Source organism: Neptunomonas sp. CHC150 (assembly GCF_030397555.1).
GTDB lineage: Bacteria > Pseudomonadota > Gammaproteobacteria > Pseudomonadales > Balneatricaceae > Neptunomonas > Neptunomonas phycophila.
Genome location: NZ_JAPNXU010000006.1, coordinates 287613 through 402955 on the forward strand (window position 1 = coordinate 287613; position 115343 = coordinate 402955).

A 115343-nucleotide genomic window follows, 5' to 3' on the forward strand; every position below is an offset into this window, starting at 1 on the left:
ACGATTATAAGGGGTGTCTGCAGTCGCGTTCTTGTAGTGAGCAAATAGAGACATGACAATGCCAGGTGTACAGAAACCGCATTGAGAACCGTGCTCATCAACCATGGCTTGTTGAACGGGGTGTAATTGCTCGTTATGTTTAAGGTTTTCGACGGTGATAAGCTGCTTACCATCTAATGCGGGTAGTAATGTAAGACAGCTATTGATGGTTGTGTAAATCAGTGGCGGTGTTGACCCATGGTTGTTCGGGTTGAGCTCCGCTAGCACCACTGTACATGCGCCGCAATCGCCAGAAGCGCATCCTTCTTTTGTACCTGTTTTGCCAAGCGTAAGCCGCAAGTAATCGAGTACGGTTGTGTTGGGATCTACATCGTTGAGTGTATGGACTTGCCCATCTAATAAAAACCGTATCACGTTTTCCCCCTGAGAGCGCTGATGGCATCTGGTTTTGTCATGTTAGGATATTAATTTTCTGACTTTTGAGTCAAGTTTTATTCGTCGACATGTCGCTAATCAGTAAATTGAGCAATCAATATGCCAGCTTTGCTTTTTTAATCAGTTATCAGGTTTTCGGGAGCTTACTGGACTGTTTGTTTTTCTTTAATCATGGCTTTGGCCAATAAACCTAGCTGTTCAACGGCTTTGTCGGAGCGTTCGTCACCGCGTTGGGCAAAGTTGAGTCGCATACAGTTCCTGTATTTTCCGCTAGCAGAGAACAGTGTGCCTGGAGCAATGCTGGTGTTAAACAACTCGGCCCGCTTATTCATTTCAACCGTATCGATATTCCCTGGTAGCTCAACCCATAAAACAAAACCGCCGAGTGGGTAACTCATACGCGTGCCGTCAGGGAAGTGCTCTGTAATGAGGCGTATTAAGTAATCACGGTTGTTCTGATACTGCTGGCGCATTTTGCGTATGTGGCGTTCGTAGCCACCTTGTGCAATAAACTCTGCAATGCCTAATTGAGCTTGTGTCGATGTACTTGCCGTGACAACGTACTTCATATGCATTACTTGGTTGAGGTAGCGACCGGGAGCGACCCAGCCAACACGTAAGCCCGGCGCGAGTGTCTTTGAAAAGGATGAGCAGTATAGGACACGACCTTCTTCGTCCATCGATTTAATAGAAGGAGGGCGCGGCGATTGATAGGCAAGGTCGCCATAAATATCATCTTCAATGATCGCTAGATCATAAGGTTTAGTGAGTGCCAACAGCTTTCTCTTGTGCTCGGTTGGCATGGTGTAGCCCAGCGGATTGTTGCAAGTTGGCGTTATTTGTAAGGCTTTGATGGGCCATTGTTCGAGTGCCAGCTCTAAAGCTTCTAGGCTGATGCCTGTCTCAGGATGCGTGGGGATTTCCAGTGCTTTTAAGCCTAGTGCTTTGATGATCTGTAACGACCCATAAAAATTAGGTGAATCCACTGCAATGATATCACCGGGTTTACAAAGCGCGAGCAAGCTTGAGGAAAGCGCTTCTTGGCAGCCGTTAGTGATAACTAGATCGTCGGGATGTAATTGGCAACCAGAATCGACCATTAATCGGGCAATTTGAAGCCGTAGCTTGTCAGAGCCTCGTAGTGTTTCATAAGAGAGTAAATCGCGCGTGGGTAGTTGTCGGTTAATATCGGCGAGTAATTTGGTTAATGGTTTAATAGAGGGGGCATCTAAGTCAGGTATTGCTCGGCTTAATTGGATGCTGTCGGGTTGATAATTTGCGCATAACAGGTTTAAAACCTCCTGCCAGTGAGTAACTTCTAATGGCCGTTGAGAAGGGCGAGTGATATTAGGGAGATTAAGCGGCGTGTTCTGCCTATCCAGCACGTAATAGCCTGATTTTGGGCGTGACTCAGCCCACCCTTGATCTTCAAGTAACCGATAAGCCTCTTGCGCGGTTGAAATGCTGACCGAATGAGATTGGCTAAGCTCTCGTATAGAAGGAAGTTTATCACCTACTAGAAAATAGCCTTTTTCAATACGCTCGCTGATCTGTAGAGCAGTTTGTTCATAGAGTTTCACGTGCAGTTACCTTTTTGCGTCGGTTTTTCATAGTGCAGTGACAGATTCACGTTTTTTTAGCAGTACAGATCAGTTTTTGTTTATCTGTACTGTTTTTAAAAAATTGTATTTGGATCTGTAATGGTTTCAGTTTACTCCGTAATCTATACACATCGCAACGAGAAAACATACGGAGGTTTCTTATGGTTATTATAGGGTTGGTTAAACGTGTAGTAGACGAATGTCTTCGGCTACTCAATCGTCAGAGAACACGTCGACAATTGTTATTACTCGACCAAACATCTTTAAAAGACATAGGGTTGAGTCGAAGTGATGCATTAAAAGAGGGGACTAAACCTATGTGGCGCAGCTAATAAAACGTCAGAATAAAGGTAGACAGGAACCGTTCTTCGAAACACCGGTAGGGAGCAAAAGCATGCAGTCATTAACGTACTACACTTTAGATGTATTCACTCACACTCAATTTGGTGGGAACCCCTTAGCCGTTTTTACTGATGCTGTAAATTTGCCTACTCATGTAATGCAACAAATAGCTAAAGAACTCAATTTGTCAGAAACCGTTTTCTTAGGTGAAAAGTCATCCATTACCAATCGCTGGCCTGTTCGCATCTTTACCCCCGATCGTGAATTGCCGTTTGCCGGTCATCCTACAATAGGGACGGCATGTTTGTTACGTGAATTGAGTTGGTTAGATATGTCGAGCCCGCTCGTGCTAGATGAGGGTGTAGGCCCTGTACCTATAGAGTTTGAGCCTATTGAACATGGCGGCTACATTGCGCGTTTCCAATGCGCCGTTGATCCCATAGTTGAGGCGTCTAAATATGATCTGCATCAGGCTGCAACTTTGTTGTCATTAGATGAACAGACAATTGCAGATCTACCCTATATTGCTGACTGCGGTATCCCTTTTTTAATGATTCCGTTAACGCACTCAAAAGATGTTGAAAATGCTGTTTTTAATTTCAATTTTTGGGCAGATCATCTAAAAGGTAAAAGAGTTGAAGATGTCTGTATCTATGCGGTCTGTAGCGATAAAAATGATGTAAAAATGCGCATGTTTGCACCAGCATCAGGTATTGCAGAAGACCCCGCCACAGGCAGTGCTGCGGCCGCATTATCGGGAGCCTTAGCGCTACGTGAAGAGCAGAAAACTGGGCAAAGAAAAAGCCATAATCGAATGATATATCAAGGGGCGGAAATCGGGCGGCCAAGTTATATCGGAACTTTCGTGAAGCCCCTTGAGTCTAGTGGCTACAGGGTTGAGGTGTTTGGGCAATCACAATTGGTTTCTCAAGGTACTTTTTACTTACAAAGCACAGTCTAATGGCCCATTTAGATTTTAGATTGCGACTGGCAGGTTTTAGGGAGCACGCCTCAATTTTTTTAACTCAGTCCCCTAAGGAGGCCGGCGATGTTAAAAGATTTTCGCCAAGTTCGTTTGCAAGATATCGCTGATGTTTCAGAAGTTGTTACCCCAAAAATTGTCAGTGAACAAATTACATTAGCAAGCCCCGCAGAAAAAGTTATGACCGACTTTAATAGGGTTATGCCAATTACCGCATCAAAAAATATGCAAGTTGATCACGCATTACAGTTGATGAAAACTCAACATGTGCGCTTATTGTTGGCTACTAATGATCAAGGCGAGTTTGTGGGTATTATCACAGCACGTGAGATTTTAGGCCGCAACGTTATGGCTTACATGAAAAGTAATGACATTCCTCGAGAAGATGTTTTGATCAAACACGTGATGATTGCTAAATCCCGCCTAAAGGCTTTAACCATGGAGCAAGCACGACAGGTTAAAATTGGTGATGTAATGGAAACCCTTAAAGGTTCTGGTGAGCAGCATGTATTAGTGGTTGATAATGCCACGAGTACTAAAAAGATCTGCGGTATCGTATCGGCTAGCGATATTTCTCGCCAGCTGAAGGTTGGCTTTGATGTACTTTACGAAGCTAAATCTTTTGCTGATATCGAACAAATTGTGACACACGGTCGAACCATTTAGATAGGAACAGGTCTTTGTGGTCAGGCTGCTTTTGATCTATACTCCGCAGCCAATTGAAAGCTCGTAATGTTACCCATTACGGGCTTTTTTATTAATTGTTTTACTGAAAGATAGATGAGGTTGATTCAATAGTGAATGCTCGTGATCAAATAGCTCCAGCGTTTTGGAAAAGCGTAAAACACTTAGCCGAGACTAAAGAGGCTCCTTTTCTGGTAGTTGATTTACAAACTATCCAGCAAAAATATCTAGAGTTGGTCAAAGGTTTTGATTACGCCAGTATTTACTATGCCGTCAAGGCGAATCCCGCACCAGAAGTGGTAGGGTTGCTAGCAAGCTTAGGGGCTAACTTTGATATTGCGTCAATTTACGAGCTGGATCGAGTGCTTCAATTTGACGTTGAACCCCATCGTATAAGCTACGGAAACACCATTAAAAAACGCAAAGATATAGCCTACTTTTACGAGCGCGGCATACGTCTGTTTGCGACAGATTCTGAAGCCGATTTGCGTAACATTGCTGAGTTTGCTCCGGGATCTCGTGTGTATATACGTATCTTAACGGAAGGTGCTGAGGGGGCTGACTGGCCGTTGTCCCGCAAGTTCGGGTGCAGCCCAGAAATGGCTATTGAATTAGCAGTATTAGCAAGGGATCTGGGCTTACAGCCCTACGGTGTCTCATTCCATGTAGGCTCCCAACAGCGCGAAATAGATACGTGGGATGGGGCAATAGCCAAAGTCAAAGTTGTGTTTGAGCGTTTATTTACTGAGCATGGCATAGCTTTGAAGATGATCAATATGGGAGGCGGATTTCCAGCGCAATATCTCCAAAAGAACAATGATATATCGGTATATTTGGAAGAGATTTCTCGCTTTTTAACCGAAGATTTCCCAGAAGAAGTTCCCGAAGTGATTCTAGAGCCAGGCCGTTCGCTTGTCGGAGACTCAGGTGTAATGGTCTCTGAAGTCGTTCTTATTTCACGAAAATCGTCAACGGCATTAGAGCGTTGGGTTTACACCGACGTGGGTAAGTTTAATGGGTTGATTGAAACCTTAGACGAATCAATAAAGTACCAAGTGCTTACTGATAAAGCAGGTGAGACAGAAGAAGTAGTGATAGCCGGTCCAACATGCGATAGCATGGACATCATGTATGAAAATCACAAGTATGCATTACCCTTGTCACTAGACATCGGTGATAAGCTTTATTGGATGTCTACTGGTGCTTATACAAGCAGTTATTGTGCCGTTGAATTTAACGGCTTCCCGCCGCTACGTACTTACTTTATCTAGTGGTCAGGCCATTGATCAATAAAACATAACCCATGTATGTTTTATTGATCATGGCCAGTAAAAAGTACTATTAATGTGGAAGGATCAGGAAAACTGAGTATTATTTAAAGTACAGATAGGCGGAAATTTAAGATAGGTTTGGAATTTTGAAAAAGTACGCAGGCTATTTTCTAATTTGGGTGGAATGATAGATGAGTACTGTAAAATCGACGTTACCAAGCAAAGATTCAATAGAAATCATTTTCTTTATATCAGGGTATTATCAACCTGAAGCTGGTATTTTTTCTGTCGATGCTGACTCAGACCCATTTTTAGGCTTTATTCCTAATCAGTGGCAGCAACCTCACTTCATTGACAGCTTAATTCATCCTGATGACATGCAAAGCTGGTCTCAACTCACCGCGCAAGGCTCAGAATCTGGCACTAAGGGTTCCCGAGTTCTTCGGATAAAAGATGCCAGTGCTCAATATTGCTTGGTCACTTTGCAGTTGACTTGCGAAGTGCCCTCAAACCCCCGTTTATTATTATCTATCCAGTCTTTTCCTAAAATGGAGCAGGCTATTCGGTACAGTCTCTCTGAAAATTTACCTGTGCTAGTTTCAGAGCAAGCCAATCATTATTTGAATATTGTTGGTGTCATTATTTTTACGCTTGATAAAGCAGGTTGCATCACGTTGTTAAATCGATTTGCCTGTCGTTTGTTGGGGGTAACGCACCAAGAGGCGATCGGCCTAAATTGGTTTGATTGCTTCATTCCGGAGGCCGATAGAGATGCTGCCCGTTTAGCGTTTTCAAATTTAATGAAAGGGGAGCACGCGCCTAATCAAGAGGTTGAGCGCCCTATTGTAAACAGTAGAGGGGAAACCCGCTTGATTCGCTGGTATAACCAAGTGCTCACGACGGCTGAAGGCGATCGGTACGGCATTTTATCATCAGGGACTGACATTACTGAGCAGCGACAATCAGAGCAGGCGCTGGCAAAAGCGGAAGAGCGATCTCGTTTATTACTCGAAAATAGTAAAGAAGGTATTTTTGGGATTGATTTAGATGGGCTTATTACCTTTATCAACCCAGCGGCAATCAATATGCTGGGCTTTTCGTTTGATGAACTCATCCTGCAAGATGGACATGCTCTTTTTCATCACTCAGACCGTTTAGGTCGCAAAATTAGTGCTGATGAGTGCATGATGCTAAGCGCAGCTAGAGATGACCATAGTTATCGCGTGGATTCTGATGTGTTATGGCGCAAGGATGGAAGCTACTTTCCTGTAGAGTACTGGAGCTCTCCGATTAAACAACAGGATAAAGTTATAGGGTCTGTTGTTACTTTTCATGACATTACTCACCGCAAGCAGGCTGAAGAGCAGATTCGCTACTTGGCGTTTCATGATGCCCTGACGGGTCTGCCTAACCGTCGATTATTCCAGGATCGGTTTGAACACGAGTTGTTATTAAATCGCCGTTCTGGCCATATTTGTGCGTTGCACATGATGGACATCGACCACTTTAAAGAGATTAACGATACTCGTGGGCATCCAGTCGGTGATGCGCTTTTAGTGGAAGTTTCCCGCCGAATATCTAAATTGCTGCGTGCCGAAGATACCTTTGCACGTTTGGGAGGTGATGAATTTGCTATTTTGCAAAGTGATGTTCGTGACCCTGTAGATGTTGCGGCAATGGCGGAGAAAATTATTCAGTGTTTCTCAGTTGTCTTTGAGCTCAATAGCCATGTCATTAAAACCTCAATTAGTTCGGGGGTTGTTGTTTGCGATAAAGACTTATCGGTCGATGAGTGGATTTCCAGAGGAGATATCGCACTCTATCGAGCAAAAGAGAACGGTCGCTCGTGTTATGCATTTTATCAAAGCGAAATGACCGATTTGGTAAAGAGGGATGCCGAGCTGGCTCACCTGCTAGGGAGCGCGCAAATCCGTCAGCAGCTTTACGTCGAATATCAGCCACAGTACTCATGCCGGACGCGAGTCTTAGAAGGCGGGGAGGCGCTTTTGCGCTGGCGTCATCCTGAGCAAAAAATAATTAGTCCCCAAGTGTTTATTGCTATCGCAGAAAAGCGTGGAATGATCGATGACATCGGCTTATGGGTGGCGCAGCAAGTGTGCAGTGATGCGTCTCGATGGTTCTCAAACCAACTCGAATTTGGTCGCATATCGTTTAATTTATCGCCTGTCCAGTTGCGCAGCGAAGAGGGCATGAAAGCATTGCTGCAACAAGTTGGCGAGAGCAAGGTGCCGCTGAGCTGTTTTGAAATAGAAATTACTGAATCGGCTTATATGGATGCATCGCCGCAGACATTAGCATTACTTGACTCCTATGTATCTGAAGGGATGGGGCTTGCTATCGATGATTTTGGTACGGGGTATTCTTCTTTGGTGGCTTTGCGTAAATTAAGTGTGAGCCGCTTGAAAATAGACCAAAGCTTTGTGAAAGATATGTTGCTCGATCCCAATGAGGCGCTGATTGTCAGTGCAACGGTATCCTTAGGCCATGCATTGGGCTTGAATGTTGTCGCTGAGGGAGTAGAAGCCGAAGAGCAATTAGAGAAATTATGCTCGCTTGGCTGTGATTCTGCACAAGGTTATTACTTGAATCGCCCTATGTCAGCCGAGTGCTTTGAATCCTTGTTACAACAAAAAAAGCAATAACCCTTGTCATTTGGTAAGCCTTCATCGTTGTTTGAATATCCTTTGTACCATTTCGTTTTACAAAGACGATTTTGTGGGCAATGACTGCGAAAACCACTGAATAAACTCGTCAGGTGGAATAGGTCTGCATATATGAAACCCTTGTGCATGTTCGCAGTTCAACGCTGAAAGCGCTTCAAGCGTGTCTTGGTTCTCCACACCTTCTGCAATTACGGTTAGTCCGAAACTGTGTGCTAAGCCAATGGTAGAGTGGACTATCGCTGCATCTTGCTCATCTTGGAGCATATCGTCTACAAAGCTGCGGTCAATTTTTAAGGTTTGTATGGGCAAACGTTTTAGGTAGCTCAAGGAGGAGTAGCCGGTACCAAAATCATCTATCGCCATCGAAATACCCAATTGATTAATATCATTCACTACTGATTCGGCCCGGCCCGGGTCAGATATAAAAGCGCTTTCGGTGATTTCTATTTCTAGCCACTTACTCTCAACGTTATTTTGCTCGAGTAGCGTTTCAATTGTGTCAGGCAGCGATAAATCTACAAGGTTGCGGGCTGATAAATTAATAGCAACAGGGATGTTTATATTGACGGATTGCCAAATCTTTATTTGTTGTATGGCATGTTCGATTACCCAATGACTTAACGCGTGTATTGTTTCGCTCATCTCCGCTAAATGGATAAACTCATCGGGTGGCACTCGCCCTAATTCGGGATGGTTCCAGCGAATTAGGGCTTCGCATCCAACACATAGCCCCGTTTTTACTTCGATACGGGGTTGGAAAAAAAGTGTTAATTGGTTCGTACGAATTGCATTGCCAAGTTCTGCCATCATTTTGAGGCGGCGAGGGCTGTGCGAGTCAAGAGAGTTGTCGTACATAGTAAAGCTTTGTGATTGTCGTTTCGCGCTGTACATGGCAACATCAGAACAGCGTAATAGCTCGTGAATATTACTCCCATGTGTGGGGTAAATAGCGATGCCGATGCTTCCCGCTAATTCCAGTAAAATACCCTCCGCTTCTATAGGTTGTCGAATGCAGTCGCTGAGCCGTTGTGCAAGACTGTAAGCTTGCTGAAGTGAGTTAAGCGATGAATATAGAATCGCAAACTCGTCGCCGCCAAGACGGTACAAAGTGGCATTGTATTGTTGCAAAACGCCTTGTAGTTGGGTTGCAAGGGCTTTGAGTAATAGGTCACCAGTATGATGTCCTAAGGTGTCGTTGATTTCTTTAAAGCGGTCAAGATCTAGAAGCATTAATGATGTGAGTTGCTGATCTGATTCGCTTGCTTGTATTTGAGTTTTAGCATCTTCATGCAGTTGTGTGCGATTTGGCAGCCCCGTTAACGAGTCATGATTGGCCCGGTGTTCCAGCTCTTTTTGATAAGTAATTAGGTCTCTTTCCGTTTTTTTCCATGCCGTTAAGTCATAGGCAATACCTAAATAGCCCACCACTTTGCGGTCATTGTCTTTGAGCACTGTGATGGAGAGCATAACGGGTATTTCAGTACCGTTCTTATGTAGGTAAGTCCACTCTTGATCGTCAGAGTATTGAGTGAGCGTGACTGGGTCCTGTAGTGAGAATGAGGATAATTTAGCGTTCAGGTTAGGTGCTCTGGTGCTGACTTCTTCTTTTTTGAGTAAGCTTGTTACATGCATGCGGTTGATAACTTCCGTATGCTGATAGCCTAGTAATTGTTCAGCAGCTGGGTTGAATGATTGTATGACGCCATCTGTATCAGTAGAAATGATGGCGTATTTAGCGCCGGCCACAATGGCTTTTTGTAAGGTGTTAAGCTCTATAATGCGTTGTTCTGCGTTATGAAAGGCGTCCACGTCATGTACGGTGCCTATGAGGTGAGCTTGTCCATTTAATTCCACACAAGAGAGTTTTACGCGTGTAAAAAAAGGTGTGCCGTCTAGCCGTGTATGAAGCCAATCATAGATAGGGTGTTTTCCTGATAAGGCCTCGTGTATGTGATGTTGAGCTTTAATAAAAGAGTCGGCGCCATCCGCTTGGTGGGGAGGAGAATAAAAAGCAGGGTGCTTACCTAAAATATCATGCCGTTGGCAACCAAACATTTCTAATGCCGTTTCGTTACAGTCAATCACTGTATTATTACGGGATATAAATACGGCATCTGCACATTGATTAAAAAGTATTTTATAACGCAATTCGTTGTCTTTCATCGCGTAATACATATACAACTGTGCGACTAAATCGGCGGCTGATGCTGCAAAGTTTTTTTCGTCTTCGCTCCAATGGCGTTGAGGGCCAATGTGTTCAAAACATACATCTCCTTCAATGACCCCTTTATTATTAATAGGCGCATCCAAAATAGAAGTGATACCCATGGGTATAAGGTAGTCAGCGGCGAGTTCCTGAGTTCTGGTGTCTCGGTGCGCATCGTGCGCATCCACAACTCGTGAGCTTTTAATAGCATTAAAATAGATAGGGAGGTCGAGGATAGAAAGGGACTTACCAGTTTGGTAGCTTTGTAGTTCTGCGTTGTACATTTGAGCGCAGGAAATTTTATTATGCTCAGTAAATTGCCAAATGCTGCAGCGAGATACTTGCATACAAAGTGCGCAGTGCTTAACAACTGTTTTTAATGCATGGTCGAGCCCGTCAGACCATAAAGAGCGATTTTGAACTAAATCTATGTAGGTCCGCTCTAGCGTCGCAGGGCTGCTAGTTTTAGCGGCGTGTGATTCAAACTCCTTGTCCATAACTAGGTTCACTCTTTTCTTCATTGTACCGAGTTTGAGAACTGATCCTAGTCCTTAGGATGCAGGCGCTTTATTAAAGTATTTCTCTGAGAAGTCCCCTTATAAACATACCTAGCAATTTGTAATAAGGCTAATTTAGGGGTGAAATGTCAGGTAGATTAATTTTGTAGGAAAGGGTGACGATCAAGAATAAGCCTAGCTTATTTTTTGAGTTTTTTAAAATAAGCTAGGCTGTTTGTGGCTAGAAATTATTGAAGATTGCCGTCGGTATCATAAAACATTTGCGTGCTGTATTCGCTACTAGGTAGTTTGCTGATACTGCCTTGCTCTTCGACATAATCAACAAACGATTGAGCGTAGTCTAAGAAGGTATCGACAACGCGTCCTTGTGCGGAAATAACGCCAAATGTATCGTAACCATCACGACCTTGGGCAATATAGTTATTGGTGACAACAGTGTAAGTTTCCGTTTCATCTATAGCCCGCCACACGGTCTCGTCTTTAAGCTTCACTTGCACATTGGTAAAGCGGTTCCCTTTCGTTTGAGAACTATCGACATCCCAACGCAAGCCGGATGCATAAGGGTAGGCACCAGTAGATCCGTCTGGGGACAATGCGTAATCATAAGCATCTTCAAGGACAGCAACGATTTCGGCGCCGGTCATGCTTAGTTCGGACAGTGTATTGGCAAATGGTAATAAAGTGTAAGCATCACCGATGGTAATGTCACCCATGGCGATATCAGTGCGAACACCACCGGCATTCTGGATGGCGATATCAGACGTAATACTCATTGTTTTGAAGGCCAGTGCAACAAGGTTAGAAATATCGCTACCTTGAGACTGCGTTTCGCTAGTGGAACAAAGAGTGCTCTGTCCCTGACCTGGTATGCGTTCTAAACATAGGTCGTCATTCGAACTACCAATCACCGTTGTTTTAAGTACGTCGACTTGCTCAGAATAGCCTTCCAGGATAGTAGCGGATGTCGCGTCTTCTTCAACGATATCGAGTACAGGAGATGCTTCAATACTGGATTCGATAGCAGCAAGCTCGTTGCCAGTTACGCTTACAGAATCACCATTAATGTCGTCGCGCGAAAACTCGTTGCCGAGTAATAAATGCGGCTGCCCAGTACAGGATTCGATATTACCTTCGTTGTTAAATTCAACGTTGAGCTCGCCAACAACATAGGAGTACTGCCATGCTTGAACAACACATACCGGGTTGCCATCTTTGTTGGTAACCTGGGTAGGGTATGGGCCTGCTGGGTTTAAACCAAAGTCTTCAAATTCGTTACCCAGTAAGGTGTGAGAGTCGCCGCCTACAATAACGTCTACGTCTGTAAGGTTAGCCGCTAATGTTAAATCATTTTCGTATTGATAATGAGTTAACAAAATAATCTGATTAATCCCTTGTTCTTTAAGTTCGTCAATGTAGCTCTGAGCGGTAGCGGTTTCGTCTAAAAACTCGGTTGTAGCATCAGGGCTTGATGAATTCTTCGTTTTAGAAGCAATGTCTAACCCGATGATGCCTACTTTTTGATCTCCGTAGCTTTTGATGAGATAAGGCTGAATGTAATCAGTTGAGGTGTTTTGTGCTAAAGGTGAAACACCGACCTCTGGAACTACGTTAGCGCCTAATACAGTGGTATTGCAGTTACCGCTATTTAGGTCGTCAAGAAAAGAGACAAGACCGCTGTCCCCGTCATCAAATTCGTGATTGCCCAGTTCAAAAGCATCGAAACAGACTTGATTCATGAGTGCAGCGTCAGCTTCACCTTTAAATAGGGTGTAATACAAGTCGCCAGTAATTGCGTCGCCAGCATGAAGTTTTAACACAGGATCGCTGCTGTTGCTGAGTTGATTAATCATGCTCACAACACGTGGGAATCCACCAAGTGTTACGTCGGTTTCTACACCGTCGATCGTCAAAGAAGCTGATTCGCTTTGTAGGTGTGAATGGTGATCATTGATATGGACGACTCGCAGTGACAATGTGGATTCATCGTCCTTGCTGTTGTTGCAGCCTGTTAAAGCAGCCATTGTGACAGCAAGTGCTATAGGTGCGAGGCGAGGGTGACGATAAAAGCTCATAAATCTATTCTTCCCTAATGATTTTTTAAAAAGAAAAATAGTAACGAGCTTTTATTACAAGTATTCGAGCTTGATAGCACCTAACGTGCTATCAAGTGTGGTTGGTGCTTATTTGTTTTTGTTAAAACGTTTTTCCCAGAAATCTGCACCTTCAATATCGAGAGATTTAGGGTCGAAGGTGTATTCATCTTTACCTTCTTTACGCTGCTTCTCATAATCAATAAGTGCTTTAAGCGCGGGTTTAGCCATAAAGAAAATAACTAAAATACCAACGATGTTTAGCCAAGCCATCAAACCAACGCCCACGTCACCGAGCCCCCACGCGAGGTTTGCTGTTTTAATTGCGCCGTAAAAAGTTGAGGCAAGTAGAGCTACTTTTAGTAAGAAATCAAACCCGGGTAATTTAAGCGTGCGCTTTAGGTAAGCAAGGTTCGTTTCAGCTATGTAGTAGTACGCTAAAATAGTGGTAAATGAGAAGAAGAACAACGCGAGTGCTACAAATGGCTCGCCGACACCCGGTAGAACGGTCTCAACAGCGGCCTGAGTGAAGGCGGGGCTGTTTGCTGCCAGTGTGGCTGGTAAGTTCTGAATAATGAACGTGTCCCCAATGCCATGTACGTTATAAGCACCCGTGATCAGAATCATGAAGGCCGTTGCTGAGCATACAAATAGAGTATCAATGTAAACAGAAAAGGCTTGAACAAGACCTTGTTGCGCGGGGTGTTGTACTTCGGCAGCGGCTGCTGCGTGAGGACCTGTACCTTGTCCTGCTTCGTTAGAGTATACGCCGCGTTTTACGCCCCAACCAATGGCCGCACCAAATCCAGCTTGTGGAGTAAAAGCATCCGCTAAGATCATACCAATAACGCCCGGTAGCTGATCTATGTTTAACGCCACGACCGAACAAGCGATAACGATATAGGCTAATGCCATAAAAGGTACAACAATTTGAGTAAAGCTGGCGATGCGCTTCACTCCACCAAAAATGATAAACGTGAGAATTAATACAATCGCGACAGCCGTCATGATTTTAGTAACGCTCAGGTCTCCCATCGAGGTGCTTATCGTGCCGCCTGCACCAAAAGCGATCTCGGCAGCATTACCGATACTGTTAGACTGGATACCAGGAAGCAGCAATCCACAGGCGGTAATAGTGGCAATCGCGAAAATCCAAGCAAACCATTTCTGCCCCATCGCTTTCTCGAAGTAAAAAGCTGGACCACCACGGTATTGGCCTTCGTGCTCTTCTTTATAGAGTTGGCCTAATGTTGATTCGATATAAGCGGTAGCGGCGCCCAAAAATGCCACAACCCACATCCAAAAAATAGCACCAGGGCCACCAAAACCAATTGCCGCTGCGACACCGGCAATATTCCCGGTACCAACGCGTCCAGACAATGAAACCGCTAACGCCTGAAATGATGATATACCTTTGGCTGAGCTAGATCCTGAAAATAATAAACGCCACATTTCGCCAAACATACGTACTTGCACAAAGCGTGTAAGTACGGAGTAAAAAAGCCCGGTGCCAAGACACAAATAAATCAGTGCTGGGCTCCAGATGATGCTGTTTAGGCCATCAACTATCGCTTGCATAATATTTCTCCGATCAATTAATAAGTCAGGGAGGCCCCCTGAACATAAAAGAGCAAATTCTATAGAGATTGCGAAAGTGAAATTTACTGTTATGTTTAAAAAAATCGCGATGAAACGCCGGTTTAATAGCTTAAGCAGGAAAAAGTTATGTTTTTGGTGTGTTTTAACGCTATTTAACAATCTTATAGGGTTGAATAAGCGATTATTAACATCATTTTATGTGTAAGCTCCTAATCAATCGCTAGCATTGCATTCTATCGGGTGGGGTGCTTATATCCGCTACTATTTAATTTTGGAAGCTTGCCGCAATTGTTTTGTTTTTTGCCTTGCTCAGCGGCTATTTAAGGAAAATAGATGTATTCATTACTGATTTTTGATTGGGACGGCACAATTATTGATTCAACCGGTCGAATTATTTCTAGCATGCAGTCAGCGGCATTAGAGGTTGGGCTGAATAAACCATCAGAAGATACGGTTCGGGAAATAATTGGCTTGGGTTTACCTGAAGCTTTGCAAGCAATGTTTCCAGCAATTACCCCACGCGAATCAGATTTAATGCGCGAAAGGTATGCTTATCATTATATAGAAGGTGACAGTACACCAACGGCGCTTTTTCCTTATGTCCGGGAAACGCTGGAGAACTTGCGTGCCAAGGGGTATCGGCTTGCGGTGGCTACCGGCAAAAATCGGCGGGGCCTAGACCGTGTGTTGGCCCAAACGGAATTAGGTCATTTATTTGAAATAACGCGCTGTGCTGATGAGACAACCTCTAAACCCGACCCACATATGCTGCACGAGATTTTAGAGCAGACGGGAGTCGCTCCAGAGGCGGCAATCATGGTTGGGGATACCGAGTTCGATATGGATATGGGGCGACGAGCAGGGGTTGGACGAATCGCTGTGAGTTATGGAGCGCATCATATAGATCGTTTATATCAATACGATCCTCTATTATCTATGCACCATTTTAATGAATTAGAACATTGGCTTACTAAAAAAGGAGATCTCGCGTGAGCGAAAGCGACAACCATTGGGGCGAAACACGACCAGAGGCTTTGCAGGCTCAATTAGATAAGGCGTCTGCAAAGAGCGAAGGTAAAGAATGGAAGCTTATAGAGAAGCTACTTAACGGATTATTTGTCGAACAGCGTAGAGCTCGCCGCTGGGGAATCTTTTTTAAAGCATTAACATTCCTCTATTTATTTGGGTTGCTCATTATGTTTTGGATGGGCCCTAGCATTTCATCAGACTTGGCAAAAGAAAGTGAAGAACATACGGCCGTAATCGATATTAACGGCCCAATATCTGCCAGTGAAGAAGCAAATGCCGATAGTATTGCATGGTCTTTGCGTAAGGCGTTTGAAAATGAACACTCAAAAGCCGTTGTTTTACGTATTAATAGCCCTGGTGGTAGTCCAGTACAGTCGGGTTATGTATACGATGAAGTTAAGCGTTTACGTGCGCTACATCCTGAAAAACCGCTTTACGCTGTGATAATGGATATTGGGGCATCAGGAGCCTACTACATAGCGGCCTCCGCTGATGAAATTTATGCCGATAAGGCTAGTTTGGTCGGGTCAATCGGGGTTATTTCTAGCAGCTTTGGTTTTGTTGATTTGATGGATAAAGTAGGCGTTGAGCGTCGAGCGCTCACAGCGGGCAGCAATAAAGGCTTTTTAGATCCATTTAGCCCATTGAAGGAAAGTGACAAAGCGTTTTGGCAAACGGTATTAGACACCACGCATCAGCAGTTTATTGATCAGGTTAAAAAAGGCAGGGGAGATAAACTAGTCAACGACCCGGACTTGTTTTCTGGTTTGGTGTGGACAGGTGAGCAAGCGCTAGAAAAAGGACTGGTTGATGGTCTAGGCAGTACTGGCTATGTCGCGCGTGAAGTGGTGGGAGTCGATAACATCGTTAACTATTCGCCTAGAATGAGCCCGTTAGATGAAGTCATTGATCGTTTTGGTATTTCGTTTGGCGAGACAATTGCTAATTCATTAGGTCTGCGCCAATCCTATCAGTTACATTAAGTGTTAAATCAAAGGTGCGCCTCATAAAGTTGAGTGCGCACCTTTATTGTTAAAAAGCTCTCCCGTGCGCCGCTTTATAATACAGAGAATTGATTTTGTTCTAGAAAGCTAATTAGCTTAATTAGTGGCAAGCCAATAAGCGTATTTGGGTCATCACCTTCCAGTTTTGAAAAAAGTGCGATGCCTAGCCCTTCGCATTTAAAGCTGCCAGCACAGTTTAGAGGCTGCTCCTTTTCGATATAGGCTCTTATTTGCTCATCGGTTAATGTACGAAAATGCACAGTAAACGGAATAGCCTCGCTGAGCATGGTTTGCTGGTCTGCATTAAATACCGCTAAGCCTGTATAAAACGTTATTCGTTGGCCGCTAGAGGCTTTCAGCTGGTCGAAAGCTTTTTCTGAGGTATATGGCTTTCCTAAAATTTGATTGTTTAGGCTGGCGGCTTGATCAGAGCCGATAATTAAGCCATGAGGAAACTGCTCAGCTACGGCAAGTGCTTTTTCTTCGGCCAGTCGTTTTACCAAATCTGGTATAGACTCTCCAGGTTTTGCTGACTCGTCAATATCAGGACTTGAATGGGTGTAATTCAAGCCTAATTTGTCGAGGATTTCACGTCTATAAGGTGAACTAGAGGCTAAAATCAGTGATTGCATGAATCTTTTCCTTAAAGACTTATCTATTGCGTCGTGAAAGCGTAAAATACACTCGATTTTTTTATGAATCTACCTTGATTCCCTTTGACAGGAGGGGCCTTGAGCCCTAGAATTGCGCGCTTATGTCGTACGGTAACTTACCGAAAATAATTGACCCGCGAAAGCTAGCTGAGCGGGGAATACGGTTAACTGGCCAATCCAGTGTTGAGAAGATGCCTAATTTTGCGTCTTCTTTATGCAAACATGATGATCCCATTACTGTGGATCTTCAGTTTGATTTGGATGAGTTAAGGATCCGTACCATCTCAGGCAATGCTTTTGGTAAAGTTCATATGACTTGCCAACGTTGCTTGGAGCCGGTCGAAGTCGATGTCCAGGCAGAGTTTAATCTGGCTATCGCGTTTAATGAGGAGAAGGCAAAGCAACTGCCTCGCTATTACGACTCATTAATCGTTGAGGACGAAGAGATCGAACTGTTGCAAATAGTTGAAGAAGAGCTAATTCTCAGTCTGCCTATTGTTCCATACCATGCAGATTGTAGTGTTCAGACCTCCTTTGGCGACGAGGACATGACTGAAGAATCGGTCATCGAAAAAACGAACCCGTTTAGTGTGCTGGCTCAGTTAAAAGCCGGCAAGAAATGATTTAGGAGTTATCTACCATGGCTGTACAGAAAAACAAAAAGTCACGCTCACGTCGTGACATGCGTCGCTCACACGATGCGTTGACTGGTCCTACTCTGTCTGTAGACGCGACTACTGGTGAAACTCACCGTCGTCACCACGTTACAGCAGATGGCTTTTACCGCGGTCGTCAGGTTGTAAACCAAGACAGCGAATAAGCTTGATCAATCGCGTCATTCTCTCTGTTGATGCGATGGGTGGGGACCACGGTCCCCGCGTTACCCTTCCCGCGTCACTTTCTGCTTTATCCCGTTATCCTGATCTCTCGATCCGCCTTCATGCTGAACTAGATGTATTGCAGCCGATTCTCGATAAGCTTAGCTTGTCAGATGAGTTGTTGTCGCGTCTAGAAATTGTTGCGTCTGGAGCATCGGTGGCTATGGATGAGAAGCCGTCGTCTGCTGTTCGGCATCGCCAAGACTCGTCAATGAGTCAGGCGATTAAGTGCGTAGCGCAGGGGCGAGCACATGCTTGCGTTAGTGCTGGAAATACTGGCGCGCTTATGGCGTTCGGTCGTCAGCAGTTGAAAATGTTACCGGGTATCGATCGTCCCGCTATTATTACGTCAGTGCCAACCTCTGGTGGGCATTGTTATATGCTGGATTTAGGGGCGAATGTTGATTCGAGCGCAGAGCATCTGCTTCAGTTCGCCATTATGGGGTCGGTGCTAGCTGAGGCTGTGGATGATATAAAATCGCCTGCGGTTGCTCTGTTAAATAACGGAGAAGAGGTGATTAAAGGTAATGAGCAGGTGCGCTTAGCGAATGAGCTTATTGCTGCGAACAATTCTATTAACTATATAGGCTACGTCGAAGGAGGCGGGGTATTTAGTGGTCGTGCTGATGTGGTTGTGTGTGACGGTTTTGTTGGAAACGTGGCACTAAAAAGTAATGAAGGCCTTGCCAAGCTCATTGGTCGTAAAGTGCGCCGCAGTTTTATGAAGAATATGTATCGTCGCCTAGTTGCTATGCTGGCTGCACCTATTCTGCGTGAAATTGAAGAAGAAATGGACCCCTCAAGGCGCAATGGTGCTACATTGATTGGCTTGCAGGGTATTGTTCTTAAAAGTCATGGTAGTGCTAATGCTAAGTGTTTTGGCTATGCGCTGGATCAGGCTGTCATAGAAGTTAGAAAAAATGTACCCGAACTTATAGCTGAACGTCTCAAGAGCTATCGTAAGTATTGAGGCGAAGGGAACTGAGCGTTCTAATTCTCGTGCATTCATGTAAAATACACATCCTTTGTTATGGCCGCGTTTATTTGCTGGCTTATCGTATTTAGTTTGAGTCGAGGGCGCTATGTCGCAGTCTTTTGCATTCGTATTTCCAGGTCAGGGATCCCAGCATTTAGGTATGTTAAGTGAGCTGGCGGCTGACAATCCAATCATCCAAGATACCTTTACGGAGGCGTCGGGCGTATTGGGTTATGATCTGTGGGATTTGGTACAAAACGGACCTGAAGAAACGTTAAATCAAACAGATAAAACGCAACCTGCTCTATTAACTGCAGGTGTTGCGTTGTGGCGTCTATGGTTGGAAAAAGGCGGAGCTAAGCCAGATGTTGTTGCTGGGCATAGCTTGGGGGAATACACCGCGCTCGTGTGCGCTGGCGCTATGAGTTTTGTCGATGGCGTTAACTTGGTGCGTTTACGTGGCGAGTATATGCAAGAAGCTGTTCCTGCCGGTGCAGGTGCAATGGCTGCGGTTTTGGGGTTGTCTGATGAGCTAATAGCATCCAGTTGCGATCAGGCAGGCCAGGGGCAGGTTGTTTCTCCTGTTAACTTTAATTGTCCGGGACAAGTAGTTATTGCAGGTGAAAAAACGGCAGTTGAGCGTGCGCAAGTAGCTTGCAAAGAGGCGGGTGCTAAGCGCGTTGTGCCTCTGCCTGTTAGCGTGCCTTCCCACTGTGCATTAATGAAACCTGCTGCTGAAAAGCTTGCTGCAGCATTAGCAAATGTACCTGTGATAATGCCTGAAATACCTGTTATTCAAAACGTATCAGCGGGCGTTGCAAGTGACGTGGATCAATTAAAAACTAATTTGGTTGAGCAGTTGTTTAGCCCTGTTTTATGGACTAATTCAGTCCAGACTATGGTGGAGCAGGGTATAGAGCGGACAGTAGAGTGTGGACCAGGTAAAGTGCTCTCGGGCTTGAATAAAAAAATTCATAAGCCGCTTACGCTTGCTGCGATAAATGATATTGCCGGAATGGAAGGCGCTTTAGCGCAATAATAAAAAGGGTTTGTGTTATGAGTATTGAGGGTAAAGTTGCATTAGTTACGGGTGCAACGCGCGGTATCGGTAAAGCCATTGCGCTGGAGCTGGGTAAGCAAGGGGCAGTGGTTGTTGGTACGGCTACGAGTGATGGTGGTGCAGAATCAATTTCTGCGTATCTGTCTGAAGCGGGTGTCACAGGTAAAGGCGTTAAGCTAAATGTCGCTGATAGTGACTCAATAGAAAGCGTTATCAAAGCCGTTCAAGATGAGTTTGGGGCGATTGTTATTCTAGTGAATAATGCTGGCATTACGCGTGATAATATTATGCTACGCATGAAAGACGATGAGTGGGATGATGTTATAAATACCAACTTATCTTCTGTGTATCGTTTAGTGAAAACTTGCTTGCGCGGTATGACAAAAGCCCGCTGGGGACGTATCATAAGCATTAGTTCAGTTGTTGCATCGATGGGTAACGCAGGTCAAGCTAACTATGCGGCGGCTAAATCGGGTATGGAGGGCTTTACGCGAGCACTGGCCCGTGAAATTGGCTCGCGTAACATTACTGTTAACTGCGTAGCGCCAGGCTTTATTGATACCGATATGACTAGTGGTTTGGCTGAGGAGCATAAAAATGCGCTTCAATCTCAGATTCCTATGAATCGTTTGGGGCGACCTGAAGAGATTGCTGCCGTAGTCGGTTTCTTAGCTAGCGAAGGTGCGGGTTACGTAACAGGTGAAAGTATTCAAGTAAATGGTGGTATGTACATGAACTAAGGCGATTCTTGTCGCTTTAAAGATTGTAATTTACGGCGATTTGTTGATAATTGGCCGTCAGCTAATAATGAATTTAAGCTACCTCCTTGCTAAGACGAGGTTGGTTCTAATAAAATCACGAACTCATGCCTTCGGTGTGAAGGGTTGATAAAAAGATAGGAAGAGTTATGAGCAATATTGAAGAGCGCGTAAAGAAAATCATCGCAGAGCAGCTCGGTGTTAAAGAAGAAGAAGTCACCAATTCAGCATCTTTCGTTGAAGATCTTGGCGCTGATTCTTTAGATACAGTTGAGCTTGTTATGGCGCTGGAAGAAGAGTTTGAAACTGAGATCCCAGACGAAGAAGCTGAAAAGATCACTACCGTTCAGCTGGCAATCGATTACGTTACCGCTCATCAGTAATCGACTCGTCTTCGAGTTATAGTTTGATCGAAAAGCCGCATCTATTTTTTAGACTGCGGCTTTTCTATTTTAGGTTTTAGACGGAGTGGCCTTATGTCTCGCAGAAGAGTGGTAGTTACTGGCCTTGGTATGCTGACACCGGTTGGTAACACTGTAGAGAGCACCTGGGAAGGTATTCTGGCCGGTAAAAGTGGCGCCAGCGCTATAGAGCAATTTGATGCTTCCAAGTTTGCCACGCATTTCTCTGCATCAGTAAAGAACTTTGACGTTTCTGAGTATATGAATCCTAAAGATGCTCGGAAAATGGATTTGTTCATCCAGTATGGTATGGCTGCCGCGCATCAGGCTATTAAAGATGCAGGGCTGGAAACAAGTGATACTGATCCAGAACGTATCGGGTGTGCTGTTGGTTCGGGTATTGGGGGGCTGTCCCTCATTGAGAGTACTTACGCAACCCTAAGAGATAGCGGACCTCGTCGTGTATCTCCATTTTTTGTGCCGGGTAGTATTATTAATATGATTAGCGGTAATGTGGCTATTCGTTATGGCTTTAAAGGCCCGAATATCGCTATTACCACCGCATGTACTACGGGCACACACAATATTGGGTCTGCAATGCGCATGATTCAGTACGGTGATGCTGATGTCATGGTTGCTGGTGGTGCCGAAATGGCAACAACTGAGCTAGGCATCGGTGGTTTTGCTGCTGCAAGAGCGCTCTCAACACGTAATGATGATCCTGCTGCAGCGAGTCGTCCTTGGGACAAAGATCGAGATGGTTTTGTACTAGGTGATGGCGCTGGTATTGTCGTGCTTGAAGAATATGAGCATGCCAAAGCGCGCGGTGCACATATCTATTGTGAAATAGTTGGTTTTGGTATGAGTGACGATGCTCACCATATGACAGCTCCACCTGAGACAGGAGAAGGCGCGGCTCGCTCAATGGCTAATGCTATTAAAGATGCCCGTTTAAATGCTGATCAAGTGCAGTATGTTAATGCGCACGGAACGTCAACGGCAGCTGGAGATTTGGCTGAAACCAATGCGGCCAAAAAGGTGTTTGGTTCGTCGGTTGATAGTTTGCGAATGAGCTCAACAAAATCGATGATAGGTCACCTTTTAGGGGCGGCTGGTGCAGTAGAGGCTATCTTTTCTGTCCTTGCTATTCGGGATCAAGTCGCGCCGCCAACCATTAACTTAGATAACCCTTCTGATGGTTGTGATCTCAATTATGTGGCTCATCAGCCGCAAGAATGTGCGATAGAAGCAGTGGCATCAAATTCCTTTGGTTTTGGTGGAACGAATGGAACACTTGTTTTCCGTAAGCTCTCATAACCAGATAAGGTATTGGATGATCACAGGGGCATAACTCTCTGTTATGCTTCACATCTATGACTAAACTTCCGTTACCCGCCATCCTTATTAATGGGGCCCTCGTAGACCAAATTTCGGTCAATGATCGAGGGCTTCAGTATGGTGATGGTTTATTTGAAACGATCAAAATACGACAGGGGCGACCGTTACTCTGGGATGCGCATTTAGCGCGTCTTTTATTAGGTTGTGAGCGGCTCGGTATTAGGTCGGATGGCTTGTTGAAAAGGATTGAGCAAGACTGTCAGTCTTTTTTCTCGCGGGCTCTTCAAGAAACTTGTATTTTAAAGTTAATTGTAACTCGTGGGGTGGGAGAGCGAGGATATAAACCGAGCAATCACGTAAATCCTACGGTTATTGTATCAATATCACCCTACACACCTAATGTGCCGTGCCAAGAAACAGGGGTTACAGTGCGCATTTGCGATACCGCGTTGGGTATTAACCCTTTGTTAGCTGGTATAAAGCACCTCAATCGTCTCGAACAAGTGTTGGCTAGACAGGAATGGGATGATCCACATGTCTCTGAAGGCCTTATGTTGGACGTCGATGGGAACCTCGTTGAAGGCACAATGAGTAGCCTGTTTTGGGCAAAAGACGGTGTATTGTTTACGCCGTTGTTGGATCGGTGCGGTATTCTTGGCACCGTTCGCCAAAAACTGCTAAGTATTGCAGAACAATTAGATATTACTGTGGTAGAAGGGCGATTTTCACCTGATGTGTTGAATAGCGCAGAAGAAGTGTTTTTGTGCAATTCGGCCATTGATATTTGGCCTGTTGTTAAGCTAGCACACAAAACGTGGTCCATAGGACCTATCACTCGTCAATTTCAGGCTAAATTAGAAGAGGTTTACGCTTGTTAAAGAAGTTGTTTTTATCGTTATTGGTATTGATCTTAATTGGTGCAGGGGTTGCTGCGTTTGCTTGGCAGCAGTTTAATCAATACATGACTTCACCCCTAGCGCTTGAAGAGCCTATTGAGTCTTATATCGTAGAGCGAGGGCGCTCTTTCAACGGGCTATTACAAGATTTGGAGAAACAAGGGGTGATTAGTCAGCCTTTGTTTGTGAAAGTCTATGCGCGCATGAACCAGCTAGGTAACAAAATCAAAGCGGGTGAGTATTATATAGATAAAGACTTAACACCGATTGCTTTGCTGGATAAGTTTGTTGTGGGTGATAGTGTCCAGCATAGCTTTACCATCGTTGAAGGGCATACGTTTAAACAAGTAAAGCAGGCGCTTGCGAATAATGATGTCTTGGAGCAAACCTTGCAGGGTAAGTCAGATGCAGAAATTCTAAAATTGATCGGTGCTAAAGAGAACCACCCGGAGGGTTTATTTTTAGCAGAAACGTATCAGTTGGTGCGTGGCACGAGTGATTTGGACTTATTAAAGCGCAGTTATAAAGCGCTAGAAGCTGAGTTAGAACAGTCTTGGGCTGGTAAAGCTGAAAACCTACCGTATAAGTCGCCGTATGAGGTGCTAATTATGGCCTCTATCGTCGAAAAAGAAACGGCTGTCCCCGCTGAGCGCCCAAAAATAGCGGGCGTCTTTATCAAGCGGATGCAAATTGGTATGCGCTTGCAGACTGATCCAACGGTTATCTATGGTATGGGTGATGATTACAAGGGTAATATCCGTCGTAAAGACTTACGTAAGCCCACCGCTTACAATACCTATACCATTGACGGTTTACCGCCGACGCCTATAGCAATGGTTGGGCGTGATGCTATACAAGCGTCTTTGCATCCAGAGATCGGGCGTGCTCTTTATTTTGTCGCTCGTGGTGATGGTTCTCATTATTTTTCATCATCCCTAAAAGAGCATAACAGGGCCGTAAGAGATTATCAGTTACGACGCAAAGAAGCGTATCGTTCAACACCGGAGAAATAATGCAACCGACAGGTCGTTTTATAACAGTAGAAGGCACAGAAGGTGTGGGTAAAAGCACTAACATCGCCTTCATCAAAGCGTTGCTGGAGTCGTCAGGGGTTGAGGTGGTGCTAACAAGGGAGCCGGGAGGGACGCCCTTGGCAGAAGAGATTCGTGCGTTGCTATTAAGTCCTCGTCAGGAACTTGTGAATGATGATGCTGAAATGCTTCTGGTATTTGCTGCGCGTGCACAACATATTGATCAGGTCATAAAGCCAGCTCTTTCGCGTGGTGCTTGGGTGCTTAGCGACCGCTTTACGGATGCAACGTTTGCCTATCAAGGTGCGGGGCGAGGGATCAGTTGGGAGCGTATTAAGTTGCTCGAGAGCTTTGTGCAAGCAGGTTTGAGCCCGGATCTTACGGTGTGGTTGGATCTCGATGTTGAGGTCGGGATGGAGCGCGCAATGGCGCGTAGTGAGCCTGATCGTTTTGAGCTTGAAAAAAAGACTTTTTTTGAGAAGGTACGCGCTGGCTACCAACGACGTTGTGATGAAGACCCCGATCGTTTCGCGGTCATTGATGCGAGCCATTCATTAGCTGTTGTCCAGCAGGAGATCGCCCGTGCGTTAAAAGAAAGGTTGCATCTGGCATGAGTGAAATGGCTGATCGCTACCATGCATTAAATGCTGAAGTATTTCCTTGGTTTTTACCTCAATGGCAGCGTGTCTTATCGTTATTTGATCAAAATCGGCTGCCTCATGCATTGCTGCTTAATGGTGCCCCCGGTATTGGTAAAGCACGGCTGGCTGAATCAATAGCTGGTTATGTTATGTGTCATCAGCCAGTAGATAGCAAAGCTTGTGGTCATTGCCGTAGTTGTGAGTTGTTGGCAAGTAGTGGGCATCCCGACTTGTATTATTTGCAACCAGATGAGGCCGGGAAGGCAATAAAGGTTGATCAAGTAAGAGAGCTGACAGAGTTTATGCAAAATACCGCGCAGCAGGGCGGTTATCGCGTTGTTGTACTTGAACCAGCAGAAGCAATGAATATTTCGGCGGCCAATGCGCTGTTAAAAACACTTGAGGAGCCGGGCAAAGACACCTTATTGATTTTAATAACGCATCAATTAGGGCAGGTGTTGCCTACAATTAAAAGCCGTTGCCAGCGTTTAGATTGCGCAATCCCGTCCTCTGAGCAGTCTGTTCCATGGCTTATGGCGCAGTTGTCGATAGAAGAGGCAGAAGCGTCTCGTTTATTAAGCGTAGTTCATGGGGCTCCGCTAACCGGTTTGGCTTTTAAATCAAGCGGTCAGCAGGCATTAAGAGCCGATCTTTTATCATCATTACGTGATATGTTACGTGGGCGTAAAACCCCAATCGAAGCCGCGGAACAGTTTGTTAAAACAGATGTCGAAATTGTACTAAGCTTAGTGTTAGGTGTGTTGTCAGATGTTGCTCGCATGAAAGCAACTGACGAGCTTGAATGTATAAGAAATGGCGACATGGAAAAAATGATTAAAGGTGTTGCTAAAAACACGACGCCCGATAAAATCTTTATCTTAATGGACGCAATACAAGAAGAGTTGTTAGGATTGAAGCGTAGGCATAATCCCAATAAACAACTGTTACTTGAACGAATATTTTTAGATTGGCTATCATTAATACAGCCATAGAGACGGAGTTCCATATATCTAATGTCAGTAGTACCGCGTATTAGCCATGGTATTTTGTCACTGAACATAGAGACAAAAGAAGATCTGTACAAAGCGTATATGCCCTTTGTGGAGAATGGTGGCTTGTTCATTCCCACCACGCGGACTTACCAGTTGGGTGAGGAAGTTTTTGTGCTGCTTAATCTAATGGATGAGCCTGATAAAATCCCCGTCACCGGAAAGGTCGTATGGGTAACACCCAAAGCGGCTCAAGGCGGTAAGAAGCCAGGTATTGGTATTCAAATGTCGACAGAGGATACGTCACTGGTTCAAAAAATAGAGACGCATTTAGCCGGCGCGCTTAATTCCGGCCGAAGAACCCATACACTGTAATCTCCGTTTATAAATAATCGCGTCATCGCAAGAGCCCCCGTTATGTTTATCGATTCCCATTGTCATCTTGATAAGATAGATCTTAGTCCTTATTCCGGGCAGTTTTCTGAAGCTGTTTGCGCAGCTCACGCACGCCAAGTTAATGAAATGTTGTGTGTTTCTATTGATAAAGAGCACTTTCCCAGCATGTACCAGCTTATAGCTGATCAGCCAACGATTCATGCTTCGTTTGGGATCCACCCGTGTCATGTTGAAAAAGCCGAAGATGTGCTGTCCGAAGCGGAGTTGACGAAATGGGTAAAAGATCACTCTAAGGTTGTTGCCTTAGGGGAAAGCGGGCTCGACTATTACTACACAAAAGATACCAGCGAACTGCAAAAAGAAAGTTTTACCAATCATTTGCGGGTTGCAGACCAATTGGCATTGCCTGTCATTGTTCACACGCGTGATGCAAGGGAGGATACGTTGGCCCTCATTAAAAAACATGGGGGTGAATCAGGTGGGGTGTTGCATTGCTTTACCGAGTCATTGGCTATGGCACAAGCGGCTATCGAAATGAACTACCTGATTTCTTTTTCAGGTATTGTTACCTTTAAAAATGCTCAAGAGTTAAAAGAGGTCGTTAAAGCGATCCCTCTTGAGAAAATATTGATAGAAACAGACTCTCCTTATTTAGCGCCTATCCCTTATCGTGGCAAAAAGAATGAGCCAAAATATGTTGTAGAGGTAGCGCAGTGCGTGGCAGATTTAAAGGGTGTGAGCATTGAGGAAGTGGCAGAGGTTACCTCAGCTAATTTTCATCGGCTCTTTAGCCAAGCTCGGTCTTCTTAATTTTTGTAGGCTTTACAATACCCATGGTTGTGCAAATAGAGGTAATAACAGGGTCTCAAGGTTTGTTTGAGTGTACATCTCAGGTGCAAGAGCAAGTCTATGTAGCGGGCATTGACTCTGGGGTTTGTAACATCCTCGTTCAGCACACAAGCGCGAGTTTAATTATTCAAGAAAATGCAGACCCGAGTGCTCAAAGAGATCTAGAGCGTTGGTTGAACAGACTTGTCCCTGAGAATGATCCGTTATACACGCATGTGTTTGAAGGGGCGGATGTACGGGTTATATAGACACGGATTATCGTACCGGGTTATGTAGTAGCTATATGGACATCAGGTTTTCCAGTCAGTCAGCTCTCTTACAGGCACATCGTACGTATCTTCATTAAGCCGGTTTTGAAGGCTCTCATCATCCAGATACTTAGCCAGTCTCGTTACGACACTGGCAGGGTAGCGTCTTAGCTCCTCGGCCATTTGCCTGCATGTGCAGGCCAGTTCAATCATGTCGTACAGCACCTCTTCATCATCTTTAGACCAGGTCTTGCCAAAGTTCTCTGGCAAATCAAGTTCCTCAGTTAGATATCGGTGATAGAAATCTGATAGTTCACCCATGAATATTTCTGATACTGTGCCGTTTGATGAGATCTTCTGGTATCGCCCAGACCGAGGCCACAAGTACCATTGACGGCCTTTGTACCGGATTAGATATCTGTATTTGCTTACTTTTCTGAATCTAAGTCCTGGGTGGTTCAGGATTCTTTCCAGTTGATTTTGTTGCTTGTTGCTCCACATACGCTCATCCCATTTTCCATATGATTGGTTAAGCGTACCGCAAAAATCCGAAAAATGAGCGATATATCCCGTGGTGATATATTCACTGCTTGGTGATAGTTCTGTCTTTTGGACAGAACAAATATGAAAGATCCGCGTTTAGTTGCTTTTGGTGAAAGAGTTCGTCAATTAAGAAAAGAGAAGGGGTTGTCGCAGGAAGCCTTGGCTGATCTAGCAGGGATCGACCGGAGTTATATGGGGCATATTGAGCGTGGTGATCAAAATATTACACTGACTAAAATTTTCCAGATTGCTAAAGCATTGGAAATACCAATTTGCCAATTATTTGATGGGGTAGAATAATGACTCTTGAATATAAGTGTTTCTATACTGGGTATATTTTATGTTCTCGCTCATACCAAACCATGTAAAAATGACTGCCACACTGAAATCCCCAAACCCTTTTAGTACCACCTAGTCTAAATCTGTAAGCTGTATCGAATTGTTCCAAGCTTAAATTAGACCATCGCTGTTGAGCTTCGCTAATTATGGAGCTTATTGGTTGCGGGTGGTGGCGTTTTCTTCGTTTTCTTTTTTTACCTTCTCCTGTTTCCATTCTCGCTATTTCAGACCACGTAAGTTTAGTCAGCGGTTCGAGTTCTCTCAGGATTTCACTAGTCCACTCTGATTCAGTCCATTTCCTGGATTCGCCCCATGTCCAGTAATCTTCTATATCAGCAAGACTGTGGCACCAAGTCATTGTCGTGGAATAAATAGCAGGCTTCTCAGTAATTGAAGGAAGCTTTTTGACAGATGCAGCCCTGTCTTGCGGGGTTATTGGAGTTTTAGGGCACTCTCTTTGAGGTGGAGCTTTGATTTCTTTTATTTGGCTTGAAGAAGTAAATTTATCAGCAAGCTTTTGAGCTTTTTCTTGTTTAAGTTTTTTGCGTTCTTCGCGCTTCTCTGCTTTCGAACTTGCCAAAGTTACAGTCCTGAATAGTACTCATGAATCATACCTTTTTCGATAATCGTATTGGAACGATCCAAGGGGGACAGATCTCCTCTTGAGTCTTTCCAAGGCGCTTCTTCATGAGTCAAATTACTTAGCCATTGTGCTGTTTTATCACCGTAGACCTTTAAAACCTGGTCAATAGTGTCGCGTGCTTCAGCATCTATATTAGAAGGGTTGCCACTTGTGAATAGCTCTTTATTTACAAGAAATTTCCCTCTATGGATATCATAGATTGTTGGCAAAACTGGTCCATTAGCCCAAGCTTCAAAGTCTGTCTCAAATAAGGTTTTTTCATCCCAGACCATTGACCAAGCTTGGCAGTAATAAAGTAGCTTTTGCAGTTTCATTGCTGATATTTCACCTTGTTTTTCAAGGATATAACAAGCAATGTCGAACTCGTTTGGTTGACTCATTTCGATTCCTATGTTAATCGGGACGAATGTTAGCACAGCCTTTAAACATAATATATGGCATTTTATGTATCTTGTAGGTTGCTAAGAAACTACATTTGCCATCCCATCCAGCAGTTCTTTCGTCTTTTCCCACTTTGGCATTACCTGGCCCATTAACCGATAGAACCGATCGCTGTGGTTATGTTCGGCGATGTGGCAAAGCTCATGCAGGATCACGTAGTCAATACACTCACGAGGCGCTTTAACCAGGTGAGGGTTCAGGGTGATTCGGCCATTAGGTGAGCAACTGCCCCATTGGGTTTGCATGGTCAGTATGCGCAGCGGTGGCCGTTCTTCTACCCAAAGGGCTTGCTCCAGCATGGCATCGAGGCGCTTGGCGAAGGTTTCTTTGGCTCGTGCTTTGTACCAGTCAGTCAGTAGCTCTTTCACCTTGTTGCTGGACTTCGCTCGTACTGATACTTCCAGTTTGCCACGTAGTAGTTTCACGCCTTGAACCTGCTCAGGCGCTTCAATCACTTTCAGCAGGTACTGCTTCCCTAGGTAGTAATGGCTCTCACCACTGATGTATTGCCGAGGGGTGGTGAATTCAAGCTGTTTACGGAAATCTCTAAGCTGTTCGTATATCCAACGCCCACGCTTTTTAACAGCAGATAATACGGCTTCGCTCTCAGCCCCCTCAGGAGCCGATGCGATTACCCGACAATCGGGATGAACCTTAATTAACACCTTGCCAGTGGCTTGTGGGCGCTTGATTCGCTCAAACGTAATCTTCTCGTCGCCGTAGCGAAAGCTCATGGTCTGACTTTGAGGTTTAATCGGCACATTCATCTGGTTATACCCGTTCAAGCACCGTTCAACCCGACCCGAGTGATCTGAACAATCATCTCAACAATCTTCTTGGCCTGATCCATTCCGCCCCCAATGGCTTTGCACTCCTGGAACATGCGCGGCAGTAGCTTTTTACGAATATCGGCTTCGATGTTCTGCGGGTTGATGGAATTTTCTGCAACGGAGGTTTCTACTGCCTGATTAATTTCAAAGGCAACTTTGACCCATTTGTCCTGGACTTGCTGGTCGAGCACAGCTAAGGCTTCCGGCAATACCTTTTTGAATACACCGAAATAGGCCTGAGCATGGCGATTACCGGCAAATGCATCAGGTATGTCGTTTAAGCGCCTGTCTTGAACTTGCTCTTCGAATTCACGGAACAGCATGTACTGTTTCAGTGGGTGGTCGAATAGCTTTTCGGCCTCTTCAATGGCTTGGCGCAGCAGCTTGGAAAATGCTTCTTGAGCATAAGGGTCATCCCGCAGCTCTTGCTCAATCATGCGGGTTACGCGGGTTTTGATAATGTCAGTTTCGTTGCGGGTTTTATCTTCGCTCCAGTCTTCCGGCTGTTGCTTTTGACCCATCTTGCCCACTTCATACACGCCACCGGGCTCTTTAACCTCGACACCCACCACATGCTTATCCAGAAGCTTTTTCACTTGTTCGGCGTATTCGTCGTAATCAATCCTTTCGCCCGCATCTTGCTGTACCAGTTGACGCAGGCTGGAGAATTGCTTAACCGTTTCTTTGTAGTGGCGACGATCCTGGTCGCTAAAGCTCTTGTCTTCAAAGAAGGTGGCCGATTGCAGCGCTACCTTCAAGCAACTGGCGAAGGCAGTCAGGGCTTCGTAGAAGTCTTCACGTACCTTGAGGTGTACGTCAACCAGCTCACCATCTCTCTCTTCAATCTTTGGTACCAGCACCTGACGCAATTGCTCGATGTCGTTCTTGTTTTTCACGCCATCGAATATTGCCCATAGCTGCTTATAGAGCTGGGGTAGGCGCTTGTATTCGGTACTCATCTGGTTGTAGAGGCCAGCAATATCATTGATGTCGTAACCGCCCTGAGTGCGGGAAGCCAGATCCTGGTATTTCTGAATAGTGGTATCCAGTTCCGCAAGAATGCCGCGATAGTCGATAAGCAAGCCAAATTTTTTCTTTGGGTGCAGACGGTTTACCCGTGCAATGGCCTGGATCAGGTTGTGCTCTTTCAGGGGTTTGTCGATATAGAGCACAGCGTTTTTCGGCTCATCAAAGCCGGTGAGCAGCTTATCAACCACGATGAGTATCTTCAGTGAATCATCTTTGTCGAAGCGTTCGATCAAGTGTTTGGTGTAAGCCTGTTCATCTTGGCTGCCCACATTGTCTTTCCACCACTGCGATACTTCAGGCATACCAGATTCGTCTACCGTGGTATTGCCTTCGCGAGTGTCCGGCGGGCTCATCACCACGGCAGATTCAAACCTATTGCCTTCTGGCCAGAGGGCTTGGGCTTCGTCCAGATACTTTTTGTACTTGATCGCAGAGGCCTTACTGTCGCAGGCTAACTGGCCTTTCAAACCTTCGTCGATGTTCTTTACGAAATGGTTGGCAATATCCAGGGCAATCAAACGAATGCGGTCATCTGCACCGTATACCTGGCCTTTCTTGGCAAACTTGCGCTTTAGGTCGGCCTTTTGCTCATCTGAAAGCCCTTCGGTAATACGCTCAAACCAACTGTCGATGGCGCGTTCATTTACATCTAGGTCGGGAATGCGCTCTTCATACAGCAGCGGCGTTACTGTCTGGTCTTCCACCGCGCGTTGCATGGTGTAAGCATGCACAATGGGGCCAAACTTATTGGTGGTCTTGTCGTCTTTTAATAGTGGTGTGCCGGTGAAGGCGACAAAGGCAGCATTAGGCAGCGCCTGCTTCATACGAATATGGTTTTCACCGCCCTGGCTTCGGTGGCCTTCGTCAATCAGCACAATGATGTCAGAGCTGTTGTTTACACACTCTGGCATTTTGGTAGCGGTATTAAACTTCTGGATCAGTGAGAAGATGATCCGCTCAGTGCCTTTGCCAATCTGTTCAGCCAGGCGTTTACCAGAGGTCGCCATGGCTGCTTCTTTGTCTTTTTTACCGGCCAGTTCACCGCCCGAGGCAAAGGTTTTGCTTAGCTGGGTTTCCAGATCTACCCGGTCAGTCACCACCACAATACGGCATTGCTTCAGGCTCTCGTGCAGGATCAGGGCCTTACTTAAAAACACCATGGTAAATGACTTACCCGATCCCGTGGTGTGCCAAATCACACCGCCTTCACGGCCACCGGTGACGCTGCGGGTATTGATGCGTTCAATCAGTCGCTTGATACCAAATACTTGCTGATAACGGGCGACGATCTTGCCTGCCTTTTTATCGAACAAGGTGAAGTAACGGGTCATCTCCAACAACCGAGTAGGGCTTAACAAGCTAATCAGTAATTGATCTTGCCCAGTCACTGCAAGCTCTCCGGCAGCGGTCAGGCTCTGGTACCAATCCAGGTCTTTTGCCGGGCGGTGGTTGAATAAAGTTGCCAGCTGTTCGTCTTTGAGCCTTTTGTTTTTAATGGCGTACATATCGGCATCGGTGATGTCTTCTTCACGCCAAGCGGCCCAAAACTTAGCGGGTGTGCCACAGGTACCATAGCGACCTTCGTTGCCGTTTATGGATAACAACGTTTGGCTATAGGCGAACAATAACGGGATTTCATCATGGCGCTGATTACGCAGGCTTTGCGAAATGCCTTCGTCAATGGTGGGGCCTTTTTTAGCATTCCCATCAGGACGCTTGGCCTCAATCACAACCAGAGGAATACCGTTCACAAAGCACACAATGTCGGGTCTGCGGCTTTCCACTCCGCCAGAGCGGGTGACGGTAAATTCTTCGGTAAATACAAAGCTGTTATTAGTAGGGTTCTGCCAATCAATCAGTGCAACCGTCGGGCTGGCCTTTTTACCATCCACAAACTCAGTGACAGAAATGCCATACAGCAGGTGGTTATACAGGCGTTCGTTGGCAGTTAACAAGCCTTCGTTAAGTGCAGGGCTACACACCTCAGCAATCAGGTTGTCGATAGCCTTTCCAGATAACGGGTAGCTCTTACCTGCATAGGTGAAGGTGCGCTTCTGGAGTTCACTACGCAGCACCTCGCGTAAAACCACCTCATCGGCCTTGCCATCACGAGCGGCTAACGCGAGTTCAGGAGAGAAGAACGACCACCCAAGGTTGGTCAACAACGTCAGCGCCGGTAACTTGGCACTGTATTCTTCCTGAAATTTGGGTGTGTATTGTGTCATTCGTTATCTCTCTTCAACCCCTGGTACCCGAGGTGCAGTAAGTTCATCGGCTGAGTACCGAGTCGCTGTCATAACCTGGGGGGAGGTGTTTAAAATAATCCTTTGAGCCTGGTTTTGATTTGTATTGAAAATCCCTAAGCCCCTTAATGTCGAGTTTTGTAGTTAGGACACAAGAGTTGTCACCACCTTTAACATAAAGCATCGTCTTACTCTCGGTTTTGGTTGGTCTCAATACGCAAGACCCTCCGTATTGCGAGGTATTTGCTTGAACTGTGTAGCAATGCAGATCCCGGACAGCGGACTCCAGAATATGTTGATAGTAATTTGTGTCTTTATTCCAGACGCATGCAAATAGAAGATCGATCTGCGATTTGAATAAAACTCGGTGTGTGATGTCTGATAGTTCGAAGCAGTTGTATGTCGCAAATGACAAACCACGCCATGATACTTTGTGGTAATAGGCATTTTGCTTGAGTACAAGATTGCCAGGCTTAAGCCTTACTGCTTCTAAAAGCTCTAGTTCGGCAGGGGCATAATGATTTTTTACGCGAGCTGTCATCACACAGGACTTGTACTTGCCAGACACTCTAAATGGCAGCGCTTCTATGATCAAATTGTATGCGACGCCATTCGATACCCAGTGTTCAAGTCCGAAAACAAGACCAATTTGATGTCTACGCGAAAATGACACCATAAACGGAAGCCAACTTACAGGTATGGCAACTTCAGGCATCACCAATAGATCAGCTTTCTCATAAAGAGCCGAATTTAGGATACTATAAAGATCTTCCTGACGTTTAAAGCTAAGGTTCGGCTGTCGATCTCGACGCACAGCACTGCTGATATCCTCTTCGTTTACTCGAAGATTTGCTATTGCTAAGTTAATCTGGTTTTTAGAATCCTTGTCAGAAACCAATAGGCTGGACTTAACAATCCCTTCGGTGCCTGCATCATCAGTTGTAAAATCAACTGGAAATTCGTTCCCGAAGAATCGATTCTTATAGGTCTCTATGGTTTCTGCTAGCCAGTCATTCAAATCGTTCTCGGTGGCGAGATTTTTTCCCAAATGAAAGATCTGCCATTCGTCGAAGTGTATAAATCGTGGAGAAAAAGCAATTTTGGTTTCATCTAACTCGACATCCTCATTGCTTGTGAAATCGCTTTCAAATGTCAGGTCGGCTTCTTCAAGAGAATAATTTGCAAGAGGCCAGGCAACGAGGTGATGACGAATAAGGTTGGAGCACCGAAATTGCCAGGAAAAGGAATGCAAATCAGATGCATAGCTGACTAATTTATTTAGTTCAGATTTTGTACCGTGAAATGCATTCTCATCTTCAATGAAAAGAATGTCGATATGAGAAGAGAAGGCTTTTATATCCAGAAGCCCGATGGTAATTGCCAACGCAATCTGGTTGTATAAATTAAGGTCTTCGTTTAGCTTCTTAGTAAACCGTTCGGAAGGTTTCCTAGAGTTTGGCATAATGCCAATAATCTTGTTTATTTCGGCTTCAACATACTGATAAAAGAAAGAAGCAAATCCGTAATTTCTGGTAATTACCGAGTATTGGTACAGCTTTTCCCATAAGCGGAAAAATTGAAGTGCGTTCTGCCCCTTAAAGAACTGCTTCAATTGTGGAAGAACCACATCTCTATTGTTTAGTTTGCAAAGTCGATGAGCCGTTATATGGCTGGATAGATACTTTGCCAGTTCTGTCTCATTTTCAGCAAGTCCGACAATGCTGCGTAACTTATTGGCAGACCCATCGTAGAGTACATCGTATGCAAATCTGTCGAGTTCTTTATCAATATGATCGCTTGGCAAAAATTTGAATGCGCTGCTTCTTTCATCAAGTTCTTGCTTAAAGACTTCCAGTCCGGCGCGGCTATGCTCCTTATCAAAGAACTGCAAAATGAGCTTATCCTGTTGCATTGGCAACGTATTGTTTGCAACTGATATTACATATTCGGCATTAGCGTCGGTTGCTGTGAGCACAGAGCTTAAATAGTGATTTACAAATGATGGTATTGGGTTTTCCACATCAAACTTAGGACGTTTGAAGACCATTATAATGTCATCGACATAGCGACCATAATAGGCAGGCCTAACATCGTCACCAATAGAAAAATCAAATTCTGAAAGATACCAGTTGGCGATGATGGATGCTGACGCCATACCGATAGGCAAACACTTTTTATCTTTGCAATTAATATGAGTTTGCTTGATTCTAGGTGCGATAACTTTCTGGTAACGAGTGTATATTGCTTCCAATACAAGGTTAAGCTTTAAGGCAAACTCTGTGAGTTGGGTATTGTCTGAATAGTGATTTTCAATTTCGGCTTCTATGTTTTCAAAATCTAAATCCACATGATAGAAGTATGATTTCAAGTCGAGCGATAGAAGTGCCACATCATCGCCATTCTTAGATGCTTGAGTTGCAACCTCTAAGGCCTGATCGCGCCATTGGTTGTATTGGTCGATATACCGCTTGAAGACCTCTTGGCCGGAAAGGTCACTATCTTTTGAAAAGTTAAGAGCCGAGGAGTGCATCCGATTACCATAGCTATCCTTGCTCATACCTTTTTCAAGGGCAGGGCCAACAAACAGACACCACAGCATTTCAATGATATGGATTTCTACTGGAGCATTGATGAAGTAGTTAACCTTAGAAACCTGATATTGATCAGAATCACGGACATTACTGATGAATAACCCAGTATTCTGGCTTGGTTTATCTTCGTTTCGCTCTACAAGCTTCGGCAGTAAATGGTAGTTGATACTTTTAAGCCAATCCTTGAAATACTTGTGGTTACAAGGGATTTCTTGATCAACTACCTCCAGTATGGATTCAAACACCTCGTCCATTTCAGTGTGTTTAGTTTCGAACTCTGCCACACGTTGCTTAAGAAACAGATTAAGGTTCTCATGGTATGCATAGCTCTTAACGAAGAGATACGCTTTCCTAATATGATCAATATTCAAATCCATAAATGACTCTCCTTACACCAAAACTCTTCGCTTACCCGTCAACAACTGCTGCATCAAGGCTTTCTTTTCTTGCTTTAATGCATCGAGTTTTTGTTGCAGGACAGAGACCTCTTGGTCTGCAGTGGACAGCACAGCGGCAATTTTTTGTTGCTCCTCTGGTGAAATAGGATATTCAACCGATAGTGCTTCCAAATCTTTCTTCTGGATATTAGGGAGGCCAGATCCAACCCGAAGTCTCATGATTTTGGATTGATTGAACTTCAAAAGTTGGTATGTGAAGTTCAAATCAATTTTAAGGTTCTTGATGGCGTAGCAATGGCCCCCACACCAAAACCTGGTCGATTGGAGTCCTACAAAACCACAAGAATTTCCACCTTCGCTGATTGTAATTGTGTTAGCTTCAGTATTGTATTCGCTCGTATACCCAGAGGGCTCAATGCCGCCATTTATCACTGCGTATTCCCCAGATTTTGAGAGAGTGTCTTTATTAAGTTGATTCCCTTTTGATATTTGGAAGAGCTTTTTGAGATGATTGCTTTCCCACTCCCCACTAAACCTAACCCCATTGTTATCAAGCAGGCGCTTTTGGCCAGTGAGCAGCTGTTGCATCAGGGCTTTTTTTTGCTGCTGGCTATTGGCCAGCAGTTGTTCGGTGATGGTGATTGCCTTATCCCAGGTGGAGAGAATTTGGGCGATTTTTTGTTGTTCCTGAAGCGGAGGCGTAGGTATTGGAGTCTTCTCTAGAATTCCTTTATTGATTTTTACCATTGTGCTGCTACTACCAGCGGCGCAATTTTTAAAATATGTTCTAACTTTTGAGCTTTTTAATTGTTGCTCAATAAAAGACTTGTTCGCTTTTCTTTGATCTATGCGAAAGCGCATCATCAAGTCTGGGTATGAACAATTTGCGACTTCACCTCTGAAGCGAACAGACCTTCCGACTTTGTCTGGAGTGTTTGATCGACTAACTAAAAAATCGTCTTTTGCTAGGAGATTCTTCAAAACTTTATCTTGTGGTGCGACAGGCTTAATTTCTGAAGCAACAATGCCATCTTCCCCAAGTGCTCCCAATCCCAGTACCCAGTAACCTGTGTCTGAGTCAGCAGAATTAGGCGAGAAGCCGTTTTTAATTGAGCCCTCTATTAAATCTTTTAACTGCGAAACCTCCCAACCATTAGGCACCATAACCCAACTCCTCAAGATACTTGGCCATCTCAGTTTCCAGCTCGGTCAGTTGAGCTTTAAGCTGTTCACGCTCAGCTCGCACGGCAAGCAAGTCAATTTCTTCCTCTTCTTCAAAGGTATCGACATAGCGCGGGATGTTTAGGTTGTAATCGTTCTCTTTGATCTCTTCGAGACTGGCGACGTAGGCGTACTTATCGACATCGTTGCCAGCGTGATAGGTGGCTACAATCTTGGCGATATTATCTTCAGTTAGCAGGTTCTGGTTTTTACCGGCTTTGAAGTCGCGGCTGGCGTCGATAAACATGACGTTATCGTCGCTCTTATTTTTCTTAAAGAGCAGGATTGCCGCTGGAATGCCCGTGCCGTAAAACAGCTTTTCTGGAAGTCCAATCACGGCATCCAGCAAGTTTTCGTCAATCAGTTGCTGGCGAATTTTTCCCTCAGACGAGCCACGGAATAGCACGCCGTGTGGCACCACCACGCCCATTCGTCCTGATTTTGGTTTCAGGGTTTCAATCATGTGCAGGATAAAGGCGTAGTCGCCTTTGGTTTTCGGCGGTACGCCACGGCGGAAGCGGCTGAACTTGTCGTGTTCGGCTTCGTCGTGGCCCCATTTATCTAAGGAAAACGGTGGGTTGGCTGTCACGATATCAAACAGCATCAGATCGCCGTTTTTATCGAGCAGCTTGGGGTTACGAATAGTGTCGCCCCATTCAATTTTGTGGTTGTCTTCGCCATGCAGGAACATGTTCATTTTGGCCAGCGACCAGGTGGAACCAATGGCTTCTTGCCCGTACAGGGCGTAGTTTTTACTGCCGTGGTTTTTGCGAACTTTGCTGCCACACTTCATTAATAATGAGGCTGAACCACAAGCAGGGTCACAGATGCTGTCGCCCGGTTGCGGGTCTAACAACTCGGCGATGAGATCCGAGACTTCTGGCGGTGTATAAAACTCACCGGCTTTCTGGCCACCACTGGCCGCGAAGTTTTTGATCAAATATTCGTAGGCGTTACCGATCACATCCAACGTTCCAACACGGCTGGGTTTGAGGTTCAGCTCGGGTTTGGCAAAGTCTTCCAGCAGGTGACGCAGAATGGTGTTCTTTTGCTTCTCTTCACCCAGTTTGTCGGTGTTAAAGCTGATGTCCTGGAACACACTCTTGCCTGCGTCTTTCAGTTTGGTGCCGTTGGCTTCTTCAATGGCGTGCAGCGCCTGGTCGATGCGTTCGCCGTTGCCGGGTTCATGACGGCGTTCGTACAGGGCGTAGAAGCTGGCCGCTTTGGGCAGTACAAACCGCTCATTTTTCATCATCTCTTCGATGAGTTCCGGCTCATCGCCGTACTCGGCCTTGTAGCCATCGTAGTGATCCTGCCATACATCGGAGATGTATTTGAGGAACAGCATGGTCAGGATGAAGTCTTTATAGGTATCGGCGCTGATGGTGCCACGGAAGGTATCACAGGCATTCCACAGCGCTTTGTTAATGCTGTCTTGGTTAATTTTATCGTTACCGCTCATGGCTGTATCGTTCATCCATTGTTTCCTTTTAGTGGGGCCAATTAGTGGCTGGCCCAGTTCAAGTCTTAAATTTGCTGTGCTGGCTGTTTAGTGGCTATGCGTCTGGTACAAGTCGTTGGCGATTGCGCCCATCATGCGCTCACCGTTGTTTACTAGCCTCTGTATCAGCCTTTGCTCTTCACCCAACGTGTTGGCCATCGCAATGATTGCTCGCTGCTTGGCAAGTGGCGGAACAACTACTGGGGCATCTTCCAGCACACTGCGGCGAATACTTTTTGTTAAGGTGCCTTCAGCATTCTGCTCAAAATATCGCTGAGCCGGTACCTGATTCAGTAGCCAAACCATAAATTCAGGCAGGATTTCTTTCTTCTTCAGGCTGATTACAAAAAAATGTGGTGCGGCAACGGCCTGTTTACCTGTGGTGGCCAATAACTGATCCACCTGTACGGCGTAGTTATGGCTGCCACGTGCGGCCACTAAAATATCACCTGTAGTGAGGTAGTCGGGTTCGCGCTTGCCGGGAAGCGTGGTTTCCAAACAGTCTGACCAGCGAATCCCTTCGGTTAGCGAGACATCCTTCATCTGAACCGCGACCACGGCAGAGCCTGGCACTTCAGGAATTTTGCCCCGAAATGGATAGCCTGCATTGATGGTTGCTATCTGTTTGAGCTTCAAACCTTCACCTATTCATAGTCAATGATGCAGAAATAATCTGTTGATCCTGGTTAAATGTCAAGCTAAAGTTGTTTCATCGCCTTTGATGCAAAGAAAGTTGCTCAAGGGCTTTTTGTTGGGTAGGGTGGTTGCATCATTGTCTATGAAGCCAAATTTCCGTGTCAGAGTCGAAGTGGTTCGCAAGTTGGAATGCTATGAGCCGTCAACGGTAGAACTTGTGGGTAGCCATGTATGCAGTGCTGCCGCCAAAGGTCGTGACTACTATCGGCACCCGCCGCAGGACGTGGCACATGATGTGTTTTATCACTACCCGATGATTGTTGACCCGGATGGTTCGCTCTGGGCAGAGGCTAATCGTTATCTGCTGAGCAGGCTTAACGGATTTGTGCCTGCAAAGCGCAGAACTCTCGAATCTATAGCGGGGGATCTGGCGCATTTCAGGCAGTGGTTGCTGGAAGAGGAGATCGATTTTCTGATCGTATCTGCCCGGCCCAGGGCCAGACCTACATACCGCTATTGCACTTATCTGCATGATGAAATCCGCCAGGGAAAGCTAAAGGCACGCACGGCGAAACGTCGTATGAGTAGTTTGCAGAACTTCTATCGTTGGCTGGAAACTGAAGGTTTCAAATTTGACTATCCATTGTGGCTTGAAGACGAGGCCGCACTGATGTTCAGAGATGCGCGAGGTTTTCAGCGCAGAAAATCAGTAAAAAGCACAGACCTGACTCGATCGTTCAGGATAGTGAAGAGCAATGATGACTACAGCGAGTACATTGATGATGGCGGTAAGCTGAGACCATTACCAAAAGGTGAGCAAGTGGCCTTAATTCAAGCTCTGAAAGCCATTGGTAACACCGAAATGACATTGGCGTTCTTTCTGGCTTTGGCGACTGGCGCACGGTTGCAAACTGTTTTCACGCTTCGTCGGCAGAACTTTTTAGATGAGCCGTATAAAGGCGCGGTATCTCATAGGGTAAAGGTCGGTGCCGGAACACCAGTCAGCACCAAGTATGGCAAGCAGATGGTGTTACTTGTACCGCTATTTCTGTATCGCCGGGTGCAGATCTACATGAATTCTGAGCGCTGTCGTCAACGAATAAAGTTGTCGAAGCACGTATATCCAGAAGATGGTGATCAATATCTGTTCCTGACCCGCGCTGGTCAGCCTTACTACATGGCTGAAAATGACCCTTTCGCGTTCTTGTATCGAAGCCCGCCAAGGGGTAACGCCGTCACTCAATTCATCAGGCAGCAATTAAAGCCAGAGCTTTACCGCCATGGGTACGAATTTGAATTCCGTTTCCATGATCTGCGGGCGACCTTTGGAATGAATCTGTTGGAAAGTTTTGTTAACCAAATGTCGAAGGCCGAACCCCACTTGGTTGTAAAGGCAGATATGACGAAAGCCCTGATGCTGGTTCGCTCCAGGATGGGGCATACCAGTATTCGGACGACAGAAGCCTACTTAAACTACCGCGAAAAATACCGCGTCGCGCTTAATTTGCAATCAGAGTATGAGGCTTACCTCGAATCCATGTTGAATGAGGTAAATACCGATGACATGGAGTAAGCGAAAGACCGTTTCCTATAGCATCGAACAGCTGCCCACCGATGAAACCGGGAAAGTCGTGCTGATAGACCCTTCGGAGGTAAAAATATTCATACCTAGATATCGATACCCTGTTGATGTAGGTAGTTGGTGTTATACGAAAAGGCGACGTATGACGGCAGACACGTCAACCGAGGCTTGTGCGACGAATTTGGTAGACAAAGAAAGTTATCGTTCTGCCAGGAAAGAGTTTGTTTCTTTGTATATCGACTTCTTCCTTCATCAAATGAAAATGAAAAAGTCTGCTCACACGCTTAAAACAAATTTCGGTCAATTTAATAGATTTGTACGGTGGTGTGATTCAAGCTTCATTCAGGGGTTTGACTCTAAGGATGATTTTGTAGCGGCCGTACGGTTGTTTACGGAATACCTGATTCATAACGTTAGATCTAGCGATATGAACGTTAATACAGCGGCATCTTTACAACAGGTAGTATTGGGTGTTGGGCGGTATGTTTATGGTGATCCTTACGGTGATCTATTTCGGAATGTAAGAAAAGTAAGGAGATCTCTACAAGCAGTTAATAAAACGAAGATCCCGGAAGATACAAGTGTCGCTCGTGCACTGACTGTCTATCTTCAAGTATTTAATCAACTCTCGGATTTTGTTGTTGATTTTCAGAAGTTTCCAAAGGAAATAGTTATTGAGAATAATCGATTTTGGTTCTTCCCTGTATCGGTTCCTTTCGCGGGAAAATCGACTGTTAATAAAAAAGCTGCATTGAAATCTCGTTTTTTGGCATACGATTACATAAATGGTCAAATTCGATCTGTAGAGGAAATAAAGAGGATTTCAAAAACTAATCTGATAGCCAGTCACCGAGCATCCCATAATAATGCAATCAGGAATATGGAAGTTGCAAATTATTTTCGATTTCATAATAGGCGCATTGATGCGGCCAGAATGGCATTTCAGGCTTTTGTGATGCTATTTTCTGCGAATACCGGTATGAATCTGGGGCAAATGTTACAGCTCCCATGGTCGGGTGAACATGATACTTTGAGGGACAGAATCGGGTTCAAGGGGATTAAGTATAGAGCGGGAAACAGAGATGTCGTTTTTCACATATCCTCAACCTTTTATCTGACATTCAAGAAGTTCCTGCTGCTTCGACAGTACATACTGGACGCACTGAATATACATTCTTATCCCTTGCTCTTTTTCAAAGTCGCATTTGATCAGCCTGCGCCACTTTCGATGGAAGTCGCGGGTGATCTGCACCGGCGTTTGAATGTATGTTTTGGCTTTGATTTAAAAATAACTACAAGAATGTGGAGGGCGTATAAGGGCGATTGGTTAATAAGGAATACGGATGTCGCAACGACCTCGCTTGTTTTACAGAATAGTCCTGTAACGGTACTAAGACATTATTCGGAAGGCAGCAAGACCCGCAATGATGGCCAAATAGGAAGATTTTTCGATTCTTACAAGGCCATGGTTATAGATATACACACCAAGGCGAAAAGCACGCCCGTTGGGCAGTGTATCGGAAGTAGTCCTGCCACTTTTGGTGATGCACCCATTGAGCCTGATTGCAGGACGTTTGAAGGCTGCTTGTTTTGTAAAAACTACAAAGTTCATTCTGATATTGAAGATGTCCATAAATTGATCAGTTTTAAATACCTGCTTAAGGAGTCTTTAATACTCGCGCATACAGAAAAACACTTTAATGAAAAAGTTATGCCTGTTTTAGATCGTATCGATCAAGTGCTTGATGTTATTAAATCGAATTTCAGTGGTGATATTGGTCAGTTGGATGATATTGAGCGTGATGTTTTTGATAAGGAGACCCTATCTGATTATTGGCAAATGAAACTGGAAACCTTGATTGAAATTGGGGTGTTGTCATGACTGCGAAGATGTTTCGCGCCAACTTCGAATATTTTGTACAGGATGATCAGGCTTCATTTCCTGACGCCTTTGAGATAGATGGTGGAGTTCAAGTACCTTCTGATGAGTTTGTCGTTTCTCGAAATAAGCAAGGAGATCCAATATCCCGATATGGTGATGATGTTTGGGATTTCAGGAACTATCGTTTAGCTGGAGATTCAGGCTCAGCTCGGATCAACTTCGAATTTGCTCATAAGGACTATCGGAATGAGGCTAAATGGCTTACGTTTCTTCTGATTTATTTTGCTGAATCATCAGTAAATTACGGCGTTAGCATAGCCACAATAATGAACTATATGAAATCCGTACGTCGGCTTATTGGTTATGCTTCAAGTAAGTCAAGATCAATCGAAGCTGTATTGTCCGAAAAAAAATACCTTGATGAATTCATCAGAACACTTGAAACGAAAACGCTGCTGACTGGATTTTCTTCTTTGGTTGGTCATCTGGCGCGTATTCCGAGTGATATTTCTGGATACAAAATATCCAGTCTATATTCTAGTTTTTTAGCCAGAGAAAAGTCGAAAGCACTGCCCGAAGATTTGCAGCATCCTGTAATACCTCCGCGGCTATTATCTTTATTAATTTTTGATCTGGAAGTGTTTTTGAATGAAATTCTGGCAAGTATAGATAGCCTTGTATGTTTTACTGAAAAAATAATGCATGACCCTTTATTTGCTCGCTGCGATTCAAAGCAACGTCAGTTAGGTGTTCGTAGGCGAGAGATGGCTCCATTTTTTTATGAGGCTTCTTCTGTGTATGGGCTGGAAGAATTGTTGTTGAAATATGGCGTTTCAAATATACCAGGATTGAGTAAGTTTCTAACCAGAATACAACATGCCTGTCGCATATATATCCATATATATACGGGTATGAGGCATTCTGAATGTCTTAGTCTTAAACACAACGCATTAGTAATCGAAAAGATTATGGATAGGGATGTTTATAAAGTTTTTGGTGATACAAGTAAATTTGTTGGACAAAAGAAAAGAGTCGCTTGGGTGACAAGTAAAGATGCTGTCAAGGCGTTTGAAATTGCACAGAAGATATCTATTTTAATCTGCTCCCAGTGCGACATCTTACAGGATGATGCACCATTATTTATAAGCGCGGTCTACTTGGGTTTTACTGGCGTGAAGATTGACTTGAATGCTCCCTTGGTCACTCAAAAGCATGCAAATAAGGATCAGGAGGTATTTAATTATTTTTCCTCAGATTTATATGTAATAGAGGATTCTGATTTTGATCATTTGGTTGCTATTGATCCGTTTCGCACATGGCAAAAGGAGAAGGCTTTTCAGCTAGGTTCTGTTTGGCGCTTCACTACTCATCAGTTTAGGCGAACGCTGGCGTTTTATGTGTCTCAGTCAGCTAATGTATCCATTCCGGCACTTAAGAGTCAGTTAAAACATATATCCAGAGAGATGACACTCTATTATTGCAATGCCTCTGCTTGTATTTCCGAGTTCGATCATGATGAGCATATATCGCACCTGATGAGGGAAATTAAACCTGAGAGTGACGCTCATGCATACTTGGCAGTTGTAGCAGATCGAACAGAACCTTTGTTTGGTGCTTATGGGCGGTTTGTCGATCGCAACGTTACCGAACGGGAAAGCGAAGGCCTGCTGCTCAATGATCGCAAGGAGTTGGTAAGCCGTTTCAGAAAGGGTGAGCTTGCCTATAAAGAGACACCTCTGGGAGCGTGTATGACAACATCTCAATGTGACAAAAAGCTACTTCGCCTGGTTTCTGCCTGTATTAGCTGTGATAGGGCAATCATCAAGCCAAGTAAGCTGGAACAGGTCATTACGCGTCAAAGAATCTTTGTTGATGAGCTAAAAAGCAAGGATGATTCGAGCATCGCGCTTAGAACCGAGTTGTCAGAACTAGAAGATCTCGAAAGTTACCAGCGTCGGATTGCTCTTTTGAGAAATAAGGGGGGGCTAGCATGCAAGACTACTGGGAAGCACTAGAACGCTTGAAGGCAGGATGCCCAAGCCGAGTTCCGCCAGGCTCTTCGATTAACAAGGACACCGTTGCCTTGGAGGCTGGCAGAAAGCGTGGGTCAATTAAGAAATCCAGGAGCAGCTTCGGGGAATTGATTGCGGCAATTGACACTGCGAACGGAGAGGTTGATGTACCAGCTAACAAACCGAGGGATTTACTTCGAAAAGCCAGAGCAGAGAAGCAAAATTACAAAGAACTCTATCATCAGTCTCTGAATCGAGAGTTGATGTTGCTTGATAGGTTGGCCCGCTTGGAGAAAGAGTTGGCCCGCTTTTCAAATGTGGTGCCTATTAGAGAATAGAATTATGTGGATTCAAAAAGAAGTAAAAATCTCACCCAAGAGACGAGGATTTCATCTGATTACAGATGAAATCGTAAGGCAGGTACCAGAGTTGTCCCAGGTATCTGTTGGGCTTGCTCATATTTTCATCAAGCACACCTCTGCGTCTTTGACGATCAACGAAAACGCAGATCCTACCGTGCGTGAAGACTTTGAAAGCTTCTTTAACCGTGCGGTTCCCGAAAATGAGCCCTATTACAAGCATATTTATGAGGGAAGTGACGACTTGCCCAGCCACATTAAGGCCAGTCTGCTTGGGAGTAATGTTTCTGTTCCTGTGTCCGATGGGAGCTTTAACATGGGAACCTGGCAAGGTATTTATCTATGTGAGCATCGTAATCATGGTGGCTCTCGTTCGCTGGTTGTCACGATTCATGGAGAGGGGTAAGTGAGCAAGAAAGGGAATCCAATAATTTATATCGGTGGGCCGGGATATAGGTATGAAGATTTTGAGCCGCTAATTGGCAGTATTGATAAGCACATAAAAGAGGTGCTATCAGTATTGAAAGCTGAAAACGTTAAGGGTGCAACTTCAAATATTAAAATGGTCGTCGATGTATTTAACCCAGAGAAAGTAGGTGCTTTTGCAAAAACGGTCGATATCTGCAATGGAACATATTACGTTGAAATGACGGCAGGTTTGTCATATCACGTGTGGCTAGCCTCTCGTGTTTTTGAAACGGATTATGACTTTTTACCATGGTTAAAGAGTATCAAAATCAGAGAAAAAAATTTAAAGAAGAGTGGGCGAAAGAAATTAATAGCTGACTTTGCATATTACCTTTGTAGCTATGCAATCATTCTTCATGAGCTATCTCATATTTACCTTGGACATACTGACTTTCTTAAGTCAAAGAGCAATTCAGAGGTCTTGAATGAATTTCCTGATGAGAGTGAAATCGCTAGAAATGATTTGATGGTTAGGTATGCGTTTGAAGCTGAAGCTGATCGTCAATCAATCGAGTTTCTAATGGCGTTTCTAGAAGGTGCTTTGGGAAAAGATGGAATGGGAATCCATATTCGGTTTCCGAGTCGTTTGGCTGTGTATGAGTTTGTGGTTTATGCATTAACTTCACTGACGGCACTTTTGCAACAGATGTCTGTAGGAGCAAAGAACACTGTTCATCCGGATGCCAATGTCAGACAGTACATATTTTACTCGTCAGTAATTGCCTATCTGAAGGAGAGACAACCAGATTTGAGTAATGTCCTCGAAACGAAGATTCCAATATGGGCGATGGAAGCAGGTAAGAAGATGGGAATACTTAAATCTCATGATCCTTTCGATGTTATGCGTACGGCCTTAGATTTAGCTAAGGTTGATGACATTTTGAAAGAGTCAGGGGTCCGGGAGTTCCAACACAAGATGTATACTTCTGAAGGTATGGACAGTTGAGTCCATACAGGCGTTTTAAGATGTGGACAGGTGATATCGGACAATGGCCATGAGCTGTGTGGGGTTAAGGGCGAGGCCATATGGACACATCATCCGTAGTATAGACATGCCAGCCCATATTAAATCTTGTTTAACTGCCACGAGCTTATCGATTCCTATTCTAAATGGGCGGTTGGCATTAGGAACGTGGCAGGGTATTTATGTATGGGAGCACCGCCATAAAAGCCGGTCTCGTCAATTAGTATTGCACATAGGCAAATAACTGGTTTCGTTAATTGCCTATGTATAAACCTCAAAGGATTAGTGAAAATCCTCTTCGTTAATAGGCGTGATGCTAGCCATCATTTTGCTAAGGTCCATTAGGATCGTCAGGCTACCATTGTAGTAAGAGACTCCTTGTACATAGCGGCGGCTCGTTTCATCGCTTGTTACGCTAGGCGCTCGTTCAACTTCGTTTTGCGGGATGTTTATAACTTCATCAACGCTATCGACAACCAGGCCGATCACTTCTTGCTCGTTAAACTCAACCATGATGATGCGGGTGTCGTCATCAAGACCGACGGAAGGCATATTAAAGAAACGGCGTAGATCAATTACCGTTGCTACATTGCCTCGTAGGTTGATAATGCCCATGATGTAATACTCTGAGCCAGGAACCGGCGTAATTGCTGTATAGCGCAGCACCTCTTTTACTTGCATTACATCTATGCCATACAGCTCGTTATTTACTTTAAATGTTGCCCATTGTAGGTAGACAATCTCTTCTTGGTTGGCGCGTTTGGCACGTTCTTTTTTATCTTTGGTAGACTGCTGAATGCTTTCATTCATACTCATACGGTCAGAATCGGCTTGTAAGCTCATGTCGGTGTATCCGCCTTTTTAGTGAAGATGCCATTGTGCTAAATGCGATAGGCCTATCTCAGTTGTTTTTTCTGGGAAGTACTCAAAGCTGACAAACCCCTTGTAGCCCATTTGATCAATAGCGCTAAATACAGTGTCGAAAGGGATCTCTCCCGTGCCCGGTTCATGCCTGCCAGGCACGTCGGCGACTTGTATGTGAGCTATCCATTGCTGGAGCTTTGTAAGGGTGTCTATTGGGTCCTCTCCCATCATCTGCATATGGTAAATATCACTTTGTACGCGAATGCTTGAGTCTGATCCGCATGCTTTAATGATATCGACCGCTTGCTGAGTTGAGTGTAAGAAAAAATCAGGAATATCTATTGTGTTGATTGGCTCAATAACGAGCGTTATTCCATATTCTTTCAAATAAGATTCAGCATAGCGCAGATTTTCTATAAGTGTACTTTCGGCCGTTTTTGCATCGACATTAGCAGGAAGTTTACCGCTGAGGCAGTTTACGAGTTTAATATTTAAATGGTGTGCATATTTGGCGCATAGATGGACGCCTTTTCTGAACTCGGATGTGCGTTTTGGATCGCATGCCATTCCTCTATCGCCACGCGCCCAATTTCCAGCCGGGATATTGATGAGTACGGCTTGTAAGTGGTTGTGTGTGAGCGCGTCTTGTAGCTGACGTATCTCTAAGGAGTATGGAAATTGAATTTCGATGTGGGTAAATCCGCATTGAGCTGCTTTGCTAAAGCGTTCAATAAGAGGGTATTCAGTGAAAAGGGTGCTCAAGTTGGCAGCAAAACGGGGCATAAAAACTCCAATAGAGACATTGTGATAATGGGCTATTTGGTTCTTTAATTTACTGAAAAAAAGCGCCCGTTTTTATAGACAATTAGTCGGTTTCGGTAAGCCGGCTATTTTGGCTGATTGCTTGGCTGGGCTTTCAGGGAATAGCTTCATCAAGTAAATGCTTTTTCCTTTCGTTTCGCCTAAAGCCATTTTAACGGCCTTAACTAGTGGGCGCATGGCGGGTGATAAATCGTAAGTGTTATAGAAGTCGCGTACTACGTGAATGATTTCCCAGTGTGCCTCGGTTAGCTTTATGCCTTCCTCATGAGCAAGGTGCTCTGCCAAGGCTTCATTCCATAGGGATAAATCAAGTAAATACCCTTCGTCATCAAGAGCAACTGAGCTTTCATGTATGTTGATAGTACGCATTAGAACCAGCTTACCACTTTGTGGTGTGAGCAGCTTAATTCTACAAATTGTTTATCAGAGATGAGCAGCGATGGAGAGGTAAAAGTGTGTAAGCCGCGCGCTTCAACATCGGCTTTTAAATATAGCACTGACGTTGCTTGATTGTGATTAAGTAGTTGAGTAGAGCTGGCAAGCGCATAGACACCATCCTCAATCAAAAGAAGGGTGTCGTCTGGTTTTATGGCGGCTAAGCAGCTTTGCCATAATGCTGAGTGGCTATTTGGAGCTTTGTTGAGTGTGTGAAGTGTCGTTTGGCTCATTGTGTGGCTCTCGTAAATGGGCGTGACAATATCAATAAACGAATCTAAAAACGCAGAACAATATCATGTGAGCGAATGAGGTCCGCTATTTCTTTATCATCCACATAAATCAAAGAATTTGGGATAACGGATTGGTGCGGCGCTAAATGGCTTTCAGCATGGCTCTCTATGTAAAGAGATTCTATATCGTACATTGGCAATGCGGCTAATTGTTTATTAATAGCTTTTTGTCCAATCGCTAAAGGCGATTGATTGGGCAAAAGGGCCAGCACTGAGTTATCGGTCAGCAGCACGCTGATCACTTGTTCAAAAGCAGCGCACGTTAGTGCTATGTCCAATGCTTCTTTGATAGTAGGCGATTGATACGCTGATTTGCTAATGATAATGAGTATCGATTTATCGGCTTTGGTTGGTGTTAATGACATGGTTTTTCCTTATTCACCAAAACTAATAATACGATCAGAAGACATCATTGCATCGGTAAGCTGGCCAAGCCCGGAAAGCTGAAAAGGAGGGGCTACATTGAAGTGTGCTTTCTCGTGTCTTTTTGCTTCCTTTTCATCTAATACGCCTCGCTTTAATGCAGCAGCAATACAAACGACGAGGTCTAATTGATACTGATCAGCAAGGTCTGCCCACGCTTGGTATGTATTCCATTCATCACGTTGAGGAGCGTTTAATTGCGAGCTTGAAAATACGCTGTCGCCGTAAAAAAAAACGCGATGTATTGTATGGCCAGCTTCAAGTGCAGCTTGGGTAAATCGAAACGCGGTTTGTGCGCAGGAACTATTGAAAGGAGAACCATAAACTAACACAGAAAAAAGCATAACAAGGCCGCAGTCAAAGTTAGAGGTTAGGGTGTAAATAAAAACGCCCCGCTATCCTACCAAAGAAAGCGGGGCGTGTGAGCCGTTAGGTTATTAGTCTTCGCTAAACACACCAATCAGGCTCATTAGATGAACAAATAGGTTGTAGATGTTCAGATACAAGCCAACCGTTGCCATAACGTAGTTGGTATAAGTACCGTTAACGATGTTGCTAGTGTCGTATAGGATGAAACCAGCCATCAATAATACAACCAGTGCCGAGAATGCAATGCTTAGCCCGCCAACATTAACGCCAAAGAGCGGTAGGATGAAAAGTGCTAGCATCGCGACAATTAGTACAATTGAGCCGGCAGCTAGGAACCCACCCATGAAGCTGAAATCTTTTTTAGATGTCAGTACGTAAGCAGAAAGTCCAACGAATGTTAGAGCTGTCATGCCCAGTGCCGTCATAATGATCTGGCCGCCATTTGCCATGCCCAAGTACATGTTGAGTATTGGACCTAAGCCAAACCCCATCAAACCTGTGAACAAAAACGTTAGCGGGAGAGCCGCTGAGCTGTTTTGTTTTTTGTTGATGATAAACAGCAAGATAAAACTGGTTATCACACTCCCAAGGTAAACGATGAATGGCGGGTTGATAGCCATCGAAATGCCAGCGGTTACGGCACTGAAAGCCAGAGTCATCGCAAGCAGCATGTAAGTGTTGCGAATTACTTTATTGGTTTGCAGTACGGATTGTTCCGTTTGCGAAGTATTAATAGTACGAGTATTACTCATATCGTCCTCTGAAGTGTTTTATTAACTAAGCCTATAATGGCAACATCTTCGTGTATTTCAACTATTAAGACGCTGTTACGGGTAAAAGATTCAACGTAGAATCTCTTGCACCTCATAAATCTTATAAAAAGTTTACGTTTATATGCCCTATTTGGATATTTTATATCAAGACGATGATCTGATTGCTATCAATAAGCCCGCTGGCTTGTTAGTGCATCCAAGCTGGATAGCGCCCAAAAAAACACCGAACCTTGTTTACTCGCTCAGTCGATATTTTAGAGGCGAGCCGGTTTATACGGTGCACCGGTTGGATAGGGCAACATCCGGGGTGATTGTGTTTGCCAAGCGTAAAGCGGTTGCAAAAGCACTCAATCAGCAGTTTATGGATCGAGAGGTAGAGAAAACGTACTTATGTGTGACGCGTGGCTTTACTCCTGAGTCTGATGTAATTGATTACGCGTTAAAGCCTATTTTTGATAAGAAAGAAAGCCCGCTAGCTGATCAAGATAAACCTGCCAAGCCTTCTGTGTCTTACTATCGGCGCCTTGCAACGGTTGAGCTGCCAATAGCCGTTGGGCGTTACCCTTGTGCGCGTTATTCATTGGTGCAAGTTAAACCTAAAACGGGGCGCAAACACCAAATACGACGCCACATGAAGCACATATTTCATCCGTTGGTCGGCGATACCAATTACGGAGAAGGTCGTCATAATCGGCTATTTAGAGAGCATTTAGATTCTCATCGGTTGTTGTTGATGGCTACAGAGCTAACTTTTACGCACCCAGGTACCGATCAGCGAATTACGATTAAAGCACCCGTTTCTCATAAAGTTGCCAGTTTGTTTGATCGATTAGGGTGGGCGGGTCTGTATCCGTCGCCGATCGGTTCGGGAGAGGCAGAGAGAGTGGAAGCCTTAGCGGGAGAGATTGAGCATGAAGGTATGTTGGCTGCAGAAGAGCTAGAAACAATGTCCGAAGAATAACAGCAGCTCAGCGATAACGCTTGCTGCTGTTTTGTGTGGCTGCCAGTTAAGAAAGCCAGTTATCAGGGTCTTTTTCATCTACGAATACGGTTGGCCATTCATCGCGTTTAGCTAGCATGTCGCGAGCAATGACTTTTGCGCCTTCTAGATCATGGCTAGCGGCCCAGCCGCACTGAAGTTCATTGCATGCCGGCACTTCAGTTGCAATCAAGACATCGTTGAGTGCTTTCTCGACGATGGTTAAGACTTCTTCATAATCGCTATGGTTTAATAGTGAAAAGTAAAAGCCGGTTTGGCAGCCCATCGGGCCAAAGTCCAGTACGCAGTCGGTATGGTTGCGTGAAAACTCGGCAATCATGTGTTCTAGTGAGTGTAATGCCGGCATAGGCATGTGTTCTTTGTTTGGCTGGCAAAAGCGAATGTCGTATTTATGAACGGTATCTTTTTCGCCTTGGGTTACGCCAACAAGACGTACATAGGGCGCTATAACTTTAGTGTGGTTGAAATTAAAACTTTCTACGTTCATTTTAGTTTGTTCCGGTGGTTAAATTGCGTATCCTTTAGTTTTGAAATACTACCACGAGTTCAGCCTTTCACATACAAGGCATCCAGAAGGAAAGTTGAGTTAGATGACTACACTTCGGTCTTTAAAGGACCTTATAAAAGATAACAAGAAAATTACTGTTGGGATTATTGGCGCGATGGATCAGGAGGTTGAAATCCTCCGTAACACGCTGGAAAACCGTAAAGAGCATGCCATCGGTGGGTACGATTTTTATACCGGTCAAATAGGCAATCTAGATGTTGTGTTATTAAAGTCTGGCATTGGTAAGGTGAATGCGGCGGTTAGCACAACATTGCTGCTTCATGCGTTTACGCCTGACTGCATCATCAATACTGGCTCGGCTGGTGGTTTTGATCCAGAGTTAGAAGTAGGCGATATCGTTATTTCTTCTGAAGTTCGCCATCATGATGTTGATGTTACTGTTTTCGGGTATGAGCCTGGGCAAGTACCAGGCTTGCCGGCGGCTTTTGAGCCAGATGTACTCATGGCCGAGCTAGCGGAGCAATGCATCGAGAAGTTAGCAGGAATGAGGACAGTAAGTGGTTTGATTGCGACAGGTGATACTTTTATGAATGATCCTGCCCGTGTACAGCATGCTCGCGCCTTATTTCCCGCTATGAAAGCGGTTGAAATGGAAGCCGCTGCGATTGCGCAAACGTGCCATCAATTTGGTACGCCATTTATTATCATTCGTGCCTTATCCGATATTGCAGGTAAAGAGTCTAATTTGTCGTTCGATCAATTTTTAGAAACCGCTGCAAAGCATTCTGCCACCATGGTCATTGAGATAACTCGCGCCATTGGTCGGTTAGTTGTTTAATGTGCCTGTTTTGGTCAGTAAATTTGCACTAATGGCTCATTAATCCTTTGAATCAAACGCTTTATGATTAAGCGTTTGATTTTATCCGATTTGAGATTTTCCGATCTAAAGAGAGCAACTACCATGATTACATCGTTTCATCCTCCGATTAGAACTCTAATGGGGCCTGGCCCATCAGATGTGAGCCCGCGTGTTTTGGAAGCTATGGCTCGGCCTACTATTGGTCATTTAGATCCTGAGTTTGTCCGGATGATGGATGAAATTAAAGAGCTATTAAAAAAAGCCTTTAAAACAGAAAATGAGCTAACAATGCCTGTATCTGCACCAGGTTCAGCAGGCATGGAAGCTTGTTTTGTCAACTTGGTTGAGCCGGGTGATAAAGTTATAGTTTGCCAGAACGGTGTTTTCGGCGGCCGCATGAAGGAGAATGTAGAACGTGCGGGCGGCGAAGCGGTCATGGTGATGGATGCATGGGGTTCTGCGGTGAGCTTGGATAAAGTAGCTGCTGCTTTTGATGCGCATCCGGATGCCGCTATTTTGGCTTTTGTTCATGCAGAGACTTCAACCGGTGTTAGCTCTGATGCCAAAGCTCTTTGTGCTTTAGCGCAAGAGAGAGGGGCACTGACTATTGTTGATGCGGTTACATCCCTAGGGGGAACAGAGTTGCGGGTTGATGAATGGGGGATTGATGCGATTTATTCAGGAACGCAAAAATGTCTCTCGTGCGCGCCGGGGATTTCACCCATTAGTTTGAGTGCCAAGGCGGTAGATAAGGTTAAAAACCGCACGGCAAGTGTTCAGAGTTGGTTTTTAGATACCAATTTGGTCATGGGGTATTGGGGAGGAGAAGGTAAGCGAGCTTATCATCATACTGCTCCTGTTAATGCTTTGTATGCGCTGCATGAGTCGTTGGTTATTTTACACGAAGAGGGCATAGAGAAGTCTTGGCAGCGTCACGCGTTTCATCATCAAGCTTTAAAAGCTGGCTTAGAAGCAATGGGCATCGGTTTTTTGGTTGATGAAGCTAATCGACTGCCTCAGCTAAATTCAGTCATTATTCCTGAAGGAGTAGATGATGCTAAGGTTCGCTCGACTTTGTTAAGCGAGTACGGCCTTGAGATTGGAGCTGGTTTGGGAGACTTAGCTGGTAAGGTATGGCGTATTGGCTTGATGGGTAGTTCAGCTAATCGCCGCAATGTAACCTTGTGTCTTTCTGCGCTGGAAAGTACGTTGCTGGGAATGGGCGCTTCTGTACAAGCAGGAAAAGCACTTCAGGCTGCAGAGCAGGTGTACTTGCAGGCTAGTTAATTCGCTTGCCATTTACATATAAAAAAGCCGACTAATCGTCGGCTTTTTTGTGTCTACATAGTTGGGCAAGCTGATACTCAATTACTGTAATGGCTTACCAGCTAGGGCATTTTCAATGAGCTTGATTTGTGTTTCTTCATCCCACTCTCGGCCACCCATAATAGTTAAAATGCTTTTACCATCTTTGTTTAATAGGAAGCTCATAGGGAGCCCTTTAATGCCAAGTGCCATAAATGATATACCTTTGGCATCAACTAAAATAGGAAAGGTAAATTCGGTGTTCAAACGAGGTAAAAACTCAGTAACTGCTTCGCTTTCTTCCCCAGCAGAGATCGCGACAATCTCAAATGGTTGGTCGGCAAAGTGATTTTTCAAGCGTTGCATAGAAGGCATTTCTTTAACGCAAGGAGGGCACCAGGTCGCCCAAAAATTTAACAGTACAATCTTGCCTTTGAAATCTGTCATGTTGATTGTTGTGCCATTTGTGTCTGGAAAAGCAAGTTCGCTAAACATCATACTGTCATCTGCTTTGGCAGTATTTAATACATTAAGCAAAATGATTAGGCTGGGTAAAATATAGCGCATTAACAATGCTTTTTGTAACGTAGGGCGCATACAAGCTCCATGGTAAATGACAAAGGTACAAACTATTAGCTGCATTTTAACGCAAATAAAATGAGTATACGGTTAATAAACAAATAAGGATTAATAATATGAAAGTCGCTTTTATTGGTTTAGGCACAATGGGATACCCTATGGCGGGGCACTTAGCTGCCGCCGGGCACGATGTCACTGTATATAATCGCACGCAATCAAAAGCGCAGAGTTGGGTGGCTGAGTTCTCTGGCCAGCTGGCCTTAACGCCAAAAGAGGCCGCTAGAGAGGCGAGCATTGTTTTTGTATGTGTCGGTAATGACGATGACTTACGTGAAGTGACGTCAGGCAGCGATGGTGTGCTGAAGTCTTTAATGCCTGGGGCTATATTGGTTGATCATACAACCGCATCAGCAGAAGCGGCGCGAGAAATCAGTGAAAAAGCGGCTGAAGTTAACGTTCAATTTTTAGATGCCCCCGTTTCTGGTGGTCAGGCTGGAGCAGAGAATGGTGTTTTAAGTGTAATGGTGGGAGGCTCTGACGAGGCATTTGCTATTGCTAGACCTGTGATGGAAGCCTATGGTAAATCGATTAAATTATTAGGCCCAGTTGGTAGTGGTCAGCTCGCTAAAATGGTTAATCAAATTTGTATTGCTGGTCTTTTGCAGGGGTTGGCAGAGGGCGTTCAGTTTGCTCAAAAAGCCGGTTTAGATGCTCACCAAGTCTTTGAGTTAATTCAGCACGGCGCCGCTGGCTCATGGCAAATGGCTAACCGTCACAAAACAATGTTGGCTGGTGAGTATGACTTTGGCTTTGCGGTTGACTGGATGCGTAAAGACCTAGGCATTGCGTTGAATGAAGCGTCTAGAAACGGTGCGCAACTACCCGTGACAAAGCTTGTCGATAGCTATTATGCTGAAGTTCAGACTTTGGGTGGGGGTCGGATGGACACGTCAAGCCTACTAAAGCGATTTGAGCTAGATCAATAAATGACTATAATTGCTGTATTCTTGTGATAATAAATAAAGGTATATGTTTATGTTAGGCTTCGATAAATACAGTATGATGTCGTTTGTTCCCAGTGTAGCTATTGTTGTTGTATGTGTTGCGCTAGTGGTAGTGGGGGTGCGTTTTTTAAAGAAAAACATCGCCGCTGATGCTGAAAAAGCTGAAGCTGCCCAGTCTGCTGGAAAGTAACTCCTAGCCGATTAATTGCCGCACAAGATCCCCCAAGGGCTTATCAATAGGCGAGATATGCTATAAGTGCTTAAAAAAGCCCTTGAAGAGCGTGGCGTGTCATGTTGATAGGTCTTTGCTATTTTGATCTGTCTATTTGTTGCTACCAGAGGGTGCGCGCGGCCAGATATCTTCTACAATAAATCCCCTTGCGACGGCTTTAAAGCCATCTTTATGTTTTCGTACACAGGCAATCATAATAGGTAGTGCGATATGACGCTTATCTATCATTGCTTTCAATGCAGTAAAACTTAAGCTTTTATCCTCTATTTCTTGCGCATCATAGTGCGACGCTCCCGCTATCCAGTGGTGTTTGGGTAATAATAAAAATTGCCAATGTTCGTTCAGTGCTTGAGTTTTAATTTGGTCGATTTCTTTTCTGGGTAGCCACCATCCATGCTGGTGGTTGGGGTGGATGACCTCTTCTAGTCCTACATGTTGTTTAATTAAATCAAAACGATCGGCTTGATACGGATAAAATAGAATACCGGTTAATAGAAGCTCACTTTTATGAGGTAAAGGTAAGTCTAGGGCTCTTAGTGCGGCTTGAGTTACTGGGTTTGCAGTGAGCTGCAGCTGATGGCTGGTAAGGCGCGACCATTTTTTATCGAGTCTATCTTTACTGCCTGGCCCGATAAATTTCTCTAGGCTCGGTATTGGTAATGCTTCGTTGAGGCATGTGTCATCAGGGCAAAACAAATAAAATTTAACAGCGACTTCTAAATGCGTGATAGACCCGTCAATACAATTTCTGTAAAGAAAATCTAGCTCACCTAATGTGGTTTTGCTGTTACGTATTTGAATGTTGCGCGCTACCGTCTCAAGTTTAGAGGTAAGGCTAATAAAGCGGTCGACAACCTCCTCAAATAAATGCCCTAACCTGAAGGTAGGTGGCTTACCGTAAGCGACTAAGCTTTGGGTGTTTTGGGTTAATGGCTGATGTGTGTTAAAAAAATGGACGTTGCTATGCCGCATGAGAGGCTGAGATGCCTTGAGCCAATCAATATCGTTTTTAATATCAATTATTAGACGGTCTGTGGTCACAATTAAACGTCCATCTGTTGGTATATTTAATGCGTAAGCTTATTGTCTGTGGTGCCTCACTATAGCGATGGCGTGTTAATAATGACATCATATCGTTACAGACTATTTTTGAGTTAGGGCGTGAATATGATCGATATCTCTACTAAGGGTGAGCCAGAACTGGATCAGCGAGAGCTACACCGTTTTCCGGTTCTTTCTGACACTAACATCAATACAATATTGATGAACGGCGCTCAAACCTCCATGGCAAAACTAAAGCGCGCTAAATCATTTAATGCTCGCTTGTATTATTTTGCAGAAATTAGCGTTTATCTTGAGGTGTCGCTATCTCGTGGTGCCGGTATTAATGATGAAACACGAAAGCGTCTAGAAGCTATACATCAAAAGGCAACGCATATTCATATGCAGGCTAATAAAGCATTACACGAAGTAAAAACAGAGAGCTAATGGCACAGTCACGTAATAACAACGACACCACATTAGATGGCTTTGATAGTCAGGCATTTCTCGCTCGCTTAACACAGCGGCCTGGTGTTTACCAAATGCGAGATGCTGCCGGTGAGCTGCTTTATATTGGTAAAGCGAAGAATCTAAAAAAGCGCGTATCTAGTTATTTTCGAGCAACTGGGCTGACAGTTAAGACGCAAGCGCTGGTCAGCCACATACGCACGATAGATGTAACAGTCACTAACAGTGAAACTGAAGCGCTGTTGCTAGAACAAAATTTGATTAAGGAGTACCGGCCTCCCTACAATATTTTGTTGAGGGACGACAAAAGTTATCCCTATATTTTTGTTTCTGATAAAGATACTTATCCGTTGCTAAGTTTTCATCGTGGAGCTAAACGTAAAAAAGGAAGCTACTTTGGGCCCTTTCCAAGCCGCGCGGCGATTAACGATACTTTGGGGATCTTGCAAAAGCTGTTTAAAATTCGTCAGTGTGACGATACGTTTTTTAAAAACCGCTCAAGACCTTGCTTGCAGTATCAAATTGACCGTTGCAGTGCACCCTGTGTTAAGGCCATTACGGAAGAGGCTTATCAAGAAGATGTTCGGCATGCGAGCATGTTTTTGCAGGGAAAAAGCCATGTGATTATGAAGGAATTAGCGGATCAGATGGAAGTGGCCGCTGCATCATTGGATTTTGAAAGAGCTGCTGTCTATCGTGATCAAATCAGCAGTTTGCAGCTTATACAAGAGCAGCAGTTTGTTGCTGGCGATGCGGGGGATGCTGACGTAATTGCCTGCGCTATATTGCCCGGGGGTGTTTGTGTGCATGTTCTGTATGTGCGAGGTGGGCGGATTGTTGGCAGTAAAGCGGTTCACCCCAAAGTCTCTATAGAGGATAGTCCTGAACAAGTGTTATCAGCCTTTATAGCTCAGTGGTACTTGGGCAGTGCGCGAGAGTTGCCAGATGTCATTATTTGTAGCCATGACTTGGATGATAAAGCGTGTTTAGAAGAGGCCTTAACGGAGCATCGTGGTAAAAAAGTGAGCGTCAATTACCGCGTGAAAGGTGAAAGAGCCGGTTGGCAAAAGCTGGCATTGACCAATGCTGAGCAGCAGCTTTCTAGTCATTTGGCCAGTAAGCAAACTATGTATCAGCGATTTGTTCAGTTGCAAGAGGCTTTTAACCTTGATGCTATTCCCAAGCGCCTTGAATGTTTCGATATATCGCATAGCTCAGGTGAGGCAACGGTCGCTTCTTGCGTTGTGTTTGATCATAACGGACCATTGAAGAAAGACTACCGTCACTTTAATATCGAAGGTATAACTGGCGGAGATGATTATGCCGCTATGCATCAAGCGCTAACTCGGCGTTACACTCGCATTAAAAAAGGTGAGGGGGCTTTGCCTGACATATTGTTTATCGATGGCGGTAAAGGTCAGGTCACGCAAGCAGTGGATGTTTTACGTGAGTTGCAGATTAATGAAGTGCAAATTATAGGCGTTGCGAAAGGGACGACCCGCAAGGCGGGTTTTGAGACGCTAATTGTTGCTGAAACTGGTCAAGAGGTTACATTGGCGTCGGATTCATCTGCTCTTCATCTTGTTCAGCATATACGTGATGAAGCGCATAGATTTGCTATTACAGGCCATCGGGCAAGGCGCGGAAAAGCTAGGAACCAATCACGTTTAGAAGGGATTCCCGGTGTAGGGCCTAAAAGAAGACGAGAGTTGCTCAAGCATTTTGGTGGTATTCAAGCAATTGAGCGAGCGAGTGTTGCAGAAATTGCCAAAGTCTCTACCATAAGCAGCGCGCTCGCAGAGGAGATCTATGGAGCGTTACATCCAGAAGATTGACAGGGAACTGTCAGGACAGGTGCTGTTATCCATGAATATACCCAATCTATTAACCTTGCTGCGGATTGTTTTGATCCCGGTATTTATTCTTATTTATTATTTGCCAGTTCCGTACGCGCATTTTTCAGCAGGGGTGATTTTTGCTTTAGCTGCGATTACCGATTGGTTTGATGGTTATTTGGCGCGTCGTTGGAATCAGACCTCAGCGTTAGGTGCTTTTCTAGATCCCGTTGCGGACAAGTTGATTGTTGCTGCGGCGCTGGTGGTGCTAACGCAAACTTTTTCGGCATTATGGATGACTGTTCCGGCCATCATTATAATTGGACGGGAAATAGTGATATCAGCATTGCGCGAATGGATGGCTGAAGTAGGTAAGCGGGCTAATGTGGCTGTATCTTACATAGGTAAAATAAAAACGGCCCTTCAGATGATATCCATATTGTTATTGGTTTCATTTACGCCATTTTCCGTTTTATCTTGGGTTGGTATCGTGGCGATGTATGGTGCTGCTATTTTGACTTTATGGTCTATGATCATTTATTTGAAGGCTGCATGGCCTGTTCTCACGAGTGAAATGTAAGTATTTAATCTTAAAGTAAAAATTTATTGTAAAAGCGTGTTGACACCGTCTCAGATCTCTCTATAATACGCCCCACGTTTTGAGTGATGCGGGAATAGCTCAGTTGGTAGAGCACGACCTTGCCAAGGTCGGGGTCGCGAGTTCGAATCTCGTTTCCCGCTCCAATCAAAACGTAAGGCGCGGTGGCAGAGTGGTCATGCAGCGGACTGCAACTCCGTGTACGCCGGTTCGATTCCGACCCGCGCCTCCATGTTTAAGCCCTGCTTAATCTGGAAAAGAAATTTTGCCCGGATGGTGAAATTGGTAGACACACAAGACTTAAAATCTTGCGACTTAACGGTCGTGCCGGTTCGATTCCGGCTCCGGGCACCAATTTCTAAACATAAGAGTCTTGCGCTCGTAAGGCTTCTCTGAAATGTTATCTTTCTTATCTTTCTTATCTTTCTTATCTTTCTTATCTTTCTTATCTTTCTAATTCATTCATATACTTTGCCCTGCTGTTTGATGGCTTAAAATCTTGTGTTTTTTATTCGCGTACTCATTCTGCATTATGGGTCGGAACGTTTATAATCCATTAAATAAATTTTAAGCGCTGATGTTAGGAGTGGCTGTGACATTTTTCAGACCTTGTATCGATCTTCACCAAGGCCAAGTTAAGCAAATTGTTGGAGGTAGCTTGAGCGATCAAGGTGCTCAAACCAACTTTATTAGCCAGCATGATGCCGAATATTACGCTGGCTTATATCATCAGCATGGCTTGCAGGGCGGACATGTTATTGCTCTGGGGCCAGGTAATGAAGAGCAGGTGTTAAAAGCATTAGGTGCATGGCCTGGTGGTTTGCAGTTTGGTGGTGGTGTTAACCATGCTAATGCTGCGTCTTATCTTGAGGCAGGCGCCTCTCATGTCATTGTGACTTCTTACTTGTTCGAGGATGGTCAGTTTTCATGGGCTCGTCTTGATAAAATAAAGCAAGAAGTAGGTGTCGAGCGTTTGGTTTTGGATTTGAGTTGTCGCCAAACCAACAAAGGTTGGCAAATCGCGACTAACCGCTGGCAGACAGTAACAGACACCATTATTGATGGCGCAACCTTGGCTGAGCTAGAAAAACATTGTGCTGAGTTTTTAATTCATGCTGCTGACGTTGAGGGGTTGCAAGCGGGAATCGATGAGCAATTGGTAGATAAGTTGGGTGACTGGTGCTCTATACCTGTTACTTATGCTGGTGGCGCTCGTTCTTTAGCGGACTTGAAGTTGGTTAATCAGCTTTCATCCGGAAAGGTAGATTTAACCATTGGAAGTGCCCTTAACATCTTTGGTGGGTCAGGTGTGACGCTAGAAGAATGTATTCGCTGGAATCAGGCGAAAGGGGCAAGTTAATTTCCTTTATTCCTTTTAAGAATCGATTGTATAAAAATAATGAATTTGTGTTATTTGGTGGGCTTCTATAGCATAACCATATAATTTGGGTGGCTTTCGAGCGGCTGCTTAACGAGAACAATAATGCCTAATTGGGGAGTATTCCTATGGCTGGCAAGACCTTATATGACAAATTGTGGGATCAGCATTTAGTTCGTCAAAACGATGATGGTAGTGCGCTTATATATATTGATCGCCATATTTTACACGAAGTGACATCACCTCAGGCGTTTGAAGGGTTGCGCTTGGCTAATCGTAAACCTTGGCGTATTGATGCTAACTTGGCAACACCTGACCATAATGTGCCGACAACTCCGCGGGCAGGCGGTGTTGATGAGATAGTTGATTCAGTGTCGCGTATTCAAGTTAAGACGCTGGATGCTAACTGTGATGATTTTGGTATTTTTGAATTCAAAATGAACGATACTCGACAAGGTATCGTGCATGTCATAGGGCCGGAGCAGGGTATGACCTTGCCTGGTACGACTGTGGTTTGCGGTGATTCACATACGTCGACTCATGGCGCTTTTGGTGCCTTGGCCCATGGTATTGGTACCTCTGAAGTTGAGCATGTATTAGCAACGCAGTGCCTGATCGCTAAGAAAATGAAAAATATGCTGGTGCGTGTTGATGGTGAGTTAGGTTTTGGTGTTACAGCTAAAGACGTTATCTTGCATATTATAGGTGTTATAGGGACAGCTGGCGGTAACGGGTGCGCTATCGAATTTGGTGGAGATGCTGTCCATAGTATTTCTATGGAAGGCCGCATGACCATTTGTAATATGGCTATCGAAGCCGGTGCTCGCGTGGGTATGGTGTCTGTTGATCAGAAGACCATCGATTACTTTAAAGACCGCCCATTCTCTCCTAAGGGTGAGCAATGGGATGCAGCGTGTGCTTACTGGAAGACCTTAGTTTCGGATGATGATGCTGTCTTTGATAAAGTTGTCGTTATCAAAGCTGAAGATATCATTCCTCAGGTTACATGGGGAACGTCGCCAGAGATGGTTGTCGACGTTAAGGCTACAGTGCCTAACCCAATGAACGAAGCTGATGAAGTTAAAGCAGATGGTATTCGTCGCGCTTTAACCTACATGGGTCTGGCGGCAGATCAGAAAATAACTGATATTCAGTTGGATCGCGTCTTCATTGGCTCTTGCACAAATTCGCGTATTGAAGACCTTCGCGCTGCAGCGGAGGTGGTAAAAGGGCGCAAGGTAGCTGGCACTATTAAACAGGCGTTGGTTGTACCTGGCTCAGGGCTGGTTAAGCAGCAAGCCGAGCAGGAAGGTTTGGATAAAATATTCATTGAAGCGGGGCTGGAATGGCGTGAACCCGGTTGCTCAATGTGCTTGGCTATGAATCCGGATAAGTTAGGCAATGGCGAGCATTGCGCTTCGACTAGTAACCGAAACTTCGAAGGGCGTCAGGGCTTTGGTGGTCGTACACATTTAGTTAGCCCAGCTATGGCGGCGGCAGCAGCAGTCACGGGCCATTTTGTTGATGTTCGTGAGTTAATGGGCGCCTAAGTAGCGGAGATATAAAATGAAAAAGTTTACAGTGCATACCGGTATTGCTGCGCCATTAGATCGCGCCAATGTTGATACAGATATGATCATTCCCAAGCAGTTTTTGAAATCTATTAAGCGTTCAGGTTTTGGTCCTAACCTGTTTGATGAGTTGCGCTATTTGGATGAAGGGCAGCCAGACCAAGATTGTTCAGGCCGTCCCTTAAATAAAGAGTTTGTCCTTAACCTGCCTCGCTATCAAGGTACATCTGTTCTGCTAGCTCGTGAGAACTTTGGTTGTGGTTCTAGTCGTGAGCATGCACCTTGGGCGTTAGAAGATTTTGGGATTCGTTGTGTTATAGCGCCTAGTTTTGCAGATATTTTTTATAACAACTGCTTTAAAAATGGTCTATTGCCAATCGTTTTAGACGAAGAGCAAGTCGATCAGTTGTTTAATGAAGTCGAGTCCCAAGAAGGCTATCAATTATCTATCGACTTGGAAAAGCAAGTGGTGGTTACTCCTTCTGGCACAGAAATGACTTTTGATGTCGATGGTTTTCGTAAGCATTGCTTGCTAAACGGTCTGGACGATATCGGCCTTACATTGCAAAACGCAGACGATATAAAGGCTTATGAGGCTCGTCGTCGCCAAGAAACGCCTTGGTTGTTTGACGCGATCAAGCCTTATTAATAGTTGACTGAAGAGATTTGGAATATATATGTCTAAGAGTGTACTGATTCTGCCGGGTGACGGCATAGGTCCAGAAATTGTTACTGAAGCTAAACGCGTTTTAGAGTTAGTTAATCAGCAAGATAAGTTAGGGTTGGTTTTTTCTGAAGCGTTAGTAGGTGGCGCAGCAATTGATGCTGATGGTGTGCCGTTGCCGCCAGCCACGTTGGCGGCTGCTCAGTCTGCAGATGCAATACTACTTGGGGCTGTGGGTGGCCCTAAGTGGGACACGATTCCAGACTTTCAAATCCGTCCTGAAAAGGGTTTGTTGGGTATTCGTTCTAATTTGCAGCTGTTTGGTAACTTGCGTCCAGCTATTCTTTACCCGCAGTTGGCGCATGCGTCATCGTTAAAGCCTGAGATTGTAGCCGGTTTAGATATACTAATTGTTCGTGAGTTAACGGGTGGTATTTACTTTGGTAAGCCGCGCGGTATTCGTGAAAAAGAAGGCGGTATTCGCGAGGGTTATAACACCTACGTATATGATGAAAACGAAATCCGTCGAATTGGTCGTGTGGCTTTTGAGGCGGCTCGCCAGCGTGGTAAGCGCTTGTGTTCAGTTGATAAAGCGAATGTACTCGAAGTGACCGTTTTGTGGCGCGAAATTATGGAGGAGCTTGCTAAGGATTATCCGGATGTAGAGCTAAGCCATATGTATGTTGATAATGCAGCGATGCAATTGGTACGCGCGCCCAAGCAATTTGATGTTGTGGTTACCGGGAACATGTTTGGTGACATCCTGTCGGACGCAGCAGCGATGCTAACCGGCTCTATTGGTATGCTGCCCTCAGCATCATTAGATGAGAACGGTAAAGGGATGTACGAGCCGTGTCACGGTTCAGCACCCGATATTGCTGGTCAGGGTAAGGCTAATCCTTTAGCGACTATCTTATCGGCTGCAATGATGTTGCGTTATTCGTTAAATGCCGGTGCTACGGCAGACCGTATAGAAGCGGCTGTGAGCCGAGTGTTAGATCAGAATGTACGTACTGCCGATATAATGTCAGAGGGAATGCAGCAAGTCAGTACTTCTGAAATGGGCGATGCAGTAGTAGCTGCATTGAGCGCTTAATCATCGTACAATAACTATGTCGACACATTCAGGTTGGTTCTTTGCAGAATCGGCCTTTTTGTGTCGCTAATTTAAGAATTTATTATTGGGGATTCCAATGAAACGTGTAGGTTTTGTCGGTTGGCGCGGAATGGTTGGTTCTGTGCTGATGCAACGCATGCTAGAAGAGCGTGACTTCGATTTTATCGATGAGCCCGTCTTCTTCACCACTTCACAGGCTGGACAGGCTGGTCCTGATATTGGCAAATCAATTCCAACGTTGAAAGATGCAACGGATATTGATGAGCTGAAACAGATGGATGCCATTATTTCATGCCAAGGTGGTGACTACACAAAAGCGGTATTCCCCAAGTTGCGTGAAGCAGGCTGGAAAGGGTATTGGATTGATGCTGCATCTTCATTGCGCATGGATGATGAGGCGCTGATCATTTTAGATCCCGTGAACCGAGACGTTATCGATAAGGGCTTAGCTAATGGAGTAAAAAACTTTATCGGAGGCAACTGTACCGTATCGTTAATGCTAATGGGGTTGGGTGGTCTGTTTAAAGCGGGTCACGTAGAGTGGTTAACTTCCATGACGTACCAAGCTGCTTCTGGCGGTGGTGCACGTCACATGCGTGAGCTGATTGCGCAGATGGGCATGGTGCATCAGTCAGTGGCTGATCAGCTTGACCCGTCAAGTGCCATTTTAGATGTTGATCGCCGCGTGGCGGAGACCATTCGAAGCAACGATATGCCGGTCGATAACTTCGGTGTGCCTTTGGCTGGTAGCTTGATCCCGTGGATTGATGTTGCTTTGGAAAATGGTCAAAGCAAAGAAGAGTGGAAAGGTTTCTCTGAAACTAACAAAATTTTGGGTCGCTCTAGCTCACCAATCCCTATTGACGGAACTTGTGTCCGTATAGGTGCCATGCGTTGTCATAGCCAAGCATTCACTATCAAATTGAAACAAGACATCCCTATGGATGAAATTGAGTCAATGCTGGCTGAGGCAAATGATTGGGTTAAAGTTATTCCAAATGAGCGTGATGTGACTATGAGAGAGCTCACGCCAGCTAAAGTCACCGGTACACTGTCTGTACCCGTTGGTCGTTTGCGTAAAATGAATTTGGGGCCTCAGTACCTGAATGCATTTAGTGTTGGTGATCAGCTTTTATGGGGAGCGGCAGAGCCGTTGCGCCGTATGTTGCGCATTTTGTTAGAAGCTTAACCACTCTTTGGTTATGCCTACAGCCCGACACTCGTTCGGGCTGTTTTGTTTGAGCTTAACGTTATTAATAGGAATTTCATGCTTAATATCGCAATTGTTGGGGCCACCGGTCAGGTGGGAGAGCATCTTTTAACAGTACTAGAAGAACGCGATTTTGAGATAGGTGAGCTTTATGTGTTCGCCAGCAGTAACTCGGTAGGAGAGTCGATCTCGTTTGCGGGGAAGTCCTACGTTGTTCAGGCGTTAGCAGGGTTTGATTTTTCAAAGGTGCAGGTTGCATTCTTTAATGCGTCTAAAGCCATTACCGAGCAATATGCATCACTAGCCGCAGAAAGCGGTGCCTTGGTGATCGATAGTACGGGTGCGTTTAGATACGATCCATTAGTGCCTATGGTGATAGCGGGTGTTAATGATGAGCGTATCGCTATGAGCAGCCAAAAACATATTATTACTAATCCATCCCCTGATGCGCTTATGCTGATGCCTGTATTAAAAGCCATGGTTCCAAAAGCGCCGGTGAATGATATTACTTTTACAGCGATGCATTCAGTGTCAGGATCAGGCAAATCCGGTGTTGATGAGTTGGCGAAACAAACAGCGCAGTTACTTAATGCACGCGAGTTGGAAAAGCGTTGCTATACTGAACAAATCGCTTTCAATGTGCTGCCAATAGTGGGTGATTTAGAAGCCAATGGCTACACTAATGCTGAAATAGCGTTAATGCTTGAAACTAAAATTATAATGAACAACCCAGGGTTGTCGATTGCGCCTAGTTTTGTCCGGGTGCCTGTGTTTCATGGAAATAGCGCGTCTGTTGTATTAAGTACAGAGGCCGCCATATCGTCTGCAGAGTTTTCAGCGTTGATTGATGAGCTGGAGGGCTTTGAGCTTGTTAATGGCGAAAACGAACTTGCCACCCCAGTAAGTGACTCTGTCGGTACGGATACCGTTTTTATTAGTCGTGTGAAAGAAACATTGGGCGATCATACTGGTATAAGTTTTTGGATGACGGCCGATAACCTGCGTTATGGTTCAACAGTAAATGCGGTAAAAATAGCTGAGCTTTATCAGGAATCTTTTCAATAAATTAAGCTGAGTTTAATAAAAGCCGTAAAAAAACAACTGTTTTCACGGGTTTCTTGACCCGCTAGCAGTTTTTAATAATACTTTGATCAAACATCTGACCGGCAACTTGCTGAATATCAAGAAAAATTCAGCAAGTAACTTAAGGAAATGGAAATGCTGCGCAAACTTGCACTAAGTATGGCTGTTGCGGGTGCAATCGCATCGTCACAGGCAAACGCTTTGGGGCTAGGTGATATTCGTATCAAATCGGCCCTAAATGAACCCTTAAATGCTGAAATTCAGCTCAGCCAAATTAGGGATCTCAACCCATTGCAGATCCGCCCTCGTATGGCAGGGCAGGATGAGTTTGCATTGGCGGGCATTAGCCAGCAAAGAGCATTAAATGGTGTGCGCTTTCAGGTTAAGGTTAATCCTAATGGAACGGGTGTGATTGAGCTAACATCACGCGAGCCTGTCAAGGAGCCTTTCCTAAACTTTTTGGTCGAAGTTAATTGGCCTAGCGGTCGGTTAGTGCGTGAGTATACAGTGCTTTTGGATCCGCCAGTTTTTGATCCGTCGCCCACTCAGCGTCCTGTTATTCCTGCAGCAGTTCCTTCGCGTCAGCCGGTCGTACCTGCTGTTCAGCCGCAGCCTAAGCGTCAATCACCTGTGCAGCCAGCCGCTAGGTCTCAGCCTGCTGCGGCTAGGGCTAGCAATATCCAAACTCGCGCCAATCCTAAAACAGAAACCTATGTGGATTCCAAGGATACGCTTTGGGGCTTAGCTATCGAGCACCGGGCGGCACCGGATATATCTTCTTATCAAATGATGGTCGCTTTGTTTAAGAAGAACCCCGAAGCATTTCCAGATAACAACATAAACAATTTAAAAGCGGGCTTAGTGCTGCAGCTACCGACAGAAGCTGAAGCGCGAGCAATCACTTCAAAAGAAGCCGCCGCCGAAGTGAGGCGACAAACGGCTGCTTGGAAAAATAGAGGCAAGCCTTCGGCGCCGGCCCCAATTGACGGAAGTAAACCCAGTCTAAAGAGTGAAGCCGCTGATTCCAAGGACGTTGAAGCAGCTCCAGAAGGGCAGTTAAAAGTAATTACCCCGACGGATGCCAGCAAGGATGATGCGGCGCAGAACTCTCAGAACCCTAGTGCAGAAACGGATGCTGAAAAGAAAGCTCAAGAGCTTGAAGCGAAGAATGAAGAGCTTGAAGAAAAGCTTGCTGTTTCACTCGAATCTATCGACAGGTTGGAGCGAGATAACTCCGACTTGAACAATAAGTTGGATGCTATTCAACAGCAGCTTGATTCCTTACAGCGCTTACTTGAATTAAAAAATGACGGCTTTGCAGAGCTAGAGGCGTTATTAAGAGAAAAAGAAGCAGCAGAAACAGCACAAGCTAATGCAAGCAGTGAAAGCATACTGGATAAAATCTTAGGTACCCCGGCTTATTTGGCAGGCTTGGGTGGTGGTGCTATCGCCATTTTAGCAGGTCTTTGGTTGTTGCTTCGTCGTAAACGTCAGTCAGCAGATGATGAGGTGGATGAGGCACTTATTGCTCCTGTCGATTTAGAACCTCAAGAAGAAATCAGTGATGACGAACTCGCCGCTGCACTGGAAGAGAGTGCCGACGAAACAGCTGAAACACCAGAAGCTGAGGAAGAGTCAGAGTCGATTGACTTAGATGATATTAACAGCCTAGATGAGCTAGAGTCTTTGGATGATCTTGATGACTTGGAAGATTTGGATCTGGATATGGATCTTAATCTCGATGAGTCATTCGAAAATGATCTCGATGCTCTATCAGAGGACAGCTTAGAAGATGAGTCCCTTGAAACAGCGCTAGAGGATGACGAGGCTAATCTCGATGAGCTAGATGCGATTTTAGATGAAGATGTCTCTGAAGAGGTTGATGATGACGAATTTGACCTTGGTTTAGATGACGACTTAGAAGAACTGGACTTGTCGCTGCCTGATGAGCCAACTGACACGGCCGTAGATGCTGCCGTTGCTCCTGCCGAGCCGGAGCTTGATCCGTTAGACGAGAGTCTAGATGCTATGCTTGCTGAGGATCTAGATGACGAAGGGCTGGACATTGCAGACGATACTGCCTTGGATGAGCTTATCTCGCTTGATTTGGATGATGAAGTTGAGCAAGAGGCTTCTCGTCAGCGCAATGAGCGCTCTGGTATGGGCATGGTCGACTCCATCGACGATGATGAAGATAGTGCCGAAGAAACGCTTGAGTCCCTAGGCTTGACACAGCTGGCGGATACGCCATTTGAGTCGACAGAATCTGAAGAGGCATCGCAAGACCTAGACTTTGACCTTGATGATCTATCAGGTAATAACCTAGAAGATGAAATGAGTAAGCTTGAGGCCGAATTAGAGGGCTTGGACTTTGCTCTTGATGATGAGTCTGAGGGTGTGTCTGGTGACAAACCAGCGCAAGCGTCAACTGACTCGGCAAGTGATAACGCATCGGATGATGAAACGACGCTGGCTGATCTAGATGCGTTATTGGATGAGGACAGTGTTGAAAGTGAGGTGGTCGCCGAGGCAGAAGAAGCTACTATTGATGAAGAAGATCTCATGGCAGATCTTGATAGTATGCTTGATGGTGAAGACGACCTTGAAAATCTATCCGCTGATTCAAATGACCACTCAGAAGCCGTTGAAGTCCCTAATGAAACTCTGGAGTCGCTGAGTGATGATCTAGACGACTTGGATTTGGACTCTTTGTTGAGTGAAGAAGAGTTGAGCTTGGATGATGCTGATGCCGATCTAGGTTTGGTTGACTCAGAGCAGGAAAGCTCAGAAGCTTCGCTGGATGAGCTTTTGGATCTAGAAATTGATGATGCTGCAGAGATTGAAGCAGACGTCGATTTAGCAGGCTTGGAGCTCGATGATGAGCTACCCAAAACGCCTTCAGATACAGAGGTAACACAAGAGCTAACGTCCAATATTGAGCATGATCTTGATGCAGAGTTGGATGATGAGTTAGATGCGCTGCTTAATAGTACTGATAACGATATCGCTCTTGAAGAGACCTCATCGGCGGAAGAAGAGATAGATGAAGATCCATTTGATGCCTTAGGGTTGTTAGACGGGGCAGATGAAGTTGAAACCAAGCTAGATTTAGCGCGTGCCTATATAGATATGGGTGATGTTGAAGGTGCTAAGGATATCTTGGATGAAATAGCTGAAGAGGGTAATGAGGCGCAAGTATCAGAGGCGCGGGGTCTATTGGAGGGGTTGGCTTGACGGAGCGAGAACTTCCATCAATAGACAACCAAGGGGCGATTTCGATCGCCCCTTATCGTTATGCTGCATGCGTAGAATACGCTGGCAGTGCCTACAAGGGGTGGCAGCGACAAAAGGCAGGCAATGTGCCCACTGTGCAACAATACGTGGAAGAAGCACTTTCTAAAATTGCAAATCACCCTGTTTCAGTGGTTTGTGCTGGTCGTACAGATGCCGGGGTAAATGGGACATATCAAGTGATCCACTTTGATAGTCTTGTATCCCGCCCGCAGCGGGCTTGGGTCATGGGGGCTAACACGCATTTACCTAACGATATAGCGGTCCATTGGGTAGTCGACGTCGATGACTCTTTCCACGCGCGCTTCAGTGCATTAGAACGTCGTTATCGCTACTTAATTTTGAGTCAGCCTGTACGACCTGCGATTTTGAATAAAGGTGTTACTTGGACGCATAAAACGTTAGATATAGAGCTAATGCGTAAAGGAGGTGAGCATTTGGTAGGAGAACATGATTTTACTTCTTACCGGTCTGTTAACTGCCAAGCTAAAAGCCCTGTACGTCACGTTAAATCCTTGAATGTGTATGCCTCAGGGCAGATGATCGTGATTGATGTGGTTGCTAACGCTTTTTTGCAGCATATGATTCGAAATATAGCGGGTGTCCTGATTGCTATTGGTGCTAAAGAAAAACCCACACATTGGGCGAAAGATATACTGGATGCGCGTGATCGTCGGGAAGGTGGGGTAACGGCTCCTCCGCATGGGTTGTATTTTGTTGATGTTAAGTACCCTGATACCTATCAGCTCCCCGCCTCACCTTTGGGGCCGCATTTCTTAAACACAAGTGGCTAACGTTTGGGTGCTCAATCTGTTAACATTGCTCGCAATTTGATGTGATGATTGTTTCATGAATGTTCGTGTAAAAATTTGTGGTATAACGCGTTTAGAGGATGCCCTTCATGCCATTGCAGCGGGGGCTGATGCCCTAGGCTTTGTTTTTTACGAACCAAGCCCGCGGTATATAACACCACAAGGTGCAGCCAGCATTATCAAACAGCTCCCTCCTTTTGTGGCGACAACTGCATTATTTGTTAATGCTGAACCTGCGCTGGTCAATACTGTCATTGATGAATGTAAAATTGATTTGCTGCAGTTTCATGGTGACGAAAAGGCTGCTTTTTGTGAGCAGTTTTCCCGACCTTACATCAAGGCACTGAGAATGAAGCCTGGTGTTGAAGTAGATAAGGTTGCTAAGCAGTATGCGACAGCCAGAGGGCTTTTACTGGATGCCTACAAAGCAGGGGTGCCCGGCGGTACTGGGGAGTCTTTTAATTGGGATATGATTCCCTGCTCGATGCGGTCCTCTATTATTTTAGCGGGTGGTTTAGATGATAAAAATATCCGTGAAGCAATAACATACGTAAAGCCATATGCCGTTGATGTCAGTGGTGGTGTAGAGGCCAGTAAGGGAATTAAATCTCCCGATAAATTACAACGATTTTTTGATGAGGTAGCTTGTGCTAACAACGAATGATCTAGCTGCGCTAAAGCAGTTGCCTGACGAAAGAGGGCATTTTGGGCCGTACGGTGGTCGTTTTGTATCAGAGACGTTAATGGGCGCTTTGCAAGAGTTAGAAGCTTTATATGCAAAACTGTCTGCAGACCCTGCGTTTCAGGCGGAGTTTGATCGAGATTTAGCGCATTATGTCGGTCGTCCCTCACCCTTGTACTTTGCTGAGCGGTTAACGCGTGAAGTGGGCGGCGCAAAGATCTATTTAAAACGCGAAGATTTAAATCACACGGGCGCTCACAAAGTAAACAATACAATAGGCCAAGCATTGCTGGCTAAGCATATGGGCAAGCCGCGGATTATCGCTGAAACGGGCGCAGGTCAGCACGGCGTAGCATCCGCAACAGTCGCTGCTCGCTTAGGCTTAGAGTGTAAGGTTTACATGGGTATAGATGATGTTCGTCGTCAAACACTCAATGTCTATCGTATGAAGTTGCTCGGCGCTGAAGTTGTTGCAGTCGAATCAGGTACAAAGACACTAAAAGACGCGATGAATGAAGCAATGCGAGATTGGGTCACTAATGTCGATAATACATTTTATATCATCGGTACGGCTGCAGGCCCACACCCTTATCCAAAACTTGTCCGTGATTTCCAAAGTGTTATAGGCCGCGAGGCTCGTGAGCAATGCCTTAAGCAAGAAGGTCGCTTACCTGACGTGCTGATTGCTTGTGTAGGCGGCGGGTCCAACGCTATTGGTTTGTTCCATCCCTTCATCGAAGATGCTGATGTGCGAATGATAGGCGTAGAGGCAGGCGGTCATGGTGTTGAAACCGGTGAGCATGCAGCACCTTTATGTGCGGGTCGTCCAGGAGTCTTACACGGGAATCGTACTTACCTGATGGAAGATGATGCAGGGCAAATCTTAGGAACGCATTCCGTATCTGCCGGTTTGGATTATCCAGGTGTAGGGCCTGAGCATGCTTGGTTAAAAGACTCAGGTCGTGCCGAATACGCTTCGGTTACTGACGATGAGGCATTAGCGGCTTTCCGTATGCTCACGCAAGTTGAAGGTATTATGCCAGCACTTGAATCTAGCCATGCCATTGCGCATGCGGTAAAGGTTGCCAAAGACATGGATAAAGACCAAATTATTGTGGTCAACCTGTCGGGGCGCGGTGATAAAGATATCCATACTGTTGCTGGTATAGACGGCATTGAAATTTAGGAGAGTAGCGTGAGTCGTATTAATTCATATTTCAGCCGGTTAAAAGCTGAAGGTAAAAAAGCGCTAATCCCTTACGTGACAGCGGGAGACCCTAATCCATCGGTAACAGTCCCGTTGTTGCATGCTATGGTTGATGCGGGTGCGGATATTATTGAGTTGGGTGTTCCTTTCTCTGACCCTATGGCAGACGGTCCTGTTATTCAGTTGGCTTGCGAGCGTGCTCTGAGTCACAATGTTCGTTTGCTCGATGTGCTAGACATGGTTAAAGCCTTCCGTGCTGAAAATACCACAACACCTATCGTGTTGATGGGGTATTTGAACCCTATTGAAGTGTTGGGGTATGAGCGGTTTGCTCAATTAGCTAAGGAAGCTGGTGTAGACGGTGTTTTAACCGTTGATTTGCCACCTGAAGAGTCAGTTGAGTTTGCCGGCGTGATGAAGGCAAATGCATTAGATGTTATCTACTTGTTAGCTCCAACCACACAAGAAGATCGTATTGAAAGTGTGTGTGAATACGGATCGGGTTACGTTTACTATGTTTCGGTGAAAGGTGTTACTGGCTCTAGTGCGCTTGATGTGGATGAAGTAAAAGGCAAACTTGATATAGTTCGCCGCCATACGGATATGCCTGTTGGCGTAGGTTTCGGTATTAGAGATGGTAAAACAGCGGCAGCCGTGGCCACAATTGCTGATGGTGTTATTGTCGGTAGTGTTCTGGTCAATGCTATTGCAGAGAATGCTGATAATCCGGAACAGATTTCTGCAAAAGTAACTGGTATCATTGCCGACATGCGCCACGCGATGGACGCTTGATTTATATAATTTTACGCATTGGATTTAGATAAGAATGAGTAACTGGCTAGACAAAATTGTTCCTTCACTTGTCCGTTCTGAGAACAAGCGCACTAGTGTTCCAGAAGGGCTTTGGAAAAAGTGTCCTAAATGTGAAGCAGTGTTGTACCTTCCGGAGCTAGAAAAAAACTTAAGCGTTTGTACCAAGTGCGAGCATCATATGCGCTTAGGTGCGCGAGCACGCTTAAAAACTTTCTTTGATGCTAACTCTTTCACTGAAATCGCGAGTGAAGTAGAACCTGTTGATCGTCTCAAGTTTCGTGATTCTAAAAAGTATAAAGACCGCTTAAGTGCAGCCCAAAAAGCAACGGGTGAAAAAGATGCGCTAGTGGCTATGGAAGGTACGCTTAACGGAATGCCTATAGCGGCCGTAGCGTTTGATTTCCAGTTTATGGGCGGCTCCATGGGTGCTGTCGTGGGCGAGCGGTTCGTACGTGCGGTTAATGTTGCACTTGAAAAACAAATGCCGCTTGTTTGTTTTTCGGCATCGGGTGGTGCTCGTATGCAAGAGGCATTAACGTCATTAATGCAAATGGCAAAAACCAGCGCGGCATTGGAAAAAATGCGTTTAGCTGGATTGCCTTACATCTCTGTACTAACAGACCCTGTCTATGGCGGTGTTTCTGCAAGTTTGGCTATGCTAGGGGATTTGAATGTTGCTGAACCAAAAGCCTTAATCGGTTTTGCTGGTCCGCGAGTAATTGAGCAAACAGTTCGAGAAAAGCTGCCAGAAGGTTTTCAGCGTTCTGAGTTCCTACTAGAGCACGGTCAAGTTGATATGATTATCTCGCGTTTAGAGTTGCGAGATCGCTTGTTTAATGTGCTTTCTATGTTTATGGGGCGTTTTGAGACATCTGAAGAAGTAATTGAGCCGCAGGAAGTAGAAGAAGCAGACAATGAAACGGTTGTAGCTGAACAGCAGCCGTAATTTATTGTTCCAGTGCGTAGGCCGGTTTACCGGCCTTTCTTTTTGGATGTGTATCAAGTAAATGAATAGATCTGAATTTACTTTGGCTCAATGGCTTTCTTGGATGGAAGCTAGTCACCCTGTTGCTATCGATATGGGTTTAGACCGCTGCCGCCAAGTGTATGATAGCTTGAACCTCTCATTTGAGGGCGTGACCGTTATTACAGTAGCGGGCACTAATGGTAAAGGTTCTTCGGTCGCTATGCTTGATGCAATCTTGCAGGCAGCCGGTTATGCAACGGCTTGTTATACCTCACCTCATTTAAACCGATATAACGAGCGCATACGTTTTAATAGCCTATTATCAACAGATGACCAGTTAGTGTCAGCATTCAACGCTGTTGATCAAGCGCGCGGGAATATCTCGCTAACTTATTTTGAAATGGGCACGTTGGCGGCCTTGTGGTTAATAGCTCAACGCAAGCCGGATGTTGCACTATTGGAAGTAGGGCTAGGCGGGCGGTTAGACGTTGTTAATTTGGTTGATGCAGACGTCGCCGTTATTACAACAATCGATATAGACCATGTTGATTGGTTGGGTGATAATCGAGAAAGTATCGGTCGAGAAAAAGCAGGGATCTTTCGTGAGTCAACCCCTGCTGTTTGTGGCGATCCAGCTCCACCTAATAGTATCTCCGATTATGCGCAATTAATTAGTGCTCCTCTATTTCAAGTTGGGCAAGACTTTAATTTTACGCACGAAACCAATTCATGGGATTGGAGCGGCGCCGATAGCAAAAAACAACCGCTTACTTATACGAATTTACCTATTCCTTCTCTGCCGCTACAAAATGCGGCAACCGTGCTTCAAGCGATAGCATTATCAGGTTTAGATGTAACTGAGAGTGACATTTCGCGTGGGTTGACGGTCGCTAAAGTAGCAGGGCGCATGGATTGCTTTGCGCATAATGGGCAGCAGTATTTATTAGATGTCGCTCATAATCCGCAATCTGCTCAGTACTTGGGCGAACAGCTCGCCAAGTTGAAAACGCCGATTACGTTAGTGTTGGGAATGTTGAGCGATAAGGACTGCACCGCGGTGATTGAAGCTCTAGCCCCAATCGTTAATGAGTGGCATTTTGTAGGTTTGAGCGTTAATCGAGGCCAGACTGCAGATCAATTAAAAGCCTGTTGGGAAAAAGCGCATAAGCCACAGGCAAGCGATGTTCCTGTGTGTCATCATGATGTATCAACTGCATTGGCTTATTTGGAACAGCGTGCAGAAACTAAGCTTATCGTTGTGGCTGGATCGTTTTACACAGTGGGTGAAGCTTATGCAGCCTTAGGAAGGGATGTGATTTAGATGGATATAGACCGAAAGAAAAGAATTGTTGGTCTGCTTGTTGTCGGGTTGGCAGCGATTGCTATTTTGCCTTGGTTGCTAACCGGAGAGGGTTACAAAGAGCGTCATTTATCTTCTCGTATCCCTGTTGCGCCTCAAATGCCGGAAATGGTTGATATTGAACCTCAATCTAAACCTTTGCCGGATACAATGGAGGTGGCTCCTGTTAAGGAAATTAAGCCTCCGGTAGTCGTTCAAGTTGATGCTCAAACGGCGCCCGCTGACAGCGATGAAACCGTGGCAGAAGAAGCGAAAAAGCCTGTTGTTGGCACCAATGAGCCAGCACCGCAACTTGATGAGCAAAATGTACCTGTTGCGTGGACATTGCAACTAGCCAGCTTTAAAGATGAGGCAAACGCTAGAGCTTTACGAAAGCAGTTGGTTGGTGCAGGGCATAAGGTATATACCCGTCGTCAGGCTGAGCTGTATAAGGTGTATGTGGGGCCTGATTTAAAACGTGATCGTTTAGAGGCTCTAAAAGAAACCTTAAAAAATGACTTTGCTTTAGACGGCATCATTATTCGTTTCACGACTCAGTGATTGGGTTACGCTGAGGTGTCTGGTAGAATGCGCGCAAAATTAATTGGGTATCTATGGAATCAATGAACTGGGCTGATTGGACAATCATCGGTATTGTTGTTATTTCAGGGCTTTTCAGCCTGCGTCGTGGCTTCATGAAAGAGGCTTTGTCGCTTGCCACATGGGTTGCCGCTTTTATAGTCGCTCGTCTTTTTGGTGAAGCATTAGCAAGCGTATTGGTCGACTACATCCAAACACCTTCTTTTAGAATAGTGACGTCTTTCGCCATTTTATTTGTGCTTACCTTAATTGTTGGCGCGTTACTGAGTAATTTGGTTGAAATGCTTGTTCATGCAACAGGTTTAAGTAGCACAGACCGAATCTTGGGTATGGGGTTTGGTATTGTGCGTGGTGGATTAATTGTTGTGGTGATAGTGGCGCTGCTTGCTAACACCCCAGCTGTACAGGACATTTGGTGGAATCAATCCCAATTGATTCCGCATTTTGTGTTAATGGAAAATTGGACCAAAGAGATCGCCACAGAAGTAGGGCAGGTCATTTGGAACGCAGGACGTTAATTAAATTTTGTGGCCTGCTTATCAGGTCTGACGCTTATTTTATTTCCTCTTGAGGTAGTTTGCATGTGCGGTATTGTCGGCATTGTAGCCAAGTCTTTTGTTAACCAGACTATTTTTGATGCACTCACAGTGCTTCAACACCGCGGTCAGGATGCAGCCGGTATGGTGACCTGTGAAGGTAACCGTTTTTACATGCGTAAAGACAATGGACTTGTGAACGAAGTGTTTCGCACACGTCACATGAAACGTTTAATGGGCAACATGGGTATTGGCCATGTTCGTTATCCTACAGCGGGCAGCTCGAGTGCGGCTGAAGCTCAACCGTTTTATGTGAACTCCCCTTATGGTATTGCTTTATGCCATAACGGTAACCTCACCAACGCTGATGAGTTGGCTGATCAAATGTTCCGTGCAGATCTTCGTCATATTAATACTACTTCGGATTCTGAAGTTTTATTAAATGTATTTGCTCATGAACTTCAGCAGCAAGGTAAGCTTGTGCCTGATGCTGATGATATTTTTGCTGCAGTTGCCAATGTACATAAGCGAGTAAAAGGTGGTTATGCGGTTGTCGCTGTAATCACAGGCTATGGTATTTTAGCTTTTCGCGACCCTAACGGTATTCGTCCCCTAGTATACGGAACTCGCTCTATTGAGGGAGGCGAAGAGACGATGGTTGCCTCTGAGAGCGTTGCTTTAGATATTTCTGGGTTTACTCGCGTGCGTGATATCGAGCCTGGTGAAGCAATTTTTATTGATATGCAAGGCAATATTCATACACGTCAATGCGCAGAGAAAACGTCACTGACTCCATGTTTATTTGAGTTTGTATATTTGGCTCGTCCGGACTCTATTATCGATGACGTTAATGTTCACCAAGCGCGTATGCGTATGGGTGTAAAGCTTGCTGAAAAAGTGCAACGGGAGCGCCCAGAACACGATATTGATGTCATCATTCCTATCCCCGATACCAGCCGTACGTCGGCGCTGGAAATGGCAAAGCACCTTAACGTGACTTTCCGGGAAGGTTTCATTAAAAACCGTTACATCGGCCGTACCTTTATTATGCCGGGACAAACTCAGCGCAAGCGTTCAGTGCGTCGTAAACTTAACCCTATTGAATCTGAGTTCAAGGGTAAGGTAGTTATGCTGGTAGATGATTCTATCGTACGCGGTACTACCTCAAAGCAAATTGTACAGATGGCCAGAGACATGGGTGCGCGCAAAGTATACTTTGCTTCTGCAGCACCTCCAGTGCGTTTCCCTAACGTTTATGGCATCGATATGCCTTCGCCTACCGAGTTTATAGCTCACAACCGAACTGAAGACGAAATTGGTGAAGCTATCGGTGCTGATTGGATGCTCTATCAAGATCTGTCAGACCTGCAGGCGTCTGTTTCGGAAGAGCACTCAGGTATTACACATTTTGATAGCTCAGTATTTGATGGGCATTATGTGACGGGCGATATTGATGAGCGTTATCTAGTGCGTCTAGATCAAAAACGTAATGACCTTGCGAAGGTTGATGAGGAGACGTCTGAACACGCCGATGAAGCGTCAGCCGATCTTCATACAAAGATTCAGTAGGAACACATAGGTTATGGCAAAGTCTGGCTTTGAAAGAGAAGAACGTATTCAATTTGACCTTCCCGAGGCTGAGTTTTCAACGTTGGCGGTACGATCGGGCCAAAACCGTACTATGGAAGGTGAGCACTCTGATGCGATTTTTCCTACCTCCAGCTTTGTCTATTCAAGCGCTCGTGAAGCTGCTGCGCGTTTCGGTGGGGAAGAAGAAGGGAATATTTATTCCCGTTTCACTAATCCAACGGTAGCCGCATTTGAGCGACGTTTGGCTGCGTTGGAAGGTGCTGAGCGTGGTGTCGCTACCTCTTCAGGAATGTCGGCCATCTTAAGTGTTGGCTTATCTCTGTTGCAGCAAGGTGACCATATCGTATGTTCACGCAGTGTATTCGGTTCAGTTATCTCATTATTTGATAAGTACTTAAGCCGAGCAGGGATTACGACGACTTACGTTGATCCAAAATCGTTAGATGCTTGGCGTGAAGCTATACAGCCCAATACTAAACTGTTTTTTCTTGAATCCCCATCTAATCCTTTAGCTGAGATTTGCGACATTCAAGCGATTGCTGATATTGCCCATGGCGTAGATGCTCTGTTAGTTGTTGATAACTGTTTTCTCACGCCTGCACTTCAGCAGCCGTTGAAGTTAGGGGCTGATATTATTGTGCACTCAGCGACTAAATACCTTGATGGTCAGGGGCGTTGTATCGGTGGTGTAGTGCTTGGCTCGCACCAACTGATGGAAGCAATCTACGGTTTTATTCGTACAGGTGGTGCGTGTATGAGTCCGTTTAACGCTTGGGTTTTTCAAAAAGGTTTGGAAACGCTCAAGTTGCGTATGGATGCTCATAGTCGGGCTGCTCTTGAGATTGCGCGCTGGTTGCAAGCTCGGCCTGAGGTTGAAAACGTATTTTATTCCGGCCTTGAGGAGCATCCACAACATCTGTTGGCTAAAAAACAGCAGAAAGCTTTTGGCGGCGTTTTATCTTTTGAGGTGAAAGGGGATAAAGAAGCGGCTTGGCGCTTTATTGACTCAACCAGAATGATGTCCATTACGGGTAATCTAGGTGATGTAAAATCGACAATCACCCATCCTGCCACAACAACGCATGGACGAATGACACCAGAAGCGCGTGCTGAGGCCGGGGTAAACGATAACTTGATTCGTCTTTCAGTTGGTTTAGAAGATTTAGACGATATACGTCGTGATTTAGAGTTAGGTTTAGCTGCAGTTTGATCCTACAGCGCTCAAGTTAGCGAGAATATAGCTAGCTTGAGCCACGTTAAGTCTCGCTGGAAATATCTGAGCTCGAACATAAGCGCGGCTGTTCTCGTTCTACCGTTCATCTTTCTTTTTTCTACCTTATCAAATAGTGAAATAGCATGCCTACCCTCAACACCGGTCGAATTATCCTTGCGCCTATGGAAGGTGTTGTCGACGCTTCTGTACGGCATTTGATTACTCAGTTTGGTGGGGTAGATCAATGTGTGACTGAGTTTATACGTATTACGGATCAGGTCTTACCTAGGCATGTCTTTACACGTTTTGCACCTGAACTACTCACCTCTGCAAGAACGTCTCACGGTGTTCCGGTTGCTGTGCAATTACTAGGCAGTAACCCCGAGACACTGGCGGGTAATGCAGCCAAAGCGGCTGCATTAGGTTCCCCATCGGTTGACCTTAATTTTGGTTGTCCCTCTAAAACGGTTAACAAGCATCGAGGTGGCGCGGTACTGCTGGATGAACCTCAAGTCATACATGACATTATCTCAGCGGTTAGAGCCGCGGTCCCCAAAGCGACGCCTGTTACCGCGAAGATGCGGCTGGGAAACAAAGATAAGTCACTTGCGTTAGAGAATGCGTTAGCTATTCAAGAGGCTGGAGCGTCAGAAGTCGTTATTCATGCACGAACCAAAGTAGAAGGCTATAAGCCACCTGCGCATTGGGAATGGATAGCACGTCTTAAAGAGCATTTGACTATTTCAGTGGTGGCAAACGGCGAAATTTGGACGCCCGATGATTACCAACGCTGCCGCGAAATTAGTGGGTGTGCTGATGTAATGATTGGTCGCGGGTTGATCGCACGCCCTGAGCTGGCAATGATGATCAAAGCTATCAATAATGGAAATCAGAGTGAATCTGCACAGTGGCAATCTATCATCAATATGCTGTTGCAGTACTTTACGATGGTAGAGTCGCAAATGATGCCTCGCTATGTGCATGGACGTATCAAGCAATGGCTCAAAATGATGCGCTCGCAGCGAGAAGAGGCTGACGGGCTTTTTGAAGAGATCAAACAAATTAAAGATTTGAATGAGTTACGCCGGCATCTAGAAAGCAAACAAGAATGATGCTTTGTCCTACAGCGTAAACGAGCACTCGCAGCGATTGCGGCCATTATTTTTGGCCCTATAAAGCGCTTTATCCGTCAGAGCGATTAAGCAGTCAGGCGGAATGAATTCACTTGGCCTAACGGTGGCGCAACCAATGCTCACGGTCAGCTTGATTTTGTGGCCATTAAAACTGACATGGCTGTCTGCTACATCCTTGCGAAGAGCCTCAGCGATGATGACTAAATCCTTTTCATGGGTTCCAGGTAGAACAATCGCAAATTCTTCTCCCCCGTACCGAGCAATACTGTCTGTAGCCCTATTAATATGCTTCTTCAATATGCCAGCAATTTTGACTAAGCAAGTATCGCCGGCTAGATGTCCATAAGTGTCATTAATATTCTTAAAATGATCAATATCAATTAGCAACATGGAGAGCGTGCTGTTTGCGCGGGTAGCTGATTTAGACACCATTTCCAAGTTTTGATCGAGGAAGCGGCGGTTGTTTAAATTCGTGAGCGGATCCGTAAGGCTGATCTCTGAGAGTTGTTGATTCGCTGTTTCTAGTTGGTGTGCTAAAAACTCAAGCTCATGGGTTCGGTGAATTACCTTCTGCTCGAGTAATGCGTTTTGTTCATCTTGTGCTTTAAGAAGCGCCTTGTGCGCTGCTAGCTTGGCGGCACGCTCATTACTCACTTGCTTTTCTAGCTGTAGAGCTTTCTCTTGCGCCACAATTCTATGCAGCCGTTCAACATGAAGGTTGCCTGCCAAGGCTAGTGATATGGTCAGTACTGCCGTAACAAAGCCCATCATTTGTCCGTACTCAATAATGGGGCTGTACGGCAAAAAGCCGATAACCATTAATAGGAGTGCAATAGCCGATAGGGTGAGGAATACCCATGCAATACAGAAGTACAAGGCATTACGATACCCTCTAATGAATAAGTAATACCCAGTAAATAGGGCGATTAGACAAGAAAGCGCGGCTACTATTTCGGAGACTTGCTGCGGTATTGAATAACCCATCAGTAAACTTAGGGTCGCCATTGACCAATAAATGATGAGTATTGAGTTGACGCGTTTTAAGTTTCTTTTGAGGTGTAGAAAGTAACGAATAAAAACGTTACAGAATAAAAAGCCCAAATAAACAGATAACTCATAACTTATGAGCTTTAGCGGTATGTTATTGAACCATAACATGTTTTGGCCGTAGCCGGTAACGCATAACTGATAAAAATTTATGCTTAAAATATACATTGAATAGAAAATATATGTTTTGGAACGTAATTTAAGAAATAAAAATAGATTGAAAATCAGCATGGCGCTCAGTGCACCAAAGCATAACGAGTAGATAATAATTTTTGATTGTAATTGCTGTTGGAAAAGCGTTTCCGCCCAGAAGGTCATTGGGACATATTGGAAATAGCTTGTTTTAACGCGCAGATAAAGCACCGTGGACTCATGTGGCGCTAGCGTAAAATAAAAAGCGGGTGTGGGTGAGCTGGTGCGGTTAGGAATAGGTTGGGTGCTCAGCCCTCTGTGCTGCACAGCGTAAGACAATAAATTGGTGTTATAGCGGTAAAGCTCGGCGGAATATAAATTAGGCCATTGTATTTCTAATACCTGATTTATAGTGGTGGCATTTGTATTCTTTATTGGTATTCGATACCAGATAGCCATATCTCTACGGCCTAGTGATAGGTGCTTGGATTCAATTGTCTTCCACTGGCCTAATGTCGAGTTAAGTAAATCGTTTGTATTAATTGAGCTATTTTCTGTCAGATAAGAAATGTGTTCGGCTTTGACTACAACGGGAGAATAGTTCGAAAGGCTAATATCGCCTTTATTGGTAACTGGGGAGCCTGTATTAGTCGATACCATCAAGTATTGATTGATTGTCAGGAGTGCACAAATAACTAATGTTGTTGCCAATAATGATATGTAGAAGCGCTTTGTTACGGCGGCTTCCTTGAATCGTAAATCCATCTAACAATACCCGTAGCTGAATCATGATCATATATGATTATGTGGGCAAAATAGAACAGTTATTGGTGTTTAATTGATCAATCGGTCAATTATTATTAGCGTTTGTGTCTGCTAGATAATTTTGGAACGGCTGGCGAGCCAGTTAGGCGTCCGTTTCTAGCGCTTTTAGTAGATTATTGATCTTATCGTACGTTTCTTGATATTCAGCACTGGATACTGAATCAGCAACAATTCCACCACCGGCCCACGTATACATAGCGTTATTTTCGGCTAACAACGTACGGATAGTAATACTGGTATCCATACGCCCACTGTTACATATATAGCCGATGCTGCCGCAGTAAATGTGGCGTCGGTGTGATTCTAGTTCGTCAATAATTTCCATCGCTCTAATTTTGGGCGCTCCTGTGATGGAGCCTCCAGGAAAGCAATGTTCAAGTAAATCGATCGGGGTTTGCTGGGGTTGCAGCTGGCCAATTACGGTGCTGACTAGGTGGTGAACATTCTTGTAATGTTCTACATCAAACAGTTTTTGCGCTTTCACACTACCGGCTATACATGTTTTGCTAATATCGTTTCGTAACAAATCAACGATCATTACATTTTCTGCACGGTCTTTTTCAGAGGTGATTAGGTCGTTTATATAGGCATTGTCTATTTCAGGGTTGTTATCCCGAGGTCGTGTACCTTTGATAGGCTGCGTGGTTACTTTGCCTGTTTCATCGCACATCACAAAGCGCTCAGGTGATAGAGATAAAATCGCGCCCCTGTCGGTATCGTGATAGGCCGAAAAAGGAGTAGGGGCAGCAGCTCGAAGTGTTTTATACCCCTGCCATGGGTCACCTTCGTACTCGGCGCGAAAACGATGAGCAAAATTGACTTGATAACAGTCACCCGCGTGGATGTACTCATTTATTTGCTTGAGTCGCTGATGGTATTGATCTTCTTGTGTGTTGCTCGCAAAAGCTTGGGTTATCTTAAAACGAATAGACTTGCTCTTGTTGTCTGAAGAGCAGATGAGGTCTGCGAGCTGTTTTAGGCTGCTTTCAGGAAATTGATCATGCGCGACCAGCGATGCTTCTTGATTCTCATGGTCAACAATGATGGCCCATTGGTAATAACCTACCTCCATATCAGGGATGTGTAACTCGTTTGCTGCATGTTGGGGTAAGGTTTCTAGTGTGCGGCCTAGATCGTATCCAAAGTAGCCTACAAACCCTGAATAAAAGGGTATTTCTTCATGGGTGCTTTGACGCTGAGCTAGCAATAAATGCAGCGATTTAAGCAGGTTAAATGGTTTGGTAGCGCTAAGGCTTGTTTCGCTATAGTGATGTAGTAATTGTGCCAGTTCTGGGTGTGTCTGCGTAAAGCGGGTGTTGTGCTCGTTGATAGACCACGCTTCATTAGCCGTCCCTGCTAGTATTTGCGTTGCTCCTTGTGCGTAGCGAACACGAAATGCTGGTTGAGCAACAAGTATATCAAATCGTCCTCGTTCGCTATCTGGTTTTCCGCTGTCCAGTAGCCAAGCTCCGCCAAGCGAGCGGATGCGCTCAAAGTATTCGGTACTTGAAGTGCTGTAACTAAGTGGAATTGGGCCGGGCACGGCTAATCCTTATGTTAGGAATAATAGAAGCGCGTATTTTAAGGAAATAGGCGACATCATGCGAGCATGATAAGACAAATCATAGTGCGCCAGTATAATGAGCACCCATAGTGCGTTGTTAGGAGTTGGCAGGAAATTGTCGACACATGAGTTTACGTGCTGAGTTATTACTAGGTTTATAAACTACATTCGTTATTCTGCCGTCATTCGACGGGGCTAAACGATTGACTGAAGAGATTTTGTTCCATGATTGATGACATGCAGTGGCCGGCTTTGACACTAGAAACCAATGGTCAGTCTATTACTTATCGTTTGTATACTAACCCAGATGTTAAAAATGGACGCCGAATTGTGTTATTGCACGGCGCGGGTGTTGCGGGCATGGATACATGGTCATTTATCGCGAAGATGTTAGATCAATGGCAAGAAGTCCTGATTCCAGATCTGCGCGGTATGGGGGATACATGGCCTTTAAGTGGTGAAGAAGAGTCATTTACAGCATCTGATCTCGTTACTGATCTGTCTTCTTTGGCTGACTACTTAGGCTGGTGGAGCTTCGATTTAGGTGGTTATTCTATGGGAGGCATGGTCGCTATGCTATATAAACAGCAGTATCCAAGCCGCATAGGTAAGCAGTTCTTATTAGAGTCTGCTTTATTAGATCGACCAACATGGGACGAAACAAAAGCACTACGTAAGAAATACAGCGAGGCGACTCGTCACCTCCGTGCAGCGGATAAAAGTGTTGGGATTTTAGCGTTTATGAATACGATTTCTCCCAATAGGCGCATCTCCAAGCAGGTAGAAGCCTTAACGATGTCACGTTTAGGTCATAGGCCCATTGGGTTTGCTAATGCGTTAGATTGCGTTACAGCGACGATTAATGAGGTAGATAGGCCTGCGCTTATTGCGGCGCAAGGTGATGTGACGAGCTTTATAGGCGGGCTGAGTGTGGATGCCATGCATGACTATCATCAGCATCTGGATGATACTTTGCCAAATTGGCATTACATTATGGTGCCAGGTACTGATCATTCTTTACCTTATCAAAAGCCTCGTAATATCGCTAAAACGATGAATAACGAAGCAAAAAGGTTCTACGCGAGCTAATTTGAATGACTCCTAAAACCGGAATTATGTAGACAATCTTAGACTTTAGGTTTGTTGACGGCCTAATTTTGCTGCGCTATCGTACTTCTCTATAAATATTGTCGACAATCTGTAGAGAGTACGGTTATGACAACCAAATCAAATATCCGTGAATTACCGGTAGAAGTCATCACACTCGCTGATCGTGTATGTGCTGAAATTGTAACGGCTATTGTTAAAGGCGAGATTCCATCAGGCCAAAAAATAAGTGAGCCTGAATTGGCTCGTACCTATGGTATTAGCCGTGGTCCATTACGAGAAGCGATGCGACGCCTTGAAGGGTTGCGCCTTATAGAGCGTAAACCAAATGTTGGTGCGCGCGTGGTTCAATTGTCGATAAAAGAACTAGTCGAAATTTATCATGTCCGCGAAGCTTTAGAGGGCATGGCTTGCCGTATGGCTGCCCTGCATATGTCGGATGAAGAGATTGCCGACTTGCGCTCGTTACTCGATGAACATGAGCGCAGTGTGCAGGAGCTTGATGGACGCTCCTATTTTCAAAAAGAAGGTGATCTCGATTTTCATTACCGCATAGTTCAAGGTAGTAAAAATGAGAAACTGCTAGAACTGCTTGGCAGCGATCTATATCACCTTGTCCGCATGTACCGATACCAATTTAGTGTATCAAGCTCTCGCCCGAAACGTGCTTTGAAAGAGCATCGACAGATAGTCGATGCGATAGAGGCGCGTGATCCTGAACTGGCTGAACTGTTAATGCGTCGTCATATCAGCGCAGCACGTCAGAATATCGAAAACAAACTCAACTTGTCATCCAACATCAAAGGGGAAATTCATGGCTAATCCAAGCGCTGGTGCTCGATTTCGTCAAGCACTCAATGAAACTCAGCCGCTGCAAATTGTCGGCACGACTAACGCCTATCATGCCATGATGGCTGAGCGAGTTGGCCACCGAGCCATTTATTTGTCTGGCGGTGGTGTAGCCAATGCTTCCTACGGTTTACCTGATCTGGGCATGACGTCAATGAATGACGTGTTAGAAGATGTTAGGCGCATCAGTAGTGCAGTAGAGACACCGCTACTTGTCGATATTGATACGGGCTGGGGTGGTGCCTTTAATATCGGGCGTGCAGTTAAAGAGATGATTAAGGCTGGGGCGGGCGCTATCCACCTTGAAGATCAAGTGGCTCAGAAACGGTGCGGACATCGACCTAATAAGGAGATTGTTTCTAAAGAAGAAATGGTCGATCGCGTTAAAGCAGCAGTGGATGCGAAAACCGATGATGATTTTTTTATCATTGCACGAACTGATGCATTTCAGATGGAAGGTTTAGAAGCCGCCGTCGAGCGTGCTCAAGCGTGTTTGGAAGCAGGAGCCGACGGAATTTTCGCAGAAGCCGTTCATACGTTAGATGATTATAAGGCCTTTGCAGACGGCATAGGCGGTGCCCATTTACTAGCCAATATCACAGAATTTGGCGCGACTCCGTTGTTTAACAAAGAAGAGTTGGCTCTGCATGGAGCAACAATGGTGTTATATCCTTTGTCGGCGTTCCGTGCTGCCAATAAAGCCGCACTTAATGTATTTGAGTCGATCTTGCGTGATGGAGACCAGAAAGCCGTCATTGATACTATGCAAACCCGTATGGAGCTGTATGACTTTTTGAACTACCACGATTTTGAGCAAAAGCTCGATGCGCTCTTTGCTGAAGGCAAAAACAAGTAAGGCATATTAAAAGATAATAAAGATAAAAAATGGCACGAGTACAGCAACAGAACTACTCGATGTCATAAGGAGAAATGACAATGGCAGAAGCAAAAAAATTGACTGGAGCAGGTCTGCGTGGCCAATCAGCAGGGGAGACCGCCCTTTGTACAGTGGGTCAATCTGGTGCAGGTTTAACGTATCGTGGTTATGACATCAAAGCGCTAGCTGATCATGCAGAGTTTGAAGAAGTTGCGTATTTATTGCTGTACGGAAAACTTCCTAATCAAGCGGAGCTTAATGCTTATAAAGCGAAGTTGAAGTCTTTGCGTCAATTGCCTTCTGCCTTAAAAACGGTACTAGAAAATATTCCGGCAGATGCTCATCCAATGGATGTTATGCGTACGGGTTGTTCGATGTTAGGTAATCTTGAAACTGAACATGATTTTAGCGAGCAACACGAAAAAATAGACCGTATGTTAGCTGTATTTCCAGGCTTGATTAATTATTGGTACAACTATAGCCACCACGGTAAGCGTATCAATGTTGAAACAGAAGCAGACTCTATTGGTGAACAGTTTTTGTGGACCCTTCATGATAAGAAACCTGAACAATTACATATAGATGTAATGCATGCTTCACTTATTTTATATGCTGAGCACGAGTTCAATGCATCCACTTTCACAGCGCGGGTTTGCGCCTCAACCTTGTCGGATATTCATAGCTGTATCACGGCTGCAATAGGATCTTTACGCGGGCCTTTACATGGGGGTGCCAATGAAGCTGCGATGGATATGATTGAGCAGTGGAGCGATGCTGATGAAGCTGAAGACGCCATTATGGGGATGCTATCCCGAAAAGATAAAATTATGGGGTTTGGTCATGCTATCTACCGTGATAGCGACCCTCGTAACAGTATTATTAAGGCATGGTCTAAAAAGCTATCGGAGCAAGTAGGGGATACCTCGCTTTACGCTGTCTCTGAGCGAGTTGAGTCGGTCATGTGGCGGGAGAAAAAACTGTTTTGTAATGCAGACTTTTTCCATGCATCGGCCTATCACTTCATGGGCATACCTACTAAGTTGTTTACACCGATTTTTGTTTGCTCTCGTGCTTCCGGCTGGGCGGCACATGTAATGGAGCAACGTGCTAACAACCGGATTATTCGCCCCAGCGCTGATTATACCGGCCCTGATTCTAGTGAGTGGGTTCCCATTGCTGAGCGTTCCTAAGCTCAGTCCATTATACGCGCTTTAAAAATCGTAAAGCGCGGTATACCCACTTTTTGCTTTTATCCCTGACTTTCTGAATATCAAAAGAATGGAGGCGGGTGATAGCTGCATAATCACTTTTAGGATGCTGTTATGAATACTAATTATCGAAAACCACTGCCTGGTACGTCATTAGACTATTTTGACACTCGCGAAGCGGTAGATGCAATTGAGCCCAATGCTTACGCGGCTTTACCTTATACTTCACGCGTTTTGGCCGAACAACTTGTACGTCGTTGTGAGCCAGAACTGCTTACTGACGCCCTCAAACAATTAATTGAACGCAAACAAGATCTGGACTTTCCTTGGTACCCAGCACGCGTCGTGTGCCATGATATTTTAGGCCAAACTGCTCTTGTTGATCTAGCGGGTCTGCGTGACGCTATTGCCGATCAAGGTGGTGATCCTTCAAAAGTTAATCCCGTAGTCCCTACGCAGCTTATTGTAGACCATTCGCTTGCGGTAGAGGCTCCTGGCTTCGATGCAGACGCATTTGAAAAAAACCGTGCTATTGAGGATCGCCGTAACGAGGACCGTTTTCATTTCATTGAATGGACAAAAACAGCCTTTGAAAATGTGGATGTCATACCCGCTGGCAATGGCATTATGCATCAGATCAACCTTGAGAAGATGTCTCCGGTTATCCAATCCCGCGAAGGCGTTGCTTTCCCCGATACCTGTGTTGGAACCGATAGTCACACTCCACATATTGATGCATTGGGAGTGATAGCGGTAGGGGTTGGGGGGTTAGAAGCCGAGACAGTCATGCTTGGGCGCCCGTCAATGATGCGCTTACCGGATATTATTGGGGTTGAGCTGGTGGGCAAGCGTCAGCCTGGCATTACGGCAACTGATATAGTACTGGCCATTACCGAATTTTTACGCAACCAAAAAGTCGTTTCTTCCTATTTAGAGTTTTTTGGAGACGGGGCCAAAAATTTAACGATTGGAGATAGAGCGACTATCTCGAATATGACGCCTGAGTTTGGGGCGTCGGCAGGCATGTTTTATATCGACGAGCAAACGATTGATTACCTTAAATTAACGGGCCGCGAGCCTGAGCAGGTTGCTCTTGTCGAAAAATACGCAAAACAAACAGGTCTGTGGGCAGATGATTTAGCTGGCGCACGCTATGAGCGCGTTCTAACCTTCGATTTATCAAGTGTTGGTCGTAACATGGCAGGACCATCGAACCCTCACCGCCGTTTACCTACGTCCGACCTTGAAGCCCGTGGTATTGCGGGGGCTTGGAAAGAAGAGTCCGGTCTAATGCCTGATGGGGCGGTAATCATCGCGGCCATTACTAGTTGTACCAATACCAGTAACCCTCGCAATGTGGTGGCTGCAGGCTTGATTGCCCAAAAAGCGAATGCCTTAGGCCTTGTACGAAAGCCATGGGTTAAAACGTCTTTTGCTCCTGGATCTAAAGTTGCTCAATTGTACTTGGAAGAGTCTGGATTGCTGCCTGAGCTGGAGCAGCTTGGGTTTGGTATTGTTGGCTTTGCTTGCACAACCTGTAACGGAATGAGCGGTGCACTGGATCCTAAGATCCAGCAAGAAATTATTGATAGGGACCTGTATGCGACCGCGGTGTTGTCGGGCAACAGGAATTTTGATGGACGGATTCATCCGTACGCTAAGCAAGCATTTTTGGCTTCTCCACCATTGGTTGTTGCGTATGCGATTGCTGGGACGATCCGTTTTGATATTGAAAAAGATGCGCTAGGAACTGACAAAGATGGTAAGCCAATTACGCTAAAAGATATCTGGCCAACAGATGAAGAAATCGATGCGATAGTAGCCACAAGCGTTAAACCTGAGCAATTTAATCAAATCTATATTCCAATGTTTGATCTAGGAAAAGCGCAGCGTTCAGAGAGCCCTTTGTACAACTGGCGGCCACAAAGTACTTATATACGTCGTCCTCCTTATTGGGAAGGAGCGCTAGCAGGCGAGCGAACCATGAAAGGTATGCGTCCATTAGCCGTGTTGGGAGATAACATTACCACTGATCATTTGTCGCCTTCCAATGCCATCATGTTAAACAGTGCCGCTGGGGCGTACCTGCATAAAATGGGCTTGCCAGAAGAAGATTTTAACTCTTATGCAACTCACCGTGGAGACCACCTAACGGCACAACGTGCAACGTTTGCGAACCCCAAGCTTCTCAATGAAATGTGTACTGATGAACAGGGTGAAATTAAACAAGGATCGTTGGCACGTATCGAGCCTGAAGGTAAAGAAAGCCGGATGTGGGAGGCTATCGAAACTTATATGGAACGAAAGCAGCCACTGATAATTATTGCGGGTGCGGATTATGGACAAGGTTCCTCACGTGATTGGGCAGCTAAAGGCGTTCGTTTGGCTGGTGTCGAGGTTATCGTGGCCGAAGGGTTTGAGCGTATTCACCGTACCAACTTGGTTGGCATGGGAGTACTTCCTTGTGAGTTTATTGCCGGAGAAACGCGTCATACATATCAAATTGATGGCACCGAAACCTTTGATGTAGAAGGTGCGATTAAACCGAGAGCTGAATTAACTTTGATTATCCATCGAAGAAATGGTGAAGAGCTCCGTGTGCCGGTAATTTGTCGTTTAGACACGGCAGAAGAGGTGTCCGTTTACAGTGCTGGCGGCGTTTTGCAGCGCTTTGCACAAGACTTTTTAGAGTCGACTGCAGCCTAGCCTTCACATTATAAGCAGGTGCTGATCATTAATAAGTAGTATTGGCACCTTGTTTTAGGAGTATTCACGATGAGTATTTTGCCTCAAATAAAAATCCCGGCGACATATATGCGCGGCGGCACTAGCAAAGGGGTGTTTTTTAGCTTAAAGGACCTGCCTGTTTCCGCGCAAACACCCGGCGCGGCGCGTGATAATTTATTACTACGCGTAATGGGTAGCCCAGACCCCTACGGCAAGCAAATTGATGGTATGGGAGCGGCGACGTCAAGTACCAGCAAAACGGTTATTTTATCTAAAAGTGAGCAAGCTGATCACGATGTTGATTACCTGTTTGGCCAAGTATCTATCGATAAGCCGTTTGTTGATTGGAGTGGAAATTGTGGCAATTTAACGGCCGCGGTTGGTGCGTTTGCTATTAGTAATGGTTTAGTGGATCCCAGTCGTGTCCCTGAAAACGGAACGGCCATTGTACGTATTTGGCAGGTTAATATTCAAAAAACGATTATTGCTCATGTTCAAATGACGGATGGTGCCGTCCAAGAAACAGGCGATTTTGAGTTAGATGGCGTTACTTTTCCAGCGGCTGAGGTGCAAGTAGAGTTTATGGATCCGGCCGACGGGGAAGGCGCTATGTTTCCAACAGGTAACCTAGTGGATGACTTGGTGGTTCCGGGTGTGGGGACGTTAAAAGCAACACTCATTAATGCCGGTATACCGACGATTTTTGTTGAGGCTCAGGCCCTCGGTTACAGTGGCACGGAGTTACAAGATGATATTAATAGTGACGTTAAGGCGCTAGCGACCTTTGAATCCATCAGGGCCCATGGCGCGGTTAAGATGGGGCTAATATCCCATATATCCGAGGCGTCTACGCGCCAGCATACACCTAAGGTAGCTTTTGTTGCTCAACCGAGTGATTACGTATCGTCCAGTGGAAAGTCGGTGACGACAAACGATGTGGACTTGTTAGTACGGGCGTTATCAATGGGTAAGTTACACCACGCCATGATGGGGACAGCTGCTGTAGCAATAGGAGCCGCAGCCGCTGTAACGGGCACTTTGGTTAATCAAGCCGCAGGTGGTGGTGAACGAACGGCTGTGCGTTTTGGGCATCCTTCCGGGACACTGCGAGTGGGGGCAGAAGCTACGTTAGAGTCTGGTCAGTGGCAGGTTAAAAAAGCGGTAATGAGCCGCAGTGCCAGAGTGCTCATGGAAGGCTGGATCCGAGTTCCCGGCGATAGTTTTTAATTATGCATTGATTGTAAGTTTGAAGTAGGCCTATAGCTGGTTATGTTACCTATCAGGGATAATTAGCTACTACTTCTTTAGCCCCGCTTGAGCGGGGCTTTTTTTGTTACTAGTTAGTGAGAGAGAGCCGCCCCATTTGGTTGTTCACCAATGAGTAACAAGCTCTCTTCTGCAAAACCGATACCCGCTTCTGTGTAGAAGTTAAATACGTTATCAATACCTGCTTCGAGTAACTCATTGCGTTCGTCAGGGTAGCGAGCGATGGCGGCTATTTTCCCGTTAAAGTTAGCTTTGTGGAGTTGATTGGTGATGTTGCGATTATCATCAATAGATGGCAGTGCAAGTAGCACTAAGCTGATGCCGGACAGGTCAAAGCTCTCCCATAAATCAGCATCTTCACCGTCACCAAAAAAAACATTAAGCCCTTCTTTTTGATAACGTTCTACTCGTTGACGGTCCGCATCAAGGCCAACAACACGCTTATCAATCATGTTCTGCAAAGCTTTAAAAGAGCCGGTGCCCACACGCCCCAAACCAATGACCAAAATATCAGCTTCAGGCGGTTGAATGAACTCATCCTCAGGTAGGCGTTTAGCTGATTGGAAAGTCTTGATGGTATCTTTATAGGCCAAATAATAATGATGGGCATTGCGATAAAGTAAGCTAGTGACAATAAAAGAAAGGGAGACCGAAAGCGCCAAAATGACTAACCATTCTTTGTTAAGCCATCCCGAATCCACGCATAAAGCCGCTACGATCAGGCCAAATTCGCTGAAGTTGCTCAGGGCTAGAGCACCAAGAAATGAGGTGCGACCACGTAGCTTAAACCGCGTAAAAACGGCGAAGAACATTAACGCTTTTACGAGCAATAATATGCACAACAAACTGGCTATTCCTAGCATTGACCACGTTGGCAATGCGGTAAAGCCAATGGATAAGAAAAAGCCAATTAAGAATAGGTCTTTAAAGCTTAATAACGATTTAGTGAGCTCAGTAGCTTTGGGGTGATGGCTTAGTAAGACACCAAAAACGAGCGCTCCAAAATCACCTTTTACACCCACCAATTCAAATAGTTGATAACCACCTATCGCTAAGAAAAAGCCATACAGTGGCAGCATTTCGCTGTGACCTACACGAAGTAATAGAACATCCAGTGCTGGTCGAATAAACACTAAGCCAAAAAGCAACAAAGCCCATGGTGAGGGGATTTTTCCTGTAGCAAACACCAAGAAAACGACCGCTGCAATATCTTGCACGACAAGAACGCCAATGGCGATTTGTCCATGGCGCGTTTTCATTTCACCGCTTTCTTCTAGCAGTTTCACAATGCACACGGTGCTACTAAAACTAAACGCAAACCCTAAAAGAGCCGCTGTTTTGAAATCTATGTCGATAAAGTACGGCAAGCTAAGGATGCTGAGCCCAATAATCAAGGTGCCCATGACCAGAGTCCAGGCTCCCATATGTAACAGTGAGGTAGCCCAAACTTCTTGTTTCAATAAATCTTTAACATGCAGTTTTAGCCCAATGGTAAACAGCATGAGTGTTATACCCAAATGCGCCAACGTCTCTAAGCTTTCCGTAGGCTCAAAGCCTAAGAAATTTAACAAAAAGCCAGCAATCAAAAAGCCGATTAGGGCAGGAAAGTTGAAGTATTTAACAAGTAAGCCGCAGACAAATGCGAAAAGTATCCAAATAAATTCCATAGACGTGACAAATTTCCATCAATAGGTTTGTACAGCGGCTCTCTATGATAAGATTAGCCCTTTCAAATCATACCAGTAACAACAGAATAGTTAGCCTTTCTTTTTTGGTTCTTTCAATAGGAGATTGGTTTAGGTGTTTGGGGATTATCCATGTTCAAAAAGCTGAAATCTATCTTCTCTTCTAATGAAGATAAACAGGACGTTAACGAATCAGATGTACAGCAGGGAGAAGTAGTATCAGTTGAAACCGCTGACAAGCTTCCTGAAGATAAAGTAGACGAAGCGTCCCAGTCGAGTGAGCAAGTAAACGACACCATCCCAGATACGCTTTCAGAAGAATCAACCGAAGTGGTACACGATGCCGCTGCCGCCATAAAGGATGAACTTCCCGTTTCCGCTAAAGAGCCTGTGTCTGCCCCGCAAGACATGCAAGCAGAAAGTGCGCAAGAGCCTGAAGTGACCGAAGTGCAAACAGAGCCTGAAGCCGATAAGGCCCCAGAGCCTGTAGTGATTGATACGCCAGCTGCCACACCCGCTGTTGTAACAGACGAATCGCCGCAAAAGAAAGGCATGTTTGCTCGTATTAAAGCCGGGTTAAGCAGGACCAAGGCTAATTTGACTGAGCAATTGGGTACACTTTTTCTTGGTAAAAAAGAAATAGACGATGAGCTACTCGAAGATATAGAGACGCTGCTGCTAACTTCCGATGTAGGCGTAGAAGCAACAACGGATATTATTGATCGTCTTACTTCGCGCGTCCAACGTAATCAGTTAGCGGATGCACAAGCTTTGCATCAAGCTCTTAAAGATGAACTGGCTGGGTTATTAGGCGATGTTGAACAGCCGTTAGTTGCCCAAGCTGAGAATGCTCCTTATGTGATTCTCATGGTGGGTGTTAATGGGGTAGGTAAGACAACGACGATAGGCAAGCTGACAAAGCGTTTCCAAAGCGAAGGGAAAAGTGTGATGTTGGCTGCTGGCGATACCTTCCGAGCCGCGGCTGTTGAACAACTGCAAGTGTGGGGCGAGCGCAATAATGTACCGGTCATTGCCCAGCATACAGGTGCCGACTCGGCTTCCGTGTTGTTTGATGCGGTGCAATCAGCTAAAGCTAAATCTATTGATGTATTAATTGCTGATACGGCAGGACGTTTGCAAAACAAAGACCATCTAATGGAAGAGCTGGAAAAGGTTGTGCGAGTCATGCGCAAAATCGACCCAGCTGCACCTCATGAAGTTATGTTGGTTCTGGATGCAGGCACCGGCCAAAACGCCATGAGTCAGGCTAAAATCTTCCAAGAAGCCGTGGGTGTCACAGGTATTACGCTGACTAAGTTAGATGGCACAGCCAAAGGCGGCATTATTTTTGCGATTGCTAAGCAATTGAAGTTACCTATTCGTTTTATTGGGGTAGGGGAGCAAGTAGACGACCTTCGTCCTTTTAAAGCTGATGAGTTTGTTGAAGCACTTTTTGACGAGTAATCCTAGGGTTTAAGCAATAGTTTCTGCGAGTGTGATAAGTATCGCGACTCGCAGTTGGTATTTTTAAACGGCTACTGTATATTCATACACTGTTGTTGGCTTTGTGAAATAGGGTAGGTAGAGACGTGATCGGACGCTTAAAAGGTGAATTAGCAGAAAAACAGCCGCCTCATATCATGGTGGATGTGAATGGAGTTGGGTATGACGTCGAGGCGTCGATGAATACGTGCTTCAAATTACCAGATCCCGGTTGTAGCGTTACACTATATACCCACTTTGTAGTGCGAGAAGATGCTCAGTTATTGTATGGCTTTTATGATAAATACGAGCGCACTTTATTTCGGGCGTTGATTAAAGCCAGCGGTGTGGGGCCTAAACTTGCTCTATCTATTTTGTCCGGCATGACAGCTCAAGAGCTGGTGGCTTGTATGCAGCGCGAAGATGCCGCCGCGCTTACACGTATCCCTGGAGTGGGTAAAAAAACTGCCGAGCGCCTAATAGTCGAGTTAAAGGATAAGCTAAAAACATTACCGGCCGCTGAGCCTGCCGACTTCCAGTTAACGGGTAATGATTTACCTGAAGCCGCGTCAGCTGCTATTGATGGATACCGCCAAGAAGCAGAAAGTGCTTTGGTATCGCTGGGCTATAAGCCTGCCTTGGCTGCTAAAGCGGTTGCCCAAGCCGAGAAACAATTAGGCGATATTAACAGTAGCGAGTCGTTAATCCGGTTAGCACTTAAATCAATGGTCTCTGGCTAAAACTTCTTCATACTGCAGGCCACTGAGAATAAGTAAGTACAATGGTAGGTTTCCCGATGTTATTGCGAGGTTGTAAATGATCGAAGCGGACCGCTTTATAGCGCCCACACAGACTAGTAAGGTGGAAGAGCAGTTCGATCGTGCAATTCGCCCGCAAAAACTATCGGATTACACCGGTCAGCCCGTTGTTAAAGAGCAAATGGAAATTTTTATCCATGCGGCTCGTAATCGCGGTGAGGCGCTGGATCATACACTGATTTTTGGGCCTCCTGGGCTTGGTAAAACAACGCTGGCTAATATTATCGCGCATGAAATGGAAGGCGATATTAAAACAACATCTGGCCCTATTTTAGAAAAAGCCGGAGATTTAGCCGCCTTACTAACAAACTTAGAAGCCGGTGATATTTTATTTATTGATGAAATACACCGCCTTAGCCCGAATGTAGAAGAAGTTTTGTATCCTGCTATGGAAGACTACCAGCTGGATATAATTATTGGTGAAGGGCCTGCCGCTCGATCCATTAAGCTCGATCTGCCTCCTTTTACTTTGGTTGGGGCAACCACCCGAGCTGGCTCACTCACTTCTCCCTTGCGAGACCGCTTCGGTATTGTACAGCGTCTTGAGTTTTATAATATCGAAGACTTAACCAATATCGTGATGCGCTCAGCCCGTTTATCAGGAACGATTATTAGTGAAGAGGGGGCAAAAGAGGTGGCCAAGCGCAGCCGGGGTACTCCTCGAATTGCTAATCGCCTATTACGACGGGCTCGGGACTATGCCGAAGTTAAAGGCGATGGTGAAATCACCAAGCCTATTGCTGACCTTGCGCTGAATATGCTGAGTGTGGATGAGCAAGGGTTTGATCATATGGACCGTCGTTTGTTGTTAGTCATGATCGAGAAATTTGCGGGTGGTCCAGTGGGGGTTGATAACTTAGCGGCTGCGATCAGTGAGGAACGAGAGACAATAGAGGATGTTTTAGAACCTTATCTGATTCAGCAAGGCTATATTATGCGAACACCGCGAGGACGTGTCGTTACCGATCATGCTTATCTCCATTTTGGCATCGATAAACCCTCCATCGATTAGCCTGCCTCTTGGTTTTACCCTCCTAAACAATTGTTTTTAAAACACACCGCGAGTATTGAAAATATATTAGCGGTTTGGCTCTTGCGTATCTTGTATAAATTTGCGCGCCTGATATTGTGTGCACACTTAAATAGGGTCTTTTCGTCGCTAAAAGCGTCCTAATTACCTCATCTGCTGAACTTTTACCAAGGTCGTCAATCACAGATTTGTGCCTATGGAATAGGTTTGCAGGATATTCGTGCATCTTTTGTTGTTTACTTATGAATTGGCATAAGTAAGAACGGTTTGGTATTGGAGATTTTTACAGTGGGTGAGCAGCTTTCGATCTGGAGTCTGGTAGTCGAAGCCAGTTTGGTCGTACAAATTGTAATGGTTATCTTGGTGTTGGCCTCTTTTCTTTCTTGGATCGTTATCTTTCAGCGGATTTCTGTTTTTGGAAAAGCAAAAAAAGGGTTGCGCGCATTTGAAGAGCGATTTTGGTCCGGCGTAGATTTGGGGCAGCTTTACCGAGAACTTAGCGACACTGATAAAGCGCTAGAGGGCGCAGAACATATTTTTTGCTCGGGTATCAAAGAATACACGCGCATGACACAACAAAAGAATTATGATCCCGACGCTGTGATGGACGCTGTGCAACGTAGCATGCGTGTGGCTTTGTCACGAGAGGAAGAAAAGCTAGATCAGCATCTTCCCTTTTTGGCTACTGTGGGGTCGACAAGTCCTTATATAGGTTTGTTTGGTACGGTATGGGGAATTATGAACTCATTCCGTGGTTTAGCTAATGTACATCAAGCAACCTTGGCCTCTGTTGCGCCAGGCATATCTGAAGCGCTTGTCGCTACCGCTATTGGTTTGTTTGCTGCTATTCCGGCTGTAATTGCTTATAACCGTTTTTCTGCTCGATCAGAAGGGATGATGAGTCATTACGAAACCTTTGCCGAAGAGTTTTACGCTATTTTGCATCGTCGTATTCATTCACCGCTGTAATCGTTTTCTCTATAGGTATTTATCATGATTAGACGCCAGAAGAAAAAACGGAAACTTAACGCGGATATAAACGTCGTTCCCTACATCGATGTGATGATGGTGTTGTTGGTGATCTTTATGATTACGGCCCCTATGCTGACGCAAGGTGTCAGTGTTGATTTGCCTCAAGCCGCTTCTGACCCAGTAAACGATCAGGATCAAGAGCCGGTGGTTGTAACCGTGGATAAAGACGGGGCTTATTATATTAACATTGGCGGTGACGATACTACTCAGGTCTCTCAAGAGGAAGTTTCCGAAAGAGTCGAGAAAATTTTAAATGAAACACCAAACCAATTGTTGCTTGTTCGTGGCGATAAAAACGTAAGCTATGAAAAAGTGGTTGGTTTGATGGCATTGTTGCAGCAGGCTGGTGCAGCCAGTGTTGGCTTGGTAACTGAGTAATTATCTGTGCGTATACGTAGTTATATATTACCGGTTGTACTTGCGTTACTTGTGCACATTTGTGTGGTGCTCTTGTTGGTTCCTCATTGGTTTCAACAGAGACAAGACCCGCGTCAAACACCGCGGCACATCCAAGCCACGATGATTGATTTAAAATCATTGGCCACAGAGGTCGCAAACCAGCAACAAATTGCCGAAGCTAAAGAAGAAGCTGCTCAGAAACAAGCCGAGCAAGCGCGCCAAGCGACAGAGTTAGAAAAGCAGGAACAAGCAGAGCAGGCAAGACAAGCTCAAAAAGCTGAAAGAAAGCAGCAGGCTGAAGCTCAAGCTCAAAAAAAGAAGCTTGAAGAGCAAAAGCAGCAAGAAGCTCAAAAAAAGTTGGAAGAGCAGAAGGCTAAAGAGGCTCAACAAAAGAAAGAGGCTGAGCAAAAGAAGGCTGAGCAAGAAAAGGCAAAAGCTAAAGAGCTAGAAGACGCCCGAATCAAGAAGGAAAAAGCTGATGCAGCTGCGGCAGAAGCAGAGAAAAAGAAATTAGCGGAAGAAGCTAAAAAGAAAGCCGCTGAGAAACAAAAGCAAGAGGCCGCGCAAAAAGCCGCTGAAGCTGAGAAGTTAAAAGCCGCTGAAGCTGCTAAGAAAAAAGCGGAGGCTGACAAGCAACGCAAAGCCGAAGAAGCTAAACGTAAAGAGGCAGAGCGTGTTGCTGCTGAAAAAGCAGCGGCAGAAGCGAAACAAAAAGCAGAGTTAGAGAAACGCCGCCAAGCGGCATTAGAGAAGAACAAGCAAACAGTCGCTGATTTTAGTAGTTATGTGGTCAGTGAAATATCGCGACGCTGGATTCGTCCCGCTACAGCCCGCAATGGTATGCAAGCAACGGCATTGGTTGTTTTATTCCCTTCGGGAGAAATAGATAGCGTTGAAATTGTACAAAGTAGTGGCGATCTGGGATTTGATCGTTCGGCCGAAAATGCGGTATACAAGGTAGGGCGATTCTCGCGGGCGTCAGAAATTGATCCGGTGTTGTTTGACCGGAACCTACGTCGTATTAAAGTGATTTTTAGGCCAGAAGGCTTACGGTATTAAGGTGATTAAACAATGAAAAAATGGTTCATAAGTGCGTTTTTAATGATGATGGCTGTCACAGCACGTGCAGATCTAGTCGTTGAAGTAACGCAAGGTGTGGATGCGCCAACTCCTATTGCTGTCGTACCGTTTCAGGCAACTGGTTTAGCTTTAAATGAAGACATTGCTCAAATCGTTTCTGATGACTTAGGGCGTAGTGGTTTTTTTAAGCCAATGAACCGTTCTAATATGTTAGGCACGCCGTCAACTGAGGAGCAGGTGTTTTTTAGAGATTGGCGGGTATCTGGCAATGATTACATGGTTATCGGGCGTGTAGCTCCTGCGGCTAACGGTCAAGTGCAAGCCAGTGTTGAATTGTATGATGTACTAAAAGAGCGGAAAGTGTGGTCTGAGACGGTTACCGGTAATAGCAACAACTTACGCGACGTTGCTCATTATATTTCTGATCAAGTTTTTGAAAAGCTGACAGGCTTAAAGGGCGCTTTTTCTACACGCATTGTTTATGTAACAGCGAAGATGAATACGCCTGGTAATTTTACGTACAAACTACAGATGGCTGATTCTGATGGGGCTCGTCCAAGAACTATTTTGCAATCAAAGGAGCCCATTTTATCGCCAGCATGGTCTCAAGACGGCTCTAAATTAGCGTATGTGTCTTTTGAAAGCAGCCGCCCAGCTATCTACGTGCAAGAGTTAGCAACTGGCCAGCGCCAGAAAGTTCAAACGTTTCGTGGTTTGAACGGTTCTCCTGCGTGGTCTCCTGATGGGTCGCGGTTAGCATTGGTTTTATCAAAGGATGGTAACCCTGAAGTCTATATTTTGACATTAGCGACGGGGCAGCTTGATCGGGTAACGCACCATTACGGCATAGACACTGAGCCAACGTGGGCACCTGATGGGCAGTCTATTTTATTTACATCGGATAGGGCGGGATTACCGCAAATTTATTCACTAAATCTTCCGACTCGCGAACTGAAGCGCTTAACTTATGAAGGCAAGTATAACAGTCGTGGTCGATTGACTCAGGATGGTCGTTTCCTGACGATGGTTCATCAAGACGGTAGTGGTTTCCACATTGCTGTTCAGGACCTAAAAACAAACCGACTGGATATTTTAACAAGTTCTAGTCTCGACGAGTCTCCGACAATTGCACCTAATGGCAGCATCATTATGTATGCGACTAAAAAAGGTGGAAAAGGGGTTCTCGCCGGTGTTTCTCTTGACGGTCGTGTACGTTTTACCATGCCTAATGGTGATGGGGATGTGCGTGAACCGGCATGGTCACCGTACTTGCAATAAATGTTATCAACCATTAATTTAATTGAAAAAACTATGGCATTTTGCCATTTAATTAGGAGTTATCATGCGCGCATCAAATGCTGTTAAAGCGTTAACCTTAGCTGTTTCCGTAGCATGGATTGCGGGTTGTAGTTCACCTAGCACTCTATCCGAAGACGACTCTTCTATGGGCGGCTCAGCAACAGGTTCTTCATCTAACACTTACGGCACAGGCGACGCTTCTGGTGTTTCTGGCATGGGTACAGATGGCAATCTAGACGTTGCTAACTTAAAAACTGTGTTTTACTTTGACTTCGATGATTCCACTGTCCGTGCAGACAGCGTGGCTGATTTAGAAGCTCATGCTCAGTATTTAGCTTCTCATCCGTCGGCTTCTATTCGTTTAGAAGGCCATGCTGATGAGCGCGGTACACGCGAATACAACATGGCACTAGGTGAGCGTCGTGCGAAAGCAATTGAGCGTTTCTTAGCGGTTAATGGTGTATCTGGAGCGCAAGTTGAAACTATCAGCTACGGTGAAGAAAAGCCGGTAGTATTAGGTTCAGGCGATGGCTCTTGGTCACAAAACCGTCGTGTTGAATTGAAATACGTGTCTCGCTAATGAATGTAAAGAAAGCACTCATTACATCGGCTGCTTTCATGGCTGTAGCTTCGGCTACAGCCAGTTACGCGGAAGATGTACAAGTTATCCAAGTTAACTCGGGTGGCTCCGCGTCAGGGATTAACCGTGCTCCATCTAACAATAGCCAATTGATCATCACCATTCAGCAGTTACAGGATGAAATGCGTCAATTGAGAGGCATGGTAGAGTCTCAACAGTATACAATTGATCAATTACAAGCGAAGCAGAAAGAGCGTTACAGAGACCTAGATCGCCGGATAAGCGAGGTAATGCGCCAACAATCGGGCTCATTAACCGATGAATTAGCGTTGGGTGCTTTGCCGCTAGCTCCCGAACCTGAAGCATCAGCACCAGCCGCTGAAGCCTCTAATGAAACACCTTCTACCCAGCTCGCGCCTGCCTCCTCTTCTCAAAGCAATACAAGCGAATCATCTTCAAGTGCGGGCAATGATCAAGACGATTACCAAGCTGCATTTGCACTCGTAAGGCAGCGGTCTTTTAGTGAAGCTATAACCCAGTTCGATGATTTCTTAACGAATTATCCGCAAAGTCCGCGCGTACCTAACGCACACTATTGGTTAGGCGAATTATATTTGGCGACTAGTGATTTAGACAGCGCCGAGACGGAATTCCAAACTGTCGTAAAAGCCTATCCAGATAGCCGTAAAGCATCGGATGCCTTGTATAAATTAGGTATACTATTCAAACAAAAGGGTGATACTGCACAGTCGGTCTCATTTATGGAGCGGGTTGTTAAAGAATACCCAGAAAGCTCCGCCGCACGTTTAGCTGAGAGCGCTTTACAATAAGCGCTTCTCGCTTATTTTATTTTTTTAGACGTAGGACACTGTTTTATGAGTAAGCCTTCACCAAAGGCTGTGGTTTTGTTGTCGGGTGGTTTGGATTCGGCAACCGCGTTAGCAATGGCTAAAGATCAGGGCTTTGATTGTTATGTGCTCAGTTTTGACTATGGTCAACGCTCTTTAACTGAGTTAAATGCGGCCCGCAAAGTAGCGCAGCAATTAGCCGTAACTGATCATCGTGTGATCCGTTTACACCTTGAGGATTTTGGTGGTTCAGCACTGACTGACCACTCCATTGAGGTGCCGGAAGAAGAAACATCCGGTATTCCCGTGACTTATGTTCCAGCTCGTAATACTGTTTTTTTGTCGTTAGCATTAGGTTGGGCTGAAGTATTAGAAGCGGACGCTATTTTTATTGGCGTTAATGCGGTTGATTACTCGGGTTACCCGGATTGCCGTCCCGAGTTTATTAATGCATTTGAAACCATGGCTAATTTGGCGACTAAAACGGGCGTGACCGGTCATCCAATTAAAATCCACACCCCGTTAATGACCTTGTCAAAATCTGACATTATTAAGGTTGGCCATGAGTTAGGCATTGATTACGCCGATACTATTTCGTGTTATCAAGCGGATGATGATGGTCGTGCCTGTGGTATTTGTGATAGCTGCCGTCTTCGTGCGATTGGCTTTAAAGAGGCGGGGGTTGATGATCCTACCCGCTATATGCCTGCGTAGTCTGATTCTCTACTATCTTGTGATTAATGCACTTGTTATTTGCGTGGCAGCAATTTAACGCTGCCATGGTATAATATCGCCACAATGATACTCACAAAAAAGAATGGCAAGACCGACTATGTTGAGCAAACAGGACATTTCTGACCGTATCCTGATTCAAGAGCATTTCGCCCAAGAGCATCTCCCGGACGAAATGAGTCAGGAACAAAAAGACCAATATAAAGCACGTATTAAGCAGTTACTAAAAGAGAAAGATGCTTGTCTCGTCGCTCATTATTATACCGATGCTATCGTGCAGGAAATCACCGAAGAAACCGGTGGTTGTATATCTGATTCGCTAGAAATGGCACGTTATGGTACGACACGCCCCGAGAAAACGCTGGTTGTAGCGGGTGTTAAATTTATGGGTGAGACTTCTAAAATATTGAACCCAGAAAAGCGCATTTTAATGCCGACACTTGAGGCAACTTGTTCGCTGGATATTGGTTGTCCAATTGATGAGTTTTCGGCCTTTTGCGATGCCCACCCAGATCACGAAGTCGTTGTGTATGCCAATACCTCGGCTGCGGTTAAAGCCCGTGCTGACTGGGTCGTAACCTCCAGTATTGCGTTAAAAGTAGCTGAGCATTTAGCCGATCAGGGTAAAAAGATTATCTGGGCACCTGATAAGCATCTCGGTGATTATGTCCAACGTGAAACGGGCATAGAGATGTTGATGTGGGACGGTGCTTGTATCGTTCATGAAGAGTTTAAAGCTAAAGGGATCTTAGATCTTAAAAAAGTTTACCCTGATGCGGCCGTTCTTGTTCATCCTGAATCGCCTCAGTCAGTTGTCGAGATTGCTGATGCAGTAGGTTCGACGACACAGTTGATCAAAGCGGCAGCAGAAATGCCCAACGAAACGTTTATTGTGGCGACTGATCGCGGTATTTTTTACAAAATGCAACAAGCTGCGCCTGGTAAAAGTTTTATAGAAGCACCCACCGGTGGTAGTGGCGCAACATGTCGAAGCTGCGCTCACTGTCCTTGGATGGCGATGAACGGTCTAGAAAATATTATCTCGGCATTAGAGACGGGTGAAGGGGAAGTGCTTGTAGATGAAGCATTAATTGAAGATGCCCGTCGTCCGTTGCAAAGAATGCTGGATTTTTCTGCCAGCCTGCCGAAATAACTACTGCTTTAGTTAGTTTTAACTTGCCGGACTCTTGTCCGGCTTTTTTTTGCCTTTCAGTCGGTCAAAGTACCATTTTGGTAATCCTGAATGGCTTGCTCAACCTCTGCCATCGTGTTCATTACAAACGGCCCGTACTGTGCTATGGGTTCATTGATGGGCTTTCCAGATAGAAGTAAAAAACGCGATTTTTTGTCACCGGATACTACGGTAACAGTATTTCCTTGGGTTAACACAGCGGCATTATGCGGTTCAACCGGAGTGTCATTAATGCAAGACTCGCCCTCAAATTGATAAATAAATGCTTGGTGATCAGTGGTTATTGGTAAATTGATATGGGTATTCGAGGGTAAAGTCACATCAATAAAAACAGGTTCGGTTGTAATGCCCGATATAGGGCCTTGAAGAGATTGCCCCTCGACGTTAATCGATCCAGCAATGGCTTTAACAGTGATGCCGTTGGGCAAACTAATAGAGGGTACCTGTTCTGCAGGGATGTCTTGATAGAAGGCTGGCTTCATTTTTTCGTCAGCAGGCAAGTTAACCCATAACTGAAAACCACGCATGACACCATTGGTAAGCTTAGGGCGTTCCTCATGAATTACGCCACGTCCGGCGGTCATCCACTGTACACCACCCGATTTTAGATTGCCCTCGTTTCCCATATGGTCTCGATGAATCAAATGGCCTTCTAGCATATAGGTCACTGTTTCAAAGCCTCGGTGAGGATGTGCCGGAAAACCTGCTATGTAGTCATTGGGATTAGCTGAGGAAAAGGCATCTAGCATCAAAAAAGGATCGACACGAGTATTGCCGCCGCGCCCTAGGCTTCGTTTTAGTTTTACACCGGCACCGTCTTGGGCGTCTATGGCAGGTATCAGTCTGGCGATGGTGCAGGGAAGGGATTGTATGGTTGCCGAGTTCATTATGCGTCTCTCCCGTGAGGTGTATCAAGATTATATTGCGGCCCCGATGGGATGATTCCAGTTGGGTTGATGGTTTTGTGGCTGGCGTAATAATGCGTTTTTATGTGATTAAAGTTGACGGTATTGGCTATGTTTTGTGTCTGATAAATATCTTTCATATATCCGAATAAATGAGTGTAATCGGCTATACGCCTAATATTGCACTTAAAGTGCCCGTGATAGACTTCATCGAAACGTATCAAGGTGGTGAACAGCCGGATGTCAGCTTCGGTCATGTCGGATCCTGTAAGAAACCGCTGATAACTGAGGACTTTATCGGCTTTATCAAGCGCTGCAAACAGAGGCATAACGGCCTCGTTATACGCATCTTGAGTGGTGGCAAAGCCAGCTTTGTAAACCCCATTATTGATGTGGTCGTAGATCCAGTTGTTGAGTTGGTCTATCTCTTCGCGTTTGTTTTTAGGGTAGTAATCGCCTTCAGTGGCCCCGTACTCATTAAACGCATCATTAAACATGCGAATAATATCAGCGGATTCATTGCTGACTATGGTGTGGGTCTTTTTGTCCCATAAAACAGGGACAGTCACACGCCCGCTGTAATCACTTTTGGCTCTCGTATATACCTGATGTAAGAAGTCGTGTTGATACAATGAATCTCCTGTTGCACCTGTGAAATTAGATGCAAGCGTCCAGCCGTTATCTAGCATCAGAGGGTGTACGACATCTACGGTAATGAGCTTTTCGAGTCCTTTTAAGTGACGGGCAATGAGTGTGCGGTGCGCCCACGGACACGCTAGAGACACATAGAGATGATAACGGCCTGCCTCGGCTTTAAAGCCCTGTTGACCGTCAGGGCCTGCTTCGCCGTTGGGAGTCAGCCAATGGCGAAAGCGAGAGTCATCACGGACAAACTTCCCATTAGTTGAATCAGTGTCGTACCATTGGTCTTTCCACTGACCGTTAACTAATAATCCCATGATTTCACCTCGCTAATTACTACTTATACCTTTGAAGCTGAACGCTATATACCTGACCGATTAAGGCGAGCCAAGTTTACAATTGTGAAGCGGCTGCAATGACAGCGTTCGTGGCTGCATCACGCGCTTTATCTGCTATTTCTTCGCCCATGTTTAAGCCTTCGGCATAAATAGTTTCAACACTCGTTAGCCCTAAAAAGCTTAAATATTCTTTAACATAAGGCACTTCGAAATCGCCGTTATCTTTATGAACACCACCGCGGGTTGTCAGGAGATAAACAGGCTTATCTTCAATGAGACCAACGGCGCCGTTTTCTGTGTACTTAAAGGTGATACCTGCACGCGCAATTTGATCGAAATAAGCTTTAAGTTGAGATGGAATACCGAAGTTATACATAGGCAGGCCTATGACGATGTAATCGGCTTTTTTTACTTCGGCGATTAGGTTGTCGGAGCGTTCAACGATCGCTTGCTGCTCGTTACTACGGTCAGCTTCGGGTGTAAAAAAAGCACCAGCAATTGCTGCGTCGATGTGTGGTAGATTATCGGCAACAACATCGCGAGTGATTACATTTATATCCGGTTGCTTGGTTTGTAATGTATCGATAAAGCGAGAAGCAAGTTGGCTTGATTGGCCATTTTCCTGAAAAATACTGCTTTGAATATATAACAACGTAGCCATGTAAATCTCCTGTTGGGTGGTGAAGAATTCGATTTGGGTTTAGTATATATTGATAAATAAGGTTGTTAACTAGGATAAATAGTGCTTTTTGATCTAAAATTTAGATCTAGTTTTGTGCTTTGTTTCTTTTGGTTACCTTAATGTCGCAATTAGGTATCTAAATTTTTTATATATAAGGAGCGGTATGCAGGTCTCTTTAGAGCAGTGGTCAGCACTAATAGCGGTTGTTGAGCAAGGTGGTTATGCTGCTGCGGCAGAGCATCTTAATAAAAGCCAATCGACGGTGAGTTATGCGATTCAAAAATTAGAAACACAATTAGGGGTTCGCGTTTTTACATTAGCCGGCCGCAAAGCAAGCCTCACACCCGCAGGGGAAACCTTGTACCGTCGTGCTACGGTACTAGTAAAAGATGCTGAACAAATAGAGTCAGTGGCAGGTCAGTTTGCAGCAGGTTGGGAGCCTGAAGTTCATATCGCTATGGATGCCTTGTTTCCACAATGGCTAATGCTCGATATTTTAAAAGAGTTCAGCGATGAGCATCCTAATGTGCGTATTGAACTGAAAGAAACAGTGCTCAGTGGCAGTGAAGAGGCATTGTTGACGCGTTCGGCTGATATTGTCATTGGCGGTAGAGCGCCACCAGGGTTTATGGGTGATCCGCTCATGATCGTTGGGTTTACGGCTGTTGCGGCGCCTTCACATCCTTTACATCATTTGGGACGAGAAATTAGTGTGCAAGATTTGCGATTGCATCGCCAACTCGTTGTGATGGACTCTGGCAAGGCGGATCTAGACCGAGGCTGGTTAGGCGCGCAAAAACGTATGAGTGTGAGCCACGTGGGTTTGTCGATTAGTTCGGCAGTCGCCGGCTTGGGCTATGCATGGCTGCCAGAATTGAAAATTAAAGATCAGTTAGATCAAGGTACGTTGAAACCCTTGCCATTGGAGGTGGGAGGTGAGCGAACTGAGCAATTGTATTTAATGTACAGCGGTGCAGATTATGCAGGACCTCTTACACGTAATTTAGGTGAATTGATCAAGTCTCGTGCAAAACAGTGCTGTAAGGCGGGTCCTAAACCGGTTTAGTTTTCTACGGGAACGGTATCAGCAATTTCGTTGTCATAGCGCACACAGGGTAGCGGTATGACCAACCTCGAATAAACAAAGTCCTAAAGGGAATTAATTAGATGAGTATACAAATTAGCGGGCTGTTGGGTTTTATTATTTTTGTCCTTGATATTTGGGCCATCATTCGGGTGATACAAAGCCCAGCTAGTACGGGAACTAAAGTATTGTGGACGGTATTAATTCTGCTTATGCCTGTGTTGGGCTTGGTGCTTTGGTTTTTCTTAGGGCCTAGAGATAGAGCCTAATTGCGGTGAGTCAGTCTCATAAATAATGAGTCACCAAGGGGCTTGGGATGAATATTGGGCAGTTTGCTGAGGTGACGGGGCTCTCTGCCCATACACTTCGCTACTACGAGAAAATTGATTTGCTGACTCCTGTTAGTCGAGATAGCAGCGGTCACCGCCAATTTTCACAAAAAGATATAGAGTGGGTTGCTTTTATCAAGCGGCTAAAACAAACCGGTATGCCGCTTAAAGGAATTAAAGAATACGCTGTGTTGCGTAGCGAAGGGGATGCAACATTGGCTTTACGTCAACGATTATTAGCATCGCATGCCGAATTCTTAGCCCAAAAAATCAAAGATGATCAACAAAACCTCTTGGCATTAGAGCAGAAGCTGGCATGGTATGCTGAACGTCTGGACCATTAAATGTTGGGGTGTTCGATGATTGGCGCTTGACTTAGAGTTAACTCAAAGCTGTAGCCTAGTTGTTAGATATTTATCAAACGGCTAGGAGGCAAAATGTCATATACATCGAATAAATCAGTGATTGCTAAGGATGGGGTATCGCTGCGTTACCAACAAGGGCTGGCAAAACTAACCGAGATAGATGGCCAAGCAGGGCACAAGGTTATTGATAGTTTAGCGGGTATTTGCCCTGATCTTGCGCGCTATGTAATAGAGTATCCCTTCGGTGATATCTATCAAAGAGAAGGCTTGGATTTAAAAACTCGCGAGTTAATCACCGTTGCAGCGCTAACCGCGCTGGGTAATTGCCAACCTCAATTAAACGTTCATATTCATGGTGCGCTAAATGTAGGCTGTACCCGAGAAGAAATTGTCGAGGCTATCTTACAAATGTCTGTCTATGCCGGTTTTCCTGCTGCCCTAAATGGTATGTTTGTAGCTAAGGAGGTATTTGCGGAAGTAACGCCTAATTAGTTGTTTATTAAATAAAAAAGCCTAGGAATTATAAACCTAGGCTTTTGTTAAACCTTATGGCTAGACAAGGTTAAGCGTGACATCCACATTCCCGCGAGTGGCGTTAGAATAAGGGCATACCTGATGAGCTTTATCTACCAAAGATTCAGCGACGGCTTTATCCATATTTGGCAGGCTGATATTAAGCGTAACACTCACGGCAAAGCCAACGCCTTTAGGGTTTTCGCCAATACCCACTAGGGCGTTGACGGATAAATCTTTGGGTAACTTAGTTTTGTCTTCAGCGGCAACAAATTTCATCGCACCTATAAAGCAGGCTGAATATCCCGCTGCAAATAATTGTTCGGGGTTAGTGCCTGCGCCGTCATCTCCACCCAGTGCTTTAGGAGTTGATAGCGTGATATCTAATTTGTTGTCGGAAGATGTAGACTGGCCTTCGCGGCCGCCGGTTGTAGTAACTTCTGCCGTGTAGATCGCTTGCATAATATTGCTCCTTAGTTATCGCGATAACTATTGTTGTGTGGTAGTGAATAACATCGAGGCTTTGAATCTTACCTGATAAATTAGTTATTGCAATAACTAAAATAAAAGGCAGTGCTTGTCAGGTGCTTTCGGTTAATCGGTTGGGTTGATGCTGTTGAGTTGGGAACGGAGTTGATCTAGGCGCGTTTTTAGCTCATTTAGATCGTCTAAGCTCAAGTTACATGACGATACAAGGCAAGCATTAACGGCTAATGCTTCTGTTTTTAATGACCTACCATGGTCAGTTAAATAAATTTCAAGCTGCCGTTCGTCCTCGGCATTCTTCTGACGAAGGACTAAGCCATCTTTTTCCATGCGTTTAATGACAGGCGTTAATGCTCCGGGTTTTTGTGACAAGCGCTCACAAATGTCTTTTAGACCAAGCCCTTCTTTTTCCCACAGAATTAGCATGATCAAATACTGAGGATAGGTTAGCCCTAACGGCTCTAATAAGGGCTTGTAGATTTGTGTGACTGCCAGAGACGTTGAGTAAAGGGAGAAACATAATTGGTTATCGAGTAATAGAGGGTTCATCGTCATAAGTGGCCAGTTAAAAGTTAATGAATATCCAACACACGGTGTGGTTGGTGGAACTGGCGGGTAATGCGCTTTCCTAGCATGTCTATTTCGCCGATGTAGCGTTCATCTCCTGTGGAGGCAAATTCAAAGCTATAACAACGGAGTAGCTTTACCATACCATCAGTATCACGTTGTAAACGTAATTTTTTTAACCCTACGCTCTCGTCCAAAAGCTGAAGCCCCATTTGCTTACAGCTAGCCCGTGCTGTACGCAGGGCTAGGTCTCGATGTTTAAGCGAGGACCACCAAAAAGCCACGGCAGCGATAACCAAGGTTAATAAAAATATATCGAATAGTTCGAGGTACATAGGTTACCTAACAAGATTGCGTATACGCATTGTAAAGCCAGAGTTTATTGTAAATCGTACATAAGATCATGGGGTTATCATAAGCATTTAACAAGCCTAACTACATTAGAGCGCGCCTTTGATGGGCTAGGCTATCATTTTACTGAATATAGTTGAGCGCTTTGGTAGGATAATATCTCAGCGTTAAAGCCTCTAGGACCCACGTATGTCACCTGTGTATAAGCCACTAAGTAAACTAACCTTCGACAATAGTTATGTTCAACTCCCCGAACATTTTTATCACCGAGTTAACCCAGTCGGGCTGAAAAATGCACATTTGATAAGCTTTAACCCAGCGGTTGCTGAATTACTTGACTTAAATCCGTGTGAAATAAACCCGTCTCAACTCGCTCAGTATTTTGGTGGCGGGGAGTTACTTGAGGGCAGTGAGCCACTTGCCATGAAATACGCTGGCCATCAGTTTGGTTATTATAATCCCGATTTAGGTGATGGGCGCGGTTTGTTGCTAGGTGAAGTGATTAATAGCCAAAATGAGCGCTGGGATTTGCATTTAAAGGGAGCGGGTAAAACTGCATTTTCTCGCATGGGGGATGGTAAGGCTGTATTGAGATCGAGCATTCGCGAATACTTAGTCAGTGCAGCCATGACTGGCTTAGGTATTCCTACCACTCAAGCGTTATCGTTGGTTGGCAGCGAAACCTATACGATGCGAGAAGGCATGGAGCCTTGCGCACAAGTACTACGAGTTAGCCAGTGTCACATTCGCTTTGGACACTTTGAGCATTTTTATCATCGTCGAATGGAAGATGACCTTAAAATACTGGCTGATTATTGCCTCGATCGTTTTTACCCTGTGTGCAAGCAGGCATCAAACCCTTACCTTGCGATGTTCCATGAGATCCGAGACCGTTCCTTATCCATGGTTGCAAAATGGCAAGCCTACGGTTTTGTACATGGCGTAATGAATACGGACAACATGTCTATTCTGGGAGAAACGTTTGATTATGGCCCCTATACCTTTATGGACACCTATGATCCCAATTTTGTGAGTAGCCATACTGATGAACAAGGGCGTTATGCTTTTAAAAACCAACCTAATATTATGGGGTGGAACCTTTCTTGTCTGGCTCAGTCATTGGTCGGTTTGGTACCTAAAGAAGGTTTAATAGAAGCGTTGGATGAGTGCGGAACGTTATATGATCGTTTTTATTATGGATTAATGCGTCATCGTTTAGGGTTGCTGAGTGAAGAAACCGCTGATAAATCATTGATAGATCAACTTAATAGTTTATGTGCAGCTCATCATGTGGATCAAAATCGTTTTTTGCGTGATTTGTCCCGTTTAAACCCCGAGGATGACGCCACTATTCAAGCTTGTTTATTACACGCGGCTGATCCAAGTGCGCTAACGGGCTGGTTATCCGCATACAGTAACCGGATAGATAACGAAGCGACGAGCGCTCTCTTAAGGCAGCGGCAAATGCAATCGGTAAACCCGGTTTACTTGTTACGTAATTACATGGCTGAAGAAGCCATACGAGAAGCTCATCAAGGCGACTATCGATTAGTGAATACGCTATTGGCTGTCTTGAGAAACCCATTTGTAGAGAAAGATGAATATGAGCGCTATGCCGCCAAGCCGCCGGAGTGGGCAGGCGGTATTTGTTTGAGCTGCAGCTCTTAGTTTTCGCTATACGTGGCTGGCGCGATTGTCATGCGGTTGTAACTGATTAGACACGGTTTATTAATGGGAATGACCCACAAAGTTTTTATTCTCTTGTCGATAAACTCTATCGATATACAAAAGGATAAAACATGAAACTTCGCATGCTACCCGCGATAATCGCTTCAATTATATCTTCATCGGTCTCAGCTAATGTGTTTATTTCTGAGTACATTGAAGGAAGCGGAAATAACAAAGCGATCGAGCTGTACAATAACTCCGGACAAGCTCAAAACTTAGATGGATATGCGCTAAAGTTTTACTTTAATGGCAGTACTTCCGCAGGGACGACTATTGATCTAAGCGGTCATACAATCGAACCTAACAGCACGTTTGTTATCAGCCATGCTGACGCTGTGTTTGCAGGTATGCCTTACATCAACCTCACTAACTCGGCCAGCTGGTTTAATGGCGATGACGCTATTATTCTGGAAAATGGTGAGCAAGTAATCGATAGCATTGGCCAGCTAGGTGTTGATCCTGGTAGCCAATGGAGTGACGGCGTCGCATCTACACAAAACAACACGTTGCGACGCGCTGACGGTATCCAAGCCGGTGATACCGTTGCTGATGATGCATTTTATCCGTCTGTGGAGTGGGACGAATACGAACAGGATAACAGCGATCATTTAGGCCAATTTGGTACCGATGATACTGTAGGGGAGCCAGACACGGGTGATAGTTCCTTAGTGTGTGGTGTTGAAGCAACCCCAATCCATACCATTCAAGGTAGCAGCGATGTTTCAGCACTGGTTGACCAACCCGTTCAAGTTGAGGCTATAGTTACCTTCTTAGCCCCTGACCTAGGTGGCTTTTTTGTTCAGATGGCTGACAATGAAGTTGATGCGAATGCCTCCACGTCTGAAGGCTTATTCATCTATTCTGCTAATGCCACAACTGATGTGGATGTTGCTGTTGGTGATCGTGTCCGTTTACAAGGCACAGTAGGTGAGTATTACAACAAGACACAACTCACCAATGTCCAAGCGTTTGAAGTTTGTGCAACGGATCAATTTCTGCCCAGCCCAGCGTTAGTTTCTCTGCCTGTGTCATCCAGTGAAGAGTGGGAACAGTGGGAAGGGATGCAATTGGCTTTTGAACAAAGCTTGGTTGTTAACGAAACCTATAATCTAGCTCGCTACGGCATGCTTACCTTAGGTAGCAAGCGTGCCTTCATTCCAACTCAGGTTGCCACGCCAGGGAATGACGCAGTAGCAATGAGTTTGGCGAATGACTTAGACCAGATACTGATCGATGATGCTTCCAACACTCAAAACCCAGCCCATGTCGTTTATCCATCACCGGGCTTAGCTGCTGATAACACAGTTAGAGTAGGCGACTCCGTCTCAGGGCTTATTGGGGTGCTAGATTACAGTTACAGTGAGTGGAAAGTAATGCCCGCTGTTGAGCCGGTATTTGAGCCGACAAACCCGCGAACTGAATATCCTGAGTTGTTGCATCAAGGTAATGTCACAGTCGCATCGTTCAACGTGTTGAACTACTTCAACGGTGATGGTTTGACGGGTGAAAATGCAGATTCTGGTTTTCCTACAGCACGCGGGGCCAGCACGGTAGAAGAATTTATTAAACAACAGGCTAAGATTGTATCGGCGATCAGCCGTATCGACGCTGATATTGTTGGCTTGATGGAAATCGAAAATGACGGTTATGGTGAGCAATCAGCCATTGCGTCATTGGTTGCGGCTCTGAATGCTCACATGGGCGAAGGAACCTATGCGT

Annotated in this window: 111 protein-coding genes and 3 tRNA genes (2 of these 114 cut by a window edge); 80 read left to right on the top strand and 34 right to left on the bottom strand. The window is 45.1% G+C overall.

The window, feature by feature from the left end; genetic code table 11:
* Both xdhA and OW491_RS07390 read right to left on the bottom strand, forming a co-directional pair.
* Positions 1-414, bottom strand: partial view of a xanthine dehydrogenase small subunit gene (gene xdhA / locus OW491_RS07385; RefSeq protein ID WP_290035392.1) — the 5' portion only. It extends 1134 nt beyond the left edge of the window; 414 of the gene's 1548 nt are visible here — the first part of the coding sequence; it begins with the start codon at positions 412-414; its stop codon lies off the left edge, out of view.
* Between the two features lie 164 nt (positions 415-578).
* Positions 579-2015: a PLP-dependent aminotransferase family protein gene (locus OW491_RS07390; RefSeq protein WP_290035393.1), complete on the bottom strand. Its 1437-nt coding sequence runs from the start codon at positions 2013-2015 to the stop codon at positions 579-581.
* A gap of 182 nt (positions 2016-2197) precedes the next feature.
* Here OW491_RS07390 and OW491_RS07395 point away from each other — a divergent pair, with 182 nt between their 5' ends.
* The 5 genes from OW491_RS07395 to OW491_RS07415 all read left to right on the top strand — a co-directional run bounded on the left by OW491_RS07395 (position 2198) and on the right by OW491_RS07415 (position 7978).
* Positions 2198-2368, top strand: coding sequence for a DUF1127 domain-containing protein (locus OW491_RS07395; RefSeq protein ID WP_075172383.1), 171 nt, complete (start codon positions 2198-2200; stop codon positions 2366-2368).
* A gap of 62 nt (positions 2369-2430) precedes the next feature.
* Positions 2431-3339, top strand: coding sequence for a PhzF family phenazine biosynthesis protein (locus tag OW491_RS07400; protein ID WP_290035394.1), 909 nt, complete (start codon positions 2431-2433; stop codon positions 3337-3339).
* An 87-nt stretch (positions 3340-3426) separates the two neighbouring features.
* On the top strand, positions 3427-4026 hold the full coding sequence (locus tag OW491_RS07405) for a CBS domain-containing protein (RefSeq protein WP_075172381.1): 600 nt from the start codon (positions 3427-3429) through the stop codon (positions 4024-4026).
* A gap of 131 nt (positions 4027-4157) precedes the next feature.
* A complete protein-coding gene (locus OW491_RS07410; RefSeq protein ID WP_215151860.1) occupies positions 4158-5315 on the top strand; it encodes a type III PLP-dependent enzyme in 1158 nt (385 codons plus the stop codon).
* Between the two features lie 191 nt (positions 5316-5506).
* Positions 5507-7978 carry a bifunctional diguanylate cyclase/phosphodiesterase gene (locus tag OW491_RS07415; RefSeq protein ID WP_290035396.1) on the top strand — a complete coding sequence of 824 codons (2472 nt, stop codon included), beginning with the start codon at positions 5507-5509 and terminating at the stop codon, positions 7976-7978.
* A 57-nt stretch (positions 7979-8035) separates the two neighbouring features.
* On the opposite strand, the gene OW491_RS07420 is transcribed toward OW491_RS07415, so the two are convergent.
* The 3 genes from OW491_RS07420 to OW491_RS07430 all read right to left on the bottom strand — a co-directional run bounded on the left by OW491_RS07420 (position 8036) and on the right by OW491_RS07430 (position 14391).
* On the bottom strand, positions 8036-10702 hold the full coding sequence (locus OW491_RS07420) for an EAL domain-containing protein (protein ID WP_290035398.1): 2667 nt from the start codon (positions 10700-10702) through the stop codon (positions 8036-8038).
* A gap of 248 nt (positions 10703-10950) precedes the next feature.
* The gene (gene nadN, locus OW491_RS07425; RefSeq protein WP_290035399.1) at positions 10951-12795 is read right to left on the bottom strand and encodes an NAD nucleotidase; all 1845 of its coding nucleotides are present in this window, start codon (positions 12793-12795) and stop codon (positions 10951-10953) included.
* 108 nt (positions 12796-12903) lie between these two features.
* The gene (locus tag OW491_RS07430) at positions 12904-14391 is read right to left on the bottom strand and encodes an alanine/glycine:cation symporter family protein (protein ID WP_075172376.1); all 1488 of its coding nucleotides are present in this window, start codon (positions 14389-14391) and stop codon (positions 12904-12906) included.
* A 354-nt stretch (positions 14392-14745) separates the two neighbouring features.
* On the opposite strand from OW491_RS07430, the gene OW491_RS07435 reads away from it, so the two are divergent.
* Positions 14746-15405, top strand: coding sequence for an HAD-IA family hydrolase (locus OW491_RS07435; RefSeq protein ID WP_290035400.1), 660 nt, complete (start codon positions 14746-14748; stop codon positions 15403-15405).
* A gap of 41 nt (positions 15406-15446) precedes the next feature.
* Positions 15447-16424, top strand: coding sequence for a S49 family peptidase (locus OW491_RS07440; RefSeq protein WP_246283354.1), 978 nt, complete (start codon positions 15447-15449; stop codon positions 16422-16424).
* A 74-nt stretch (positions 16425-16498) separates the two neighbouring features.
* Here the strand turns inward: OW491_RS07440 and OW491_RS07445 are convergent, their stop codons facing one another.
* Positions 16499-17077: a Maf family protein gene (locus OW491_RS07445; RefSeq protein ID WP_178968851.1), complete on the bottom strand. Its 579-nt coding sequence runs from the start codon at positions 17075-17077 to the stop codon at positions 16499-16501.
* 122 nt (positions 17078-17199) lie between these two features.
* On the opposite strand from OW491_RS07445, the gene OW491_RS07450 reads away from it, so the two are divergent.
* The 14 genes from OW491_RS07450 to OW491_RS07515 all read left to right on the top strand — a co-directional run bounded on the left by OW491_RS07450 (position 17200) and on the right by OW491_RS07515 (position 27559).
* Positions 17200-17721 (top strand): YceD family protein, encoded by a 522-nt coding sequence (locus OW491_RS07450; RefSeq protein ID WP_075172372.1) that lies wholly within the window; start codon positions 17200-17202, stop codon positions 17719-17721.
* A 17-nt stretch (positions 17722-17738) separates the two neighbouring features.
* On the top strand, positions 17739-17918 hold the full coding sequence (gene rpmF, locus OW491_RS07455; protein WP_075172371.1) for a 50S ribosomal protein L32: 180 nt from the start codon (positions 17739-17741) through the stop codon (positions 17916-17918).
* A gap of 5 nt (positions 17919-17923) precedes the next feature.
* Complete coding sequence (gene plsX, locus OW491_RS07460) at positions 17924-18946, top strand: phosphate acyltransferase PlsX (RefSeq protein WP_277251969.1); 1023 nt, start codon at positions 17924-17926, stop codon at positions 18944-18946.
* Between the two features lie 112 nt (positions 18947-19058).
* Positions 19059-19991 (top strand): ACP S-malonyltransferase, encoded by a 933-nt coding sequence (gene fabD / locus OW491_RS07465; RefSeq protein ID WP_290035403.1) that lies wholly within the window; start codon positions 19059-19061, stop codon positions 19989-19991.
* A gap of 17 nt (positions 19992-20008) precedes the next feature.
* Positions 20009-20752: a 3-oxoacyl-ACP reductase FabG gene (fabG, locus tag OW491_RS07470; protein WP_075172369.1), complete on the top strand. Its 744-nt coding sequence runs from the start codon at positions 20009-20011 to the stop codon at positions 20750-20752.
* 167 nt (positions 20753-20919) lie between these two features.
* Positions 20920-21153: an acyl carrier protein gene (gene acpP / locus OW491_RS07475; protein WP_075172368.1), complete on the top strand. Its 234-nt coding sequence runs from the start codon at positions 20920-20922 to the stop codon at positions 21151-21153.
* 93 nt (positions 21154-21246) lie between these two features.
* Positions 21247-22488 (top strand): beta-ketoacyl-ACP synthase II, encoded by a 1242-nt coding sequence (fabF, locus tag OW491_RS07480; protein ID WP_075172367.1) that lies wholly within the window; start codon positions 21247-21249, stop codon positions 22486-22488.
* A 56-nt stretch (positions 22489-22544) separates the two neighbouring features.
* Positions 22545-23387: an aminodeoxychorismate lyase gene (pabC, locus tag OW491_RS07485; protein WP_290035405.1), complete on the top strand. Its 843-nt coding sequence runs from the start codon at positions 22545-22547 to the stop codon at positions 23385-23387.
* Positions 23381-24418: an endolytic transglycosylase MltG gene (gene mltG, locus OW491_RS07490; protein WP_075178994.1), complete on the top strand. Its 1038-nt coding sequence runs from the start codon at positions 23381-23383 to the stop codon at positions 24416-24418. Before pabC ends, mltG begins: the two co-directional genes overlap by 7 nt.
* Positions 24418-25050 carry a dTMP kinase gene (tmk, locus tag OW491_RS07495; protein ID WP_290035406.1) on the top strand — a complete coding sequence of 211 codons (633 nt, stop codon included), beginning with the start codon at positions 24418-24420 and terminating at the stop codon, positions 25048-25050. Before mltG ends, tmk begins: the two co-directional genes overlap by 1 nt.
* Positions 25047-26069, top strand: coding sequence for a DNA polymerase III subunit delta' (locus OW491_RS07500; RefSeq protein ID WP_083609973.1), 1023 nt, complete (start codon positions 25047-25049; stop codon positions 26067-26069). The genes tmk and OW491_RS07500 overlap by 4 nt, the downstream gene beginning before the upstream one ends.
* A gap of 21 nt (positions 26070-26090) precedes the next feature.
* Positions 26091-26441, top strand: coding sequence for a PilZ domain-containing protein (locus OW491_RS07505; RefSeq protein ID WP_290035407.1), 351 nt, complete (start codon positions 26091-26093; stop codon positions 26439-26441).
* A 42-nt stretch (positions 26442-26483) separates the two neighbouring features.
* Positions 26484-27272 carry a TatD family hydrolase gene (locus OW491_RS07510; RefSeq protein WP_290035409.1) on the top strand — a complete coding sequence of 263 codons (789 nt, stop codon included), beginning with the start codon at positions 26484-26486 and terminating at the stop codon, positions 27270-27272.
* A gap of 23 nt (positions 27273-27295) precedes the next feature.
* The gene (locus OW491_RS07515; RefSeq protein WP_290035411.1) at positions 27296-27559 is read left to right on the top strand and encodes a YjbQ family protein; all 264 of its coding nucleotides are present in this window, start codon (positions 27296-27298) and stop codon (positions 27557-27559) included.
* A gap of 42 nt (positions 27560-27601) precedes the next feature.
* Here OW491_RS07515 and OW491_RS07520 read toward each other — a convergent pair whose 3' ends face one another.
* A complete protein-coding gene (locus OW491_RS07520) occupies positions 27602-27880 on the bottom strand; it encodes a hypothetical protein (protein WP_290035412.1) in 279 nt (92 codons plus the stop codon).
* A gap of 303 nt (positions 27881-28183) precedes the next feature.
* Between OW491_RS07520 and OW491_RS07525 the strand changes: the two genes are divergently transcribed.
* Positions 28184-28402, top strand: a complete 219-nt coding sequence (locus OW491_RS07525; RefSeq protein WP_290035414.1) for a helix-turn-helix transcriptional regulator — start codon at positions 28184-28186, stop codon at positions 28400-28402.
* A gap of 22 nt (positions 28403-28424) precedes the next feature.
* Here OW491_RS07525 and OW491_RS07530 read toward each other — a convergent pair whose 3' ends face one another.
* The 8 genes from OW491_RS07530 to OW491_RS07565 form a co-directional block, all read right to left on the bottom strand.
* Entirely contained in the window at positions 28425-29021 is a 597-nt protein-coding gene (locus OW491_RS07530) for a hypothetical protein (protein WP_255053852.1), read from the bottom strand.
* Positions 29022-29023: 2 nt separating this feature from the next.
* Positions 29024-29464, bottom strand: a complete 441-nt coding sequence (locus tag OW491_RS07535; RefSeq protein ID WP_255053851.1) for a type II toxin-antitoxin system antitoxin SocA domain-containing protein — start codon at positions 29462-29464, stop codon at positions 29024-29026.
* A gap of 81 nt (positions 29465-29545) precedes the next feature.
* On the bottom strand, positions 29546-30292 hold the full coding sequence (locus OW491_RS07540; RefSeq protein WP_290035416.1) for a SprT family zinc-dependent metalloprotease: 747 nt from the start codon (positions 30290-30292) through the stop codon (positions 29546-29548).
* Positions 30293-30306: 14 nt separating this feature from the next.
* Complete coding sequence (locus OW491_RS07545) at positions 30307-33609, bottom strand: type I restriction endonuclease subunit R (protein ID WP_290035418.1); 3303 nt, start codon at positions 33607-33609, stop codon at positions 30307-30309.
* Positions 33610-33652: 43 nt separating this feature from the next.
* Positions 33653-36595 carry a hypothetical protein gene (locus OW491_RS07550; protein ID WP_290035419.1) on the bottom strand — a complete coding sequence of 981 codons (2943 nt, stop codon included), beginning with the start codon at positions 36593-36595 and terminating at the stop codon, positions 33653-33655.
* A 12-nt stretch (positions 36596-36607) separates the two neighbouring features.
* Positions 36608-37780: a restriction endonuclease subunit S gene (locus tag OW491_RS07555; protein WP_290035420.1), complete on the bottom strand. Its 1173-nt coding sequence runs from the start codon at positions 37778-37780 to the stop codon at positions 36608-36610.
* On the bottom strand, positions 37770-39314 hold the full coding sequence (locus tag OW491_RS07560) for a type I restriction-modification system subunit M (protein WP_290035421.1): 1545 nt from the start codon (positions 39312-39314) through the stop codon (positions 37770-37772). Before OW491_RS07560 ends, OW491_RS07555 begins: the two co-directional genes overlap by 11 nt.
* 72 nt (positions 39315-39386) lie before the next feature.
* Positions 39387-39974 carry a restriction endonuclease subunit S gene (locus OW491_RS07565; protein WP_113610357.1) on the bottom strand — a complete coding sequence of 196 codons (588 nt, stop codon included), beginning with the start codon at positions 39972-39974 and terminating at the stop codon, positions 39387-39389.
* 217 nt (positions 39975-40191) lie between these two features.
* Here OW491_RS07565 and OW491_RS07570 point away from each other — a divergent pair, with 217 nt between their 5' ends.
* The 6 genes from OW491_RS07570 to OW491_RS07595 all read left to right on the top strand — a co-directional run bounded on the left by OW491_RS07570 (position 40192) and on the right by OW491_RS07595 (position 47485).
* Positions 40192-41547, top strand: a complete 1356-nt coding sequence (locus tag OW491_RS07570) for a site-specific integrase (protein ID WP_290035423.1) — start codon at positions 40192-40194, stop codon at positions 41545-41547.
* Between the two features lie 151 nt (positions 41548-41698).
* Positions 41699-43438 (top strand): hypothetical protein, encoded by a 1740-nt coding sequence (locus OW491_RS07575; protein WP_290035425.1) that lies wholly within the window; start codon positions 41699-41701, stop codon positions 43436-43438.
* Positions 43435-45453 carry a hypothetical protein gene (locus OW491_RS07580; protein WP_290035426.1) on the top strand — a complete coding sequence of 673 codons (2019 nt, stop codon included), beginning with the start codon at positions 43435-43437 and terminating at the stop codon, positions 45451-45453. The genes OW491_RS07575 and OW491_RS07580 overlap by 4 nt, the downstream gene beginning before the upstream one ends.
* A gap of 339 nt (positions 45454-45792) precedes the next feature.
* Positions 45793-46215 carry a secondary thiamine-phosphate synthase enzyme YjbQ gene (locus OW491_RS07585; RefSeq protein WP_290035427.1) on the top strand — a complete coding sequence of 141 codons (423 nt, stop codon included), beginning with the start codon at positions 45793-45795 and terminating at the stop codon, positions 46213-46215.
* Positions 46216-47223, top strand: a complete 1008-nt coding sequence (locus tag OW491_RS07590) for a hypothetical protein (RefSeq protein ID WP_290035428.1) — start codon at positions 46216-46218, stop codon at positions 47221-47223.
* Positions 47224-47272: 49 nt separating this feature from the next.
* Entirely contained in the window at positions 47273-47485 is a 213-nt protein-coding gene (locus tag OW491_RS07595) for a YjbQ family protein (RefSeq protein ID WP_290035657.1), read from the top strand.
* 38 nt (positions 47486-47523) lie between these two features.
* Here OW491_RS07595 and OW491_RS07600 read toward each other — a convergent pair whose 3' ends face one another.
* The 7 genes from OW491_RS07600 to OW491_RS07630 form a co-directional block, all read right to left on the bottom strand.
* On the bottom strand, positions 47524-48051 hold the full coding sequence (locus tag OW491_RS07600) for a chemotaxis protein CheW (protein ID WP_246283353.1): 528 nt from the start codon (positions 48049-48051) through the stop codon (positions 47524-47526).
* 51 nt (positions 48052-48102) lie between these two features.
* Positions 48103-48888: a TIM barrel protein gene (locus OW491_RS07605; RefSeq protein ID WP_075172360.1), complete on the bottom strand. Its 786-nt coding sequence runs from the start codon at positions 48886-48888 to the stop codon at positions 48103-48105.
* A 72-nt stretch (positions 48889-48960) separates the two neighbouring features.
* Positions 48961-49296 (bottom strand): TusE/DsrC/DsvC family sulfur relay protein, encoded by a 336-nt coding sequence (locus OW491_RS07610; RefSeq protein ID WP_075178989.1) that lies wholly within the window; start codon positions 49294-49296, stop codon positions 48961-48963.
* Positions 49296-49595 (bottom strand): sulfurtransferase complex subunit TusB, encoded by a 300-nt coding sequence (gene tusB / locus OW491_RS07615; RefSeq protein WP_290035430.1) that lies wholly within the window; start codon positions 49593-49595, stop codon positions 49296-49298. The genes OW491_RS07610 and tusB overlap by 1 nt, the downstream gene beginning before the upstream one ends.
* 44 nt (positions 49596-49639) lie before the next feature.
* Positions 49640-50020, bottom strand: a complete 381-nt coding sequence (locus OW491_RS07620) for a DsrE family protein (RefSeq protein ID WP_075172357.1) — start codon at positions 50018-50020, stop codon at positions 49640-49642.
* A gap of 9 nt (positions 50021-50029) precedes the next feature.
* On the bottom strand, positions 50030-50422 hold the full coding sequence (tusD, locus tag OW491_RS07625; RefSeq protein WP_075178986.1) for a sulfurtransferase complex subunit TusD: 393 nt from the start codon (positions 50420-50422) through the stop codon (positions 50030-50032).
* 93 nt (positions 50423-50515) lie between these two features.
* A complete protein-coding gene (locus tag OW491_RS07630; protein ID WP_075172355.1) occupies positions 50516-51199 on the bottom strand; it encodes a Bax inhibitor-1/YccA family protein in 684 nt (227 codons plus the stop codon).
* 142 nt (positions 51200-51341) lie between these two features.
* Here OW491_RS07630 and OW491_RS07635 point away from each other — a divergent pair, with 142 nt between their 5' ends.
* A complete protein-coding gene (locus OW491_RS07635) occupies positions 51342-52181 on the top strand; it encodes a pseudouridine synthase (RefSeq protein WP_215151843.1) in 840 nt (279 codons plus the stop codon).
* Positions 52182-52227: 46 nt separating this feature from the next.
* Here OW491_RS07635 and OW491_RS07640 read toward each other — a convergent pair whose 3' ends face one another.
* Positions 52228-52707 (bottom strand): S-ribosylhomocysteine lyase, encoded by a 480-nt coding sequence (locus tag OW491_RS07640; RefSeq protein WP_075172353.1) that lies wholly within the window; start codon positions 52705-52707, stop codon positions 52228-52230.
* Positions 52708-52810: 103 nt separating this feature from the next.
* Here OW491_RS07640 and mtnN point away from each other — a divergent pair, with 103 nt between their 5' ends.
* Both mtnN and OW491_RS07650 read left to right on the top strand, forming a co-directional pair.
* Positions 52811-53566 carry a 5'-methylthioadenosine/S-adenosylhomocysteine nucleosidase gene (mtnN, locus tag OW491_RS07645; protein ID WP_277251878.1) on the top strand — a complete coding sequence of 252 codons (756 nt, stop codon included), beginning with the start codon at positions 52811-52813 and terminating at the stop codon, positions 53564-53566.
* Positions 53567-53689: 123 nt separating this feature from the next.
* Positions 53690-54874, top strand: coding sequence for an alanine--glyoxylate aminotransferase family protein (locus OW491_RS07650; protein ID WP_290035433.1), 1185 nt, complete (start codon positions 53690-53692; stop codon positions 54872-54874).
* Positions 54875-54955: 81 nt separating this feature from the next.
* Here the strand turns inward: OW491_RS07650 and OW491_RS07655 are convergent, their stop codons facing one another.
* Positions 54956-55459, bottom strand: coding sequence for a TlpA disulfide reductase family protein (locus OW491_RS07655; RefSeq protein WP_290035435.1), 504 nt, complete (start codon positions 55457-55459; stop codon positions 54956-54958).
* A gap of 119 nt (positions 55460-55578) precedes the next feature.
* On the opposite strand from OW491_RS07655, the gene OW491_RS07660 reads away from it, so the two are divergent.
* Positions 55579-56457, top strand: coding sequence for an NAD(P)-dependent oxidoreductase (locus OW491_RS07660; protein ID WP_283159789.1), 879 nt, complete (start codon positions 55579-55581; stop codon positions 56455-56457).
* A gap of 49 nt (positions 56458-56506) precedes the next feature.
* Positions 56507-56665, top strand: a complete 159-nt coding sequence (locus OW491_RS07665; protein WP_178968839.1) for a hypothetical protein — start codon at positions 56507-56509, stop codon at positions 56663-56665.
* Positions 56666-56797: 132 nt separating this feature from the next.
* Here the strand turns inward: OW491_RS07665 and OW491_RS07670 are convergent, their stop codons facing one another.
* Positions 56798-57748, bottom strand: coding sequence for a DUF1853 family protein (locus OW491_RS07670; RefSeq protein WP_290035436.1), 951 nt, complete (start codon positions 57746-57748; stop codon positions 56798-56800).
* A 126-nt stretch (positions 57749-57874) separates the two neighbouring features.
* On the opposite strand from OW491_RS07670, the gene OW491_RS07675 reads away from it, so the two are divergent.
* The 24 genes from OW491_RS07675 to OW491_RS07790 all read left to right on the top strand — a co-directional run bounded on the left by OW491_RS07675 (position 57875) and on the right by OW491_RS07790 (position 81834).
* A complete protein-coding gene (locus tag OW491_RS07675; RefSeq protein WP_075172349.1) occupies positions 57875-58195 on the top strand; it encodes an excinuclease ABC subunit C in 321 nt (106 codons plus the stop codon).
* Entirely contained in the window at positions 58195-60051 is a 1857-nt protein-coding gene (gene uvrC / locus OW491_RS07680) for an excinuclease ABC subunit UvrC (protein WP_075172348.1), read from the top strand. Before OW491_RS07675 ends, uvrC begins: the two co-directional genes overlap by 1 nt.
* 31 nt (positions 60052-60082) lie before the next feature.
* Complete coding sequence (gene pgsA, locus OW491_RS07685; protein WP_215152000.1) at positions 60083-60631, top strand: CDP-diacylglycerol--glycerol-3-phosphate 3-phosphatidyltransferase; 549 nt, start codon at positions 60083-60085, stop codon at positions 60629-60631.
* A gap of 88 nt (positions 60632-60719) precedes the next feature.
* A tRNA-Gly gene (locus OW491_RS07690) sits at positions 60720-60795 on the top strand.
* Between the two features lie 12 nt (positions 60796-60807).
* Positions 60808-60881: transfer RNA gene (locus tag OW491_RS07695), tRNA-Cys, on the top strand.
* A 35-nt stretch (positions 60882-60916) separates the two neighbouring features.
* Positions 60917-61003: transfer RNA gene (locus tag OW491_RS07700), tRNA-Leu, on the top strand.
* Between the two features lie 238 nt (positions 61004-61241).
* A complete protein-coding gene (gene hisA, locus OW491_RS07705) occupies positions 61242-62009 on the top strand; it encodes a phosphoribosylformimino-5-aminoimidazole carboxamide ribotide isomerase (RefSeq protein ID WP_075172347.1) in 768 nt (255 codons plus the stop codon).
* Positions 62010-62155: 146 nt separating this feature from the next.
* Entirely contained in the window at positions 62156-63577 is a 1422-nt protein-coding gene (gene leuC / locus OW491_RS07710; protein WP_290035437.1) for a 3-isopropylmalate dehydratase large subunit, read from the top strand.
* A 16-nt stretch (positions 63578-63593) separates the two neighbouring features.
* Positions 63594-64247: a 3-isopropylmalate dehydratase small subunit gene (leuD, locus tag OW491_RS07715; protein ID WP_075172345.1), complete on the top strand. Its 654-nt coding sequence runs from the start codon at positions 63594-63596 to the stop codon at positions 64245-64247.
* Positions 64248-64275: 28 nt separating this feature from the next.
* Complete coding sequence (gene leuB, locus OW491_RS07720; protein ID WP_075172344.1) at positions 64276-65358, top strand: 3-isopropylmalate dehydrogenase; 1083 nt, start codon at positions 64276-64278, stop codon at positions 65356-65358.
* A 97-nt stretch (positions 65359-65455) separates the two neighbouring features.
* On the top strand, positions 65456-66568 hold the full coding sequence (gene asd, locus OW491_RS07725; RefSeq protein WP_075172343.1) for an aspartate-semialdehyde dehydrogenase: 1113 nt from the start codon (positions 65456-65458) through the stop codon (positions 66566-66568).
* A gap of 78 nt (positions 66569-66646) precedes the next feature.
* Entirely contained in the window at positions 66647-67654 is a 1008-nt protein-coding gene (locus OW491_RS07730) for an aspartate-semialdehyde dehydrogenase (RefSeq protein ID WP_290035440.1), read from the top strand.
* A 153-nt stretch (positions 67655-67807) separates the two neighbouring features.
* Positions 67808-70906: a FimV/HubP family polar landmark protein gene (locus tag OW491_RS07735; protein WP_290035441.1), complete on the top strand. Its 3099-nt coding sequence runs from the start codon at positions 67808-67810 to the stop codon at positions 70904-70906.
* The gene (gene truA / locus OW491_RS07740) at positions 70903-71757 is read left to right on the top strand and encodes a tRNA pseudouridine(38-40) synthase TruA (protein WP_277251891.1); all 855 of its coding nucleotides are present in this window, start codon (positions 70903-70905) and stop codon (positions 71755-71757) included. The genes OW491_RS07735 and truA overlap by 4 nt, the downstream gene beginning before the upstream one ends.
* A 55-nt stretch (positions 71758-71812) precedes the next feature.
* On the top strand, positions 71813-72439 hold the full coding sequence (locus OW491_RS07745; protein WP_290035442.1) for a phosphoribosylanthranilate isomerase: 627 nt from the start codon (positions 71813-71815) through the stop codon (positions 72437-72439).
* Complete coding sequence (gene trpB / locus OW491_RS07750) at positions 72423-73643, top strand: tryptophan synthase subunit beta (RefSeq protein ID WP_075172339.1); 1221 nt, start codon at positions 72423-72425, stop codon at positions 73641-73643. Before OW491_RS07745 ends, trpB begins: the two co-directional genes overlap by 17 nt.
* A gap of 9 nt (positions 73644-73652) precedes the next feature.
* On the top strand, positions 73653-74456 hold the full coding sequence (gene trpA, locus OW491_RS07755) for a tryptophan synthase subunit alpha (protein ID WP_075178973.1): 804 nt from the start codon (positions 73653-73655) through the stop codon (positions 74454-74456).
* Positions 74457-74490: 34 nt separating this feature from the next.
* Entirely contained in the window at positions 74491-75423 is a 933-nt protein-coding gene (gene accD, locus OW491_RS07760; RefSeq protein WP_075178972.1) for an acetyl-CoA carboxylase, carboxyltransferase subunit beta, read from the top strand.
* 61 nt (positions 75424-75484) lie between these two features.
* Positions 75485-76765, top strand: a complete 1281-nt coding sequence (folC, locus tag OW491_RS07765; protein ID WP_290035446.1) for a bifunctional tetrahydrofolate synthase/dihydrofolate synthase — start codon at positions 75485-75487, stop codon at positions 76763-76765.
* Positions 76766-77344, top strand: coding sequence for an SPOR domain-containing protein (locus tag OW491_RS07770; RefSeq protein ID WP_277251894.1), 579 nt, complete (start codon positions 76766-76768; stop codon positions 77342-77344).
* A gap of 62 nt (positions 77345-77406) precedes the next feature.
* Positions 77407-77901 (top strand): CvpA family protein, encoded by a 495-nt coding sequence (locus tag OW491_RS07775; protein ID WP_075178970.1) that lies wholly within the window; start codon positions 77407-77409, stop codon positions 77899-77901.
* Positions 77902-77964: 63 nt separating this feature from the next.
* A complete protein-coding gene (gene purF / locus OW491_RS07780) occupies positions 77965-79488 on the top strand; it encodes an amidophosphoribosyltransferase (protein ID WP_075172333.1) in 1524 nt (507 codons plus the stop codon).
* A 13-nt stretch (positions 79489-79501) separates the two neighbouring features.
* Positions 79502-80719, top strand: a complete 1218-nt coding sequence (locus tag OW491_RS07785) for an O-succinylhomoserine sulfhydrylase (protein ID WP_075178969.1) — start codon at positions 79502-79504, stop codon at positions 80717-80719.
* A gap of 146 nt (positions 80720-80865) precedes the next feature.
* Entirely contained in the window at positions 80866-81834 is a 969-nt protein-coding gene (locus tag OW491_RS07790; protein ID WP_246813402.1) for a tRNA-dihydrouridine synthase, read from the top strand.
* 9 nt (positions 81835-81843) lie between these two features.
* Here OW491_RS07790 and OW491_RS07795 read toward each other — a convergent pair whose 3' ends face one another.
* On the bottom strand, positions 81844-83799 hold the full coding sequence (locus tag OW491_RS07795; RefSeq protein ID WP_290035449.1) for a diguanylate cyclase: 1956 nt from the start codon (positions 83797-83799) through the stop codon (positions 81844-81846).
* Between the two features lie 142 nt (positions 83800-83941).
* The gene (gene pabB, locus OW491_RS07800) at positions 83942-85402 is read right to left on the bottom strand and encodes an aminodeoxychorismate synthase component I (protein WP_290035451.1); all 1461 of its coding nucleotides are present in this window, start codon (positions 85400-85402) and stop codon (positions 83942-83944) included.
* A gap of 246 nt (positions 85403-85648) precedes the next feature.
* On the opposite strand from pabB, the gene OW491_RS07805 reads away from it, so the two are divergent.
* From OW491_RS07805 to prpF, 6 genes are all read left to right on the top strand, one after another.
* Positions 85649-86512: an alpha/beta hydrolase gene (locus OW491_RS07805; RefSeq protein WP_290035452.1), complete on the top strand. Its 864-nt coding sequence runs from the start codon at positions 85649-85651 to the stop codon at positions 86510-86512.
* Between the two features lie 126 nt (positions 86513-86638).
* Entirely contained in the window at positions 86639-87352 is a 714-nt protein-coding gene (locus OW491_RS07810) for a GntR family transcriptional regulator (protein ID WP_075172328.1), read from the top strand.
* Positions 87345-88235, top strand: coding sequence for a methylisocitrate lyase (prpB, locus tag OW491_RS07815; RefSeq protein WP_075172327.1), 891 nt, complete (start codon positions 87345-87347; stop codon positions 88233-88235). The genes OW491_RS07810 and prpB overlap by 8 nt, the downstream gene beginning before the upstream one ends.
* Positions 88236-88315: 80 nt before the next feature.
* Entirely contained in the window at positions 88316-89446 is a 1131-nt protein-coding gene (gene prpC, locus OW491_RS07820) for a 2-methylcitrate synthase (RefSeq protein WP_075172326.1), read from the top strand.
* A 132-nt stretch (positions 89447-89578) separates the two neighbouring features.
* Positions 89579-92170 (top strand): Fe/S-dependent 2-methylisocitrate dehydratase AcnD, encoded by a 2592-nt coding sequence (gene acnD, locus OW491_RS07825; RefSeq protein ID WP_290035454.1) that lies wholly within the window; start codon positions 89579-89581, stop codon positions 92168-92170.
* A 69-nt stretch (positions 92171-92239) separates the two neighbouring features.
* Positions 92240-93418, top strand: a complete 1179-nt coding sequence (gene prpF / locus OW491_RS07830; protein WP_290035455.1) for a 2-methylaconitate cis-trans isomerase PrpF — start codon at positions 92240-92242, stop codon at positions 93416-93418.
* A 113-nt stretch (positions 93419-93531) separates the two neighbouring features.
* Here prpF and OW491_RS07835 read toward each other — a convergent pair whose 3' ends face one another.
* Positions 93532-95124, bottom strand: coding sequence for a cation:proton antiporter family protein (locus OW491_RS07835; protein ID WP_290035457.1), 1593 nt, complete (start codon positions 95122-95124; stop codon positions 93532-93534).
* Positions 95125-95274: 150 nt separating this feature from the next.
* Between OW491_RS07835 and ftsY the strand changes: the two genes are divergently transcribed.
* From ftsY to nadA, 11 genes are all read left to right on the top strand, one after another.
* Positions 95275-96606: a signal recognition particle-docking protein FtsY gene (gene ftsY, locus OW491_RS07840; RefSeq protein ID WP_290035459.1), complete on the top strand. Its 1332-nt coding sequence runs from the start codon at positions 95275-95277 to the stop codon at positions 96604-96606.
* Between the two features lie 125 nt (positions 96607-96731).
* Entirely contained in the window at positions 96732-97364 is a 633-nt protein-coding gene (ruvA, locus tag OW491_RS07845) for a Holliday junction branch migration protein RuvA (protein ID WP_075172322.1), read from the top strand.
* A gap of 76 nt (positions 97365-97440) precedes the next feature.
* Positions 97441-98454 (top strand): Holliday junction branch migration DNA helicase RuvB, encoded by a 1014-nt coding sequence (gene ruvB / locus OW491_RS07850; protein ID WP_075172321.1) that lies wholly within the window; start codon positions 97441-97443, stop codon positions 98452-98454.
* Between the two features lie 306 nt (positions 98455-98760).
* Positions 98761-99441, top strand: a complete 681-nt coding sequence (gene tolQ / locus OW491_RS07855; protein WP_178969768.1) for a protein TolQ — start codon at positions 98761-98763, stop codon at positions 99439-99441.
* A gap of 24 nt (positions 99442-99465) precedes the next feature.
* Complete coding sequence (gene tolR / locus OW491_RS07860; RefSeq protein WP_075172319.1) at positions 99466-99882, top strand: protein TolR; 417 nt, start codon at positions 99466-99468, stop codon at positions 99880-99882.
* A gap of 6 nt (positions 99883-99888) precedes the next feature.
* Entirely contained in the window at positions 99889-100962 is a 1074-nt protein-coding gene (tolA, locus tag OW491_RS07865) for a cell envelope integrity protein TolA (protein ID WP_290035462.1), read from the top strand.
* A 12-nt stretch (positions 100963-100974) separates the two neighbouring features.
* On the top strand, positions 100975-102261 hold the full coding sequence (gene tolB, locus OW491_RS07870; RefSeq protein WP_075178959.1) for a Tol-Pal system beta propeller repeat protein TolB: 1287 nt from the start codon (positions 100975-100977) through the stop codon (positions 102259-102261).
* 64 nt (positions 102262-102325) lie between these two features.
* Positions 102326-102862, top strand: coding sequence for a peptidoglycan-associated lipoprotein Pal (pal, locus tag OW491_RS07875; RefSeq protein WP_075172316.1), 537 nt, complete (start codon positions 102326-102328; stop codon positions 102860-102862).
* Positions 102862-103692, top strand: a complete 831-nt coding sequence (gene ybgF, locus OW491_RS07880) for a tol-pal system protein YbgF (protein WP_290035463.1) — start codon at positions 102862-102864, stop codon at positions 103690-103692. Before pal ends, ybgF begins: the two co-directional genes overlap by 1 nt.
* A 45-nt stretch (positions 103693-103737) precedes the next feature.
* Complete coding sequence (gene queC / locus OW491_RS07885) at positions 103738-104424, top strand: 7-cyano-7-deazaguanine synthase QueC (protein ID WP_215151822.1); 687 nt, start codon at positions 103738-103740, stop codon at positions 104422-104424.
* Between the two features lie 118 nt (positions 104425-104542).
* Positions 104543-105595, top strand: coding sequence for a quinolinate synthase NadA (gene nadA / locus OW491_RS07890; protein WP_075172313.1), 1053 nt, complete (start codon positions 104543-104545; stop codon positions 105593-105595).
* Between the two features lie 56 nt (positions 105596-105651).
* Here nadA and OW491_RS07895 read toward each other — a convergent pair whose 3' ends face one another.
* The 3 genes from OW491_RS07895 to OW491_RS07905 form a co-directional block, all read right to left on the bottom strand.
* Positions 105652-106521 (bottom strand): pirin family protein, encoded by an 870-nt coding sequence (locus OW491_RS07895; protein WP_290035464.1) that lies wholly within the window; start codon positions 106519-106521, stop codon positions 105652-105654.
* Positions 106521-107498: a glutathione S-transferase family protein gene (locus OW491_RS07900; protein ID WP_075172311.1), complete on the bottom strand. Its 978-nt coding sequence runs from the start codon at positions 107496-107498 to the stop codon at positions 106521-106523. Before OW491_RS07900 ends, OW491_RS07895 begins: the two co-directional genes overlap by 1 nt.
* A 76-nt stretch (positions 107499-107574) precedes the next feature.
* On the bottom strand, positions 107575-108180 hold the full coding sequence (locus tag OW491_RS07905; protein ID WP_215151819.1) for an NAD(P)H-dependent oxidoreductase: 606 nt from the start codon (positions 108178-108180) through the stop codon (positions 107575-107577).
* A gap of 184 nt (positions 108181-108364) precedes the next feature.
* Between OW491_RS07905 and OW491_RS07910 the strand changes: the two genes are divergently transcribed.
* From OW491_RS07910 to OW491_RS07925, 4 genes are all read left to right on the top strand, one after another.
* Positions 108365-109267 (top strand): LysR family transcriptional regulator, encoded by a 903-nt coding sequence (locus tag OW491_RS07910; RefSeq protein WP_290035466.1) that lies wholly within the window; start codon positions 108365-108367, stop codon positions 109265-109267.
* Positions 109268-109368: 101 nt separating this feature from the next.
* Complete coding sequence (locus OW491_RS07915; RefSeq protein ID WP_178968821.1) at positions 109369-109554, top strand: PLD nuclease N-terminal domain-containing protein; 186 nt, start codon at positions 109369-109371, stop codon at positions 109552-109554.
* A gap of 47 nt (positions 109555-109601) precedes the next feature.
* Positions 109602-109958, top strand: coding sequence for a MerR family transcriptional regulator (locus OW491_RS07920; RefSeq protein ID WP_215151818.1), 357 nt, complete (start codon positions 109602-109604; stop codon positions 109956-109958).
* Positions 109959-110051: 93 nt separating this feature from the next.
* Positions 110052-110471 carry a carboxymuconolactone decarboxylase family protein gene (locus OW491_RS07925; RefSeq protein WP_290035468.1) on the top strand — a complete coding sequence of 140 codons (420 nt, stop codon included), beginning with the start codon at positions 110052-110054 and terminating at the stop codon, positions 110469-110471.
* Between the two features lie 60 nt (positions 110472-110531).
* Here OW491_RS07925 and OW491_RS07930 read toward each other — a convergent pair whose 3' ends face one another.
* The 3 genes from OW491_RS07930 to OW491_RS07940 form a co-directional block, all read right to left on the bottom strand.
* On the bottom strand, positions 110532-110954 hold the full coding sequence (locus OW491_RS07930; RefSeq protein ID WP_290035470.1) for an organic hydroperoxide resistance protein: 423 nt from the start codon (positions 110952-110954) through the stop codon (positions 110532-110534).
* 132 nt (positions 110955-111086) lie between these two features.
* Positions 111087-111533 carry a MarR family transcriptional regulator gene (locus OW491_RS07935; protein WP_290035471.1) on the bottom strand — a complete coding sequence of 149 codons (447 nt, stop codon included), beginning with the start codon at positions 111531-111533 and terminating at the stop codon, positions 111087-111089.
* A 17-nt stretch (positions 111534-111550) separates the two neighbouring features.
* Positions 111551-111880, bottom strand: coding sequence for a DUF3301 domain-containing protein (locus OW491_RS07940; protein ID WP_075172303.1), 330 nt, complete (start codon positions 111878-111880; stop codon positions 111551-111553).
* Between the two features lie 205 nt (positions 111881-112085).
* On the opposite strand from OW491_RS07940, the gene OW491_RS07945 reads away from it, so the two are divergent.
* Together OW491_RS07945 and OW491_RS07950 are read left to right on the top strand one after the other, a co-directional pair.
* A complete protein-coding gene (locus OW491_RS07945; protein WP_290035475.1) occupies positions 112086-113564 on the top strand; it encodes a protein adenylyltransferase SelO in 1479 nt (492 codons plus the stop codon).
* 131 nt (positions 113565-113695) lie between these two features.
* Positions 113696-115343: the 5' portion of an ExeM/NucH family extracellular endonuclease gene (locus OW491_RS07950; protein WP_290035477.1), read on the top strand. Its footprint extends 1022 nt past the window's final position; only the first 1648 of its 2670 coding nucleotides appear in the window; the start codon lies at positions 113696-113698; its stop codon lies off the right edge, out of view.

Bases quoted from the DNA above. Each gene is read 5' to 3' on its own strand.
- OW491_RS07395 (WP_075172383.1), top strand. From the start codon at position 2,198: ATGGTTATTATAGGGTTGGTTAAACGTGTAGTAGACGAATGTCTTCGG.
- OW491_RS07400 (WP_290035394.1), top strand. From the start codon at position 2,431: ATGCAGTCATTAACGTACTACACTTTAGATGTATTCACTCACACTCAA.
- OW491_RS07405 (WP_075172381.1), top strand. From the start codon at position 3,427: ATGTTAAAAGATTTTCGCCAAGTTCGTTTGCAAGATATCGCTGATGTT.
- OW491_RS07415 (WP_290035396.1), top strand. From the start codon at position 5,507: ATGAGTACTGTAAAATCGACGTTACCAAGCAAAGATTCAATAGAAATC.
- OW491_RS07420 (WP_290035398.1), bottom strand. From the start codon at position 10,702: ATGGACAAGGAGTTTGAATCACACGCCGCTAAAACTAGCAGCCCTGCG.
- nadN (WP_290035399.1), bottom strand. From the start codon at position 12,795: ATGAGCTTTTATCGTCACCCTCGCCTCGCACCTATAGCACTTGCTGTC.
- OW491_RS07430 (WP_075172376.1), bottom strand. From the start codon at position 14,391: ATGCAAGCGATAGTTGATGGCCTAAACAGCATCATCTGGAGCCCAGCA.
- OW491_RS07435 (WP_290035400.1), top strand. From the start codon at position 14,746: ATGTATTCATTACTGATTTTTGATTGGGACGGCACAATTATTGATTCA.
- OW491_RS07445 (WP_178968851.1), bottom strand. From the start codon at position 17,077: ATGCAATCACTGATTTTAGCCTCTAGTTCACCTTATAGACGTGAAATC.
- OW491_RS07450 (WP_075172372.1), top strand. From the start codon at position 17,200: ATGTCGTACGGTAACTTACCGAAAATAATTGACCCGCGAAAGCTAGCT.
- rpmF (WP_075172371.1), top strand. From the start codon at position 17,739: ATGGCTGTACAGAAAAACAAAAAGTCACGCTCACGTCGTGACATGCGT.
- fabD (WP_290035403.1), top strand. From the start codon at position 19,059: ATGTCGCAGTCTTTTGCATTCGTATTTCCAGGTCAGGGATCCCAGCAT.
- fabG (WP_075172369.1), top strand. From the start codon at position 20,009: ATGAGTATTGAGGGTAAAGTTGCATTAGTTACGGGTGCAACGCGCGGT.
- acpP (WP_075172368.1), top strand. From the start codon at position 20,920: ATGAGCAATATTGAAGAGCGCGTAAAGAAAATCATCGCAGAGCAGCTC.
- fabF (WP_075172367.1), top strand. From the start codon at position 21,247: ATGTCTCGCAGAAGAGTGGTAGTTACTGGCCTTGGTATGCTGACACCG.
- pabC (WP_290035405.1), top strand. From the start codon at position 22,545: ATGACTAAACTTCCGTTACCCGCCATCCTTATTAATGGGGCCCTCGTA.
- tmk (WP_290035406.1), top strand. From the start codon at position 24,418: ATGCAACCGACAGGTCGTTTTATAACAGTAGAAGGCACAGAAGGTGTG.
- OW491_RS07500 (WP_083609973.1), top strand. From the start codon at position 25,047: ATGAGTGAAATGGCTGATCGCTACCATGCATTAAATGCTGAAGTATTT.
- OW491_RS07505 (WP_290035407.1), top strand. From the start codon at position 26,091: ATGTCAGTAGTACCGCGTATTAGCCATGGTATTTTGTCACTGAACATA.
- OW491_RS07510 (WP_290035409.1), top strand. From the start codon at position 26,484: ATGTTTATCGATTCCCATTGTCATCTTGATAAGATAGATCTTAGTCCT.
- OW491_RS07515 (WP_290035411.1), top strand. From the start codon at position 27,296: ATGGTTGTGCAAATAGAGGTAATAACAGGGTCTCAAGGTTTGTTTGAG.
- OW491_RS07520 (WP_290035412.1), bottom strand. From the start codon at position 27,880: ATGGGTGAACTATCAGATTTCTATCACCGATATCTAACTGAGGAACTT.
- OW491_RS07525 (WP_290035414.1), top strand. From the start codon at position 28,184: ATGAAAGATCCGCGTTTAGTTGCTTTTGGTGAAAGAGTTCGTCAATTA.
- OW491_RS07535 (WP_255053851.1), bottom strand. From the start codon at position 29,464: ATGAGTCAACCAAACGAGTTCGACATTGCTTGTTATATCCTTGAAAAA.
- OW491_RS07540 (WP_290035416.1), bottom strand. From the start codon at position 30,292: ATGAATGTGCCGATTAAACCTCAAAGTCAGACCATGAGCTTTCGCTAC.
- OW491_RS07545 (WP_290035418.1), bottom strand. From the start codon at position 33,609: ATGACACAATACACACCCAAATTTCAGGAAGAATACAGTGCCAAGTTA.
- OW491_RS07550 (WP_290035419.1), bottom strand. From the start codon at position 36,595: ATGGATTTGAATATTGATCATATTAGGAAAGCGTATCTCTTCGTTAAG.
- OW491_RS07555 (WP_290035420.1), bottom strand. From the start codon at position 37,780: ATGGTGCCTAATGGTTGGGAGGTTTCGCAGTTAAAAGATTTAATAGAG.
- OW491_RS07560 (WP_290035421.1), bottom strand. From the start codon at position 39,314: ATGAACGATACAGCCATGAGCGGTAACGATAAAATTAACCAAGACAGC.
- OW491_RS07575 (WP_290035425.1), top strand. From the start codon at position 41,699: ATGACGGCAGACACGTCAACCGAGGCTTGTGCGACGAATTTGGTAGAC.
- OW491_RS07580 (WP_290035426.1), top strand. From the start codon at position 43,435: ATGACTGCGAAGATGTTTCGCGCCAACTTCGAATATTTTGTACAGGAT.
- OW491_RS07585 (WP_290035427.1), top strand. From the start codon at position 45,793: ATGTGGATTCAAAAAGAAGTAAAAATCTCACCCAAGAGACGAGGATTT.
- OW491_RS07595 (WP_290035657.1), top strand. From the start codon at position 47,273: ATGAGCTGTGTGGGGTTAAGGGCGAGGCCATATGGACACATCATCCGT.
- OW491_RS07600 (WP_246283353.1), bottom strand. From the start codon at position 48,051: ATGAATGAAAGCATTCAGCAGTCTACCAAAGATAAAAAAGAACGTGCC.
- OW491_RS07605 (WP_075172360.1), bottom strand. From the start codon at position 48,888: ATGCCCCGTTTTGCTGCCAACTTGAGCACCCTTTTCACTGAATACCCT.
- OW491_RS07610 (WP_075178989.1), bottom strand. From the start codon at position 49,296: ATGCGTACTATCAACATACATGAAAGCTCAGTTGCTCTTGATGACGAA.
- tusB (WP_290035430.1), bottom strand. From the start codon at position 49,595: ATGAGCCAAACGACACTTCACACACTCAACAAAGCTCCAAATAGCCAC.
- OW491_RS07620 (WP_075172357.1), bottom strand. From the start codon at position 50,020: ATGTCATTAACACCAACCAAAGCCGATAAATCGATACTCATTATCATT.
- tusD (WP_075178986.1), bottom strand. From the start codon at position 50,422: ATGCTTTTTTCTGTGTTAGTTTATGGTTCTCCTTTCAATAGTTCCTGC.
- OW491_RS07630 (WP_075172355.1), bottom strand. From the start codon at position 51,199: ATGAGTAATACTCGTACTATTAATACTTCGCAAACGGAACAATCCGTA.
- OW491_RS07635 (WP_215151843.1), top strand. From the start codon at position 51,342: ATGCCCTATTTGGATATTTTATATCAAGACGATGATCTGATTGCTATC.
- OW491_RS07640 (WP_075172353.1), bottom strand. From the start codon at position 52,707: ATGAACGTAGAAAGTTTTAATTTCAACCACACTAAAGTTATAGCGCCC.
- mtnN (WP_277251878.1), top strand. From the start codon at position 52,811: ATGACTACACTTCGGTCTTTAAAGGACCTTATAAAAGATAACAAGAAA.
- OW491_RS07650 (WP_290035433.1), top strand. From the start codon at position 53,690: ATGATTACATCGTTTCATCCTCCGATTAGAACTCTAATGGGGCCTGGC.
- OW491_RS07655 (WP_290035435.1), bottom strand. From the start codon at position 55,459: ATGCGCTATATTTTACCCAGCCTAATCATTTTGCTTAATGTATTAAAT.
- OW491_RS07665 (WP_178968839.1), top strand. From the start codon at position 56,507: ATGTTAGGCTTCGATAAATACAGTATGATGTCGTTTGTTCCCAGTGTA.
- OW491_RS07675 (WP_075172349.1), top strand. From the start codon at position 57,875: ATGATCGATATCTCTACTAAGGGTGAGCCAGAACTGGATCAGCGAGAG.
- uvrC (WP_075172348.1), top strand. From the start codon at position 58,195: ATGGCACAGTCACGTAATAACAACGACACCACATTAGATGGCTTTGAT.
- pgsA (WP_215152000.1), top strand. From the start codon at position 60,083: ATGAATATACCCAATCTATTAACCTTGCTGCGGATTGTTTTGATCCCG.
- leuC (WP_290035437.1), top strand. From the start codon at position 62,156: ATGGCTGGCAAGACCTTATATGACAAATTGTGGGATCAGCATTTAGTT.
- leuD (WP_075172345.1), top strand. From the start codon at position 63,594: ATGAAAAAGTTTACAGTGCATACCGGTATTGCTGCGCCATTAGATCGC.
- leuB (WP_075172344.1), top strand. From the start codon at position 64,276: ATGTCTAAGAGTGTACTGATTCTGCCGGGTGACGGCATAGGTCCAGAA.
- asd (WP_075172343.1), top strand. From the start codon at position 65,456: ATGAAACGTGTAGGTTTTGTCGGTTGGCGCGGAATGGTTGGTTCTGTG.
- OW491_RS07730 (WP_290035440.1), top strand. From the start codon at position 66,647: ATGCTTAATATCGCAATTGTTGGGGCCACCGGTCAGGTGGGAGAGCAT.
- OW491_RS07735 (WP_290035441.1), top strand. From the start codon at position 67,808: ATGCTGCGCAAACTTGCACTAAGTATGGCTGTTGCGGGTGCAATCGCA.
- OW491_RS07745 (WP_290035442.1), top strand. From the start codon at position 71,813: ATGAATGTTCGTGTAAAAATTTGTGGTATAACGCGTTTAGAGGATGCC.
- accD (WP_075178972.1), top strand. From the start codon at position 74,491: ATGAGTAACTGGCTAGACAAAATTGTTCCTTCACTTGTCCGTTCTGAG.
- folC (WP_290035446.1), top strand. From the start codon at position 75,485: ATGAATAGATCTGAATTTACTTTGGCTCAATGGCTTTCTTGGATGGAA.
- OW491_RS07770 (WP_277251894.1), top strand. From the start codon at position 76,766: ATGGATATAGACCGAAAGAAAAGAATTGTTGGTCTGCTTGTTGTCGGG.
- OW491_RS07775 (WP_075178970.1), top strand. From the start codon at position 77,407: ATGAACTGGGCTGATTGGACAATCATCGGTATTGTTGTTATTTCAGGG.
- purF (WP_075172333.1), top strand. From the start codon at position 77,965: ATGTGCGGTATTGTCGGCATTGTAGCCAAGTCTTTTGTTAACCAGACT.
- OW491_RS07785 (WP_075178969.1), top strand. From the start codon at position 79,502: ATGGCAAAGTCTGGCTTTGAAAGAGAAGAACGTATTCAATTTGACCTT.
- OW491_RS07790 (WP_246813402.1), top strand. From the start codon at position 80,866: ATGCCTACCCTCAACACCGGTCGAATTATCCTTGCGCCTATGGAAGGT.
- OW491_RS07795 (WP_290035449.1), bottom strand. From the start codon at position 83,799: ATGGATTTACGATTCAAGGAAGCCGCCGTAACAAAGCGCTTCTACATA.
- OW491_RS07805 (WP_290035452.1), top strand. From the start codon at position 85,649: ATGATTGATGACATGCAGTGGCCGGCTTTGACACTAGAAACCAATGGT.
- OW491_RS07810 (WP_075172328.1), top strand. From the start codon at position 86,639: ATGACAACCAAATCAAATATCCGTGAATTACCGGTAGAAGTCATCACA.
- prpB (WP_075172327.1), top strand. From the start codon at position 87,345: ATGGCTAATCCAAGCGCTGGTGCTCGATTTCGTCAAGCACTCAATGAA.
- prpC (WP_075172326.1), top strand. From the start codon at position 88,316: ATGGCAGAAGCAAAAAAATTGACTGGAGCAGGTCTGCGTGGCCAATCA.
- acnD (WP_290035454.1), top strand. From the start codon at position 89,579: ATGAATACTAATTATCGAAAACCACTGCCTGGTACGTCATTAGACTAT.
- prpF (WP_290035455.1), top strand. From the start codon at position 92,240: ATGAGTATTTTGCCTCAAATAAAAATCCCGGCGACATATATGCGCGGC.
- OW491_RS07835 (WP_290035457.1), bottom strand. From the start codon at position 95,124: ATGGAATTTATTTGGATACTTTTCGCATTTGTCTGCGGCTTACTTGTT.
- ftsY (WP_290035459.1), top strand. From the start codon at position 95,275: ATGTTCAAAAAGCTGAAATCTATCTTCTCTTCTAATGAAGATAAACAG.
- ruvB (WP_075172321.1), top strand. From the start codon at position 97,441: ATGATCGAAGCGGACCGCTTTATAGCGCCCACACAGACTAGTAAGGTG.
- tolR (WP_075172319.1), top strand. From the start codon at position 99,466: ATGATTAGACGCCAGAAGAAAAAACGGAAACTTAACGCGGATATAAAC.
- tolB (WP_075178959.1), top strand. From the start codon at position 100,975: ATGAAAAAATGGTTCATAAGTGCGTTTTTAATGATGATGGCTGTCACA.
- pal (WP_075172316.1), top strand. From the start codon at position 102,326: ATGCGCGCATCAAATGCTGTTAAAGCGTTAACCTTAGCTGTTTCCGTA.
- ybgF (WP_290035463.1), top strand. From the start codon at position 102,862: ATGAATGTAAAGAAAGCACTCATTACATCGGCTGCTTTCATGGCTGTA.
- queC (WP_215151822.1), top strand. From the start codon at position 103,738: ATGAGTAAGCCTTCACCAAAGGCTGTGGTTTTGTTGTCGGGTGGTTTG.
- nadA (WP_075172313.1), top strand. From the start codon at position 104,543: ATGTTGAGCAAACAGGACATTTCTGACCGTATCCTGATTCAAGAGCAT.
- OW491_RS07895 (WP_290035464.1), bottom strand. From the start codon at position 106,521: ATGAACTCGGCAACCATACAATCCCTTCCCTGCACCATCGCCAGACTG.
- OW491_RS07900 (WP_075172311.1), bottom strand. From the start codon at position 107,498: ATGGGATTATTAGTTAACGGTCAGTGGAAAGACCAATGGTACGACACT.
- OW491_RS07905 (WP_215151819.1), bottom strand. From the start codon at position 108,180: ATGGCTACGTTGTTATATATTCAAAGCAGTATTTTTCAGGAAAATGGC.
- OW491_RS07910 (WP_290035466.1), top strand. From the start codon at position 108,365: ATGCAGGTCTCTTTAGAGCAGTGGTCAGCACTAATAGCGGTTGTTGAG.
- OW491_RS07915 (WP_178968821.1), top strand. From the start codon at position 109,369: ATGAGTATACAAATTAGCGGGCTGTTGGGTTTTATTATTTTTGTCCTT.
- OW491_RS07920 (WP_215151818.1), top strand. From the start codon at position 109,602: ATGAATATTGGGCAGTTTGCTGAGGTGACGGGGCTCTCTGCCCATACA.
- OW491_RS07925 (WP_290035468.1), top strand. From the start codon at position 110,052: ATGTCATATACATCGAATAAATCAGTGATTGCTAAGGATGGGGTATCG.
- OW491_RS07930 (WP_290035470.1), bottom strand. From the start codon at position 110,954: ATGCAAGCGATCTACACGGCAGAAGTTACTACAACCGGCGGCCGCGAA.
- OW491_RS07935 (WP_290035471.1), bottom strand. From the start codon at position 111,533: ATGACGATGAACCCTCTATTACTCGATAACCAATTATGTTTCTCCCTT.
- OW491_RS07940 (WP_075172303.1), bottom strand. From the start codon at position 111,880: ATGTACCTCGAACTATTCGATATATTTTTATTAACCTTGGTTATCGCT.
- OW491_RS07945 (WP_290035475.1), top strand. From the start codon at position 112,086: ATGTCACCTGTGTATAAGCCACTAAGTAAACTAACCTTCGACAATAGT.